This is a genomic window from Alteromonas sp. ABV4_515 (assembly GCF_056160345.1).
Window position 1 is genome coordinate 1 of record NZ_JBSWWZ010000009.1, and the last position, 115,343, is coordinate 115,343.

Consider the following 115,343-nt stretch of genomic DNA (forward strand, 5'->3'; position numbering starts at 1 on the left):
TGGCTTTCAGCCATTAATTGAGCAAGGCGTTTCGTTTCTTCGTCTACTCTGAATTGTATGCGGGTATCCATTTTCAACTCCGTCTAGGTGTACACACAAACGTTAGCACGGAATTTGAGTTTACGGCAACTAACAATTACATTAAGTCGCTCGCAGGCACGCTGGGACAGTAACACTGTGGTCTCTGTCGCTTCGCTCGGATTTTAGCCCACGTGTTACTGCCCCTTATGTGGGTGTTAAGTTTCTAGAGAAGTACGTGGGCAGGAAGGAGGTTTAATGAAAAAGATGTTTTTAGCTTCATCTTTCGTGGATGTGACCGATTTATTCGTGAAATTCACCGAGGAAAAATGTGCAGGCAAAACAGTTACATTTATACCTACCGCGAGCCTTGTCGAAGAAGTGAAATTTTATGTAGACGCTGGAAAAGAGGCCCTTGAAAAATGTGGGCTAATTGTTGATGAGCTTGAAATTTCAACGGCAACAAAAGAAAAAATAGAATGCACGATTCAAAAAAATGATTACATCTATATTACTGGCGGCAACACTTTCTTTTTACTTCAAGAGCTGAAAAGAACAAGTGCGGACAAATTAATATCAGAACACATAAATTCAGGAAAAATGTATATTGGAGAGTCTGCCGGCTCCATTGTGCTTTCATGCAATATTGAGTATGTAAAAGACATGGATGATTTCACTGCCGCGCCGAACATAGGTACGTTTTCATCATTAGGTATGATTGATATTTATCCGGTTCCTCATCATACAAACTTTCCATTCAAAGAGTCAGTAGAGAGCATCATTTCTAGTTATGAAGGGAAGATGGATCTTTGCCCAATTAGCAACACACAAGCAATTATCGTAAATGGGAATAAATTTGAGATCTGGGGCATCGAAACTTAACAAATTACTGCACCGGAAAAATAACTCGCTGGCGCTCGTCATTTTCCGGTGAGTAAGGCGTTTTCTGAGTGCCTAGCCGCGCAAGGTTGTTTCTTCTGGGGCTAATTCAGTGACAGGCGAGGGTGGTTGTGCAACCGACAAGTCAATGAAGGGTGTTTCCAAAATCGCAAAGCCAGCACCCAGGCATTTTGCGTTTCTCAGCATAGCCATGTTGTATCGGCACGAACATCAGCGCTCTTTTGGTATCAGGCTTTAGAAGCGTTGCACTGTTAGACAGCAGTTGAAGAAGTAACAGCCATCGGTTTTCAGGTGTATCAGCACCGCCTCCTCTCAGGCAACTTTTTCACATCTGGCTTTTCGTATCAGGTTGTTTTAAAGTCAGTTTATTGCTTCGAGTTATCAGCATTTTTATACCAGTGGTGGCAGCAAAGCTGCGAACGTTAGTCTCTGCGGTATCTAACAATCTGATGTAGTCGCTCGCAGGCTCGCTGGGACACAAACACGGCGGCTGTGTCACTTCGTTCCGATTATAGCCGCCGTATTTGTGCCCCTAAGCAGGGTGTTAGGCATTTGAGATTGAGCACAATGAGCTTTAAAACACTTAATTCCATCACATCAGTTATCGCTCTCATATTGTTTGCCAACTTTCTAGTCGCCCCTGACTTGTTATTTTACATTTTTGGCGTTGATGGATCCGGTAGTGCATATTTCATTGGGAAACGGCTATCTGTTTTGTTTCTCGGCATTTCCGTATTAACTTGGTTTAGTCGAAATGCCAAGTATTCTGAAGCGCGACAAGCAATATGCCTAAGTATATTTATATCCATGTTTGCAATGGCTTTCCTCGGCCTTTTCGAGTACTTTCGGGGCTTTGCAGGCATCGGAATACTAATTGCTGTACTTACAGAAATGTTGATTGGGTATCTGTACTTTAAAAAATGGAACAGTGGTAAAAATGCCTAACAAACTGCTGTAGTCGCTCGCAGGCTCGCTGGGACACAAAGACGAAGTCACCAATGCATTTGTGAAGTGCACGCCGGTTGAAGCCAATTCATCAATATTGGGGGTTTGGTGCGTAGGCTGAATGAAGCCCATTCCGTCATATCGAAGATCATCAACTAATACAAATACAATGTTTCCCTTCTGGCCATGCTCGCTTTCAGTTGCCGAGGCCTGGACAAAAAGAGTAAATACACTGCAAACCGTGATTAAAACCTTTAATGTGCGCTTCAATTTATGCTCTCCAAAAAAAGTGCGCTGCCCTAGCGACTCACACTATTGCGAAACTTCTCAGTCGTCTGATGGTTCAAGCGAGATGTAATGTGATCATGTCGAGGTGAAGTAGAATATGGAAAAGTAATGCGTGCCCCAATCAAGCGCTGAGCTACCTGCAGTGAATGTAACCTACGGCGTGTATTTCGTCGCTGGTCATGAAACAAATTACTTTTAACATTTCAGTAACCACCGATCCTAGAAAAAGCCGCGGTCAGTTAAAAATCGAAATTACAGATACTAAATATCTCCATACTCGATAGACGTTGTTGCCGTTATTTTTTTCGATGTTTACTCGGCTCAATAGAGGAACGAAGTCCACGGTTTTAGCTGCGTTTAGAGCTCAGGTGTTAAACGTTTTGCTATGTATCATAGTTTGCGATAGGTGGGTATCACGAAATCGGAGTGTTCAAACGTTTCTATTTGGTTAAATTCTTGTAAACCGTTGAGTAGCTAGATTCAAAGACCGCTTTGTGAAACTAGCTAGCACATGTCGCACTTTAATAACGCGGCACAAATAACACTCTCGAATGACTACTGAGAAGAGGGACACATGAAAAGCACATCAAAATTTAAACAGTCAGCGCTGGTAACCCTTATAGCAGCTGTTTTTGCTCAATCAGCCGTTGCGCAGAACGCTGAAACCGAAGCCAAAGACTCTGAAGGTTTTGAAGTTATTATGGTTAAAGCACAGCGTACTTCGCAAGATATTCAGAAAGTACCGGTAAGTGTACAAACATTATCTTCTGACGATTTACAAAAACAAAGCATCAATGAAATCACTCAACTTTCAACGCTGGCGCCTACATTACAACTAGGGCAAGACAACACCTTTGCCATTCGCGGTATTGGCACTCAAGTGTTTGCAGAAACCATTGACCCGAGTGTGGCGTTGGCAATTGACGGCGTAAGCTTAGGGCGAAATGCGCTTGCTGGCCAACCATTCAATGACATTGCCTCCGTCGAAGTACTTAACGGTCCTCAAGGCTTGTTATTTGGTAAAAACGCATCAGCAGGTTTGGTAAACATTACAACAAGAAGGCCTGAGTTTGATGAATTCTCAGGTAATGTCTCATTAGAATATAACTACAGAGATACCACGCCCACAGATGCCAAAGGGCACATTATCAGAGGGACGGTAAATGTTCCTGTTTCAGATAATTCAGCGCTTCGTGTAAATCTGCTCAAATCGTCTCAAGATCCACTTATCGAAAACGTGTTTCCTAATGACGATGTAAGAACAGACTTAGGTCAGGATAAATCGGGGATTAAAGTTAAGTACCTTTATGAAGATGGCCCCTTTTCTTTATACGCGATTGCCGATTACAACGAAAACGAAGGCACGGCTGAGCGCTACAGCCGAACCTATCGAACCGTAGATCCAAACAGTGAGTTATTGGACTTTTTTGAGCCAGACAATATTGTTCCAGGCCCTGAAAATATGACCAACAATTCAGATGGTGCAATGTTTAACGACGTAGAGACAGGTGGAGCACAAGTTGAGTTGGCGTATGAGTTTGATAGCGGTATAGAGCTCATTAATATTGCTGCGTGGCGTTACTTCGAAAGCGATACTAATTTGCACAATGACTTTGCATCTAGAAGAGACATTGTTGATAACCCAAATACCAACGACTACGAGCAATATTCAAACGAAGTGCGACTCGTATTCCCAAAAAATGACGATTATTCAGGGCAGGTCGGACTTTTCTACTTTAATTCTACCTCTGATATGACCAACAGCTTAGACGTTGAAGGCCCTCCTCCATTTGTTGCAGTTGAGTTCCCATTTTGCGTTGGCGCAGAGATTTCTGGACCGCCGCCAGAATGTGCGTATAGCAATGACGTTTTCTTAGGGAACGACAGCGATACTGAGCTAAAACAGGAAAGCTATGCTGTTTTTGGTCAGTTCGACTTTTACTTGACCGATAAATTAACGGCTGTCGCAGGTGCTCGCGTTACGCAAGACGACATTTCAACAGACGTTTTACAAATGCAGCGTAATTACTTTGTAGGGATAGGTGGCCCGCGTGGTCGATTCCAAGAATCAGTCGATAATACCAACGTCAGTTGGAAGCTGGGCGCTAACTATGAGTACACCAATAAGGTCATGCTGTACGCATCGATTGGGCAAGGCTATAAAGCACCTGGATTTAATACAGATAACCAAGGTAACCCTGATATTCCATTTGCAGTTGAAGATGAAATATCGACCACGTTCGAGGCCGGTGTAAAGAGCAGACTGCTAGATAACAAGGTTATCTTGAACGTGTCTGTGTTTAACACTGATTTTGATAACTACCAAGCGCAGTCGTTTAATCTAGACGCTCAAGCGTTCATTATTCAAAATGCGGCAAGCGTAACGTCCCGAGGTGCTGAGATTTCATTAAAGGCCATGGCAACTGAAAACCTCACGCTCCAATGGGACACGTCATTACTAGACGCAACGTTTGATAACTTTGAAGGTGCATCGTGTACGCCGGATTCTGAAGTTTGTGGTCCTGACGATGCGTTCTTTGATGCCTCGGGTTACACGCTTCCAATGGCACCTGATATTACTTCAACGCTGCAAGCAAACTATGAACAAGAGTTGACCGAAAACATGTACGGTTTTGTGAATGCAAACGTATACTATCGCTCGGAAACGTCTTATGGAATTGGTTCGCCTCAGAGAGAACTTGATGCAATAACAACCTTAAATTTGAGTGCCGGTATCTCTACCTACGATGGCTTAAACGTCTCTGTTTTCTGCAACAACTGTACTGATGAAAAGTATCCTGTTTCTATCGGTTTTGATGCAGGTGAAAACAATGAAGGGTTAGCCTCAACTGTACAGACATGGGGACTTAACTCAATGCGTACCATTGGTGTAAGAGTATCTCAAGATTTCTAATCAACTAAAGCGCTAGGCCTGCGCCTAGCGCACTTTTCACTCATTAAAGACCCAAAAAATTCGATATCCTGTAACTATCGTTTTTAACGATAGTTACATATCCAAATTATCAACTATTTCTCACTTTGTGATTCATTTAACATAATTTGTTAATTTTGTTTTAAAATTTTTCGACGATGTTGCGATTTACATGGCCTGGCAAACAGGGCAAAAGCGCGCATACTGCATGGAAAAAATTCATATGAAGTTTATAAAAAGATGCTCTGTTTTGATGGTTTTTCTTTCCGTACCCACTTTTTCTTCAGCTAATACGTCAGACGAGCTTAAACTTGGCCACGCGCCAGTTGAAGACATTGTTAGAGCAATGACACTAGATGAAAAAGTAATGCTTGTTCGAGGAACGGGTATGGCCATGGAAACAGGTGGCCCGCAAGTCGGTGTAACTAAAGATAAAGTGCCTGGGGCCGCAGGAACAACTTATGCGATAGAGCGACTAGGTATTCCTTCCATCGTTTTTGCTGACGGCCCTGCAGGTGTGCGTATTTCGCCCACTAGAGATGACCATGAAGCAACCTTTAACGCCACTGCTTTTCCTATCGCCACCTTAATCGGTTCAAGCTGGAACCTTTCTCTTGTTCAAAAATTTGGGCAAGCGGTAGGTAATGAGGCCAAAGCGTACGGCATTGATGTGATGCTAGCGCCTGCATTGAATATACATCGGCATGCAATGGGAGGGCGGAACTTTGAGTATTTTTCTGAAGATCCCGTTGTAAGTGGAATGATGTCTGCTGCGTATGTTCAAGGCCTGCAATACCAGGGGGTAGGTGCAACGCTAAAGCACTTTGTTGCTAACAACCACGAATGGAATCGTGATCAAATTGATGTAGAAGTAGATGAAAAAACGTTTAGGGAAATCTATTTAAAAGGGTTTGAAATTGCCATAAAAGAGAGCGCACCATGGGCGTTAATGTCTTCGTACAATAAAGTTAATGGCGAATATACATCCGAAAGCAGTGCTATTTTAACGGACACCCTTCGTCACCAGTGGGGGTTCGACGGCGTTGTGATGACGGATTGGTTTGGTGGCGATAATCCCGTAAAGCAAATGTCGGCGGGCAACGATTTACTGATGCCTGGTATGGATCATCAAAATGCTATCATCAAAGGTGCCGTTGAGAACGGTGCACTAGAAGAGTCTGTTTTAGATCGTAACGTTATCAATATTTTGAATCTAATTGTCAAAACCCACTCGTTTAAGAAAAGCACGGTCACCAACAAACCACCCCTTCAAGAACATGCCAAACTCGCTCGCGAAATCGCTACAGATGGGATGGTACTGCTTAAAAATGAACACCAGACACTACCTTTACAGGCTGGTGCTTCAGTTGCGTTGCTTGGTAATAGTTCGTATCAAACAGCGATTGGCGGCACTGGCAGTGGCGATGTTCACGAAGCTTACAGTATTTCAATAGCGCAAGGGCTTAAGAACGCAGGAATACGTTTGAGCGAGGAATTATCATTACGTTACGATAAACACATCGCAAGTGAAACTGCCAATTTGCCTGTATCCCACCACCCTTTAGCGGACATGATGCCAAGCCCTGCATTAGGTGAATTAGACATATCAACAACACTGGCTGAAGCGCTTGCACAAACCCACGATGTTGCCATCTTTACTTTAGGTCGCAATTCAGGAGAGTTCGTAGATAGAGAGCGTGAAGACTTTTATCTTACAGAACATGAACAGGCTCTTCTGACTGAGCTATCACGCGCTTTCTCGACCAAAAACAAACCTTTTATCGTTCTTTTAAATGTTGGCGGTGTAATCGAGACGCAGAGCTGGAAAGAAAAAGCTGACGCCATATTGCTTACTCATCTACCTGGACAAGAAGCGGGTAATGCAGTGGCTGATATACTTACTGGTGAAGTAAGCCCGTCAGGCAAGCTTGCATCAACATGGCCACTTAAGCTTGAAGATTATCCATCAGATAAAGGCTTTCCTGGTTTTATCACCGATAAAGAAGCAGAACCAAATGGCATAACCGGCTCTCAACCTTCTAAAGTTGTTTATCAAGAGGGGACACGAGTAGGCTACAGGTACTTTGATGCGGCGAACGAAGCGGTAGCTTTTCCTTTTGGCTTTGGCCTGTCATACGCTAACTTTAGCTATCAAAACGTGTCTTTAAGCAGTACGTCTTTTTCAGATGAGGTGAAAGTTAAGGTAACGGTTACTAATACCGGGGAGGTGCCAGCCAAAGACGTCGTTCAGCTTTATATTGGTGCACCACAAGGCCCACAATCCTTAATTAAAAAGCAGTTGAAGCATTTCGCTAAAACAACGCTGTTAGCGCCCAAGGCGTCAGAAGATGTAGTGTTTACCTTAACCGCAGAAGATCTCATGTCGTTCAATACAGAAAAAAACGCTTGGTACGCCGAGGCCGGGTTGTATGACGTGCATCTTGCTTCTTCATCTAAAAACATTTTTTCAACCCAGCCCCTTGAGTTGAAAAGCTCCATTTACCAGCCGCTTTAAAGGAGATTGCGATGTTAAGAAAAATTATAGCGATAGCATTATTAGCGGCGAATACGTCACAGGTAATGAGCGCTGAATTTGATGAGCAACGAGACAGCGAAAAGCCGAATATCGTTCTTGTTGTGGCAGAAGATTTAAGCGCGCGTATTGGTGCCTATGGTGACGACGTTGCGCGTACGCCAAACTTAGACAGCTTGGCTAACGAAGGCGTAATGTTCAACAATGTGTATACCATGGCTGGTGTTTGCGCACCATCTAGAGCGGGGCTTATCACTGGTGCTCCGCCACACAGAGTAGGTCTTCAGCATATGCGTACTGCAGACAGAGAGTATTTTGGTGTTCCGCCTGCACAGGTCAAAGCCTATCCTGAAATTCTTCGTAAAAATGGGTACTTTACTTACAACGATATCAAGACCGACTACCAATTTGCCAAAGGTGCCGTTGGCGTGGGGCCTTTTACTATTTGGAGTGCTAACGGAAATGTTCGCAACCCTGAAGACTCTCTAGTGCCTTCGGCATGGAGAACAAATGACCTGCAGGGTAAACCGTTTTTCCTAAACTTAAACCCTTTTATTACACACGAGTCAGCGCTGTTTATACCAGAAAATACGCCACCTCATTTAGAGCAAATGAACCAAATCAGTGAAGGGATCCGCGCAAACTACCAATTCAGTACACCCGACTTAGATAAAATTACGGTGCCTCCTTATTTAGTCGATACAAAAGAAACGCGGCAGGAAATCGCGAGGTTTTATGAGAATATCGAGGTGATGGACCAACAAGTTGGGGCTGTCATCGAGAATTTGAAGAAAGATAAACTGTGGGACAACACCATCTTTATTTTTACCACCGACCATGGTGATGCGTTCCCTCGCAGTAAGCGCGAAGGGTTAGTTTCAGGTATCAAAGTGCCAATGATTATGCACATTCCTGAAAAATATAAACCTGATTGGATGCCAGGAAGTGGTCAAACGATAGACAGGTTAGTGTCTTTTGAAGACATAGCGCCAACCCTGTTGGGTTTTGCAGGCATCGAAAGGTTACCCTATATGCAGGGGGTTGATTTGTCTGATGACGCACCGGTCAAACGGCACTATATTTTTGCTGATCGTGCCAGAATGGACGCTGTCGATCTTCGCTCTTACTACGTGTTAGACGAAAAATATCAGTACGTACGCAACTACGCTACCCAACCAAATGGCTCTGAAATTAAATTCAGAAACGTACTCTCATCAGTTAAAGCGTTGAACAATGCTAAAGCGAGCAACACGCTTACAGCTCAGCAGAAAAAATGGTTCGACAGCAAGGTGGCAGAGGAGCTTTATGACTTATCAAAAGATGCTGAGCAGCTTGTTAACTTAGCGAGCAATCCTGATTACGCGCATGTTCTGTCGCGTTTCAGAGAGCAATTGGATAACTGGCGTAATCTTGGTAGTGACTACAACTTAATTGAAGAGAACGTATTAATTCAAGATAGCGGAAATCGTCATGACGCGCAGCAAACAACCCTTCCTGCCGTTGCCGAGATTGATGAGATCACAGGTAAAGTTTTCATAGCCCCTAGAACAGAAGGTGCATCCATAGGCTATAGCTATGACAACAAAGTATGGCAAGTTTATGATAAAAGCTTTGTACCAGATAGTGCGCACAATAAGCTTTTCATCAAAGCGGTACGCTATGGCTGGGCAGAAAGTGAAGTTATCACATTAATGTACTAGCAACCACTAAGCTGGCTCTGCAAGGCAGCGCCAGCGCCTTCAAAGGGATCTCTCTTTAAAAAAATCTGCTACAGCCTTCTAGTCCAGCTGTAGCTATTTTTGTAGTCTTTCAATACCTAACTATTTGCGGCGTTAGCGTTTTTGGCCGCGCTACTAGCGCTTGTAAAAACAAAGCATGCGCAGCCGCTTGTTGCAAAATAGCCGATAATTAAGATTCTCAGCGAGCCCTCATGCACCTAGGGCCTACATTTTTCTAGGCTTGTATAGCTTATACGTATTGGAATTAAATAAGTCGATATGATTGATAGTGGCAAGAGAGTGCTCTTTTAATAAAGCCTCCACACGCGCACCTTGGCCTTTGATCATGGCATCTGCAATAGCATGATGCTGAGTATGAGCGTATTTGAGGCGATGAAACTCTCTGTTTAATTGGTTCGGGTCGTATGCAATGGCACTTACCGAGGCGAAAGGAAAATGTTCATTTAGCTGCAACGCACTTTTAATCGACGTGTTTCCGCTTGCGTTGATAATAATATCGTGAAACGTTTCGTTCATCTGTTGATATGCTTCTATGCCAGCCTCGTCAATGCTGCCATCAACAAATAGTGCATCTCCCTGTGCCAAGCACGTTTTTAGCTGTTCAATTGTGTGCTCGCTGCATCCTATCTCAACCGCTTGTCTGGCTGCTAGCCCTTCAAGTACACCGCGCACTTCTACCGAATTCGTAATTTCTGTGACGGTGACTTCTTTTACTCGATAGCCTCTAGCAGGAAGCTTTTCAAGAAGTCCTTCCTGCGCTAAAGAGCGCAGCGCAATACGAACCGGGGTTCTTGATACTCCTAAGGCTTCTGCAGCTTGCGTTTCTGCCAGACGCTTCCCAGCAGGGAATTCACCCATCAATATTTTCTCTCGAAGAATACTGACTACGGCTGGGTTCGTTTTTGTCTCGCTCATAATTCACTTACATACATCGAAATTGGATCCAATTTACCGTTTTTAATCAGTGCAACTCAAGCCCTGTTTCCTGCTAGTTGGCGATTATCAAGGGTGCTTAGGACCTTAAAGGACACGTTATTTAATTATTGGATCCAATTTACGTTTAAATAACTTGATTTTAACGTATTATGGCATATATTGGATCCAATTTTGGATGGGGACAACAATATGAAAGAAAAAATTTATCCGCTAAATACCTGGTATGTAGCGTGTTATTCACATGAAGTAAATTCTGACAAACCATTAGCACGTACAATTTGCGATGTGCCACTGGTTTTTTTCCGCGATAGCAATAAAACCGTTGCTGCGGTTGAAGATTTTTGTCCCCATCGCGGCGCACCTCTTTCGCTAGGCTATGTTGAAAATGGAAAGCTGGTGTGTGGCTATCATGGCCTCGTGATGGGGAGAGAAGGTAAAACCGACGCTATGCCCAAGCAGCGGGTAGACAAATTTCCATGCATCAAAGCGTTCAAAGTCGTCGAAAAGTACGGCTTTATCTGGCTGTGGCCGGGCGAACAAGACCTTGCAGATGAAAATGCGTTACCTAATCTATTTTGGGCTGATAGCCCTGATTGGGCTTATGGTGGTGGGCTGTATCACATTAATTGCGATTATCGGTTAATGGTAGATAACCTGATGGATCTCACCCACGAAACCTACGTGCACTCAACAAGTATCGGGCAATCAGAAATAGAAGAAGCACCAGTAAATACAAAAGTTGAGGGTGCACAGGTTGTGACCTCACGCTTTATGGAAAATATTGTAGCCCCTCCATTTTGGCAAGCGGCTTTGGAAGCCAATGATTTACCTAAAGAAGGAAGCGTAGACCGATGGCAAGTTTGTCGCTTCGACTTACCCAGCCACATTATGATTGAAGTGGGTGTGGCAGTGGCGGGAGAAGGCGGTATCAATGCAGCACCAGATAAAAGGGCTGGCAGTATCGTTGTCGACTTTATAACGCCAGAATCTGACCAATCCATACATTATTTTTGGGGAATGGCGCGAGATTTCAAAGTTGACGATACAACACTAACTGAGCAAATTAAGCAGCAGCAGGGAGCGGTATTTGCTGAAGATCAAGAAATCTTAGAAGAGCAACAGAAGAACTTAAACTTATATCCCGATAGGCAGCTTCTCATGCTGGATATCGATTCTGGCGGTGTTATGGCCAGAAGAATGATAACCCGCGCTATCAAAGCTGAAAGCCGTTAAGTTAAGGGAGATAAAGTTTATGCAAAACGTTAAGATAACACTTAAAGAAAAGCTTACCGATAACATTACAAGGCTTAAACTAAGTGCCGTTGATGGTACAAGTCTGGCGCCATGGGAACCCGGTGCACACATAGAACTGCATTTAGCTAATGGGTTACTCAGACAATACTCCTTGTGTGGCGCTTCTTACAATAGCGACTATGAAATTGCAATTCTGCGTGAAAGCAATAGCCGTGGCGGCTCATCGTTTATTCACGATGAGTTGGAAGCTGGTCATGAGCTACAAATTAGTGAACCCAAAAATCACTTCCCGTTTACCCTGCCCGCTAAGGATACTACAGTACTATTTCTTGCCGCAGGAATTGGCATAACCCCCATTTTGCCTATGGCAGATTTATGCGAGGAAAAAGGACTGCCCTTTGAATTTAGTGTGTGTGCAACTAATTCCTCTGCAATGCCCTACGGCGACAGAATAAGGCAGTTGCCAAATACGAAGTTCTACTTTTCTAACGATACTCAGTCGTCTCGACTTAGCGTAAAGGACTATTTGAAAAGTAAATCTACCCATATGCCTATTTATGTGTGCGGCCCTCAGCGATTTATTGATGATGTTATAGAAAGTGCACTTGCGCTTGGTTGGAATGACACGCTAATAAACCGAGAGTACTTTTCAATCGATAAAAGCAGTCTTGAAAGTGACGAAGATAAAGCTTTTGATGTAGAGATAAAAAGTACCGGTCAAATAATTCACGTTCCAGCAGATGAAACCATTCTTACCACATTAGAAGACAGCGGCATTTTTCTTCCTGTTGCGTGTGAAGAAGGGGTCTGCGGAACCTGCGTAACTAAAGTTCTGGAAGGTGACGTCGAGCATCGTGATGTGTTTTTAAACGAAGAAGAAAGAGCGGATGGCGCCTTGATGACACCGTGTTGTTCTCGAGCAAAAGGCACAAAGCTGGTTTTGGATCTTTAACTTTAACAGGTTTTAGTTTTTTATATTTAAAGCAAAAAAGCTAGCAGTAAACTGCTAGCTTTTATTTTATAAGCACTTTAAAAGTTTAGATAGGCTGTGCTAAAGCAATAATAGATTCGCGCATAATTTGTGTGTGCTCTTCTTTATCGCCACCTTCTATTTCTATATGACATAAGCGAGCAGAATTTTCGACAACCATTCTACAGCGCTCCCAGCGTCTTTCTAAGAACGAATTGAGTGCCTGTTCAACTGTAACATCCTTTGCTAACTCTTCAGCTAAAACGATGGCACTTTCAATGCCTATGCACGCCCCTGAAGCTAAATGCGGAGTGGTTGCGGCCACAGTATCTCCAATCAGCACCACTCTTTTTCTATGCCAGGGGGCAGGTACTAAAAGATTTCCCAGAGCTCGAAAATCGATAAGTGAATTTTCATTCAGCATATCTTTAAACTGATTAACCATGGGGGCAGGGAAGGTACCCATTAATTCTTTCAGTTTTTCAACGTAAGTGGCGGGGTCGTATTTAGGTCTTTCCTTTTTGTCTTCTGTCAAAAACAGGTACATTTCATCTTTAGACATAGGGTTAACACCAACTTTCAAGTGCGGACCTACCCATATCATCGTATTTTTTACTTCAGGAAGTTTTGGCAGCACAGCGCGCCACACACCTTGGCCGATATATTTTGGTGCTTCAACTTCAGGAAATACATCTTTACGTACTTGCGAGTGCACGCCGTCTGCACCGATAACTAGGTCGTAGGTTTTGGTCGTACCGTCGGTAAAACTGACTTCTACTCCCTCGTCGGTATTAACCATTTCTTTATAGGTACAGCCTAAGCGCACATTCGCACCAGACGCCAGGGTTTTTTCGGCAAGGATCTTTGCAAGGGTAGGTCGCATAATTGCGCCTGCGCCTGGTATACCGTCAGCGTTGGCAACAGAGGGCGTAGGAACATGCGCTAAATGCAAGCCGTGCGGCGCAAATAAATCTAATCCGTCGTGTGCATGGCCTTGCTCTAAAAACTCATCCAATATCCCAATCGTTTTGAATGCTCGTAAAGTTGCACCGCCAATGCTGATACCCGCGCCGTCTGTACGCCAGTTTTCATCTATCTCCACTAAGTCTGTTTCTATATTACGCTTTCTCAATTCGATAGCGGCGGTCATACCTGAAAAACCGCCCCCAATTATTAAAACATTGCTCACACTTGATTTCATAATTTAAAGGCCTTTATTGTTTTTTTTGAAATCCAAATTTGTTGGTTCGATTCAATTCGTATTGGTATTTTTTGAATTCGCTGATGTTTACAAGGTCCTTGAATACAAACACCCGTCGCTATGTCGAATAGCGCGCCATGTGCAGCACAAACAATATGCTCGCCTTTTACATCAGTGTACTCATGTCGCTTCCATGGAAGTGTAGTATTGTTGTAGTGAGGGCAAACATCTAAATAAGCGAAAAACTGGTTGTTTTTTCGAGTAACGAAGAACGTATCTTTACCATTTTCGCCTATCTTGAACCCTTTTGCCTTCCCCTCCGGGATCTCTTGGGTACTGCACACTAAGTGTTCGTCCATAACGGCAGTCTATTTAGCAGGCGGTCCACCTGAAGGTGCCCACTTCTCTCTATGTTCTAACAAAAAGATTTGAGAGTAGTCTGGCCCCATGTTCGCTGCGCGCTCCTGCCACGTGTCGTCATGCTGATCCATATCGGCATCAAATTCCATATTGCAACCAAACGGACTTTTGAAATACCAAAACCAATTCGACCCATAAATGTGGCGACCGGGCCCCCAAAAGCTCTGATAACCTTTGTTCACCATGTTCGTGCCCGCCCTGACAACATCTGTCGGGCCGCCAAGGTGGAACGTAAAGTGCTCAATACCCTTCATGTGAGGTGGGGTCTTTATAAAGAACAACGTGTGATGGTCCGTTGTACCTGCTGGGCGCATAAACGCCCCAACACCGTTAAACCTGTCAGTGGTTTTAAAGCCCAGGCGCTGCTCGTAAAACTGTTCCATAGCGGCTGAGTCAGGCACAAAATATACAACGTGAGATAATGAGTGGATCTTCGGTGGCGTTGATTCGTCTACTCCGTTCACATTCACGCCACGGTTAATATCGCCCGGCGCATTTATTTTTTCTGACTGTAAGTCTGTTGTGTTGCGAAGGGTAATTTGAAAACCTAATACAAAGCCTAAATCGTCGACAGCTTCAATACTTCCGTCAGAAAGTACTTTTACTTCTCTGTCTTTAGACAATTCAGCGTTAATGGCATCTAAACTCGCTTGATCCGGAACACCGTAAACCGTTTTTCTAATGCTAGCGCCGGTTTCTAACGGTGCAGGTAATGAGGGGTCGTCTTTCAACCAAATTTCTAGGCCGGTACCGTCTTGAGCAACAAAATTGTGCTCATCTACTTGTTTAAGCCCATAATCCAAAACGAATTGTGTTGTTGCGTTTGTGTCATCTACACCAAAGACTAGCTTGTCTAAGCCAATAATATTCATCGTTTTTTCCTTCTAGGCAGTACGCGCGTTAAAGGTTTCAGCAACCCAGTCCGCGATGTATTGACCCGCGTTAGCACTGTTATCGAAACTCGAGTGTTGAACACCACCTTCTCGCTCGGTAAAAATCTTAAGTTCTCGTTTCGGGCTGTTTACAAGCTGCTCATAGGTTCTTTCTGCCCATTTAAGAGGGATTTGTGAGTCCTTCGAACCATGGGTGACCAAAAATGGCACTTTGATCTTTTCAACTTGCCCGTCTAAGTGAACGTTCTCGGCGATTTCCATGAATTCTTCCATGGTTTCTGCACCCCATACCCATTTCACGTGCGCCCAGTAATGCGGCACTGGAAAATCACCTTCCTTTTCTAAGCGACGCTTCTGAACATCTCGCCAATCATGGTTTGCACCCCAGCAAACACCCAAGGCTAAACGTGGCTCGTTAGCGACGGCGCGAGGGCAGAAATAACCGCCAAGCGATACGCCTTCCATCCCAATGCGGCTGCTGTCTATCTCTTCGCGCTGCTCTAGCCAATCAACAGCTGGAGACGTCCAGTGCTCGCTGTCGTAACGGGCATTAAGGCCCTGTAGTCTTAACGCTTCACCTGTTCCAGGCTGATCTAAAATCAACGAAGAAACCCCACGCTTGGCAAGCCAACCCGGTAAGCCAACGCGATATTTCATTTCTTTGGTTGAGTCTAAGCCGTTAACCTGGATTAACACGGGGGCGGGGCCTTCTACATTTTCAGCTCTGACATACAGTGCTGATATGTGTTTGCCTTCATAAGGAATTTCCACACGCTCACAGTTTTCTTTGCCCAAGGTAATAGATTTTTGAAAAAGCTCGAGCTGATGCTTATACAACTCTAGGCGTCCTGGCGCTTTGTGGGCTTGTAGGCGTTCGCACGTAATTAAGTACGAGGAAGCACGGTTGTATTTTTCAGCCGCTGAAAACAATCGGCCTTGGCTTTCATCTTCTTCGGCAAGCTCGACGAGTTTATTTGCCATTTTTGCCCAGGTATCACGAAATGCCTGCACACCTTCTTTGTCGGGTTGTTTTGCCGCTTCTTTTAATGGCGCACACATTTCTTCAATTTCGCCAATACGTGCACCCATTTCTATGGCCAGGTCGACTGACAGGTTCCAAACATAGTTTGTCGGGAAATATTTAAACATTGTAGTTTCCTGATTTTTCTGCGGCGCAAATGCGCCAAGTTAGCTCTGATAATTTATTTTTTTATAAATGCAACTGCGCGAACAAAGCCTGCAGAGGCGTGTTTAATTTTGTAAGGAAAACAAGAGATCAAAAATCCAGTTGCGGGCAACGCTTCTAAGTTGCTCAATTTTTCCATTTGACCGTAACCAATATCCCGACCTGCTTTATGGCCTTCCCAAATTAAGGATGCATCGCCGGTCTCGGCAAAGCGTTCACGTGTGTATTTGAAGGGAGCGTCCCAACTCCAGGCGTCAGTGCCCACCACTTTTACGCCTCTTTCAAGCAAATACATTGTGGCTTCGCGGCCCATGCCGACCCCTGCGTCTAAGTAACCTGGTTCACCAAATATCTTGCCTGCACGGGTGTTAACCACAACAATGTCCAGCGGCTGTAAATCGTGATTAATGCGTTGCAGTTCTTTTTCAACATCGCTGGCCGTAATAACGTAACCGTCTTCAAAGTCGCGAAAATCTAATTTCACACCCGGTTGAAAACACCACTCTAGAGGCAATTCATCAATACCGAATGCCGGCTTACCGCCATCAGTAGTTGAGGCATAGTGCCAGGGTGCATCCATATGGGTGCCGCTATGGGTGGTTATTGCAAGTCTTTCTGCCGCCCATGATTCGTTGCCAGGTAACTGATCGAGGGTCAGCCCCGGAAACATTGACGCCATTTCGGGCCAGCCTTCCTGGTGGTCCATGTAATCGATTTTGGGCAATAAAGGCGGTGGGTCGGTGTGTGGGTTATTATCTAAGGTCACCGACAAGTCGATAATTTCGTACTCTCTTGGGTTAAACATTCGAAGTCTCCAACTCTACGTTTTGGATAATGTCGCCAAACAAGCTGAAGCCATTTTTATCTGGCGCTCGCATCGTTATTGTTTCGCCCACTTTTAAGAAAGGCGTCTTGGGCTCGCCAAATTGAACAAGCTCTTTCGCGCGGAGTTCTGAAAGGCAGGCTTGGCCTTTGTTAGGTGTGTTATCAGATACCGTGCCCGAACCAATGACTGAGCCAGGTGGAAGGCTTCGTGCTACAGTTATATGCGCAATCAGTTGGTCAAACCCAAAGAACATTTTTGCGCCATCAGGTGCACCAAACCACTCGTTGTTTCGATGGATTTCTAAAGGTGCACAGACTTTTGAATCTTGCCAATGCACACCAAGTTCATCTGGCGTAACGGCAATAGGTGCGAAGGCTGTGTCGCCTTTTGCTTGTAAAAAGCCAAATCCCGTTTTCATTTCGCGGGGGGCTAGGGCACGGAAACTGACGTCATTTAACATGACGACCAAGCGAATGCTCTGCTTGGCCTCTTCTTGTGAAGCGCCTATAGGAACATGGCCGGTTATGACGCCGAACTCACCTTCAAAATCGATACCGTGTTCTTCTTTTGCGGCAAAAAGCGGTTCGCGTGGCCCCCTAAACGAAATGCCAGAGCCTTGGTAAACCAAAGGGTATTTATCGGCGCCTTCAATAGGATCTAAGTTGAAGGCTCTTTGCATTAAGTGTCCGTGATTTAAGTAGCAAGAGCCGTCAAGCCAGCTCCAAGCACGGGGTAGGGGCGCTAAACATTGCTCGGGCTTAAAGTGAGACGCATTATTCGCGTTCCCATTATTAAGTAACTGATATCGCTTGTTAAGCTTGTCATAACACGCATCCCAATTATCCAGTGCAAACTGCATAGTAGGGGCAATATCACTAACCTCTGTACACAAACTATGGTCCTTAGCAACAAGTACTAGCTTGCCATCAGGCCCATTGCCTTTGAGTGACGCTAACTTCATTGAATAAAGTCTCTTCGTAATTAAAAGTTTTAATTATTGTTAACAGAAGATGTTAGTATTCAAAGTTACTAAGCAAAAATCGTTTGTGCCGATACGTGATATCTCAAAAACCGTTGGTACAAAATAGGTAGATAAGTTCTCGGGGTAGAAATGCGGTACGAAAAACTAGACTTAAACCTGCTGGTGGCGTTAGAAATTTTGCTAGAAGAAAAAAACATTACGAAAAGCGCTTATCGACTGCACCTTTCGCAGTCGGCAACAAGTGGTATTTTATCTCGTTTGAGGGACTATTTTGATGATGATTTGCTTGTACAAATGGGTAAGCAAATGCACATCACGCCACTTGCCGCTGAAATGCAGCAGCCAGTCAGCGAAGTGCTAAGCACTATTAGAAACCGCATTATAGATAAGAAAATAAACACACCAGAATTATCAAATCGCAATTTCAAAATTATTGCGTCAGACTATGTAATGCAGGTGGTGCTGGCTGATTTATTGGCCTACGTCACGAAAATAGCGCCGAACATAACATTTGAATTTATGTCTACTTTTGCTGGTGATTTAGACAACCTCGCAAAACAAGGCGCTGACCTTATTATTGCCCCTTCTGCTTTCATGCTCGATGGCTATTCATCCCAAGAAGTTTTAGATGATGAGTTCGTTTGTATAGCGGATGAAAACAACAGCAAGCTAAATGGCCAAATTACCCTAGAACAATTCTCAGACATTGGTCATGTAACCATTGGCTATGAAAAAGCGAGTCAATTGAGCATAGAGAAATGGATGGTAGACTCAGATGAAGTTAACCGCCGCGTAGAAGTCATCGTCAACGATTTCTCTAGTATGTTTTTTACAGTGATAAATACCGAAAGGGTGGCCCTAGCACCAAAGCGTCTTGCTGAAATTAACGCAAAACATCTCCCTATAAAGATTTATGATATTCCGTTTAAAACGCCACAGTTGAATGAGTCTATGATGTGGCACCCAAGTTTAAATAACGACCCACTACACAAGTGGCTGCGAGAACAAATTCTTAAACATAGGCCCTAAAAAGGTTATAAAAAAGGCCTCTACGGCCTAGTAGTGCTGTATTTGTACCAAAACCATGCGTTTACTCACCTTCGACAAAAATCTATGAAATGAACAAATATTGATGCGCTTTCGCCATTATAAAAGCAGGGCGCATTCATATAATAAAGGTACGTTTTAATTTGGAATACGTCTAATGACTTGGCAGAAAAAAGATTACTAGGACATCCCTGGTACCTATGTGTTCGATGGCAACCGCTCTCAATGCAATCAAATTAAGATGCAGTGCTCTGCCTCAAACTACACAGAGCAAACAATTAATGGAGAACTAAGGTGCTCATGCAGAGGCTAAGTTTCATCAGCACTGTAATCCTAATACGAGAATATAATAGAAAATTCAACCGGTCGTATACCTGATATGCAAACACAAAAGCCGCATATCTTCACTAGGATTTTAACCATTTATTCCAGGCCCTGAGCTGGGAACTTTACACAGGAAACTTTTGAATGCGCGAAAATAAATATTTTTGCCCAATATGTAAAACCCAATTTAGATTTCTATTCGCGTTATCCAAACTATGTCTGTTCACGATGTGTTGAAAAAGCAATAGACGCAAATGCTCGTCCTTTAAAATTTTATAATCAGGACATGTGTGGTGGCTTTGTTGCTGTTTACACCGACACCAATGAGCGGCGAAATTCAAACACTTGTTATATCAACGGGGTTGAATGTCACGCCAGTGAAGCCTTTACGGGCGGTATCGTGGTAGAAATAGTGACCGGTCGCAATGAAACGCGCGCTGAACTGGAACGGCCAGTACGCTGATATACAAAAGCTACTAATCGGATACTGCGATAATTTTTTATTCAAGATCCCGAAAGTCACTTTCTCTTTTTGATAACAGTGATTCAATGTGTCGTTGGTGTGCATCAGGTGCTTCATTAACAGAATCGATCACTTGATACTCCAAAATTTCATTATCTTTGTTCGAACGATTAGGTACAACAACATATAAGCCTTCATATTCAACATTTTCCCAGTCTAAATACGCGCCAAACTTCCGTTTTTTAATACTCTGTCGTTTGGCCTCAGCAAAACGCTTACGCAAATTCAGTGTTTCCATTAAAGAAAACTCGTTTATTCGAGCTACAATGAGCATTCTGCGCATATACGTGCTATAAGCTTGACTGCTTTTCTGCCACATCCTTCGTCTCCAAGTTAAAAATCATTGTTTAGACATCCAAAATCGATGTCTTGAAAAGGGCTATTAATACAATTAACCATAATTTAGTTATCAACGTAGAGCAAAATAGATTATTTCGTACACCACGATGTATAAAATTTCCCGTTCTCACATTGCTGTAATACTTTTACTTCAGTAAGATCTTATCAACGTCAAGAAAATACGAAGTGTTTCCAGCACTCGATGGAAAGAAATTAATTGGCCTAAAGTACATCATATTATGTTTATTTAAAGAAAAGGAGTTTCGATGACTGAAAAAGAGATAACCGACCTAGTGCGAAAGCACAGTGTCAAGCCATTATTTGGGGTAATTTTCACGCTATCAATTTTAATGTTTATCGTCGGTAAGGACACAGAAATTATAGCGATAAGTGTGGGTATCTTTGGTGCCAGTGTAGGGGCCTGTATGTATATCATCCGAAAAGTTCTGATTGATGTCTTTAAAAACAACGGAAGTTCATCGCCTATTTCTCCAAATTGAAGGGCGAGGTCAGGAAGGCTATGTGGGTGGTTGTCGCTGTTTGATAGGGATTGACAGTTAGGCTAAAGTACAGAGACCAAGTTCAAATGATTAGAACCAAGGATGTTTTATGGAAACAAGGAAATTTTCAGTTCTCACGCGAGGCGAGCGCGGCGTTATCGCAGGCGTGTGTTCAGGCCTCTCTGAATACTTCGGGTTTCGAAAGAACGGCCTTAGAATTTCGTTTGTTGTCTTTTCATTTTTCTTCGCTTTACCGGTAATGTTTTATCTCACGTTCTGGTTAATATTACCGAAATACCCAACTAGTCAGGCTATGGCCAGGCAATTACGAAGACAAGCGGGGCGTCTGAGTCTCGACAATTGATAAAGAGCGTGGTGAAGAAGAGCTATCGGCGCTTCACATCAAGGCCATGATCCCAAAACAAAGAACAGTGCTTTAAATGAAACTAGTTTTAATCGACTTTGATGGCACTATCACCACCAAAGAGGTTTATACAAAATTTGTTTTAACGGCTACACACCCAATACGATTAGTTTTGGCTGGGCTACTTATTTCACCTGCCATCGTTTTGTATAAATCAGGGTTGTTACCGGCCAATAAAATGCGTCCACTGGTAGCAAGGGCCGCGTTTTTTGGTGTGTCGGAAAAATCATTAACCGAAAAAGCAGAGCGTTTTGTGGAAGATTATGTGCCCACGGTGCTTCGAGCTGACATGCTTGATACTATTCGTGGGCATCAAGAAAATGGTGATCGTGTCGTTGTCGTTTCCGCATCGCTATCGCCGTACTTGAATATTTGGTGTAGTCAGATGGGCATAGAAGTCTTGTGCAGTGATTTGGTAGTACGACGAGGGCGCTTTACCGGAAGATATCGTTACGGTGATTGCAGCTTGTATAACAAAGTTGAAGCAGTGAAGCGTCTCATCAATCTTAATGATGTCTCACATATCACCGCTTACGGCGATACCCATGAGGATTTTGCGATGCTTGATATGGCAAACACCGGTGTGTATCGCGGAAAGGCCTATGTGAAAACTACCGTTGGATGAACAAGGTCTCAATATAGTCCAATGCATGATAGGAATTTGGTTCTAGTAGATTTCGACAAAACGATAATTAATCGAGACACCGGCGACGCGTATATTCGTTTTATGTTGAGGCGTAGCCTGCTGCGAATGATCTGTGTCGTGCTATTTTCACCGCTAATATTCCTATTCATCTCATTTATTAAAACGAAAAAGTCCGGCTTATCAATAGTGCTTTGGTTGCTAACCGCAGGAATGGGGCGGCGAAAGCAGGCTGATTTAAGACACCAATTTATTAGTGCGTATCTGGCCGAACCCAACACGCGTATATTTGATTCTGCGAAAAAAGCGTTAACCCATCACATAGAGAAGGGGGATGAGGTTGTTATTGTGAGTGGCGCTTCTGCTTGGATGGTTAAGAGAATTGTCGCAGCTTTACGCCTGCCGGTTTCACACTTTTTGTGTTCGCAAGAACGGACCTTTATGCGTGGTCGCATTAGTCAATTTCACTGTTACGGCGCGAATAAAGTGAGTTCAGTAGAAAGACACTTTAATCTACAAGGCTATTTTCAAGTTATCGGTTATTCAGACAGCGCTTCCGACATTCCTTTGTTAGCGCTGTGCAATAAGCGAATAGTGATAAACCCAACATCGAAGTGCCGTAAGCGTTTCGTAGCTGCATTTGGAAATCACATCGAGGTGGTGAGATGGAAATGATGCGGCTTCCAAAACGTACCGAATGCTTCATTTTAGCCGGAAGATTTTTTGATTTCATTGTGTGATTTTAGCACTTCGCTGCCGTCATCCTGTTCTATGAGATAAGCCGGGTCGTCGTCGCTCGCTTTGCGGGTAACTTTCGACCCCTGCAGTGTTTTTTCCACATCCTCATTATATTTTTTTCTAATCTTGCCTGACGCAGAACCATTACCCCATTCCCATTCAACTTCAGTGTTAATCGCAAAATTCTTCATTTAGTGATGTCCTTTAAAGTATTTGGGATTTAAACCAACAAGCCTGCAAGTAAGATCAATGAATTATTGTTAATCAAATGAAGGCTGATAATATCGAAATAGAAACGGAAACATCTCACTGATTTACGGCTAAGGAATGAAGGATGACACCAGAGCAAACAGGGTTAGCCTACGACCAGATCACCCACCTTTGGACGCGGGATGATTTTAATCGTAAAAACGGTGTAGCTCAGCATAGAAAAGCGATAGCGTTTGCCAAAAATAAACAGAATGCGCTGGATGTTGGCTGCGGTTGTACCGGGCGTTTTATTGATTTGCTGCTAGAAGATGGCTTCGCTGTGTCAGGGATAGATATCTCAGCGAAAATGATCGCACTTGCTCGCCTACGTCATCCGCACTTAGATTTTTATCACACCGATATTTTATCGTTCAGCTCGACTAACCGCTTCGATTTTATCTCTGCATGGGACAGTATTTGGCATGTGCCACTACGTGAACAGCGGACTGTGCTTGCAAAAATTGTTTCCCTTCTTAAACCAAGTGGCATATTCATATTTACTTTTGGTGGTACCGACGAAGAAGGCGAACATTGTAATAATGCAATGGGCCCACAGGTGTGCTACTCAACGTTAGGGACGAATGGCTTTATAGACTGCCTGATGGCATTAGGCTGCAAAATAAAGCACCTTGAATATGACCAACTGCCTGAATTACACACTTATCTCATTGTGGAGAAAATCTGAGAAGTAAATTGGTCAAATGGCCTGGTTTATTTTTAATCATTTCTATAGGATGACATGCGATGGAAACGCAGTGTTTGCCATTCGGGCTATCAGCACGGGATTTGCTTTAGAGGCGCGGTTCTCTCTCGCTTTGTCTTACTGGTTTTCTTCCATCCATTTCAACTTTACTTAACGTTTAGGCGCAATGCCTGTTATTCAATTTTTTAAAGGACATAAGAAATGGGTAAAACTCTGAAACTTGGCTTCGCTATGGGCGGCGGCGTTTCTCTAGGATCATTCTCTGGCGCAGCACTCACGGAGTCAATCAAACTCGCCTTGTTATACGGCACAGATAAAGACGGTAACCCCTACGAAAACGTCGTTGTAGATGTGTTTTCTGGTGCCAGTGCTGGTGCAATGAGTTTAGGGGTGATGTTACGGGCACTCGCGTTTCCAGCGAAAGACACTGCGGTGCGGCAAGCGGCCTGGAAGAAACTGGCAACCGATTATGAAATCGATACCGCGTCTTGGACAGATCAAAAGCGCAAAGAGCAACTCATCGATGCTGAACTTGCTCAGCAAAAAATGAATAAGATCTGGACTGAAGAAATAACCCTCCACAAACTGCTTGAGCCTGAGGAAGACGGATTCCCGCCATTAATTAAACAAGCCGGAATTTTAAATAAAGCGGCTGTGACGAATATTGCGAAAGAATATTTGTTTCCTGATGACGGTGATAGTTACAACGAACAAGACAAAGCAACGCATCCTGTTTTGGCAAACAGGGTGTTGTATAGCTGCAGTATTTCGAATCTGAATCCAATTATCGCCAATGTCGATGCGAAGTACCTCAAGGCAGTCAGCGATGATGAGCAGCCTGATTTAGCATCTGCCGACGCGCTAACGTCTAAATTTCACCAGGAACACCGAATCTTTGATATTAACTTTGGTTCGGTGTCTAACGATAAATTTTCAGACACGGATATTCACCCTAAGCGTTGGGTTCGCTTTCATTGGGGCGACAACATCGATAATGTCGCGTTTGATATTCGCGCAAGAAAGGACTGGCGACATATTGTCGCCACAGCCATTGCAAGTGGCGCATTTCCGGCAGCATTTGAACCGGTATCCCTTAGGCGTTGGCAGTGGGAATATCCCGCAGGCTTATGGATAGACCCATCTGTGAGTAGCTATGTTTACACTTATGTTGATGGCGGTACTTTTGCCAACTCTCCGGTAACCGAAGCCTTTAAGTTAGCGTCGCATATCGATTCTATTTCCCATTTAAACATCAAGGCGCCTTTTGAACGTCGCATCATCTTTGTCGACCCATTTGTTGGCGAAGAAGTATCTTATAACCTTCCTCATCTTAAATCTTTTCGTGATCAAAAGCCGCTGTCGTTGGTCAGTACCTTTGATGGCAACGATTTACTGTCACTTACTTCCTTGGATAAATTACTGCCAGCAGGAAAGAGTTTGCTTGGTGCAATTCATTCTCAAGCTTCTTCACAACAGCACCATCGTAACTTTCAAATTGCGAATAAGCTCAAAATGCGTAATGAACTTAGGGATATGTTAGCGAAAGGCGTCGTTGCTACCGAACAAGAGTTTTTGGATTTACGCGACAAACTGGGCGTACTGCTCAGCCAGTTTTCAAATAAAGCGCTTATTCCTACCTTGTCTGCAAGCGTGGCGAATGAAATTGAGCGGCTTGCACGTGAACCGGGTTCACTAGTAAGCGCACTAGAGGGAAACGGTAAGGAAATAGCAACATCAACGTGGGATGTCATTACCGGTAAAGGGTTAGAGCATGTTGCTATGCAAGCCATGTTGTTTAGTTATATCGACTTAATTGCTGATCTGGAAGCCAAGAGCCGAAACAGTCAGTTGATCTCAATTGCACCGTTGGATTTTGACGACAACAATGAGATCAATAAAATGATATTCCTTCCCGGCTCTCCGCTTGCGGGATTTGCGGGCTTTATGTCGGAACTGCCGAGTAAGTATGAAGTAAAAGTAGCTCGCTATTGCAGTTTTATCAAACTTCGAGAATCCCTTTTGCTCCCCAGAACACTGGCGCCGACGCGCGCCAATAAATATCCAGGAGAGTTTACTGATAAGGCCGCATTTAACGAAGAATACAAAGGAGGTTTGAAAAAACTCGCTTATCGAGTTGGAGAACTCGTCAGCACCTCAAATTTCATCAATCTGGGTTGGGCCAATGACGTCGTACTGACCTTCATCAAAAGTCGCATTGAAAAAGCCATAAACGAATTGAGTTACGTAAATAAGAAAACCGAATACGAGTTTCGCGTAAGGGTTGATAATAAGAAGTTTGAACTGGATGGCAAAGGCGTTGCCGATAATGATCGACACCCAGTGATGTTGTCTGAAGATGCAAAGGAACTCTATCTTATCTGCTTTGCCGAACGGGATTGGGCCATCGATGAGAGTGAAAGCGCTGCATTAAAATGGTCGGGCTACTACATTGAAGATGGGAAATTGGGTATCGATTTCGATTCCTGGGCATCTATTAATGATAATGACTTTGTTCAGATCCCTATGCCTAGCGACAAACAGCTCACGGATGCGGCAAAAATTGCAAATCCTATCTTCTATACGAAGGACGTGCTTAAAAAAGACAGCAAGCCGAGTACCAATGCGCTTAACGCGTTTTGGGAGCTTAGAAATGAAGTAACCCCGTACACGGATTTACTTTGAAAGTAAGTTTTTGTTCTGTAAAACTTGCAACAGTAAGGAGAGCGGCTTCATAGCCGCTCTATTAAAGAAACCACTTCCAGGCAATGAATATGGCTAGAAAGCCAAACAGATATGCCAAACCAATGTAGCTCAAGGTTGTGATGAAAGGCCCGGCTTTAACGCTGTCATGCAGTTCAGCTTTGCGCACCAGTTTGTGATTCAGCAAAGCAAACATGGGCGTGGTTATGAAGGCTAGCGTCATGGCAAATCCCAGCATGGCGAGCAGGGCAGCTTTGAAAAACAGCACAATGATAAAACTTAATACGGCAACAAGAGACAGCACCAGAACAACATTGCGTTCTGGCATTTCTTTTTTACCATTCAGTAGCAAAATAGCCTCGGTAACGGCGCGGGAGTAACCATCGTAAACGGTGAGTGCTGAACCGAAAATACATAAAAATGCCACCACGGCGATAAGCCAACGCGCCCATTCACCAATGGTACCCGCATACAAACCCACAAGCTGTTTGGAGAAACCGATACCGCCAGATGCGAGCGCTTCACCACTTCCATGCAGTACCAGAGCACCCAGGGCCAGGAAAACCAGTGCAAGGATCATGGTGGTGAAGTATCCAAGGTTAAAATCAAATAAGGCAGACTTCGCGGTAACGGCTTTTTCTTCACACTGCTTTTTAAGCCATAAAGAGGTAATACCGGATATCTCAATGGGGGCCGGCATCCAACCCATAGTAACCACTAAAAAGCCGATAGCGGCCATGGTCCAAGGGGAGGGCGACACGTAATCATCGGGTGCTACTGCGCCGTTTTGCCAAGCGATGAAAGTCGCTGAAATTGTGGCGATGACGAGGGTGATCATGATTGCCTTCGATATCTTCTCTAGTGCCGCAAAATGACCGCCAATGAGAATAACCAATATGGCGATAAGAATAACGGCGGCAAGCAGCGGAACACTGATATCCATTGGCATGAAATAGCCGAGAAGACTGGCTGAAAACATCAATAACGCCGCTGAATTCACGACAGCTGAAATGATGTTCAACAATAATGCCGAAAGCAGATAGCCTTTACCCAAGCGAAGATAGCCCGTTTGCAAGGTTTCACCAGCGCTGATGGTGTAACTCACCCCCGCACGGAAAAAAGGGTACTTAAGCAGGTTTACAATGAAAACCAGTAAAGCAAGTTGCCAGCCGTATATTGCGCCCGCTTGTGTTGAGGCAACAAGGTGGCTGCCGCCAATTGCGGCGGTGGCCATGAGAACGCCGGGGCCAAGAAGTTGAGTAAGGTTACGTAAGGTATTTAAAGAAAATGTGGAGTGTGCCAACTCTGTGTTCCTGCTACAGATCCGTAATTAAAAACGCGTTGGCACAGTTTACATGAACAGTTTAAAAATGCAGAGGTTAAACGTCGCTCAGGAGGTACGATGGAACTTGCCACGCACCCTGATGCAGTTTTCCATCCCAGGTTTGTAGTGTGATCCACACCTTATCACCGGGTTTGATAACTTCACTACTGAGTCCATGTACGTGTTGCCCGTGTTTCGTACCGTGAAGTACGCCAAGCTCATAAGACTGCGCCTCTTCAAAGGGCAGTGGCGACTCGCCAATGTTTAGAAAGGCCATACGAACGTCATCAACACTGCCTTGCTGAAACATAACCAGAAAGTCTTTTACGAATAAACCATCGTGCTGGTAGGGCATATTTTCATCATAAGGCATCGCAGTAAGCGAAAAATCACCGGCTTTAATTTCAGGTAGCACGGCGGGGAACTGCGGATTCAGCGCCTTGTAGATGAAATAAATAGGCAATGCCAGAATAAGCCCATTGATTAAATAACGAAATGAGGATTGCTTTTGTAAACGCGCCATTATGCCTCCTGAATGGGTGAGGTTGCGTTGCGTGTTTGGGACTTTTTAAGTTTATTCACGCGTAAGTACCACATGATAAAGCCGCTAAGCGACATACCGCTAAGCAATAAGCCAAACACAAACCAAATGATTTTCGTCCAAATGCCACCAATAGTGCCATAGTGCAGTGGATCGGCAATATGCAATATGGTTTGTGCGGCATTCATGGTTGCAGGAGAGATCGTCTGTGTAATTTCGCCGTTCCACGGATTAATCGCCAATTGGAAACTGGCTGCGTCGTAGAATGGGTTAGCGCCACCGCCATATACCTTAAAGGTGTCGCGGTTGTGTTCAGGTAACATCACATATCCTGGACGAAACCCTGGAAACGTTTGTTCAGCCTGTTCAAGCGCATTACTCAAGGTTACCGGCATCGCTGGTGAACGGTTTGCTTCAGGTGACAACATAGGTAATGACTGCTCTGAAAGGTTTTCGGGCCAGGGATCGATCTCTACATCGTTTTGCCATAGGACGGCTTGAATCAAATACCACAGCCCGGTGGCACTCATTATGAGAAGAAACCAAAGCGACCAGACACCAGCTAGCTTGTGCAAATCCGCCGTTAATGTGCGCGGGCCTTGATGACTCCTGAGTTTGGGATTGCGATAAGCCTGCCAGAACTTCTTGTACACCAACAGACCCGTAACGAGCGCACCGAGCATCACGATTGATAATGCGGAAACCAGGTAATAACCCACACTGTAGCTGCCATGCCAGGGAAAATATAACCAGCCGTGCAGTGTTCGCATAAAGTTGATAAACGTACTGCCGTCGTTAACTTCTTGAATTTGATGAAGGTAAGGATTCACATAAGCGACGGCATAGGGTTTGTCGTCTGCAGTGAACATCACCTCGTGCACCATGTAGTCTTCGCGAACGGCAACGCCGGTTATATCTGCAGAAGGATAGGTTTCATTTACCAGTGCAACGGAATCGGCAGCAGTCCATGCTGATGTGTTTTCAGGGTTTGTGGCACGTACATTGGCATTAGTCAGCCAAGCAAATTCGTGACTCAGCACGGCGACGGTGCCGGTAAGACACACAAAAAAGAATAAGATCCAGACTGGCAGAGAAAACCAGCCGTGAAGTTGGAAAAGGAAGCGATTAGACACCCGAGCCATGAAACCCCTTTATAGCTATTGTTATTAGGATAAAGGGGGATTCTAGTGAATATCGCCTCCAATGCAAATGATATTGATTCTTTTTTACTGGAGGCGACCTTTCCGAGCCATTCGGCGCCATGCAATAAGCGGAATAAGTAACAGAGTCATCATGCCAAAGCTACCACCACCACTGCTTCCACCATTCCCTCCCGAACTGCCACCGGAAGATTGTGCCGTTACACTCACCGATACCGTATCTGTTACGGTATTAGTACCATCAGATACGGTAACGCTATAAACAATGGTTGAACCCGCAGACGCGCTTGGCGCGGTTTCAGAATATACCGCACCATCTATACCGTTGATGGTGAAAGATAAGGCATCACCTTCAGGATCGGTCGCGGTTGCCCGAATAGTAATTGTTCCGCCGACAACAACCGAAGATGGCGATGTAATCGAGAGCGTAGGGGCCTGATTAGCCGCACCTTCAATTCGTACGCCAGTGTAAGGTGCAGTAATTTCACTTTGCGTACCTGGAATGTTTGTCACCAAGGATGTGGTATTAAACACCAGCGATGCCGGCGTAGCATTGTCTTCTACGCGTACGGTAAAATTGAGTGTGGAAGCCGCTTGCGTTTGCGCACCTAAAGATTCTGAATCAGGCTGCGTGACCTCCCAGATGATCTGATCGCCAGTGAGCATGCCACCGTCAGATATTGAACCTTCAATGAGTGTGACGGTGTCAGGTAGGGTAACTGCAACACGATAATCTCTGTCTTCACCTGTCGTATTGTTGGCAATATTGACGTTAATGGTTTGCTCGCTACCGAGGGCGACGATACCGTCGTCTGGTACTGAAAGATAAACATCATCCTCACCCCGGTTTATTTCTACATAGCTGACGCCAATGTTGTCGGGTTGCGACGCATCTGTACCCAATGCGAACGCGCCAAAATAGCGTTCACCTTCTTCGCTGTTTTCCAGTTCCCAGATGACACGAATATCAAAAGGCGTAAGAGCAGGATTACTTTGTGGCCCAGTTACGGAAAGGTTACCTTCATCATCTGCATCAACAAGTACATAATCGATCATTAAACTATCTGTCCCTGATGTTGCTGCATCCCAGCCTTGAATAACGATGAACCAGGTTCCCGCCTCGGGCCGCAGTACATCCACTACTTCGTCAGAGTTGGAGGACGTACTTTCTTCTCTAACTTCGTCTTCATCTGCGCGACCATTACCGTTTTCGTCGTAAGCGAGGTATAAATCAAGATCGTCAGAATTGGAATCATATATTTCAGCGTAGAGCCGAAGGGCATTTTCGCTAACTTCAACATCAATGGTTACTATTCCGTCGTCACCATCAAAAAGGTCTTCAGGTGTGGGATCCTGTGAAATGGTTAGTGCCTGTGTTGTTAACGGGGTAAGTCCGAAGGAAACATAGTTAAACGATTCGATTTCTGTGGCGGCAATATCGCTAATGATACGGCTGTCTGCATCCCGCTGTGCTTCTATATTGACGTATTGCGGAATCGAACCATTAGTAGCGTAAACCGCTACAGGAATGTGAAGGAGTGGTGAGTCAGCATTAGTCAATTGAACAGAGCCAAAAGCCCATTCGTTACTACGAACAGACAATGAATCAATAGTGAACGTCAGCGTTTGCGACTGCCCGGCATTCAACGAAAAACTAGATGGGGTAACCGAAATATCCAGTCCGCTGGTCATAGTTTCCGAGGCAACGCTCCAACTTCCACTGCGGGTGGCAGTAACGGTACGCGTCCAGCTACAACTGAGCAGGCAACTTTCATCGACGACTGCCGGAATATTAAGAGAACGAGGCTCCCCTCCGTTTCGAGGATTAGCAGCCTGATAATTTGCCCGAGTCTCATTCATGATAAGGCCTGTCTGGGTTGCTGCTTCGACCTGTAATCGGCCTGCACCCATCTCGAACCAATCAGCAATAGTTTGCTGATCATCCAATTGAATATCGGTTTTAGCCGTCATCATCATCGCAGAGCGGATATTGTCAGGTGTCCATGTTGGGTGATCTTGTTTGATAAGCAAAGCGGCACCAGCAACATGAGGGCTCGCCATGGATGTACCCGATGAATAAGCGTAATCAGCTGGCCCAGTCCCGGTTTCGTCATGACCATAGTGTTCATCTGCCCAGGCAGCGTAAATATCGACTCCCGGTGCAGCAATCATTGGCGTAAGTGTACTAATAGACGTATTTGGTCCACGGGATGAAAAGTTTGCCACATTGTCTGCACTTTGTTCATCGGTGATAACGTCTGCAGTTGAAGCTGTTATTGTTGCAGTATGATTGCTTCCTGAAGCAAGCCAGTTTTTCAGTCTGTCGCCATCATCAGCATCAATATGGATTCCCGGAACGACATAAGCGTCACTTGCTAAGAAGCTATCGCCGCCCTGGACATTTGCCAGCACGTATCCACCCGCACCGCCGTCGGCAACATTTCGGGCTTTTTGAATGCGGGCAATATCGCCCCGATCACAAACAACAATCTGACCACTAAACGTATTGGCAGGATATGGCTCCAGACATTGTCCTGGATCGCCATTAGGATCATTGGCATTGAAGTAATCACCAGCGTAAACAATAGAGGCAGTTATCGCGTCAGTATTACTAAAACCACTTATGGCAGCTAATGTTGAATTACCGCCAGAAAAACCACGGATCTGCTTTGGATAAGAGACGGTGATACCGTGTGTTGTTGCAGCAACGGCGGTTAACCAGGGCGCATGTTTGTCTGTGGTAGAACCTGAAGGGCCATCGTTACCGGCTGAATGCGCAAGAAATATTCCCGCTGAATGCGCATTAAGCCATGCGGCATTGACAGAGGAATCCCAGGGGAATTCACCGCCAGATATAGACATATTGATGGCGTCTACCTCACCGCTATCAATTATGTCTTCAAGTGCCTGTAGGATGATGGAATCAAGGCAACCTGTGTAGGTATCTTCTTCGTCACCGGGATAACAAACCTGGTAAGAAATAATATTTGCATGGGGCGCAACGCCTGATATCTCTTCAAAAATATAACCGGTTTCAACACCACTACTGGCGGTCACGTCGTAATCAGGAATGACTTCGCTTACATTATAAAGCACGTTACCTGCTGCTGTTGCCGCAACATGTGAACCGTGACCATTGTAATCTTCACCATTTCTAGGAGGAGGCGAGGGGAATACATCAGAATCATTGTAGGCACTTAGAATGCCCGAGTAACTGTACACGCCAATAAGTTTGTCATTACAGAGCGACGGATAAGCGCCTGCACAGTCGCCCAGGTAGTTTCCGTTTCCGAGTGGATTGGTATGATTGTATCCATCCCCTCCGACATCCGCAAAAGAGGGGTGGTCGGTGTTGATGCCGGTATCCAGTATCGCAACCACCATACCTTCCCCCATCACATCTAAGCCTGATGTTGTTTCAGTTCCATCCCATAGCGACGGTGCCCCAATAGTTTCAGCGCCAACATACGCATTTAATTTATGGATGGTATCTCTTCGAACTTTCTTTACGCCTTCGACATTTGCGAGTGATTCAGCCTGGCTTGCAGACATCTTGATAGCAAAGCCATTAAACGCTAATTGATACTGTGCTAACGGTGTCGGTAATGTGTCGTTCTCTTTAAGATAACTCAGCACGCGTTGCTGACGGTTTTGTAGGTATTGCCGATATTGCTTTACCGCAGTAGTTCGCGTATTCAATTTAGACTGCGAACCCTTCGTACTTGTTGAGCGAAAGCCTTCGATATTTCCGTTGTAAGTTACGACTGGCTCTTCGTTCAGTTCGACAATATAAACCGCCTCGCCCGATTTATGATTAGCTGCGACGGTTGTGGCTTTATTTTTATTCGTTGCTGTTTCAGCTGCAAATAATGGCGGTGTGGTAAGTAGACTAAAGCTCAGCGCACATGAAACCGCAATGGCGATTCTGTCATTCATATTATTCTCCTTTTCAGGCGCTACTGTCTGGCAGGTCAAGACTACCCGTTTATCCAAAGTTTATCCTAGTTCCTGAATTTTTCTGCAGTTTTACATGTTCAGGGGACTAGAAATCAATCTTAGAAATTATACGTCGTGATATATGAACGACTAATGAACAGTTTCAGATGCAAAAATGAAAGTGCGATGCATTAAATGTAATTAATAAATATTATTTATTTTAATGGATTGTTAATTCAATAGGATGAGAGTACTACTTATTGCCTATGGCCAAGGATGAAACTTCTTCCTAAGTGAATGGGCGGACTCGAATAAGCAAGGTCTTTCCGGTGAAACCACACTAGCATATTGAGTATCGATATTGCCATTGTGCATCACTCAATGAGGGCTTAGTTGTGCAGGACAGAAATCATCTCGCCAGCGTAAAAACCACCTATCAGGTAAAAATAATAGAAAATGGCCTGATAGACATTCCCATGCTGCAAATCTTGCAGCCAGATGGCAGCTTGCATGCGCAGGCTGACACACCAGATATAGCCAAAGAAACCGCAACCCGTATGCTGGATGTAATGCAATATATTCGCATATTGGACGAGCGCATGGTGGGTGCCCAGCGACAGGGCCGGATCAGCTTTTATCTGGCTTCAACCGGCGAAGAAGCCGCTGCAGTGGCCAGTGCCGCTGCGCTATCTGAAAACGACATGATCATGTCGCAGTATCGCGAGCAGGGGGCGTTAGCCTGGCGCGGTTACCGTACTGACCAATTTATGAATCAAATGTTCAGTAACGAAAAAGATCCCAATAAAGGTCGGCAAATGCCTATTCACTATGGTGACAAGGCGCTTAACTTTATGACGATTTCATCTCCATTAGGTACCCAAATTCCGCAGGCGTCGGGTTATGCCTATGGTCAGAAAATGGCGGGCAAAGAAGCCATTACCATTTGTTACTTTGGTGAAGGCGCTGCATCAGAAGGCGATTTTCATGCGGGTCTCAATATGGCGGCGGTACTACATTGCCCGGTAATATTCTTCTGCCGCAATAATGGCTACGCCATTTCAACCCCTGCAGAAGAACAGTTCGCCGGAGATGGTATTGCCTCTCGAGGTATTGGTTATGGCGTGAAAACCATACGTGTAGACGGCAATGATCCCTTGGCCATTTATGCTGCTACCCGACAGGCAAGAGAAATGGCGCTCAGTGATTCCTGCCCGGTGTTGATCGAGGCGATGACGTACCGTCTAGCAGCTCACTCTACGTCCGATGATCCCAGTGGTTATCGCTCTAAAAACGAAGAGAAAAAGTGGCGTCTTAAAGATCCGATTTTGCGCTTGAGCAAATGGCTGGAAAATAAGGGTTGGCTCGATACCGATGCTTTCGAAAAGAAAAAATCGGAAACCCGAGAGAAAGTGCTTGCGGCGCTTAAGGAAGCGGAAAAAGTGCCGGTTAATCCCATTGACGATTTGGTCACCGATGTTTTAGACCACGTTCCCTGGCATTTAAAAGATCAACTTCAATCGCTCAAACAACATATTGCCAAATATCCTGATAACTATCCTAAAACAGCAGGGAGAATAAAGTAATGGCGAAAATGAACCTGCTGCAGGCAATTAATAACGCCCTCATCACCATAATGACAGAAGACGAACGGGTGATGGTGTTTGGTGAAGATGTGGGCCATTTCGGTGGCGTTTTTCGAGCTACCAGCCATCTTCAGGAAAAATTTGGTAAGTGGCGCTGTTTTAATACACCGCTCACCGAACAGGGCATTATCGGATTCGCTAACGGACTCGCAGCTCAGGGCTCAGTGCCTGTGGCTGAAATCCAGTTTGGCGATTATATCTTTCCGGCCTTCGATCAAATCGTCAATGAAACCGCTAAATTTCGCTACCGTTCAGGGGGGCAGTTCAGTTGCGGTACATTAACAATAAGAACACCTTACGGTGGCGGCATTTCCGGCGGTCATTACCACAGCCAGTCGCCAGAAGCTTTTTTTGCACATTGCCCTGGCTTGCGAATTGTGGTGCCGCGTAACCCATATCAAGCGAAAGGCTTGTTGCTGGCATCAATACGAGACGACAACCCGGTCCTGTTTATGGAGCCTAAACGCCTCTATCGGGCGTCTGTGTGCGATGTACCTGAAGATGATTATGAATTACCACTCAGTAAAGCTGACATTGTGCAGGAAGGGAAAGATATCACGCTGGTGGGCTGGGGCGCACAAATCGAAATTCTCCAGAAGGCTGCAGAGAGAGCGCTGGAAGATGGCATTAATTGCGAAATTATTGATTTACGCAGCATTGCGCCATGGGATGCCGAGACAGTCGCAGGATCCGTAATGAAAACCGGACGATTATTGATTAACCACGAAGCGCCGTTAACCGGCGGGTTTGCCAGTGAAATTGCCGCCACCATTCAAGACAAGTGCTTTCTGTATTTGGAAGCGCCCGTTGCGCGGGTTTGCGGTCTTGATACGCCGTATCCACTTTCTCACGAGAAAGAATACATGCCGGATGAGCTAAAGACGTACGAATCCATTGTAAAAACCATGCATTATTAAGGGCAATCTGATGAATACTGAATTTATTTTGCCTGATATTGGCGAAGGGATCGTTGAATGTGAGCTGCTGGAATGGCTGGTGGCTGAAGGTGATGTGATTGAAGAAGACCAACCGGTTGCTGAAGTGATGACAGACAAAGCCACGGTACAAATTCCGGCCATGCATGCTGGTACCGTGCGTACACTTCACTATCAGCCTGGTGATATTGCGAAAGTACATGCTCCACTTTTTGCTATGACAGTAGCGCATAACGATGTTGCACACGACACTGCTTCACCAGATAACGTTTCCCACGACGTAAAGGCCCATGGTGATGCTGTGTCAGAAGATAAGCGAACTGATGCAGCTCAAACTGTAGAAAAGGCGAACACGTCAGATTCCACCTCTAATCAGGGAGAGGACTTTCTGCTTCCTGATATTGGTGAGGGTATTGTTGAGTGCGAAATTGTCACTTGGCAGGTGACTGAAGGCGATCAAGTTGCCGAAGATCAGGTCATCGTGGAAGTGATGACAGATAAAGCCGTGGTAGAAATTCCAGCCAAACATGCTGGCATAGTAAGCCGTCTTTATTACAAAGAGGGTGAAATTGCCAAAGTCCATGCCCCCTTATTTTCTCTACTCGCTGACAATGTTCATGCATCGGCGAGTTCTGATAAGCAACCGCAGGAGCTGCAATCGCCAGATCAGCCGTTGCAAGGTCAAGAATCGTGGGCGCCATCACAGGAGCATTTAATAAATCGAGCTGAAGCCGCCGACCCGAAAGTGTCATCGAGGGAAGGCCAATTCGAGCCACCTGTGGTCATACCGGGTAAAGTGCTTGCCAGTCCAGCCGTGCGTCGTGTTGCCCGTGAAAAGCAGATAGATTTAACAGCAGTCAAAGGAACGGGTAAAAAAGGCAGGGTTCTCAAGCAGGATGTAGTTGCGCTAAGCGGAGTGTCGTCATCCACATCATCATCAGTTTCGCAAAGCCATAAGTCTGGTCAATCGACTTCCCATGCCGTAACAGAACGTCAGACACCTGTGATAGGAAATACCCGCACAGAGAAAGTTCGCGGCGTGCAGGCGACGATGGCCAGGCAGATGCAGTTGTCTGTGCAAACCATTCCGCATTTTAGTGTGAGTGATGAGTTGCAAATGGACAACTTAATTGCGCTTCGTAATGAACTAAAGCCTGTTTTTGAAGAACAGGGGGTTAAGCTCAGTTTTATGCCGTTTTTTATTAAAGCCCTGTCATTGGCTTTAAATGAATTTCCTATCCTCAATAGTCAACTCAATAATGACGCTTCAGAATTGACGTATTTCGACGACCATAACATTGGTTTTGCGGTAGACAGTAAAATTGGTTTGTTGGTACCGAACATTAAGCGAGTGCAAGATTTATCGCTGTTCGATTTGGCTAAGCAAATGCAGCAACTTGTTGATCAGGCCAGAGAAGGAAAATTATCCGGTGAGTCATTGAAAGGCGGAACTATTTCAATTTCCAACATCGGTGTGTTGGGTGGCATTACGGCCACGCCGGTCATAAACAAGCCCGAAGCCGCGATTGTCGCATTGGGTAAAACCCAGAAGCTCCCTCGGTTTGACGAAAATGGAACTGTTACTGCCCAACATATCATGCAGGTAAATTGGTCTGGGGATCATCGCATTATTGATGGTGCTACCATGGTGCGTTTCAATAATTTTTGGTGCAGCTACCTGCAAGCGCCGTCGACAATGCTCATGCATTTGCGCTAACTAGAGGGAAAAGAGGAGCGATGGCTCCTCTTTCTGTGCTCGTTCAGGTTTCATGTTACAATGCGCATTCCTCTTCATTCGTAACGGATTGTTTGTGCTAAGTTATAAACATGCCTTTCATGCCGGTAATCACGCAGATGTGATTAAACACATGTGCTGGTTAGGTGTGATCAACTACCTCAAGAAAAAAGAAAAGCCTTTTACCTTATTCGACACCCATTCAGGTGCAGGCTGTTATCCACTAAATAGCGAACAAACCCAGAAAAATCGAGAATACGAAAGTGGTATCGATCCGCTGGCAAATGTTCAATCTAACGCTGAACTGCTGAAGATGTACCTGGATGCTATGGATTTTTATTGGCAGCAGCAGCAGTATCCCGGCTCTCCACTGATTGCCACGCGTGCATTACGTCCACAAGACAGTGCCCATTACATGGAACTGCATCCAAATGAAGCTGACATCTTAAATGACGTAATTCGTGGTGTCGGTATGGGCAACGCACACGTTCATCATCGTGACGGTTTGGAAGGGTTAATCGCAATGACGCCGCCTAACCCCAATCGTGGTGCTGTGCTTATCGACCCGCCTTATGAGCGGTTTGATGAATATCGCGAAGTTAAAGAGGCCGTCACAAAATTGTTCCGTCGCTGGCAAAACGCCCAATTGGTACTGTGGTATCCGTTATTGTCTGCGCGAGCAGATAAAAAATCCGGTGCCAGCGAAGTCATGATTGGGGCACTTGCCGGCATGTCAAAAACAGCGTTTAGCGCAGAATTACACATTGATAAAAAAGAAAATGACACCGGCATGTATGGTTCTGGTGTGTTGGTCATGAACCCGCCTTGGCAACTCGATGTTCAGCTTGACGCCGCATTGCAGGAAGTGTGTGGTCATCTTGGGCCTAACGCTATCAGCAAGATACGCTGGTTGAAACAAGAGAGAGACCAGTGACACAAGTCCGTGGTATCCGGCATTTTTATATTCCTGAAGATCAATCAGTCTATCTGTTGTCGCACAAAGATGCGGAAAAACTGAGAAACTGGGTTGAGCTTTGCACTCAGCAACTTCAGGCGCTGGGATACCGCGACATCGCATTGATTGGCAAAGGCGCCTTTGGTTTTGTGTTTGCCGGTGTGGCGCCTTCTGGCGAACATCTTGTGTTCAAATTCTCCCGTATTAATTTACCTGAACACGTTCAAGCCCGCTTAGAGGAAGAAGCCTTCATGCTTTCTAAGGTCGAACACGTTCGTGTGCCGGCACTGAAAGAATTCCAGCAAGTCGGCAAGCAGGCTATTTTGGTGATGGAACGGGCAAAGGGTTTGGATTTCGAACAAATCAGTTTGAAACAGGGCGCCTTATCTCCTCGCATCATTGTTCGTCTCGCTGTGCAGCTTGGAGAAATTTTGTTGTCTTTGCGTAGCCATCAAATGCGCAGTGAAATACGGCCCGTGGTTCATGGCGATATCAAACCTTCAAACCTAATGTGGGATGCCAGCAGTGAAACCGTCGGTTTGATTGACTGGGGATCATCGGTTTTTGCTCAGCTTGACGAGCATGGTCAACACGTTGGTAATAATGTGATGGATCTCATGTCCGGTGATATTCAGCAGACCAACTCCCGTCTTGGTGATGTATATTTTATCGGTAATGAACAGTTAAATGGTGCGTTGTCTTCCCCCCGTTTCGATGAACAAGGGTTGGCGAGCACACTCTATGCGCTGGCGTCCGGCCAGTCATGTCGCTTTGGTACCGCGGTGATCACTCCGCGCGCGCTTGGACTGCCTAAAATGCTCGCAAACATCTTAGAGTATATGCTCAGCGATGATCCGATAAAACAACGCCAGGGGGGCGACTACTTTTTTAATCATTTGCATGTGTTTAAAAGTATGGTGTTTTCCCAAGATAAGCCCGTTGCTCACAAAGCAATGATACCCACCTGGTGCACGCCGGTGAGTAAAGATATAGAAACCGTGGTGTACAGTTCGCGGAAATCATTTTTGCGCGAAGTGGCTGCTGTAACCGACAGCGATTTACGTTACATCAATGATGCGCAGTTCGATCGCTACTATAAAAATTATCTGCAGGGCATGGGTGAAACCGAAAAAGCGTTTATCGCAGCAGTGAGTCGCCTTGGTCGTTATCCGGTGGTCGGCGGAATGGCGATTCGGTGGATGCCTGACGGTATTTATGTAGATTCAAGTTTAAACCTCTATGACGAATCATTGAAAATAGCTTTTGAGCAATCGGTCAATAATGTTATTACCCTTGCCAGGGCCATCCATCGTAAAGGCATTTTCAAATGCTGTTTGTTTAATGCTAAAGATACACTGCACATTGAACGAGCAAGCGAAGACGAACCTTTTGTGCCTCATGCCAACTGCGTGATCCCGTTTGAATTGTCACGAATATCAGTGTTACAGGACAACAGTCGAACCCATTCTTATTTTGAAGATGGCGAGGACCCGGATGAACTGTTGCAACTGCCTGACAGTATCATGTCGGTATTGAAAGAACTAAACACGATTCATCACACGGGCTGTGTAATTTTCGAGGCGCTACCCACCCATCTTAAAATACACAGTTATTACACGTTGCTCGACCACGAACAGCAGCAACGTTTTACCTTATTACTGGGCAAACTGGTTGCTGCGGTTCCGGATATTACCGGCATCGGGCTTTCCGGCTTTATGAAATTACCGTATAAAGATACGCGCTATTTTGAGCATCGGGCCGAGTTACCCGAAAAATATTATCCCCGAAACCCCAAACAAGCGAACACGGAGACATCTGAAATCAATGGCTGATGTAAAACTTTCTTCACTGATGGAACTTGAAACTATCGAACAGGGCATTTACCGGGCACAGAGCTGGGATCTTGGCTTCCGGGCACTGTTTGGCGGCCAAGTTCTTGGACAGGCGTTGTCTGCGGCGTATAAAACGGTGGAAGAGGGCTTTGGTGCCCATTCATTTCATTCTTACTTTCTGTTACCGGGCGATGCAAAAAAACCGGTGATGTACGATGTTGAAATTGTGCGGAATGGTCGCAGTTTCTGTACTCGTCGGGTAAAAGCCATTCAGGAAGGCCGCAATATATTTTACATGACGGCATCGTTTCAATTACCGGAGGACGGTATGGAACATCAATTTGCTACGATGCCAGATGTGCCAGCACCAGAAGACATCACGCCGGATATCGCGTTTTACGAAGCCAATTTCGACAAGCTTGCCCGTCCTATGCAGGAAGCACTGAGCTATCACAAACCCATCGATATTCGTACTGTTGATGCGGTGAATTCATTTTCTGCTAAAAAGCGTGATCCCCAGCGATACATCTGGTTACGGGCGCAGGAGTCACTTGAACCAGGCGCGCAAATCAATCAGGCCATGCTGGCCTATGCATCCGACTACCATTTTCTGAGCACAGCGCTTCAACCTCACGGGGTGTCTATGGCCGACCGGGCTTTACGCATAGCCACCATCGATCACGCCATGTGGTTTCACAAGCCGGTAAACTTCAATGAGTGGTTGCTCTATGTGGCTGAAAGTCCGTTCAGTGGAAATTCGAGAGGCATCGTTAAAGGCCAGATTTTCAATCAGCAGGGTGAGCTTATTGCGTCGACCATGCAGGAAGGGCTGATGCGAAAAGTGGATAAATGAGCCGTATTCTATCTTCAAGACATTTCTTCAGCAGAATAAAAATGGCCCAGAACTGTCGTTCCGGGCCTAGGGGAATGGCTCATTGCTGAGCCGTGCGCTAACTTTTACAAGGGAGAAGTATTGTGAAGTTATTCACAACGGACTGTAACTATAGAACAAAACCGCTCACTTTATAAACAATTTTTTGAAAAAATTTAATCATACATTATCAGAGACTTATTTTGAGTTCCATCCCTGATTAAAAAACAACAGCTTATTTCTGGTCTGACTAGCCTGCGAGGTGTTCAAAATTTACCCACAGGATGGTCACATTTTATTCAGCATTAGAGTGCTAATACCTGGTGAATGATCTATCCGGCTTTCCATTCATATTATTTATACTCGTGATGAGCAATTGTTCCATTGGAATGATAATGCCACAATAGTTTTACAGATAAATTGCAGCGAGGCACGACAATGACTACTCCTACGACTTTTATTCCACCTGAGCGCACCTTAATGGGGCCGGGTCCTTCAGATGTTTCTCCCCGCGTACTGAATGCAATGTGCCGTTCTACACTGGGTCACCTCGATCCTTTATTCGTAGAGCTGATGGATGAAACCAAGGCCTTACTGCAATATGCATTTCGTACTGATAATGCGCTGACAATGCCTGTTTCTGCTCCGGGGTCGGCCGGTATGGAAGCCTGTTTTGTGAATCTTGTTGAGCCTGGCGATAAAGTCATTGTTTGTATCAACGGTGTATTTGGTAACCGCATGGTGGAAAATGTTATCCGCTGTGGTGGTGAAGCGATTAAAATTGAAGATGACTGGGGAAATCAGTCTGACTTAAACAAAGTGGAAGACGCCCTGAAAGCCCATCCTGATGCAAAAATTCTGGCCTTTGTGCATGCAGAAACGTCAACTGGCGTACGTAACGATGCGGAAACGCTCTGCCGGTTAGCGCAGCAATACGACTGCCTTACCATTGTTGATGCTGTGACATCATTGGGCGGTATCGATGTGAACGTAGACGGTTGGGGCATCGATGCCATTTATTCCGGTTCACAGAAGTGTTTAAGTTGCGTTCCAGGTTTGTCGCCAGTTTCGTTTAGCGATCGTGCGGTGTCTGTAATACAAAACCGTAAAACGCCCGTTCAGAGTTGGTTTCTTGATATGAACCTGATTGTAGGTTACTGGGGCCAGGGCGGAAAGCGTGCTTATCACCATACAGCGCCAGTAAATAGCATCTACGCGATGCATGAATCATTGGTGATGTTAAAAGAAGAAGGCTTAGAGAATGCCTGGGCTCGTCACCAGTCTGGTCATAAAAAGTTGGTCGCGGGTCTTGAGAAACTGGACCTTTCCATGGCGGTTGATGAAGCATACCGTTTACCGCAACTGAACTCCGTAGTTATTCCTGATGGTGTGGATGATGCTGAAGTGCGCAGCCGCCTGTTGAATGAATTTAATCTGGAGATCGGTGCGGGATTAGGTGCTCTGGCAGGTAAAGTCTGGCGAATTGGCCTTATGGGCTATGCGTGTAAAGACCGTAATATTGATCATTGTGTGGCGAGCCTGGATAAAGTGATCCGCTAAGTTCAATGACAAACTCTCTTGAAAAGCCGCATTAAGCGGCTTTTTTTATCCTTTCAATGCCAGAATCAACCAGCCAACAATTAACGCCACCGCAAAGCTCATTAATGTACCCAACATCATGTACTCCGTGAGTCGCATGTCTCGCTCGCGAGAGAGGTCGCCCACCCGGAAAACGGTTTTGGTGGCCACCAGAAAGCCTAAGCCTGTGAATTCATCTACCAGAATAAAAGAGAGTGCGAGCAAGCGTTCCACATAGCCTATCCAACGACCCGCATTACTCAGGCTTTTTTGTTCTGGTGTTTGCGCATTTTGTTGTTTTAGCTTTTCGGTGTGTGTCGCCAACAGCTGTCCAATAAGAATACTGGCGGGTTTGAAAATGACGATGTATCCAAGCACATATAACAGATTGTTTTTGGTGAGATAGGTGTCGGTTTGAGTGATGACATCCCAAACCGGCTTTTCTTCCAGCAGCAACGCAACTAAGACTATGACCGCGATGTGTGCCACTTGATCTATGACAAATGCGATGACACTGGTTCGGCCCGCTTTAGCCCAGTCGATCATAAAGTGCGTGGCGGTAATAAGTCCGGCTGTCATTAGCGCTTGATCAAGGGTGACATCAGCCAGCCACAGTGCCACTAAAGCGAGTATGGCATGAACACTGGCATGTAAATAGAGGGCAGGAGAGCGTACGCCTTTGTCGTTTCGGCTACTGATCCAGTTGTCTGGTTGCAGATAAAAGTCGCCGATAAAATGGGCAGCTATTAGTAGTAGAAACAGCGTCATTAAGCCTCATCCTTTTAGTGCATTAATGTAATCAATAAAGGGTGCCAGCAAGTCCCCACCGGCCGATTTTAGTCGCTCGCTGATATTCTGCCTTGAGGTATTGTTATTGTCAGCCAGAACTTGATGCGTTGGGAAGTTTTGTGACAAATATTGATACAGCAGATCCGCTTGTTTTTTACTGAGGCGGTTTAATACGTAGCTTAATTGACTACACATGATGTCCAGCGCGGTTTGTTGACCGTTTGTGCCTGATTGACCTGGCGCTAAAATAACCCTGAATTCTCCTCCTCGGGTGTTATCCAGGGTTCGGCCTGATAACACAAAGGCTTCGCCGTTAGAGGTCCCGGGACTTGATTCCGACAGCGTACCTTCACCATACGCTAGGGCCTGTGTGCAGTTTACTGCTACCTCGCTAATCTGGCTGTTCAGATAGAGCCTAATAGTAAATAATGCATGAATGGCGTGTTTCGGGTCGGGAAATACAACTTGAAAGCCATCACCTCGAAACAGTTCATAGGTACAACCTGTTTGCTTTTGAAGGTGATTTAGCACCGTGGTGAGCGCATTGATGGTTTGCGCATAATGTGTCGATGACAATCGGGTCGATTCGACTAAATCACCGGTCAGCACAGCAATCATTTCGCCTCCTGGGTAACAGCATCATGGCCATTGGTGGGTTTTATGCAAGGTTATAATCTTGCTTTATTAAATGCAAGTCTATAGCCTTGCTTTTATCAATGCAATACTCTGGGCTTGCAAATGCGGATTAGCGGTGAACGAAACCATTGTTATCATTTAATGATGTGAATACAAATTACCGTCGCCTGGTATCAAGGGCCGCTAAGAAGTTAAGGGCAAAAATAACCGCAAAAGTAGGCGAAATCAGCAGTACTGATCCGTTACACTGCCAGATAAAACCACTAAAACCAAAAATAAGGGATTATGCTTCATCGCATCTGGCTTTCATTTATCGTTCTGGCATTTATCGCCACTGTCTGGCAAGCCTTTTTCGGCCATGCACCGGGTGGGTTTCAGGATGTCATGCAGTCTATTACCAGTATGGCTCAGCTCAGTGTGGATATCGCCATTGGACTTATCGGCGTATTAGCGTTTTGGCTGGGGATATTTGAAGTGGCCGAGAAATCCGGCCTCATCAGTAAATTTTCTCGTGTTCTGGCTCCTTTCCTTTGCCGCATTATGCCTGATATTCCTCGCGATCATCCTGCGCTTGGAAGCATCACCATGAACATGTCTGCCAATGTACTCGGACTCGACAATGCAGCCACTCCTTTTGGCATAAAAGCCATGCAGGACATGCAATCATTAGCCACAGACAAAGAAACCCTAACAAACAGTCAGATCCTTTTCTTAGTTCTGAATACGTCATCAGTCACCTTGTTTCCCATCGCGGTATTTTTGTATCGGGCAGAGCAGGGCGCAGCGCAACCCACGGATGTGTTTATTCCCATTTTATTGGCAACCAGTGCGTCAACGTTAACCGGATTAATTGTCACGTGCCTGATTCAGCGGGTAAATTTATTTAATCGAGTCGTACTTTTTTATCTGGTAGGTCTGTTTGGCTTACTGGGTGCTGTTATCGTGTATTTTTCGCATTTAGCAGCCAGTGAACTGGCTTCCCAATCGGCCATTGTTGCTAACTTTCTACTGTTTTTATTCATCGTGGTTGTGCTTGTTACCGGATGGAGGCGCAATCTCAATACCTATGAATTGTTTATCGATGGTGCGAAAAAAGGCTTTAATGTGGCTATTTCTCTGATCCCGTTTCTATTAGCTATGCTCATTGCCATCGGCATGTTACGGGCCAGTGGCATTCTTGATATGGTCAGTACGGGTATTGCCTGGGCTGTGACTGCGGTAGGTGGCGACGCCCGCTTTGTAGATGCCTTGCCCACGGCCATCATGAAACCATTGAGTGGCAGCGGTGCTCGGGCGCTAATGATTGAAACCATGCAGCATCATGGCGCAGATTCATTTTCGGGTCGCCTCGCGTCAGTGCTGCAAGGTTCAACGGAAACCACGTTTTATGTTCTGGCGGTTTACTTAGGCGCTGTGGGCATAAAACACGCTCGCTATGCCGTTGCGTGCTGCTTAGCTGCGGATTTCGCCGGAATATTTGCTGCGATTGTCGTGAGTAACTGGTTTTTCGGTTAAGCCCGTGTTCAGTTTACCTAGTAATAATGAGGTCTTTTCTCAATAAAAGGTAATTCACTATGACCAAACACATTTCTGTGCTCAAACCTGTTTCTTTAGCACTTGCACTGTGTCTTTCTTCGGCCATTGCCCAGGCCCAGACGACTGAACCTGCCATTCAGGTAAACGGAACCGGAAGTTATGCCGTTGTGCCGGATGCCTATACCATTACTTTCGTGATGGAAGAAAAAGGTGAAACGGTATCCAAGCTGAACACCAAAATGCAGGATGACATGCAATCGGTACTTAAATTTCTGCTCAAAGAAGGCATAGAGGAGAAACATGTACAATCGATGCAAATCAGTCTGAATCCCTATTACGAGTCAACGTCACAAGGTCGTGAACAGCGAGGATTTGTCCTTAGCAGACAAATTCAGGTAACCGATACGGATATAAATCATTATGATCGTATCATTGACGGTGCTTTATCCCGCGGTATAGATCGTATACAAGGGTTTGAATTTATCGCCAGCCAGCAGGACAATGCCTATGAAAAGGCCTTGATAAATGCTGTTAAAGACGCAAAATTACGGGCTAGCCTGTTGGCCGACCAACTAGGCGTAAAAATTGGGAAGGTATTGTCGGTAACTGAAACCGGTAATAGCTATCCTATGCCGGTGATGAGAATGGAAATGTCAGCCAAAGCTGATTTCTCTTCGGCAATGCCAGGAGAACAAATGATCGAAGCCCGCGTTAACGTGAGCTTTGCGATTGATGAATAATTTTGAGGTAATTTTTGAAAAGTACGCTTTACGCTGAATTACTGGCCCAGGCTAAAGGCCTGATGGCCGGAGAAGCTGACCTGATTGCGAATATGGCCAATCTCAGTGCACTCATGTTTAATCGTTTGGAAAACGTGAACTGGGCTGGCTTTTATCTTTATAAAGAAGAACAATTGGTGCTTGGTCCGTTTCAGGGCCAACCGGCTTGTATTCGAATTCCCATGGGACGTGGTGTGTGCGGCACCGCCGCGGCTGAGCGAACCTCCCAACTGGTAAAAGATGTTCACGCTTTTGATGGTCACATTGCCTGTGACGCTGCCTCAAACTCTGAGATCGTGATTCCACTGGTGTTGAATAACGAACTGATTGGCGTTCTTGATATAGACAGCCCAATTTACAGCCGCTTTGACGAAGACGATAAACTCGGCCTAGAAGCCTTAGCTGCTGCATTAATGGACAGTCAGCAATGAAAGAATACGTAGACATTCATGTTGTGCTGGCAACGCCAGCCGACATGGAAGACAATTTCGATGAGCCGGAAGAGGCTGCTGAACGAATAAATTTTATTCTTCACTGCATTTACGACCGTGCTGACGAAGACGTTGATACCCAGTGGCTTGAGCGTTTATTGCACTACACTTGGGAAACATGGCATCAAACCGGCAATTTATTGGACATTGAGGACGATGAATTGCTTGATTGGGTTGACCACACGCTGGCAACTTGGGATGATGCTGACAATGAAGAAGATTATTAACCACACGTAAAGTATTGATGGAATCCACAGAGAAGTTTGCAAACAGTAAAGAAGTCATCGCCTTTCTGGCAGAAACCTTTCCAAACTGTTTTTCCACCGAGGGCGAAGCTCGACCTCTGAAAATTGGTATTTTTCAGGATTTGGCTGCACGCCTGGAAAACGAAGAACGCGTAAGCAAAACGCTATTGCGCTCAACGTTACGCCATTACACTAACAGCTGGCGCTATCTGCACAGCATCAAGGAAGGCGCATATCGTGTCGATCTTGATGGCAATCAGGACGCGCAGATTGAGCAGGAACACGCTGATCACGCCAAACAACAGTTGGATGAAAGCAAAGCGAAAGCGGCTGAAAAGCGCAAAGCAAAGCAAAAACCAGCCGGCGATAAGCGACCTCCCCAACGTCGTCCACGTAGCGAAAACGGCCAAAAGCCTCAGCCACGGGTGAACAAGGGAACTAAATCCAATTCTGAAAGACCAACTAGAACACCCCCTGCAAAATTAACAGATGCAGATTGCCAGCCAGGCACAGCGGTTACCGTAAAACTCGGTAAAGCACCAATGCCAGCAGTTATCACTGAAGTAGCCAAAGACGGTATTCACGTTCAACTCGATTCAGGCATGGTGGTGAAAGTTAACGCAGACGCGTTACGTTTGGCTAATACCAAGAGGTCGTAATATGAAAGAACTCCTTCGCATTTCCATTGCCAGTGCATTCCTCACCGTAGGAGTGGGAGCTGGAGCCACTACCACCACAGAACAGGCAGACGATACGCTGCCGGTACTGGAGCAGGAAACGCAACATAGCGTTGCTGCAAAACGGGTAGGGGCACTGTTCACACGGGCGCATTACAAGGAAATTGCGTTGGATGACGCCCTCTCTGAAAAAATCTACGATCGTTTCCTGCGCTCGCTCGACAGTAACAAACAAGTGTTATTGCAGTCTGATATTGATGATTTCGCAAAGTATCGTGATGCATTCGATGAAGCGCTGGCAAGAGGCAACTTGTCGGTTGCGTACAACATGTACAATGTGAGCGCCAAGCGTCGGGTAGAGCGATTCGAGTACGCGTTAAGCTTGCTTGACGAAGAGTTCGATTTTGAAAAAGAAGGCGATAAGTTTTATTACGATCGCGAGGAAGCCAGCTGGCCCGCAAACGAAGCTGAGCTTAACGAGTTATGGCGTCAGCGTGTTAAATACGATGCGCTGAACCTGATCATGGCTGATAAAACTTGGGAAGAAGCAAAAGACTTACTGACCAAGCGATATCAGCGGGCAATTAAGCGTTTACAGCAAGCAGAAAGTGAAGATGTGTTCCAAACCGTCATGAACTCTTTTGCTCGCAGCGTAGAAGCGCACACCAGTTACCTTTCACCTCGGAACGCCGATCGTTTCCAAATGGAAATGAACCTGTCTTTTGAAGGTATTGGTGCGGTACTCCAAAGTGAAGATGATTTCACGGTAATTAAAAGCATTGTACCGGGCGGCCCGGCTGACAAATCGAATGCACTTAAGCCAGAAGATAAGATCATCGGCGTAGCGCAAGACGATGAAGAATTCGTCGATGTTGTTGGCTGGCGCCTAGATGAAGTCGTTGACTTGATTAAGGGGCCAAAAGGCAGCACGGTACGTTTGCAGGTTCAAAAAGGGGCTTCTGACAGTAAATCTATGGCGGTGGTCAGCATGACGCGCGACAAGATTAAATTGGAAGACCGCGCTGCGAAAGGTGAAGTTTATGAGCCTGAAACCGGGCCATATGCGGGCGAGAAATTAGGGGTTATTACGATTCCCAGTTTCTACAACAACCTTAGCGTTGATGTGAAAAAAGAGCTGGATACGCTAAAAGCCCAGGACGTGAAAGGCATCATTGTCGATTTACGCGGCAACGGTGGTGGTTCACTTACCGAAGCAACCCTACTGACCGGTTTATTCATTGAAAAAGGTCCGGTGGTACAAATTCGCTACGGTGAAGGCAAGGTCAGTGTTAATCGCGATACTGACGGGCTGGTGACCTACGACGGGCCGCTGACAGTTCTGGTTGACCGTTACAGCGCATCTGCGTCGGAGATTTTCGCGGCAGCCATGCAAGATTACAGTCGTGCTTTAATTGTGGGTGAGCAGACCTTTGGTAAAGGTACGGTTCAGCAGCATCGTGGCTTAGGCCGGATTTACGACCTTTATGAAAATCCACTCGGCAGCGTTCAGTTCACCATTGCGAAATTCTACCGTATTGATGGCGGCAGTACGCAACATAAAGGCGTTGTACCAGACATTAAATACCCGTCACCTATCGATCCGGCTGACTGGGGAGAAAGTCAGGAAGAAAACGCGTTACCGTGGGACAGTATCGACCGTGCTAATTACACCACTTTTGGCGATAGCCAAAGTGCACTGGACGTATTGGCCGCCAAGCACAGCGCCCGGGTGATGAAAGATCCTGAGTTCATCTATCTTGCTGAAGATATTGATGAGTACAAGAAGAATAAAGACAAAGAATTTATCTCTCTTGTGAAGTCTGAGCGCGAAGCGAAAAAAGACGAAGCGCGCGAGCACGATTTGAAGCGTGCCAATGAGCGCTTAGCACGAATGGGCAAAGAGCCGGTGGAATCTTTGGACGACTTACCTGAAGATTTAGAAGAACTGGATCCGTTCCTCGATGAAGCAGCAAATATCACCTACGATATGCTGGATACCGGTAAGTACGCAATTCATCAACAAAAAACGCAATAATATCAAGACTACAGGGGCTGGTGCCAAGGCCAGCCCCTTTTTTGTGTCTATAAGAAAAATAAAACACTACAACAATAATAAAGGGAAACATCCATGGCAACGCGAGGTGAATTTTCATCACGGATAGGCTTCGTTCTGGCTGCAGCTGGCTCTGCGGTGGGACTGGGAAATATATGGGGCTTTCCTACACAAGTTGCGACCAACGGTGGCGCTGCATTTGTATTAGTGTACCTGTTACTGGCCTTCGTATTGGCTTATCCGGTACTCATGGCAGAGTTGATCATTGGTCGTTCTACCCGGGCCAATATGGTCGATGCGCTCACTAAAATATCCGGTAACGTCACAGGAACGCTAACTGGCTTATGGGGCTGTTTGACTGTTTCCGGCATTCTTGCTTTCTATGCCATTGTGGGCGGTTGGATGTTGTCATTTTTCTTAGATGGCATTGTTCGCGCACTTGGGCTAAACGACCTGTCACCGTGGATCACGGAATTCTCTACTTCCAGAAATATTCTATTTTGCCTCTGTTTCATGATTATGACGGCGGGCATCGTTTTGGGTGGTGTGAAGTCCGGGATTGAAAAATGGTCAGTGCGTTTAATGCCGTCACTGGTGGTTATCATTCTTGCGTTGATCGTTTATGTGAGTCTGCAACCCGGTGCAGGTGAAGGCTGGGCAGCGTACCTTTTGCCAGACTTTAGCCGCGTGACGGATCCTGACTTGCTCATAAGTGCCATGGGCCAAGCGTTCTTCTCCATGTCTTTAGGTGTCGGTACCATGCTGGTTTACGGCTCTTATGTGTCGAAGAAAGAAAACTTGCCTTCCATCGGTATGTGGGTTGCACTGGTAGATATCGGCGTGGCTATCATTGCCGGTATGCTGATCATTCCCGCCATGTACGTTGCATTAAATAACGGCGTAGAAATCTTTAATGCAGACGGCGCGCTTATTGACGGCGACCAACTTATTTTTACCGTTTTACCCGCATTATTTAACACCATCGGCACCGTAGGCATCTACGTATCCATCGCATTCTTTGCACTGATGGTGATTGCCTCGTTAACCTCTTCTATTTCTATGCTCGAAGTACCCGTTGCTTATCTGGTAGAAAATCATAAGAAAAAGCGCAGTACCGCGGTGTGGATCATGGCGGCGATTATTTTTGTTTCCAGTTGTACCATTATTCTCAATTTCGACGCTTTATTTGTATTGGTGATCACCGCCACCACTGAGTACAGCCAGCCGTTGCTTGGTTTGGTTCTGTGTATTTTTGCGGGTTGGGTATGGCGAAGAAATGCTATTCTCGAAGAGCTAAAAGACGGCTTTGCGGAAGCGGAACATAGTCTGTTCTGGAAAATCTGGCCCTGGTATGTGAAGTTCGTCTGTCCGGTGGTTATCTTCCTGATGTTTACTCGTTCGGTTCTGTAAGTTTCATAATAAGAGTCATAACTACAATGAAAAAGACAATAAAAGATCCTTCACTTCTCGACGCACTCATTCCTATTGTCGCGCTTGTTATCATGATGGGAAGCGCGGTTTATCTGTTTGCAGACAACTCGTCTTACGGTCCTAATCAGATTGCACTGTTATTAGGAACGGGACTCGCAGCCATCATCGGTATGAAAAATGGCCATAGCTGGAAAGAAATAGAAGCCGGCATCGTTAAAGGTATTTCGATGGCACTGGGCGCTTGTTTGATTCTTCTGGCGGTGGGCTCCCTCATTGGTACCTGGATGTTAGCTGGCACCGTACCTACGTTGATTTTCTACGGCCTTGAGCTGCTGAATCCTTCGTTTTTCTACGCCGCTACCTGTCTGATTTGTGCGGTTGTGGCTATGAGCATTGGTAGCTCCTGGACCACCGCAGCCACAGTGGGTGTAGCGCTCATGGGCGTGGCGACCGGTATGGATATGTCACCGGCGATTACGGCTGGCGCTGTGGTATCTGGTTCTTATTTTGGTGACAAAATTTCACCACTGTCTGAAACCACCAACCTGGCACCGGCCGTGGCAGGCACGGATTTGTTTGAGCATATCCGTTATATGCTTTGGACGACCATTCCTAGTTTCATCATTGCCCTTATTCTGTTCACGGTACTGGGATTTTCTGAAACGGACGCTGCGTCGTTAGCACGTATCGAGCAAATGCAAACGCTACTGGGTGAATCCTTTAATTTGGGTTGGTATATGCTAATCCCGTTGGTTGTTTTATTAACCCTCGCCGTACGTAAAATGCCCGCCTTTCCTGCGGTTTCGATTGGCGCTTTGTTGGGTGGGATTTGGGCAATTGTGTTTCAGGGCGATGTGGTGGCAGGTATGGCCGACAGTGCAGACTCAGAAGCCATCGGTACCTTGAAAGTGGTTTGGACGGCGTTGTTCGATGGCGTAAGTTTCTCCACCCCTGATGAAAACCTGAATGCGCTGCTTAGTCGCGGCGGTATGTCTTCAATGCTGAATACGATTTGGCTGATTATTTGTGCTATGTCCTTTGGTGCGGTACTGGAGCGAGTAGGGCTGCTAAAACGTGCGGTGAGCGCTATTCTTATTGGAGCAAAATCTGCTGGTGATATGATTAGCCGTACCATACTTACCTGTCTTGGCACTAACCTGGTCACTGCCGATCAGTATATGTCCATTGTTATGCCAGGCCGTATGTACAAACAGGAATTTGAAAAACGGGGATTAAACCAACTCAATCTTTCCCGCAGCCTGGAAGATGGCGGTACACTGACGTCGCCGCTCATTCCGTGGAACACCTGTGGTGCCTACATGCAAGGTGTCTTGATGGTGCACCCGTTTGAGTACATCTTTTACACGTTCTTCAACGTAATTAATCCTATCCTCGCAGTCATTTATGCGTATCTGGGCATTAAGATCCTTCGCCTGGAGCCTCCGTTCCCAAGCAGTGAAGACAAAGGGGAGCGCGCATAGTTTTTCTTTTATAAGGGGTTCTTATGAGCGTTAATGTTAAGCGTCGGCTGGATTACCAGCCGCCACTGTACACGATCACCAATGTGGTCATGCATGTACAACTTCATGCTACTGCAACACGTATCAAAACCGTGTCTACCGTCCAGCGTGTGGGTAACCATAATTCTCCGCTGTTTCTCGATGGTGAAAAAATGCAGTTGCTCAGCCTTGCGGTTAATGGCGAAGCCTACAACCTTTATTCTCACGTAGACGGTGGAATTTCACTTACCGAAGTGCCTGATACGTTCGAGCTCACCGTCGAAACTGAAATCGACCCGCAGAATAACAAGGCCCTTGAAGGCCTTTACCTGTCTAACGGTGTTTTTTGTACCCAGTGTGAAGCGGAAGGTTTCCGCCGCATTACTTATTTCCTCGACCGCCCTGATGTGTTGGCGAAGTATGAAGTTACCGTATCTGGCGACAAGAAAAAATATCCTACGTTGCTGGCAAACGGAAATCCTATCGCAAAAGGTGAACAGAGTGATGGAACGCACTGGGTAACCTGGCAGGACCCGCATCCTAAGCCTTGCTACTTGTTTGCTTTGGTTGCCGGTGATTTCGATTTACTTGAAGACAATTACATCACGACCAGTGGACGCGATGTTAAACTTGAATTGTATGTCGATAAAGGCAAACGTGATAAAGGAGTTTTCGCCTTAGAATCACTCAAGCGAGCGATGAAATGGGACGAAGATACCTTTGGCTTGGAATACGATCTCGACATTTATATGATTGTGGCCGTTGATTTCTTCAACATGGGGGCAATGGAAAATAAAGGTCTGAATGTCTTCAACAGTAAGTTTGTTCTGGCCGATCAAGACAGTGCTACCGATGAAGACTTCTTCAACGTGGAATCTGTCATTGCCCACGAATACTTCCACAACTGGACTGGCAACCGGGTAACTTGCCGCGACTGGTTCCAACTGAGCCTGAAAGAAGGTCTTACCGTGTTCCGTGATCAGCAGTTTAGCGCTGATATGACCTCGGCGTTAAGCAACCGTATTAAGCACGTGCGGGTGATGCGAGAGCATCAATTTGCGGAAGACGCCAGTGCCATGAGTCATCCGATCCGCCCTGATGAAGTTATCGAGATGAATAACTTTTATACGGTGACGGTTTACGACAAAGGCGCTGAAGTCATACGCATGTTCCACACCTTGCTAGGTGCTGATGGTTTCCGTAAAGGCATGGATGAGTACTTCCGTCGTCACGATGGCCAGGCAGTAACCTGTGATGATTTTGTCGCTGCAATGCAAACCGCCACTGAGCGAGATTTATCGCACTTTGCCAAATGGTACAGTCAATCGGGTACGCCTGTAGTTGGTGTTTCACGCATGTACGACAAACAAAAGCGTACGTTGCATATCTCGCTTTCTCAGCACACACCTGCCACTGCAAACCAACAAGAAAAAGAACCTTTATATATTCCTGTGGCTTTTGAGTGTATCGACGATATCGGCAAACATTATCCCGATGACGACGGCCTGATTAAAGACGGTTTAGTTATTCTCGATAAGCCTAGTGTTTCATTGATGTTTTCTGATGTGCCAGAGTCATGTCTACCGGTTGTGTTAGGGAATTTCTCTGCACCGGTCAAAGTGGATAATCCTCTTTCGGCCAAAGAACTGCTGCAAATATTCCGTTTCGCAGACGATCCTTTCAATCGTTGGGATGCAATGCAATCTCTGTATGATTGGTGTATCACACAAATTGAGCTCGATAAGCCGGTACCTGACTCTGTGTGGAAAGCACTCGCCGACGTGATTGCTGCAGAAAAAGACAATCATGAGCTTTTAGGCGAATGTTTATCGATCCCAAGTTTTGAAACCTTATGCCAAAATCGCGTTGGTGTGGATGTGGCTGCACTGGCTTCTGCCCGCCAATCATTCTGTGCGCAGTTTGCGTCAGAGCTGCATAGTGCATTGTTAACTGTATGGAACGGGTTTTCGTCGGTCAGTTATACGTATAAGCAAACAGACGTGAATGCGCGCCGATGTAAAAATGTGGTGTTAGGTCATCTTGCCCGCACCGCCGACGGTAAAGCGCTTATCGAAAAGCAATTTGCTGAAGCTGATAATATGACGGATTCGCTCGGTGCATTGCGTGCAGCCCAAAGCAGTAGTGCTGAAGTATTCAACAGCTTAATGACCGCCTTCGAACAGAAGTGGAAGCATGATCCGCTGGTGCTAGACAAATGGTTTGCACTGAATGCGACCACTGAGCGTGAAGATATTTTGGCTCACATCACCATGCTTAAATCCCATCCTCAGTTCACCATGGGAAATCCCAACCGGGTGAGGGCGCTCATAGGCAGTTTTGCTTTCTACAATCCGGTTGGCTTCCACCAGCCAGACGGGAGTGGTTACCAATACGTCACCGATTATTTGCTTGAATTGGATCAACACAATCCACAAGTGGCCGCACGCATCGTGACACCACTAACGCAATGGCAAAACTATGCGGAGAAGCATCAGCAAAAAATGAAAGCGCAGTTAACGCGCCTCGTTAATCATGAAGGGTTAAGCAAGGACGTGTTCGAAAAAGTGAGTAAAAGCCTGGCTTACGAGAAAAGTGAATAAACCTGACGCTTTTTATTTTTTTACCTTGTCACTATCTTACACAGACTGCCAGGCGCTTTATCAAAGCGCCGGCCAGTCTGCCATCCTGCTTTCTGAATCCGGCATTCGGGTTCAAGTTCCTGTTAGCCGCCTGCGTCCGTTTATCGACAGTCGTGGCCTGAAAGGGCGTTTTCGCCTGGTCGTGAGTGGCGATAATAAGATCAAAACATTCGAAAGATTACGATAATTTCAGCCAAAAACTGGCGATTCTTCTGATTCTGTTCAATAACTAGTTGAAAGAGAAAATTTTATTGCCAGTGTTAACTGGTACGATTAGTTCTTGCGAAACTGACAAAATGATGTAATCATTTTGTTAACTACCCAAGTTGGTCACACGTCTGCGCGTCGTTACCTGGTATCGTCAGCGCTGGATCAGGAGAATAAAAACTATGATAAACGGGCATAGCACATTTAAAAAGACACCAGTTGCCGCTGGTATCATTGCCTTACTTGCTACAGCCTCTCCGGCTACTGCCGCGAATTGGGAATTCGGAGATGCAACCATTACTCTGGATTCTACTTTCACCTTAGCGACAAGCATCCGTACTGAGGATCGTGATTATCGTCTTATTGGTAACAGCAACCACCCACAGTTCGATTGGACAGGGTATAATGCCGCGACCAACGTGATTTATCAGCCTGCAGATGTTTGGGCGCAAGCCAGTGGTGATTATTCCTCGAATAACGACCTCGGCGATTTGTCCTGGGACCCGGGTAAAGCTTTTTCAACACAGATTTCTGGTAACCATGATTTAGACATTAACATGGGCGACTGGGGTTTCTTTACACGCGCTTTCTGGTTCTATGATTTCGTTCAGAACGACAACGATAATGTCGCGGTAAATCCTATCACGGGGCAGAAGCCTGATCTCTGCGCGTCACCCGGTGCTGAAGAGTTGCTTTGTAATGATTTTCGTATCTTAAGTTCCTACTTTTACGGTGACTTCTGGATTGACGACAAGCCGTTTTCTATCCGTATTGGTGATCAAGTCGTGAGTTGGGGTGAAAGTACGTTTATCCAACACGGTATCAATACCACAAACCCAATCGATGTTAACCGTGCTCGTTCGCCGGGTGCTGAAATTAAGGAATTTTTTATTCCTGTTGGCATGGTGTACGCGTCTTTGGGTTTAACTGACGAAGTTAGTATTTCTGCATACTATCAGTATGAGTGGGAACGCAGCTGGTTGCCGGTTGCAGGCAGCTATTTTGCTACCAACGATTTTGCCAGTGAAGGCGGTCAGGCTAACAATATTCAGCTTGGTTTTACCGGTAACCCGGATATCGATCTGGACTTCCTGTTGACTTCGTTAAATGGTTTGGGTGACGCCCTACGTGCGGGTGCTGATGCAGGTACCATTGGTCAAGCGTATCTTGCTTATCCTACCAAAGTGGCAGTGCGCGGTTATTCTGATGACGCCCATGAAGATGCTGACGATCAAGGTCAGTACGGTGTTCGCCTGACCTGGTATTCTGAGGCATTGAATAATAGCGAACTTGGCTTCTACCACATTAATTATCATAGTCAGCGCCCACTGATTTCCGGTGTGACATCTGACTTTACCCAAGCCGGTATTGCCAGTGATTTAGCGCTAATCGCACAAAATCAAATTACCCGGGACAACATCACCGATTTAGAGGCGTTTACAGAAGCCCGTTTCTACTATCCTGAAGACATTAAACTGTACGGATTTAGCTTTAATACCAACATTGAAAGTTGGGCATTGGCCGGTGAAATTGCTTACCGTGTAGATGAGCCATTGCAAATCGACGATGTTGAACTGCTGTACATGGGTATGCCAGAACAGTTGGCCAACACGGGCTATCGTCCGGACCTGGCTGGTATTTCACAGCTAAACAATATTGATCGTGCGGTGGGACCTGGTGAAACCGCGCAAGGTTTTGTGTTCTCAGATACGGTACAAGCGCAGTTTACGTTAACCCAAGTATTCGGTCCTGCACTGGGCACAGACAATCTGATTTTCCTGGGTGAAGTGGGTTACGTGAGCGTATTGGACTTCCCCGATCCAAGTGTACTGCGTTTGAATGCGCCGGGAACGGGTAGAACACCGTCACTGGAGCCAACGGAAAGCGGTAACCCACGATTTGGTTTACACACCGGTTTGTCAAATGGGCCGGAAACAAACCCCTTTGCCACCGAAAATTCATGGGGTTATCGACTGTTGGCTGTCGCTGATTTTAATAACGTATTCTCAGGTGTGAATTTACGTACCCGAGCCACGTTCTCTCACGATGTAAGTGGTACCACACCGGACCCACTGTATGTCTTTTTGGAAGATTCAAAATCCGCCAGCCTGGCCTTTACGTTTAACTACTTAAATTCCTGGTCTGCGACGGCGTCTTACAGTGCCTTCTGGGGCGGTCTGGGAACAACTAACCAGTTAGCCGATCGCGATTTTGTGTCGTTCAATATCAAGTATTCGATCTAAGGAGTATCGCATGTTTAGAAAAGCAGGACTTATCGCTGCTGCAATGACCTTAGCCCTGTCATCGACCACCGCATTGGCTGCGGTGAGTCAACAGGAAGCTGACAAACTGGGTAATAGCCTCACGCCATTAGGTGGTGATGCGTCAGCGAATGGGGATGGTAGCATTCCGGCTTATACCGGCGGCATTACTAGTGCACCGGCGGGTTACTCTGTGGGTGATCACCATATCAATCCATTCCCGGAAGATAAGGTGTTGTTCGAAATTACTTCGTCTAACTATAAAGAATATGAAGAGTTTCTGGCGCCAGGACAAATTAAGCTGTTTGAAACTTACCCAGACACTTACCGCATGCCGGTATATCAGTCTCGTCGTTCGGCATCCAACCCACAGTTTGTTTATGATGCCACCAAGAAAAATGCGGTTAACGCCGCATTGATTGAATCGGGTAATGGTGTAACCGGCGCCGCAACCGGTATTCCTTTCCCAGTGCCACAAAATGGTCTTGAGGCTATCTGGAACCATATTCTGCGTTATCGTGGCCAGGCCGTGCAGCGTTTTGGTGGTCAGGCAGCGGTAACTTCATCTGGTGATTACAACCTTATTGGTTTCGATGAGAAACTGCTGATCCAGTATTCCGACGAAAACGCGAAGCCAGAAGAGCTGGAAAAAGACAACATCTTGTTCTTCTTCAAACAAAGTGTGACCGAGCCTGCACTGCTGTCTGGCAGTATTCTGCTAGTAAAAGAAACGGTGGATCAGGTTAAAGAACCGCGTAAAGCCTGGAAGTACAGCAGCGCCACCGGCCGCCTGAACGTTGTTCCGCAAATTGCGTACGACACCCCGGGAACTGAAGCGGATGGTCTGCGTACCACCGATGATTTTGATATGTTCAATGGTTCCCCAGATCGCTACACGTGGGAACTGAAGGGCAAAAAAGAAATGTACGTGGCGTACAATAATTACGATTTGCACAGTGATGAGGTGAAGTACGAAGACATCCTCAAGCCAAATCATATTAATCCGGATCTGACCCGTTGGGAAAAACACCGCGTTTGGGTGGTAGAAGCCAACTTGAAAGACGGTTTCCGCCATATCTATCAGAAGCGTACTTTCTACATCGATGAAGATAGCTGGCAAATCCAGGAAGCGGATATGTACGACAAGAACGGTGAGCTTTACCGTGTCGCATTTGCTTACGGCATCAATTACTATGATGTTCCAACCCAATGGTCGACACTGGATGTTTATCACGACTTAAACTCCAGACGTTACCTGGCTATCGGCCTAGATAACGAGACCAAAATGTATGATTTTACTATCCGTCCTCGTGAATCAGAATTCACCCCTAACGCGCTGAGACGGAGAGGCCGTTAATTTCATCCATGAAAAAACGGTTGGCAATGCCAACCGTTCTTTTTTCAACACTATGCGCTATTTAGGAAAATAATTTTTATGAAAAGCACGTTGATGGCAATCTTCGTATTATCTGCCGTGTTCAGTGCACAGGCCCAGGAAGCCTATCAGGCGCCACGGGTTACCGAGTCATTGCTTCTGGATATCGACCACACGGATTTTGTTGTTGCTGTGGGTGAACGCGGTCACATTCTTACTTCCTCCGACGGTGAAGTCTTCGAACAACAGGCCGTACCGACGACGACAACGCTCACTGCGGTCACGGTGATGGGCGATAAAGTCTGGGCAGCGGGTCATGATGCGACAATTCTGTATTCTGCCGATAAGGGTAAAACCTGGGTAGTGCAAATGGCAAAACCCGAGCTGGAAAAGCCCTTTTTCGATATCACTTTTTTCAATGAGCAACAGGGCATTGCCGTAGGTGCTTACGGGCTGTTTTTCCGCACTAACGACGGCGGCAGTACCTGGAAGCAAGAGCTTCACGCATCAATTTTAAGTGCAATGGATCAAGAGTACCTGGAAGAAGTAAAACAAGACTCGCCTGAATATTATGAAGAAGAGTTAAGTCTGATATTGCCGCACTTTAATAAATTACGCGTTATTAACGATAAACTGTACCTGGTTGGTGAAGCGGGTCTGGTGGCAACCAGCGACAACATGGGCGCATCATGGCAAAGACTGGAAATGGAGTACCAGGGCTCGTTTCAGGATGTCGCGCTTATCAACGATTCCACCATTATGTTAGCTGGCTTACGTGGGAATGTGTTCGTTCAACGTAACAACGAGGCATGGGAACAAGTGCCCACTTGCTTATCCGGCACATTAAATTCAATTTTGACCGACAACAGCAATGCCATCAAGTTGTATGGCAACAATGGCATGATGGTAACACTCGAAAAGCCTATCGATGCCGTGAGCTACGACCCTTGGGCCGCGCCTGGCCAATGTACGCCAGCAAAAGGTTTCACTGCCCAGCAAACCAAAGATAAAGCCAGTATTGTCAACGTAACGCGATTCAATGGCCATCTTATCGCCGTAACGGCAAATGGCATTCAGCAATTAGAAACGGAATAAAATAACAAATGGCTAGCTTTACCACGCTATTAGAACGATTAATTTTCGGTTACCGAAAAGTGGTGGTGGCGCTCTTCGCTCTTGTCACCCTTTACCTCGGTTTTCAGGCGTCGATGATGCACCTCGATGCCGGATTCGAAAAAAACGTGCCGCTAAATCACCCGTATATGAAAACCTACATGGATCACCGAGAAGATTTCGGTGGTGCTAACAGTGTGCTGGTTTCAGTTTGTGATGCGAACGGCAATATTTATAACCAGCAATTCATGGACACGCTCCAACAAGTTCATGATGCGCTGTTCTTTGTTAACGGTGTAGACCGTTCCTCAGTAACCAGCTTGTTTGCTGCCTCAACCCGATTTACTGAAATCGTTGAAGGTGGATTTTCTGGTGGTCCGGTGATTCCGGCAGATTTCGACTCTTCCCGACAGGCCGCACTCGATCAAGTCGCCGTTAACGTGGAAAAAGCACGTATTGTGGGCCGTCAGGTAGCCAACGATTACAGTTGTGCCATGGTTACAGCGCGCCTGCTGAATCTCGATCCCAAAACTGGCGAATCGCTGGATATGCTGCAAGTGGCATCCGATTTAGAATCAGATGTTCGCGGGAAGTTTGAAAATGATGCAGTGAGCGTACACATCATCGGTTTCTCCAAAATGATTGGTGATGTAGCCAATGGCGCGAAGGATGTTGTGTTGTTCTTTGCCATTGCACTGGCAATTACTGCCGTGATGGTGTTCTTCTTCTCCCGTAATATCATGATGACCATTCTGCCTTTGGTGTGTTCAGTGGTGGCGGTAGTCTGGCAGTTAGGTTTACTTACCGTGTTGGGCTTTGGCCTTGATCCCATGTCAATTCTTGTCCCTTTCCTGGTCTTCGCTATCGGTGTAAGCCATGGCGTGCAAATGATCAATGCGGTAGAGAAAAAAGTGGTTGCTGGCATGGGTGCGCAACATGCTGCAATGAGCGCGTTCAGAGCACTGTTAGTGCCTGGTGGTGTGGCTTTGCTGTCTGATACCGTAGGCTTTATGACACTGCTGGTGATTGATATTGGTATTATTCGTGAGCTGGCCATCACCGCGAGTTTGGGTGTGGCAGTCATTATTCTTACTAACCTTATCTTACTGCCAGTGCTTATGAGCTTTCTATCGCTTAACGACAACTACGTTAAGCAATTTAATAAGAAAGAACAGCGTAACTCAGCTTTCTGGAAAGCCATTGCGTCGTGTGCCAATAAGAAACCGGCCACCATCATTATGCTGGTAACTGTGGGGCTGTTCATTTTTGGTTGGTTCCAGTCACAGCAAATGAAAATAGGCGATCTGCACGCTGGGGCACCTTCGTTGCAAGAGAGTTCTCGTTACAATCAAGACACTTTCCTTATCACTGATAAGTATTCCCTCACCGTAGATTATCTGTCAGTGGTGGTGGAAACCTCACCCGAAGCCTGTACGTCTTACGGCGTAATGCGTGCCATGGACGATTTTCAGTGGAAGATGGCCAACGTAGAGGGCATTCAGTCCACCGTTTCTCTGGCATCAGTGGCGAAAAACGTGAATGCAGGCTTTAATGAAGGTAACGTTAAATGGCAGGTGCTACCCCGAAGTAACCAGATGTTGGCGCAAGACATTTCCATGGTGCCTACGTCATCGGGTTTACTTAACGGCGATTGTTCCGTGATGCCGATTATCCTGTTTATGGAAGATCATAAAGCAGAAACGATCTCTCGGGTGGTCACTGCCGTAAAGACGTTCCGAAAGGAATATGAAACCGACGACATGCAGTTCAAGTTAGCGTCGGGTCCGGTTGGCGTAATGGCGGCGACCAATGAAGCGGTGGAATCCGCCCAAGGGCCAATGATGCTATACGTTTTCGGCGCGGTGATCATTTTATGTCTGATCAGTTTCCGCTCGGTGCGAGCCACCTTATCAGTGGTATTGCCGTTATATGTGGTATCGGTTCTGGCCCAAGCACTGATGACGTATCTGCAGATAGGTCTTACCGTCTCAACCTTACCGGTAATTGCATTAGGCGTAGGGATTGGCGTGGACTACGGTATTTATATTCTTTCTACCATGAGTCATAAGCTCAAAGCGGGTGCCACTGTACAGCAAGCCTACCTCGATGCATTAAAAGAACGGGGTAGTGCGGTACTGTTTACGGGAATTACGCTTGCTGTTGGCGTGAGTACCTGGGTATTTTCATCGCTTAAATTCCAGATGGATATGGGTATTTTGCTGACGTTTATGTTCTTGGTGAACATGCTGGGTGCCATTATTGTGCTTCCAGCACTGTCCAGATTTCTCTGGTTGAGTAAAAATGACCCTGATGCATAAAACTTTTTTTGCATAGTTACTTACAAAAAAGGGCCTGATGGCCCTTTTTTTTATGCCTTTTCTGCATAGTTATCTATGCTGTTAATAAAGCGTTAAAACTTCCCTTTCAAAAGGACTGAAGATTAGCGAAAATAGGTAGGGATTCTGTGCACTTACGACTAATTAAGGTTTAACCATGACAGTCACCTCACAGCGGCAGTCGGTGCTGCTTGATAATGTTTTTTCACTTATCGATAAAAAGATTGATGCGCAACAAAAAGCGTTGGTAGAACAATTTGGCCAACATTTATTTAAAACGATTTCAAATGACGACCTGGAAGATCGAAACGACAGCGATCTCTACGGTGCGACGCTTAGTTTATGGCACGTATTTTCTTCTTTTGATTCTTCAGCTCCTTACATACGTGTTTTTAACCCGGAAATTGCCAAGCATGGCTGGCACTCCAGTCACACCATTGTAGAAATTATTGTTCGCGATATGCCGTTTCTGGTGGATTCGGTTCGCATGTGTCTTAATCGTCTTAACATCACCTCGCACTTAATGCTTCACAGCCCGGTTTGGTTGAAGCGCGACGATAAAAACCAGGTAGAGTCTTTCGTTGAACACGGCAGCAAAGACAAGCATGCCTTGAAACAAACGGTGTTGTTTATCGAAATCGACAGACAAACATCGAAGAAAGATATTGACCTGCTAACAAAAGAACTTCGTTCTGTTGTTGATGAGGTATCGCTTGCGGTAGAAGACTGGCAAGCCATGTCGACAAAGTTAGATACCGTCATTAAGACGGCTAGTAAACTCAACTGGCAGGTATCTGATGAACGCAAAAAGCAAGCAGTACAATTTCTCGAATGGTTAGCTGATCATAACTTTACCATGATGGGTTACCGGTATTACGATGCCAAAGCCATTGAAGGCGACTACCGTTGGATACCGGTCAATGACAGCAGCCTAGGCTTGATGAAAAAGTCAGTCAGTGACCGCGAACGACTCATTTCTAATTTGCCTCCTTCAGCCCGTGCCGAAGCCTTGAGTCAAAAACCGTTAATGCTAACCAAAACGAATTCCCGAGCCCGCGTACATCGCCCGGCTTACATGGATTATATTGGCGTTAAAGTATTCAACAAAGAGGGTGCCGTAGTGGGCGAGCATCGCTTCCTTGGTTTGTACAGCGCGTCTTTCTATAACTCCAGCGCCACTGAAATTCCAGTCTTGGCCAGTAAAATCAGTGAAATTTGCTCGTTGTCTGGTTATGAGCCTGGAACTCACGCTTACAAAGCGTTCGTGAATATCATTGAAACCTATCCCCGTGATGAGTTACTGCAAACCCCTGCAGATGAGATGGCGCAGATCATAATGGGCATCTTTCAAATGCAGGAACGGGGTATCACCCGCCTGTTTATGCGTAAAGACGTGTTCGGACGTTTCTTGTCGTGCATGGTTTATGTACCCAGAGAGCGCTACAACACGCAGCTCAGAAAAGATACGCAAGCCTTGCTTCAGCGTTCGTTTGGTACGGAAGAAGACGTGGAATTTACCACTTTCTTCTCAGAATCGGTTTATGCCAGAACGCACTATATCGCCCGGGTAAAAAACAACAATGTGGATTACGATGTGAAGGAAATTGAGCAGAACATCATCGAGCTGAGCAAAACCTGGAATGACCGCCTCGCATCAGCGATTAAAGCTGCCCACGGTGAAGCCTCGGGTAAGGCGTTAGAGCGTAAGTATACGAATGCGTTTTCCCGTAGCTATATGGAGCAAAACCTGCCCAGCGCCGCGCTCATTGATATTGAGAAACTTGAGTTGCTAAGCGACGACCATACGCTGGATATGTTGTTCTATCGTCCGCAGGAAGAAAATGTCAGCAGCGAAGTGGTGAAACTGAAACTGTTCCACCGCGCGGAACCTATTCACCTGTCTGATGTGCTACCCATGCTGGAAAACTTTGGCTTGCGCGTTATTGATGAGAGTCCATACAAGGTGCACTGTTCAGATACATCGCTGAACTGGGTGATGGATTTCACCATGCTGCATAAATCAGGTAGTCACCTGGATATGGAACAGGCACAAACACTGTTCCAGGATGCCTTTGCCAAAGTTTGGGCAAATACGCTGGAAGACGATGCTTTCAACCGCCTGATCCTGGGCGCAGGCATGACCGGACGAAAAGTGACTATTCTACGTGCTTACGCAAAATACATGCGTCAGACCGGCAGTTCTTTTAGCCGCGACTACATCGCCAATACGCTGTCTGCTTATCCTGATATCGCCAAGAAGTTAGTGGCTTTCTTTGATACGCGCTTCGACCCGTCGAAGAAACGTAATAAGAAGAAAGAAGACACCTTGCTTGATGACATCAAAAAACAACTGGATAACGTTAGCAACCTGGATGACGACCGTATAATTCGCCGCTATCTGGATATGATGCTGGCGACTTTGCGTACAAACTTCTACCAAGGCGATGCAGAAGGCAACGAGAAGCCTTATGTGTCATTCAAAATGAGCCCGGATATGATCCCGGAAATGCCATTGCCACTACCGAAGTTTGAAATTTTCGTATACAGCCCCCGGGTTGAAGGTGTGCATTTACGTGGCGGCAAGGTTGCACGTGGTGGTTTACGCTGGTCTGACCGACAAGAAGATTTCCGCACGGAAATTCTCGGTTTGGTTAAGGCGCAGCAGGTTAAGAACACTGTAATCGTGCCAGTTGGGGCTAAAGGCGGATTTGTTTGTAAACAATTGCCGACCACAGGCGGTCGTGCTGCATTCCAGGCCGAAGGTCAGGCGTGTTACCGCACCTTTATCCGCAGTTTGCTGGATATCACCGACAATATCGTTAATGGTGAAATCGTACCGCCGAAAGATGTGGTACGACTGGATGAAGACGATCCGTACCTGGTAGTGGCTGCCGACAAAGGCACCGCCACATTCTCAGATATTGCTAACGGCATTTCTGAAGAGTACAACTTCTGGTTAGGTGACGCCTTTGCGTCTGGTGGTAGTGTCGGATACGACCACAAGAAAATGGGAATTACTGCCCGTGGTGCGTGGGAATCGGTTAAGCGTCACTTCCGTGAAATTGGTATCGATTGTCAAACCACCGACTTTACCGCCGTGGGTATTGGTGACATGGCCGGTGACGTATTCGGTAACGGTATGTTGTTGTCGCGCCATACGCGTTTGATTGCAGCTTTCAACCACCTGCACATTTTCTTCGACCCCGACCCAGATGCAGAAAGTTCTTATAAAGAACGTCAGCGTTTGTTTGAAAACCCCAGTTTGAGTTGGGAAGACTATGACAGTGCATTGATTTCAAAAGGCGGTGGTATTTTCAGCCGTGCCAGTAAATCCATTAAACTGACTGCTGAAATGAAGAAGTGGCTGGGTACCCGCCAGGTGTCGATGACGCCTAACGAGTTGATTCACAATATTCTGAAGATGTCTGTGGATCTAATCTGGAACGGTGGTATTGGTACTTACATTAAGAGTAACAAAGAATCTCACGCCGAAGTGGGCGACCGCGCCAATGACGATTTGCGGGTAAACGGTAAAGACGTGAATGCGAAAATCGTAGGCGAAGGCGGTAACTTGGGTCTCACCCAATTAGGACGTGTTGAATATGCGGCCACTGGCGGTCGTGTGAACACCGACTTCATTGATAATGTGGGTGGTGTAGACTGTTCGGATAACGAAGTTAATATCAAGATCCTGCTTAACAGCCTGGTGAGTGCCGGTGATCTTACCGTTAAGCAACGTAACAAGTTGCTTTACGATATGACCGACGATGTGTCTCGCATCGTGCTTGAAGACTGTTACCGTCAAACCCAGTCTATTTCGATTACTGAACGGGCCGGGGTATCTCAGCTTAAAGAACAGTTGCGCTTTATTCATGGTCTTGAAAGAGAAGGGCGTTTGAATCGTGAACTGGAATTTATTCCTACGGATGACGAGATTTCCGATCGCGTTGCGAAAGATCGCGGCCTGACACGTCCTGAACTCAGCGTACTGATTGCCTACGGCAAAATGGTGCTTAAAGACGCGTTCAATATTCCCGCTATCACCGAAAATCCTTACCACGGAAAGCTGCTGGTTAATGCATTCCCTCCGGTGTTGCGTGACAAGTATCCGGAGCAAATGGAGCAGCATCCACTACGCGGTGAAATCATTGCCACCAAGCTGACTAATAATATCGTTAACGATATGGGTCTGAACTTCGTGTTCCGTATGCAGGAAGAGACGGGCGCAACCGTTGATGAAATTGCAGATGCTTATGCCGTAGTAAAAGGCATCTTCAACATCGACCCGCTGTGGCGCAAAATTGAAGCACTCGACAATGTAATTGATGCTGATTTACAGCTTAAGATTCTAGAGAGTGCCCGTCGAATTATGCGTAGAACAGCACGTTGGTATATTCGCCATGGCAATAAGTCACTGGGTATTCACTCGGCCATTGAGGCGTATCGCGCCACGTTCGACAATCTTGCTGCCAATATGCAAACGTATCTGGTACCAGAAGAATATGCCGCACTGAAGAAAGAAACGGCGAAACTGGTAGATAAAGGCGTGCCAGAAGACATTGCCACCCAGATCTCGAGCTTCTCGAATCTGTTCTCAAGTCTGGATTTAGCGCAAATTGATGATGTAGACAGCCATGATACCTCGGTAATTGCGAAGCTTTACTTCCAGTTAGGTTCGAAATTAGAGCTACACTGGTTCCTCGCGCAAATTACCAACCAGAATGTCAGCAACCATTGGCAGGCGTTGGCCCGGGCATCCTACCGGGAAGAGTTAGACTGGCAGCAGCGTTCAATTACACTGAACCTGCTTCAAACACGGCCTGACAGCCAGGATGCAGATGAAATTCTGCAAACCTGGATGGACAATAATCAGGCGCTGCTGAAGCGCTGGTATCATATGATGAGTGAGTTCAAAACCAGCTCCACACACGAATTTGCAAAATTTTCTGTGGCTTTACGTGAATTGATGCTTTTAAGCGCCAAGTCTAGCCATTAGAATACGCATATTCAAAAAAAGACGAAGCCCTGTTTTGACAGGGCTTTTTGTTAGAGAAAGACCATGCAATCCATCGCTCAAAAAATTTTACTGCAGTGTGAGCCCGAGAATAGCCACGATTTTGCCATTAAGTGGTTACACCGCACCCAGCACACACCGTTAAAGTGGCTTTACAGCAATGAAACCATTGCGAAACCGGTAAAAGTAGCCGGTATTAGCTTTCCAAATCCAGTTGGCCTGGCCGCTGGGCTGGATAAAAACGGAGAATGCATCGATGCATTCGGCAGTATGGGCTTTGGCTTTGTGGAAGTGGGTACGGTAACGCCAAGGCCACAACCGGGTAACCCGAAACCACGCATTTTCCGTTTGCCGGAAAAGCATGCCATCATCAATCGAATGGGCTTTAACAATCAGGGCGTCGATCACTTGGTTAGCCAGGTAAAAGCGTCAAAGTTCACCGGACCTATTGGCATTAATATCGGTAAGAACAAAGATACTGAAGAAGCGGACGCATTATCAGATTATCTAATTTGTCTGAATAAAGTCTATCCGTATGCCAGCTATATTACGGTGAACATTTCGTCACCAAATACGCCAGGGTTACGTAACCTCCAATATGGTGAAGCACTGGACAAATTACTTAATGGCCTGAAACTGGCGCAGGATAAGCTTTGTCAGTCGCACGGAAAATACGTACCGTTGTTTATTAAAATTGCACCAGATCTGGCTGACAACGAAATCGATAGCATCGCCCGTTCGCTGATCAACAGTAAAATGGACGGTGTCATTGCCACCAATACTACACTAAGCCGTAATGCGGTTCAGGGACTGAAACACGCAGATGAAGCCGGCGGTTTAAGTGGTGAAGTACTGACAGAGATGAGCCTGGGTGTGACCCGCAAGCTGTCTACGGCATTAGATCGCGCCATTCCGATTATTGGAGTTGGCGGTATTCATGATGCGCAAACAGCCAAAGACAGGTTGGCCGCGGGTGCGTCTCTAATCCAGATTTACTCGTCGTTTATCTACCAAGGCCCCAAACTGGTCAAAGACATTGTAAAGGCGCTGTAGTTAACCGCCTTTATCCGTTATTTTACTGCATCGCTGCGGCGGTGCAGCTTACATAGAAAATTATGAATCAAATACTTGTTACAACCAGTCGCGGACTGGACGAGCTGCTTAAATCTGAAATCGAATCCTTGTGCCCGGATGTTAGCTGCCGTCTGTCGCCGGGAACGGTAAGTTTCTCCGGTACCCTCGAACAGGCATATACGCTTTGTTTGTGGTCTCGTCTGGCCAACCGTGTGATATGGGTGTTAGCGGAAGGTCCATGTGACTCTGCTGACGAACTCTACGACACGGCATCGTCTGTTGATTGGCAGCAACACTTACGTCCAAGCGACACCTTAAGCGTACAGTTCAATGGTACCAATAGAGCGATCAAAAACTCGCAATTTGGTGCGGTTCGAATAAAAGACGCCATTGTCGATCAGTTTATGGAAGAGTTAGATCAACGTCCTTCTGTTGAGAAAAAACTGGCTGATTTTCCAATTTGGGCACGCTGTCACCGTGAGAAGGTTACCATTGGTCTGGATTTGTCTGGTAACAGTCTTCATCAGCGCGCGTATCGCAGTAAAACCGGTGAAGCACCGCTGAAAGAACATGTCGCCTGCGCCATGCTTATTCGTTCAGGTTGGACACAAGACACGACTAAACCCTTAAGTGATGTCTTTTGTGGCTCGGGTACCATTGCCATTGAAGCCGCTTACATTGCGCGTAATATTGCCCCCGGTATTAAACGTTCTTATTGGGGATTCAACCGTTGGTTGCAGCATAATCCATCCCTGTGGAACGACATCAATGACGAAGCATTGGCAAGCCAGAAAGCCTGCGATACGCCGATATACGCATCAGACATCGACAGTAAACTGGTGAATATCGCGCGTAAAAACGCTGATCAAGCCGGAGTATTCAACGATATCCGATTTGATGTGTGTGATGCATTAAAAGCGTCTCCACTGTCGAAAGAACCCGGTTACCTTATTTCCAACCCGCCTTATGGTGAGCGTTTAGGTGAACTGACTGATCTAATCCCCACCTTTGCAGAACTTGGCAAACAGCTGAAAAACGCTTGGGGTGAATGGCATGTATCCCTGCTAAGCAGCAATCGCGATTTGTTGCGCGTTCTCAAACTTCGCTCCGGTAAAGAATATGGCCTGAACAACGGCAAGCTAGAGTGTCGCTTCGTTAATTACCTGATGGATGAAGACAATTGCCGTCAATATGGTAGCGATGGCGACAATCACGAGTTTGCCAATCGCTTGAAGAAAAACCTGAAAAAGCTGAAGGGCTGGATCAAGCAGCAGGACACAAACTGCTATCGGATTTACGATGCCGACTTGCCAGATTACAACGTTGCTATAGACGTGTACGGTGAGTGGTTGGTGGTTCAGGAATATGCACCGCCTAAAACCGTATCAGAAGACAAAGCCCGTAAACGGTTACAGGAAGTGTTGCTGCATTTGCCTGCTGTTACCGGTGTGGATGCGAAGAAAATTGCACTTAAAGTACGTAGCCAACAAAAAGGCACTAAACAGTACGAGAAGATGGACCAAAAAGGCGAACGCTTAACCGTATATGAAAATGGTGCGCGCTTGCTGGTTAACCTCACAGACTATTTGGATACCGGTTTATTCCTTGATCACCGTGTCACCCGTCAAATGGTGGCGAAACAGGTAAAAAATAAAGATGTATTGAACCTGTTTTCTTACACTGGCAGCGTTTCGGTGCACGCGGCACTGGGTGGCGCGCGTTCAGTGACCACTGTTGATATGTCAAAAACCTATCTCGACTGGGCCAAAGACAACATGCACCTGAATAAAGTAAAAGGGGCGCAAGCCTTTATTCAGGCCGACTGTACCACTTGGCTTAAAACCCATCCGGGTAAGTATGATTTTATCTTTATTGATCCACCGTCGTTTTCGAATTCAAAACGCATGCAGGATACTTTTGATGTACAACGCGACCATGTCGCCTTGCTGAAAGATGCGTTCCGTTGCCTTAACGACGGTGGCGAGGTGATGTTTTCGAACAACCGCCGTGGCTTCAAGCTTGATTATGAAGCACTGGAAGAGGGCGGTTATAAAGACATTGAAGATATTTCTGCGAAGACAATTCCGGATGATTTCGCCCGCAACAGCAATATCCATAAATGCTGGGTGCTTAAAAAGTGAAATTAGCGTTTTACACCGGTCCACAGTGTCATTTGTGTGAACTGGCTGACGAGGTTCTGGCAAAGACATCACAGTCTCAGCAGCTCAACATCACCAAATATAATATCCGCGAAGATGCTAACCTGTATCATCTTTATGCCGTGCGTATTCCGGTAATTAAGCGCCTTGATACTGGCGCAGAACTCGGTTGGCCTTTTGACGTAGAACAGGCAGAAAATTTCTTATCATGAGTGTGATTCAGTTAAAAGATATTACCGTTATTTATGGTAATCCACCGTTACTCGACGGTGTAGATTTAGTGGTTCAACCCAGAGAGCGTGTGTGTTTAGTTGGTCGCAACGGCAGTGGTAAGTCCACGCTTATGAAAGTGATTGCCGGTGATATTATTGCAGACGATGGTCAGCGCATTATCGACAGCAAAACCGTGGTTGCCCGCCTTGAACAAGATCCTCCCCAAACCGTCGATATTTCGCTATTTGACTACGTGGCAGAAGGGCTTGCTGATGTGGGCGAGATCCTGAAACAGTATTTTCATCAGACACGAAAAGTGGCTGATGATCCGTCTGAAGCAAATCTGAATAAGCTCCAACATTTACAAGAAGCGTTGGAAACCCGCGACGCCTGGCAATTCGAACAACAGATTGAACAAACGCTGACTATGCTGAAGCTTGACCCCGACATGTCATTGTCGACATTGTCCGGTGGTTGGCGACGTAAAGCCGCGTTGGCAAGGGCCTTAGTAAGACAGCCCGATCTGCTTTTACTCGATGAGCCAACAAACCACTTGGATATCGAAATGATCCGCTGGCTGGAACAAAGCTTAAGTGCTTTTCAGGGCGCGATTGTTTTTATTAGTCACGACCGGGCGTTTATTCGCCAGATGGCCACACGGATTGTCGATCTTGATCGCGGCGCGCTGACAAGCTATCCGGGCAACTACGCCACTTACCTCGAAAAGAAGCAGCAGGATCTTGACGTTGAAGCCGCGCAAAATGCTGAATTCGACAAAAAACTTGCTCAGGAAGAAGTGTGGATACGCCAGGGCATTAAAGCCCGACGAACACGCAACGAAGGCAGGGTGCGAGCCCTTAAAAAATTGCGTGAAACCCGTAAAGCCCGGCGTGAAACCCAAGGTAATGCTGTGGTGGCACAGTCGACTGCCGCACGCTCAGGGAAGATGGTCTTTGAAGTGAACGACGCAAATTATGCGTACGGTGATAAATCCATAGTCAGCCGCCTGAACCTAAATGTGTTGCGCGGTGACAAACTGGCACTGATTGGTCCGAACGGTAGCGGTAAATCCACGCTTATAAAACTGCTGCTGGGCGAACTGACACCGAATACCGGTAATATTCGTCAAGGCATGAACTTAGAAGTGGCGTATTTCGATCAGCATCGTCAGGGGCTGGATTTAGAAAAATCGGTCATCGATGCGGTGGGCGATGGAAAGCGCGATTTGATGGTAAATGGCGCGCCTCGCCACGTTATTAGCTACCTTCAGGATTACTTGTTTACACCAGAACGGGTAAACGCACCGGTGAAGTCATTATCTGGTGGTGAGAAAAACCGCTTAATGCTGGCCAAACTCATGTTGAAGCCAAGTAACGTACTGGTACTCGACGAACCCACCAACGACTTGGATGTGGAAACCCTGGAAATGCTGGAAACCTTACTCAATGAGTACGAGGGAACTGTTTTACTGGTAAGCCACGACCGTGAGTTTGTTGATAATGTCGCCAATAGCTGCGTAGTGTTCGAAGGTAATGGCGCGCTCAAAGAATTTATCGGCGGCTTCAGTGATGTTGAAAGCTGGTATAAACAGCAACAAGTGGCACAGAGAAATGCTGAAGCAAGAGTAAAAGATGAAACTAAATCGGATCCGCAGAGTCCTAAGCCAAAGTCTTCTCCGCGTAAGACGAAAAAGTTATCATACAAAGATCAACGTGAGCTCGAATCGTTACCTGCAGAAATTGAATCGCTGGAAGAAGCGTTAGCCACATTGCAGGAAAAGGTGAATGATCCTGAGTTTTTTAAACAGCCTGCGGATGCAACAGCTGGTACACTTGCCACGTTATCAGAAACAGAAGAAACCCTGTCTCAGAAATATGCGCGCTGGGACGAATTGGAAAGCATGCTGGAAGACACTCAGCAGTAATTAGGATATTAGATGAAATTAACACAGCTTGCCGCCGCTATGGCGCTGACCACTGCGTCAGCAACTGCCCTGGCCGCTACCTATTCCGTTACGCCACTACCGGTTACTGATCGCAGTATTCACAACTTTGGACAGTCTATTGATGAATCAGGTCAGATGCTCACCATTACACAGAGCAGCCTGAATCTTTCTGTCGATGCAGATTTCCTTGAAGAGTCAGGCTTTATCGATACTTACGCTTCAAGTTTCGAAAATGAAGAAGATGTACGTCAGGGGGTATTTTCCACCGTTGACTATAACTACATTATTGCACAGCTGACTTCTCATTCCTCAACGGCCAGAAACTACTTCTTGTACCAGCACATTGGCACTTACTCCTCATACCTCTCTGATGGGGTTGATGTTGATTTGGTACCTGGCCTCGATGCGATATCGGAAGACACCAATGAGTACGAATTCGCGGTAAACACCTACGCTCGCGATAGCTTAAATGGCGACTTTGTTGTGGGTTCTACTGAAGGGCCGTACTACCGGTTAGACTACGAGAATGAAGATGGCGATACCACGATTCTTGTTCTAAACGATATCGAACAAACCGCATTTGTCCAGGTTAATGGCGAGACCAAACTGCTTCCTGCTGAAGATGATACCCTTGGCGGATTAAGCGAAGCTTTCGCGATTAACAATAGTTTACAAGTGGCAGGGAACAGTGCCGTTGATTATATCAGTGCCATTGATGACGCTGTTGAGAACTGCGAAGATCCTGAATTTCTGGGAGACATACCGGAAGCCTATTGTAAGCGCAATATCAGAGTAGATGCCTCTGGTGACAGCACAAGCTATGGTTTCAGATTACCCGATGTAGGTGATACGTCATTCCCTGGTACTTACGCGCGGGCGACAATTTGGCAACTTGATGCAAATGGAAATGTTATCTCTAGCGAAACCTTTCCACCTGTATTTGAGCCAGAAGCAGAAGATGAATCACCTTACTGGTCATTAGCAAACGATATCAATGATCAAGGTGTCGCCGTCGGAGCCTCTTCAATTGATGAGCGTCAAAATGTGCGTCGTCCAAGCTCAAGCAGCTACTATAACTACGAGTACACTAACGTGGCGGTGAGTTACGCCGATGGCGAAACCACTGAAATGTTACCTCGTGAAGATAATCTGCAATCTGAAGCGTTGTCTATCAACAATGAAAATTGGGTAACAGGCTACGTTCTTCGGGCACCGAATAGCACTGCGCGTAACAGAATATTCATCCATAATCTGGACAGCGGTGAAACGCTCTATCCGCAAGGCTTCTTTACCAACGCGGGCGCGGAGGGCAAAGCGATCAACAATAATAATATTGTTGTAGGTACTTCTGAATATGATTCTACTGTAGATACCAATCGTGAAACTCACGGCTTTATGTTCGACGTGGCATCTGGTGAGCTCACTGATTTAAATGATCTGTTGCCCTGTGATTCTGCCTACACCATCGTTGATGCAATTGATATCAACGACAGTAATGAAATCATCGCTAACGCGCGTTTCAGTACGGCAGAACGTTATGCAAATGGTGAAGAAGTCATCAATGACGAAGGTGAAACCGAGATGGTAGACGTCATTGTTGCAGTTAAACTTTCACCTCTTGGCAGTGAAGTTGACGACAGTTGCGATGCAGACGATGACGAGGAAGACACTGGCTATGAGCGTAAGGGCGCGTCAATTTCACCGTTGTGGATGTTGTTGACAGCCGGCTTATTGGCTTTCCGTCGTCGCAAAAATGGCTAAAAATTAGACTTTCGTATAATGCGGTTTTTATCGAATTAACAGTGTGATAGCGCAATAAATATACGAATTGGATTGTTTTAGCTTAAAACATAAATAGCAAAAACCGCACCCAGTTGCGGTTTTTTTGTACATAGAGAAACTCGTTTTAAAAAACGTCATAATTATGCAAAAAAAATGTAATGTTAAATTAGACAAAATTTCATTACCTTACTATTTGTCAAGCCTGAAATTGAAGAAAATAAGTTGAACCTAACTGCCGGGTGCACTATCACATATATGTGCGCAACAGAAATTGACGGCACCCGCAAAATACTATGTTAGGAGAGCCCGAACACCGGTTGCGACACAAGTTAATCACAAATAGAGGCTTATCAATGAAACGACAAAAAAGAGATAAATTGACGCGTGCACACGCAAAAGGGTATCAGGCTGGTATCAGCGGTCGTTCAAAAGAGAACTGTCCATTCCAGGCTTTCGACGCTCGTTCGCAGTGGCTCGGTGGCTGGAGGGAAGCTGTTGAAGACAGGCAACTAGGATTCAACGTACGTTAAACATCTCTTTCAATAAAGGTAAGCCCCGATTAACGGGGCTTTTTTTCGTCCGAATTTCGGCATTATAAGCACCAGGGTGCTATCAGGATAATCAGAACTTAGACGTATCCTGGAACAAGCCGACTTTCAAATCTTTGGCTGTGTAGATAACGCGACCATCTACTTCTACCTGACCGTCAGCCAGGCCCATAAACAGCTTACGCTTAACAACACGTTTCATGTTGATGCGATAGGTGACTTTCTTTGCGGTTGGCAGGATTTGCCCGGTAAACTTCACTTCGCCTACGCCAAGTGCACGACCTTTACCAGGACCACCGCTCCAACCAAGGAAGAAGCCAACCAGCTGCCACATGGCATCAAGACCAAGACAACCAGGCATTACCGGATCGCCAGGGAAGTGACAATCGAAGAACCAAAGATCTGGTGTGATATCCAGCTCAGCAATGATTTCACCTTTATCGTATTCACCGCCTTCTTCACTGATATGACTAATGCGATCCATCATTAGCATATTAGGTGCAGGTAACTGACTGTTACCTGGGCCGAACATTTCACCGCGGCTACAGGCCAGTAAATCTTCACGGTTAAAGCTATGTTGTTTGTCGGACATGATATCCCTTTGTTGTTAGATTTTCAGCGTGGTAATTTAGCGAACACTTGTACGCTAAACAACTCTGAACAGTCATTTATTGTGAAAAAATCCATGTTACACTGCCAAGGTAACCAGGAGATGACATCCGTATGACTGAAAAGAAAAAGGCTAACCCTACCGCCAATGCAGATAAACAGCGTCGCTTTCGTGAGCGACAGAAAGCGGCTGGGAAGAAAATGGTACGGGGTTATGTGAGTCCGGAAGCGATGCAATGTTATGATGAAATTCGTGACAAAACAGGCTGGAGCGACAGTGAAGTACTCTCTAACGCGTTACGCATAACCTATGCAGCGTATAAATGCGGACAAATTAGGCTACTTAATCAATGGCTTAAAGAGCAAGACCGCTAAGTCTTACTGTTTACTTGTTTCAGCCATTGGCGGCTAGGGCTTAGGCGAGTGGTATGCCGCTGAACAATCCGGGCCGCTTCTTTCACCACATCATCACGTTGACGATATCCCCACAAACGGTCTCTCACCTCACTGTGCACTGCACCAATATCAATAATCGGTAAGACATAATCCACGGCACAGTCAAAATTTAGCATCATGGCTTCAAGTGGCGGAATTTTATCTGGCTGATGGCAAAGAGGTGCTGGTAATCGGTCTAGTTCAGGCACCCACTTTTTTATAAATGCAGCATGAGGGTCGAGTTTGCTCGATTGACTTGATGGGTTATACAAGCGAACTGTGTGAATACCCGTGATACTGGCCTGCATTTGAATTTGTGGATAATGAATACCAGGTTCAAAATCAAGAAACTGGTTTGCCAGATATTCTGCTGCATGTAACCAATGCACATTTAAATGGTGCACCAAAAAACTGGTTACCATGGCGCGCATTCGAAAATTTAAAAATCCTGTTGCGTTAAGCGCTCGCATACAAGCATCAACCAACGGATATCCTGTGGTACCATTTTTCCAGCGTTCGAAACGACGCTGCGCTTCTGGGCCTTCGATGTAGGGAAAGCTGTCGTATGCGCGGTTTTGTGCGCGCCATTCCATTTGATGTTCGCTCTCGAACTTTTGGATGAAATGACATCGCCAATGTATGCGAGAAAGTAACGCATTTACGGCGGGTTGCCAGCGACCACTTTGCTGCGAGTGTTTGAGGTGCGACTGTTGGAAGCGGATATATTGATAAACTTGCTTAATTGACACATTTCCCCACGCCAAATAGGGGCTCAGGCGAGTGCAGGATTTCCGGGCTGCCAGGGGCTTTGAAATATCTTGATGATATGAAATACCACGGCCAGCAAAGAAATCTTTCATCACAAACCAGGCAAACCGTTCACCGCCTTGCTGCATCAGATTATCACTCGGATAAGACGGGATATTTTGCATCGCCCTTAAAGGCGACGCTTCAACGGAATACCAGTTCACTGTGCTCAGTGTAACGTCATCTGTGGGTTGTGACATCACTTGTTGCCAATAAGACTCCCAATGTTGTCTGTTGGTGAGTCCACGGGTTACTGCACCATAATTATGCTCTGTCCATTCGATGTTGTGTGCACGGAACCAGGTAGCCATTTCACGATCCCGTCGAAAGGTAACGTCGAGGCCCACTTCTTCATAGCTGAATACGCGACTGATATGACAATGCGCGTTTATGTACGAAAAAGCCTCACGCACTTCATAGCAGGTTGAAAGCACCGAAATCCCATCGGGTAACTGCCCGTTCATATCAGTAATGCTTTCAGCTAAAAAACGCCAATGTCGCTGACTCATGTGTGGGTCGGCCATTAACGAAGGCTCAAAGCAGAACAGTAGCACGACGGGCAGGCCGGTTTTACTAGCTTCTAGCAGGGGCTTGTGGTCGCGTAGACGTAAATCGCGCTTTAGCCAAACCACCGCGACTTGAGGCTTCATTTTCGCCATGTATTGATGAAGGTTCTTTCGGGATCATAGCGTTCAGTTTGCTTTTGCAAATCGAATTGGCGATGGCCTCTGGGATCGTGGCCTACGCCAGCAAGATATAACCAGTTGCCCCAGTTACTGCCAACATCGTAGTCTACCAGCATGTGTTCAAACCAAGCCGCGCCATACTGCCAATTTTGCCCGAGTTCGTGAACAAAGCAGCTTGCCACCAGCTGGCGACCGCGGTTCGACATAAAGCCAGTCGTTTTTAATTGCTTCATACAAGCATCTACGATGTCGTACCCAGTTTCTCCGTTTTGCCACAGCCGGATCTTCGCTTCATCATGGGAAAATGGCCTTACCTCACCGCGACAGCCTGCTTGGCTAAACCAATCTGCACCATGGCGTTGCTGTATCCAGAAGAAGAACTCTCGCCACAATAACTCAAAATAAACCCAATACGTCGAATCGTTCGCGCCATGCGCTGCTTCATATTGCTTTAATTGCTGATAAATCCATCGTGGAGATAACGAGCCACTTGCCAGCCAAGGAGAAAACCGGGTGCTGGCATTCGCATCGTCCAATGCGTTTCGGGTTTCTTTGTAATTTGACACATGGTGATCAGTAAAAAAGTAATCCTTCAGCCGCTGTTGACCCGCCTTTTCGCCACCGCGGAACAAGCCATGGTCAGATATTTGTGCTTTCAAATTCTCTTGTTCAGATTGCAAATGGATTGGCGGCGGTAGTGACGAAAGAGCAGTAAGAGGCGCTGCTGGCGTGGTGTGTTTCTCTATTTTTTTTCGAAACGCGGTAAATTGCCCTGGCATATCGATAACAGAAAAAGGCAACTGCGCGCGGTCAAACAGGCTAATGCCATCTCGTTGGATGAATTTCACTGCCGGAAAGGTACTTTCCAACCTTTGCCAGTCCTGTATTTCGTAAAAGCCGCCGTGAAAATGGCTGGCAACATGGGTTATGTCATCGTTTTGTATAAGCGAATTTAGTACCGATACCGGCGTTCCCGTTTTTATCACGAGATGTTGACCCAGTGTCGCTAAGTCATCGTTCAACTCGCTCAAACACGCTTCAATAAATTGTCGGCGGTGAGGGCCCATTCCCGTAACGCCATACTGATTTTGCCCGGTGCTACGTTCGTCAAAAACATACACCAATAAAAGCTCATCAACTAGCTTACTCATTTCCAACAGTGCTGGCATATCCGTCAGTCTTAAATCGTGTCTAAACCAGAACAAACCCCGGGTAATTACTTTCATTACAAAACCTTAATTTTCATCGCCAGTGAAACAGTTTGGATATAATTGCGTATCACTTACTTAGAATGCATAAATAAAAAGGACATCGATGTGACGGTACCTGTCAGTATCGTATGGTTCCGCCAGGACCTGCGCGTAAAAGATAATCCGGCGCTACATGCTGCCTGCGATCTTGGCAAGATCATTCCAATTTATATTCACGATACGTCGTTGCCGGAAAAAAGACTTCCCGGTAGTGTATCGAAATGGTGGCTTCATCAATCATTAAACTCCCTTAATGATCGCCTTAATGGGCATCTTCAGGTATTCGAAGGCGACCCGGAAAAATTACTGCCCGAGCTCATGGACACGTTCAACGTAGAGCATCTGTTTTGGAATCGGTGTTATGAGCCATGGCACGTTAAGCGAGACAAAACGCTAAAAGAATCGTTAAAAGACAACGACAAAATCGTGAAGAGTTTTAATGGTTCACTACTCTGGGAACCGTGGGACATCGAGAATAAGTCTGGTAGCCCCTATAAAGTATTTACCCCGTTTTATCGAAAAGGCTGCTTACAGGCCAGTTCTCCACGTTATCCGCAAGCAGCAGTGGCGAGAATTACCTATGCTGACGTGACAAACAAAGGCCTGAGTATTGATTCACTGGGACTAATGCCAGACATCAAGTGGTATGACGGAATTGCCGAAACATGGAAACCTGGAGAGGAGGGGGCGGCAGACAGATTGGCAGATTTTATTGATGAAGCGGCCAAATCATATAAAAAAGATCGGGATTTTCCTGCTATTCGTGGAACCTCTATGTTGTCTGCGCATTTGCATTTTGGTGAAATCTCTCCTAATCAAGTCTGGTATGCCATCCTTGATGCCTTCGGCAGCGCCGACGACAACAACATCGATACCTTCCTGAGCGAACTGGGCTGGCGTGAATTTGCACATAGCTTGATTTATCACTTTCCTACTTTCCCGGATAAAAACTTTAACGAGAAATTCGACCAATTTCCCTGGCGTTCCAGCAAAAAAGATCTCGAAGCCTGGCAAAAAGGAAAAACCGGCATTCCCATTGTCGATGCGGGCATGCGGGAGCTGTGGCATACAGGCTATATGCACAATCGGGTAAGAATGATTGTCGGTTCATTTTTAGTAAAGAACTTACTTATTGATTGGCGCGAGGGCGAGGCCTGGTTCTGGGACTGCCTGGCGGACGCTGACGGTGCCAATAATTCTGCTGGTTGGCAGTGGGTCGCGGGCTCCGGTGCCGACGCAGCGCCCTATTTTCGCGTGTTCAACCCCGTATTGCAGGGTGAGAAATTCGACAAACAAGGGGAATATGTGCGTACCTGGTGCCCGGAACTGAGTAAGCTTCCCAACAAACTTATTCATAAACCGTGGGAAGCAGACAGTGCCGAGTTAAAACAAGCCGGAATCGTGTTAGGCGACCAATACCCTGAACCGATTGTTGATTTAAAAACATCTCGCCAGCGCGCCCTCGATGCCTTCGCTGAAATAAAAGGGTAGTTATGACAGGTAAACTGCGATTAATTCTCGGCGACCAACTCACGGCCACGCTACCGGTACTTACTGAAGCAAATAAGAGTCAGGACATTGTGCTGATGGCGGAAGTTCGGGAAGAAGCGACCTATGTGAAGCATCATAAAAAGAAAATCATTTTGTTGTTTTCAGCCATGCGTCATTTCGCGAAGAGCCTTAAAGATGACGGTTTCAAGGTTATTTATCGGTGTTATGACGACAAAGAGAATCAGGGCAGTTTACTCGGTGAAGTGCAAGCCGCCGCAAAAGCACATAACTTGAGTGAGGTGGTGGTAACCGAACCCGGAGAATACCGGTTACTAAAAAGCATGGAACAGTGGGAGCATCAAATCGGTGTGCCCGTTACTGTGTTGCCAGATGGGCGGTTTTATGCCACTAAACAAGAATTTTCCGCTTGGGCAGATGGCCGAAAAACCTTGCGCATGGAGTTCTGGTACCGTGAAATGCGCAAAAAGCACGGTATTTTAATGGATAACGGGGCGCCCGCCGGTGGCGACTGGAATTATGACAGTAAAAATCGTGAGTCAATGCCCGCCAACGTGTCACCGCCAGAACCTTCCCGATACAAGCCCGATGCGGTAACAGCAGAAGTCATCGAGCTAGTAGAGCGCGAATTTTCGTCTCACTTCGGTGATAGCAACGGTTTTCACTATGCGGTAACCCGTGAAGAGGCGCTAGATGTGCTCAATACGTTCATTGAACAACGGCTCCCCGATTTTGGTCACTATCAAGATGCCATGCGACACAACGCCGTATGGCTATTTCATTCTCACCTTTCTTTCTACATTAACTGCGGATTATTGAGCCCGCAGGAAGTAGTACAGCAAGCTGAAGCCGCCTATCATGCGGGTGAGGCGCCACTTAATTCAGTGGAAGGCTTTATCAGGCAAATTATTGGCTGGCGGGAATTTGTTCGCGGTTTCTACTGGTACTATATGCCTGGGTTACAGTCTGATAATTACTTCAATGCCAAGCGTGACCTCCCATCGTTTTTTTGGGATGGGTATACCAACATGAACTGCCTACGACAGTGCATCACAGATACCAAAAAACACGCTTACGCCCATCATATTCAACGTTTGATGGTACTGGGTAATTTTTCATTGCTGTGTGAATTTGCGCCGGAGCAAGTTCAGGAATGGTATTTGTTGGTGTATGCAGATGCCTATGAATGGGTAGAGCTGCCCAATGTCGCCGGCATGATATTGTTTGCCGATGGGGGCAATCTTGCTAGCAAACCGTATGTGGCCAGTGGCAGCTATATTAATAAAATGTCTGACTATTGCAAAAATTGCGGATACAGCGTGAGCAAGAAAACCGGGGAGGGCGCATGCCCATTTAATTATCTATACTGGCGGTTCCTCGATGCTCACCAGGATAAACTTCGAAAAAACCCTCGTATGGGCTTGGTTTACAAAAGTTACGACAGAATGGCGACAGAAAAAATCGAAGCCATGAAGCACGACGCCAGTCGCTTCTTAACCAAGTTGTCTAAGAATGAAGAAGTCTGAACTTCCCGAGAAAACGTGCCCGGTATGCGAGCGCCCTTTTGTATGGCGAAAGAAGTGGGAGAAAAACTGGGAAAGCGTGAAATACTGCTCTAAACGCTGTGCGGGGCAGCGCAGCAAAATGGTTAGCACTGATTAAAGAAGAAATGCGGCATCTGCCGCATTTTTTGTTATTCGATATTAATTAAAACATCCAACCCGTTGGATCTGGGTGCGCTTGTTGGTTATCGAGGTATTTCATGCCCTTCACACAACGAACAATGAGCCACACCATCCAGAACAACAGCACCAGGTAACCGACTAAGATGATGGAAAGAATAGAGCCAATGAACATGTATAGGAAGCCAATCCAGAATGTTCTGATTTGGTACTGGTAGTGCGTTTTTAGCCATTCAGGCGCATCTGATTTATTTACGTATGCGATGATTACGCCGACGATGCCGGTGATACCCACTAAAATACCAGCCAAGTAAAGAATGTAGACAACTTTTGCCATGCTACCGTTGTCGCTAGACGTTGATGGCGTTACCGGAGTTTCGTTCATGTTTGTTTTATCCTTTTCACAAGTTTTGTTTTCCATTGTATTTCGCGACAACCTATCGGTTAATCTGCAAAACAATTTCAGATTTTGTAGAGTTATCAACGATAAATCAATAATAAATAGAAAAACGTGATAAAAAAGTTGTATACGCAATCAGTCTTGAATTACCGATTCGAATTCACAATTGAAACTTATTTATTTTTGTCATTTCTTTTGTGGTAGCGCGTGATGCAAAGTGGTACACAAAACATTCAATTAAGGATTGTGGAATAAAAATGAGCAAAAGCAAAACGGCTTGTTGTGCGTTATCACTGGCAATGTTGCTGCTACAAGGGTGTACGAAACCGACTCAAAGTAACAATGCGCAACGTATATTTAATGGTGAAGATCTCGACGGTTGGGTGGTAAAAATTCATCATCATGAGACAGGAGAAGATCCCCTTAACACGTTCCGTGTAGAAGACGGCATGATCTCAGTAGGCTATGAGAAGTACGATGCATTCAACGAACAATTTGCTCATCTTTTTTACGATAAGCCGTTAAAGAATTTCCGCCTTAGCTTTGATTATCGGTTCAAAGGTGAATTTCTAGATTCAGCCCCTTCTTATGCCTTTGCCAACAGCGGCGTGATGTTCTTAAGCCAACCGCCTAATACCATCAATAAAGAACAAAACTGGCCAATATCTATCGAATTTCAATTGCTGGCAGAAAAGAAGCCGGGCAAATCCAGACCAACCGGCAATATGTGTTCGCCAGGCACTGAGATCTATTATCAGGATTCACTTTATCCTGAACATTGCCTCAACTCTGCATCAAAAACCTACCCAAAAGATGTTTGGGTGAACGCTGAACTTGTTGTCAACAACGGCGAAGTCATTCAAAAAATTAATGGGGAAACTGTACTGGAATATCAGGTCGCTTTTGCTCAACCCGATGGCCTAGTAACTGGCGAATCTGCTGACATTTGGGAGCAAGTAAAAAGTTTACAGGAAGGCTATATTGCTTTTCAAAGTGAAGGGCAGCCGATTGATTTTAAAAATATCGTATTAGAGGAGCTGCAATAACTTTAAGCAATGTGTGCCAATAGTCGCTTCTATTTATTAACTGGACTAATTGATAAGCTTTCACCTATTAGATTGAATCAGAAATTCTGATAGGCTAAATGCCATTAAATATTTAGTGTTAATCAGTACTGACGGAAAAGTATATGCGTGAGAACTATAGCGACATATTGGCATTTATTGCGGTAGCCCGGGAGAAAAGTTTTACGCGTGCTGCAGCGAAATTGGGTGTATCCCAATCCGCACTGAGTCACAGTATGCGCGCGTTGGAATCTCGTTTGGGTATTCGTTTACTCACAAGAACAACACGTAATGTCTCTACTACCGAAGCCGGTGAGCGAATTTTGAATCGCATTGCCCCGCGATTTGAAGACATTGATACTGAACTTGAATGTTTATCTGAACTAAGAGACAAGCCCGCCGGTCTTGTGCGTATTAATTGCAGCGATCATGCAGCGAAAACCATCATATGGCCCAAACTCGCCCCCATGCTTGAAAAATTCCCTGATATTCGTCTGGAAGTCAGTATGGATAACGGTTTTACTAATATCGTGTCTGGCCGCTTTGATGCCGGAGTGAGGCTAGGGGAAGCGGTGGAAAAAGACATGATTGCGGTAAAAATTGGCCCTGAATGGCGAATGGCCGTTGTCGCAACCCCCGAATACCTCGACAAATTTGGTCGTCCTGAAACTCCAGAAGATTTGCTAAAGCATAAATGCATAGGCATGCGCATGATAAGCGCTGGCGGCGTTTACGAATGGGAACTCGATAACGGTGACAGAGAAATTACGGTTAAACCCCAGGGGCAGGTTATTTTCAATAACCCGTACTTGATTCATCAAGCTGCCCTGGATGGTTTTGGCCTCGCTTTCCTTCCTGAAGATATCTTTCTCGCCGACTTTGAAAGCGGCAAATTAGAGCAGGTATTGACGGATTGGTGCTTACCGTTTACTGGCTACCACCTGTACTACCCAAATCGCAATAATCATTCTCCCGCGTTCAGTACCGTGGTTGATGCGTTAAGGCATCGTGTCTAAACTCTGCTGAAGTTACGATGTGGTAATTTACGATGTTGTAATAGCAGTAATCCCACGGCAACCGATGCATTCATTATGATGTAGCACTCATAAACAATACCCATCTCTTGAATAAGCATTTTATGAGACTTTTTGCTTCGTGATGCGTGCTGCTACCTTCTTTAAAATTTTCACAATTGAAACCAAAGTACCAAAAATGGCGCATATATATTGGTATTGATTGACCTTGCACGAATATGAAAATAGCGTATTTGAAATGTTAACTGCGCGTTAACTCGGCAAATCTGCATTGCCTATTTCAATAACGCTCGCTCGTGGAAGGTTTACTATGAAATTGAAAAAATTAGCTTTTTCTATTGTGATTGCATTGCAATCGGGTATCTCGCTGGATGTCCTAGCGCAACAGGAAAATGATGAGTCAGATGATGTAGAAGTCATAGAAGTCCAAGGTTTTCGAGGCTCATTGAATAAATCACTGCTAACAAAAAGGGCGAACGTCAATTCAATGGAATCAATATCTGCCGAAGATATTGGGAAATTTCCCGACTTAAACCTAGCTGAATCCCTGCAACGGATATCAGGTGTTTCAATAAGTCGAGAAGGAGGTGAAGGGCGACGAATCACCCTTCGCGGTCTTGGCCCTGATTTTACTCGCGCGACCCTAAACGGCATGGAGATCCCGGCAGAAACCGATCAGCTCGATTCGTCAATTTCGGCGCTTAGTGGCGGCAGAGCATTTGATTTTAACGTATTTGCCTCAGAGTTGTTCAACCGGGTGGATGTGCAAAAGTCGCCTACAGCGTCGATGGAAGAAGGGGGAATAGCGGGCTCGGTTAACCTCTACACCGCCAAACCTTTCGATAATCCAGGCTTTCACTATGCGGGCTCTGCTCAAGCAAACTATAACGATGTTGCAGACAAGACAAATCCGCGCACGGCGGTCATGGTAAGCAATACGTTTGATGATGATAAATTCGGTGTGCTTTTTTCCGTTGCCTATTCGACACGCGATGTGAATCAACAGGGGTTTGGCACAGTAGGCTGGCAGACGCCAGTGAATAATAATATGACCTACGCCGACACTAGCGACCTGCAGATAAATGGCACGCCTGCCAGTTCATCCTGTTCGCTGGGCGATGATTCTGTCGATCCAGTAAACTGCCTTTATACACCACGGATACCGCGTCCTGATTATTTTGGCAACGGTCAGAAACGACTGGGAATAACGACAGCGTTTCAATATGCACCCACAGATGATGTGGTACTGACCTTCGATTACTTGCACTCACAGCTAGAAAACGAGCGTTCGTATTACCACATGTATGCCATGTTCAGAAACTACTTTAATCAAATTACCCCGACCGAAGTAACTATTGCACCCAATGGACAACAGATTATCGCGGGACAGTATGATGGTGTGACAAATCGTGTTGAAAGCCGTGAGACAACCAGTGATACCGCATTTAATCAGTATGTATTATCTGGTGAATTTGCATTAACCGACAGAGTGGTGGTTGATGCCATGGTCGGTTTTGCTGAGATAGACTTTTCCAGAGAAGAATTCAGACACATTATGGACAGTGTTGATCCGCATTCCTTTGCGTTTGATTTTTCCGGTAACCCTAACGCGGCAATGCTGGATTTTCAGTTCGATTACAACGACCCGTCGCTTTACAATCTGTCATCTTACGACTTGAAAGACCAGACTGATAAAGAAAACGTAACCAGTAAAATTGATGCCAGATATGTTGGTGACGATGTTGAGGTGAAAGCGGGCTTCGCGTTCAACAATCGGAAAGTCTCCCGAGCTTACTCAGGTTTACCTACGTTCTCTGTTGATTCAGCAGAAGGACTGACTCAAATGCTTCCCGTTGATAATTTTGGTGACGGTTTTGACGGCAATTTATTCCCGTTTGTAGTCGCTGATTTTGCTGCTGTAAAGAATGCGATAGGCCCACTAAACTGGGAATCGCAGAAGCAGAAAGACAGCGAAGTTGAAGAAGAAACCATGGCGGTCTATCTCGAGTTCAATACGGATTTTGATATCGCAGATATGATACTTAGAACGAATTTCGGCATGCGCTATGTGGACTCAACCGCCACTTCCACGGGTTACATTAGATTGGCAGACTCCATTGAAACAGTAGAGGCTGAACACAGTTATAAGAACTTCCTGCCGGCATTAAACTTGGCTCTTGAACCTACTGATGATCTGATAGTACGTCTGGGTTTAACACGCTCAATGACCCGGCCCAGCTTGAATACACTGAACCCTGGTAATCCTGCGTTTCGTTATATAGAAGGCTTTGTCACCGTTGGTAATCCTTATCTAGATCCTTATGTATCGAACAACGTGGACTTCGGCGCGGAATGGTATTTTGATGAAGAATCGTTACTGTCAGCAACTGTGTTTTATAAAGACATCGAAACCTATATTCGCAGCACTCAAGAAGACCGCATGGTTGACAGTATCTACTATACAGCCATCGAAAATGATCCCGTTTACGATCCTGCAATCACGGTAAATCCGTTTACGCAGCCATACACCCATTATTCCTATGATAACGGTGAGGGTACGTCGATAAACGGCCTGGAGCTAAGCTATCAGCAACCGTTCAGTTTTTTGCCTACACCGTTTAACGATCTTGGTATGGTTGCGAATTATACCCGAGTTAGCTCTGGTGAAATTGTTGGTGTTTCTGAAAACTCTTACAATCTCACCTTCTATTACGAAACGGAGAAATACGGGGCGAGGGTATCAGCCAATAGTCGTGACGATTACTTTATTGAAGTACCTGGGATCACAGGAAACAGAGAGAACGGCGTGACCGGTCCGACCAATATTGATTTTTCATCTTTCTATAACTGGTCTGAAAATCTGACGTTATCCTTTGAAGTGATCAATGTAACTGATGAGTACTCCCGCTTGTTCGTAACCGGAGATGGCTCTCTCGACATGGTGCGCGAATATAACAATACCGGACGACAGTTCTTCCTCGGTGTGCGTTATCACAACTAAATGTTGAGTTTATCGCCGGCCCTCTGTGCCGGCGTTTTTTCCGCTTTCAGTACTCTCTTTCCAGGACACATTATTATGCAGCTTCGCTGGGTTCTTTTACTCTTTTTAGTTTTCAGATGCGATATGGCACAAAGTGAAGATACCACTGATGCATTTGTGTTTGATGTTCAGTCTGACCACGGTGAAATACGGGTTCAAAGCGACAGTAAATTAATCAATTGGGCCGCCGGCGATGTTGCTGGCGACCTTTCCGTTCGTGTGGGCATTCCGTTTAGCGCGAGTACTGGAAGTGGGGAAGTACCAAGAAAAACAGCCATTACCATAATTGTTGACGTAGATAGTGCCAATACTCAGCTCAAACAGCGAAAGTCAGAATACGGTATCTGGGAATCTTTTGTAATCTACAAAGAGTTAGACGCTCTTCATATCACCGGTGCCGATGAACGAGGCGCGGTATACGGTTTGTTTACGCTCGCCGAAAAGCTAGGCATTTCACCCTGGCAGTGGTGGGCCGATGTGCCACTGACCAAAAGTGAGACCTCCCTGAAGATTGACGGTTTACCGCTCGTGGATGGGCCAGCGGTAAAGTACCGAGGCATTTTCATTAATGATGAAGACTGGGGGTTGTTACCTTGGGCTACCAAAACATTTGAACCGGAATATGGCAATATCGGCCAGGTTACCTATGAAAAAGTGTTTCAGCTGCTTCTGCGCTTAAAGGCGAACACGCTGTGGCCCGCGATGCATCCAGGAACCCGTGCTTTTTTCAAAGCGCCAGCGAATAAGGTGATGGCACAATTGTATCAAATCCACATAGGCAGTTCCCACGCCGAGCCCATGCTAAGAAATAATGTGGATGAGTGGGATCATGACAAAACTGGCGATTTTAATTACGTCACCAATTCAGATACGGTAGATAAATACTGGGCTGAGCGTATTCGGCAAGTCAGTGATATGCCCGAACTCTCTATGTTCACGCTGGGCATGCGGGGCGTTCACGATAGTGGGATGGAGGGCATAGAAAATGATGCTGATGCCAGAGCCATTCTGCAAACTATCATCGACAGGCAAAGAGGGATGTTGGCTTCGATATTTAACCAAGCCGCTGAATCGCTCACACAGGTATTCACGCCTTATAAAGAGGTTCTAAAGCTCTACGAGCTTGGCCTTCATGTGCCCGATGATGTAGCCATCGTATGGCCAGATGATAACTATGGTTATATTCGCAGGCGTAGTTCAACCGCTGAACAACAACGTTCAGGCGGAACAGGGGTTTATTATCATCTCAGCTATTGGGGGCGGCCACATGACTATTTATGGTTAAGTTCTACCCATCCCGCATTAATAAAATTTGAAATGCAGCGTGCTTATGAAAACGGTGCCAGCCAGCTGTGGGTAGCCAACGTTGGCGACATAAAGCCCATCGAGTACAACATGGAATGGTTTTTACATCTCGGGTGGGCTGGTCCTGAAGATGACTCGGCCGGTGTTGTTGATTTTCTTAGACATCAATTGGCCCGGGATTTCAGTCCAATAGTTGGGAGTAAATTGACCGACTTAATGCTAAATTACTATCACCTGGCATTTGTGAGACGTCCTGAATTTATGGGTTGGAGCCAGACAGAACCCACGACATCGACACGCCTGTCTTCCTGGTCAAATGAACGGATTGAAAAGCGTCTGGCTGACTATGCCGTACTGGAAAAACAGAGTGAAGACATCTCTCGCTTAATGCCTAGCTTGTACTCATCATCTTTCCTTGAACTCGTTGGTTATCCCGTAGCAGCATCAGCCGAAATGAACCGTAAATGGTTATTGCGACATTTAGCTTCAATCTCAGGGAATTTAAAAAAGAAGGGCTCATTGATAAAAGACGCTCAACACGCACATGACAATATTCAAAAGCTTACTGCTCAATACAACGCTGTAGAAGATAAAAAATGGGCGTTTATGATGAATGAAAAACCGCGAAATTTGCCTGTTTTTGAAAAACCCCAAATATTGAAAGTAGGGAATGCAGAACTTGATAAGAGGGTTCCACAGCGAAAAAACACAAGGATGATAAAACCGGCTCTGGTAAAAAGAATCGCGCCGGCGGGATTTAGTTGGGTTCAGTTAGAAGAGTTAGGCTACTCACGAAGTGCGCTGAGTATATTTCCTCTTACCATGCAAACATTCGACGCTGGGGAAGCAGAACTTACATATAACTTCGAGAATGAAAAGTCGGACAGCCTTTCCCTGTTCATTGCCACACTGCCTACTCATGCAAATAACTACGATCAAACACTTACTGTCAGCGTAGATGGGCAGCAACTTCAAATCGTTTCATTAAATACAATAGGTCGAAGTGAGGAGTGGAAGCAGGGTGTTTTAAATAATCGAGTGCAAAGTGAAATTAAACTACATCACCTAGCTGAAGGGTCACATAGTGTAACGATTGAAGTAAACCAGAACGGCATTGTCATTGATGATGTATGGCTAACTAATGCAACGAATTAGCAGGGTTTTGAGGTACCGGTTGCACAATAACGTGCGACCAGTACGTGTTAAAAAACCTCGTGAGACAGACGCTGAAGCTTAGCTATTTTATTACTTGGAAATCCGCGCCGTCCACCAAGTAAATGATGCTGCAACCAATAGAACCGTTGCACTGAAGATATAGGTTGTAACGTAACCCTCAAAATCATACAACACGCCACCTAGTGTAGAGCCAAGCCCAATGCAAAGCTGTACAACGGCTACCATCAAACCACCACCGGCTTCAGCATCGTCAGGGAAGTTATGTGGAATCCACGCCCACCAACCAACAGGTGCAGCTGTGGCAATAAAGCCCCACAGTCCAAGTAATACTATCACAATCCACATTGAATGACCGAACATGGTTAAACTAACCGCAATAGCCGCAAGCATAAGAGGAATAGAAATTAGGGTAGGGTAGAAGGCATGCTTTAACGGTAAATTAATTAACGACGTGCCGATAAAACCCGTCACACCTATTAACATAAGAATAAGGGAAAGTGTGCCTACATCTACCTGAGTAACATTTTCGAGAAACGGACGAATATAGGTATATAAACTAAACTGCCCAAGGAAGAATAAGCCCACAGCAAGCATGCCGATGACAACTAATTTTCTTCTTAACAGCGCGAATACGGCAAAAAGTCCCGCACTCCCGTGATCACTAGATGCTGGTGGCATAGAGGGCAAGCTTAGCCACTGCCATAAAAAGGTAATTACCGAAACCGGTATCAGGCTAAAGAATGCCCCACGCCAACCAATCAGCGCGCCCAGGTAGGCGCCTAGAGGCGCAGCAATAACGATGGCTAATGCGTTTCCACTATTAAAAATAGCCAATGCTTTCGAAACCTGATCTTCCGGTACCAGCCGCATGGCAATGGCAGCAGACATAGACCAGAAACCACCAACAACAATACCAATCATGGCGCGTCCAATCATGTAAACAATGTAGTTATTGGCGAGACCGACAACCGCACCAGACAGCCCCATGAGCACCGTTAGAAATAACAGCAACGTTTTACGGTTTACGTTAGACGCAACTGATGAAATAAACAGGCTTGTTACTACTGCGAACGCGCCGGAAATAGCAATACCTTGACCAGCCATGCCGTTAGTCACATTAAGTGCATCGGCGATAGGCGTAAGCAAACTCACGGGCATAAATTCAGAGGCAACGAGAGTAAAAACGCAAACGGTCATGGCAAAAACGCCACTCCAATAAGCTTGCGGCTCGTCATTAATGATAGTGTTTTGTTGAAATGTCATGAATGGATTTCTACAGCAATAGTTGGTAACAAACAGTGCGCTGAAAGTTCTGCACAGTAGCCTGAGATAAAATAAGGAAGGTGCTATATTCTTACACAGGGGTTTTTTTGAATTAACATGGAAAGCATAAATACACTTATGAATGGTGTTCATTGAAGAGCCTGGAAAAATAATAATCGATGTAGTGCAACAACGGGGCTATGGATAGGAATTCGCAAAGGATTGATACACAATGATATTTTAACGCATTATTTAACATAATATACATTATGCGTAATTAAGTAATGATGTATATTGGAAGTTGTAGTGCGTATTTCCACTTTCATTGAGATTTCACATCAGTTGATATCTACATCGCTGTGACTGTGAACCTGAGCTTTGTGCTCAGTGACCACATTCTTATCAAGCAACTTGGTCACGACATTATCAAATGACCGGAAGCTCTGACCCGGTAGTCTTTCCATACGCAGCGAGATTAACTGGTACTGCAATGATGTTGATGCCGTTATTGAGATAAACGTTATTTGCCTCGCTCCACAGCTCTCGACCGCTCGATACACTCACAACTTCAACCACACTTAATCCTGCCATTTCCTTTCAAGTTGAGCTTGGCCGTTAAAGCCAACTAGGAATTCTCAGCAACTAACCGTTTTCCAGTTACTCATCGATCAACAGCTTCATGTGCATTGGTTGCCGAAAATTGTCAAAACTGCATCGTGCGCTACGTGAAATCTGCTGTATCACACCTCGCAAAATAAATCAGATTTCACGTAGCGCACGGATAGATTTTCGGAATTCTGAGCTTAATTTGCCAAGCGTGTTCAGACAGACAATCCTGTTTTATCTCTTAACTAGAGTATCTATTTTTGAGTGTCAGATATGTAGATAACTCCAGGTAAACATTTCACCGGTTCGAAATGAAATAAGCGTATAAATGTTCAAAGTTAGGCTGATGAGACTTTCCGATGTAAATCCTGGCGTAAGACCTGGTATAAAATCTGGTGTTAAACCAGTTGTAATATAACGACGAGCACGCGGATGCATTCAGCAGAACACGGGCATTACATCAAGAGAATTCAGATACCTGCTGTGCCCAAACCATTCACAAAGCGAAAGACTCGAAATTACCATGCACTGTATATTTATACAGTTATTTACCAGTAAACATGATGTGCAACTTAGCGAGATATAAACCCAGATCCATCACGCATGATAATTCCAGTTATCATGCGTGATGTGAAAATAAGACCATATTAATCAATGACTTAAAAGACATTCCACAGAGCCATGAAAATTGCTAGTCACCACATTTCTATTTCATTTTTTTGTTCATAATCGTCAACTTTCATAATCTCTTCATTGTAGAAAGCTTTCACAATCAACCCTCAACACCATAGTGCTACGCCAGTACATCGAAATATCAAGCGACAAATGCTAGCGATAATGAAAACTATCCTGTCACTCTCAAAGAAAAAACGTAATTAACTTACTAATGACATCGATGACATAAATACATTATAGTGTTACCAAATTTACTTTTTGTTAACCATATTGGTTACAAATATCTTTGTTCGCGTTAAGGTAAATTTTATCGTCGCCCTGCTCTATCACGAGCTTTAAGGCCCCTTAACCGAATGTGGTCGCTGTAAGGAATAAAATGATAAACAAGAATATGCTTAATACCATTATCGCAGGCAGCCTGGCGTTAGGCACAATGGTGAGCACAAGCAGTGCATTAGCCGCAGAAGAATTAACCGATTGTTCATTACGTGATGTGCCTTTTTCAAGCTCAATGCCAGCTTATGATGTAGTGATGCGTCCGAAAGCCAGAGCCATCGTTGAGAAATACTATCCTGGTGTTTTAGAAAAAGTACCAGCATGGATTTTAAGTGAATCCATGCCCTCCTTCAGTACACTGATTACTCTTGATCAACTTCTTGCTCGCATGGAGATAAAAGATGACGCTAACGCGCAATCCATGCGTAAAGAGCTTGCAGCGCTGCCGGTTACCCCTGAAGACAAAATTTCCCGCTGCGCGCGGTTTGATGCAGAACCCGTAAACTTTGATTTGGGTGATGAGCCCGTTCAGGTTCTGATTTATCAGAAAATAAATGGTTACGACCACGGTGAATCTGTGACTGCTGCCACTGAAAACCTGACCAAACTTGCCACAGAAATGGGATATGGCGTGTCGGTTAGTGCTAAAGGAAGTGCATTTACGCCTGAAAACCTCGCTGAATTCGATGTGGTAATCTGGAACAATGTCAGTGGTGATACTCTCACCCTGTCGCAACGCCAAGCATTTGAAGACTACATGAATAATGGTGGTGGTTTCTTGGGTATTCATGCTTCAGCCGGTGATTCTGTCTATTTCTGGGATTGGTATCGTGATGTACTGATTGGTGCGCAGTTTATTGGCCATCCAGGCGATGACAACTGGTTCCAGGATGCCTATTTAGATGTTACTCATCATAACTCGGGCGTTGCTGAAGGCATTCCCGCTCGTTGGGAACTTAATGATGAGTGGTATTCATTCTCAGACAGCGTGTCGTCGAAAGGTTACGACATCGTTATGGCTATTGATGAAACGACTTATGAGCCAGGTAAAGAGTTGGAAATGGGTGAAGACCATCCACTTGTTTGGACACACTGCATCGGTGAAGGTCGTGCGATGTACAGTGCCATTGGGCACCGAAAAGAAGTGTACAACGCGGAATACAATATAAAATTGCTAAAAAATGGTATGAAATGGACTGCAGGCCAAGGAAACGACACCTGTAAAAACTAAGCCTACCAAAAGAGCTTAATCATGAAGCCCGGTCAGTCCGGGCTTTTTTTGCTCCCTGGTTAAACCGCATCCAACGCGACCGCAGTGCCATATTCTGTTTATGTGACCTATTAGCCATTCATCAATAACTGTATTTATATACATATTTATTCGTATGTGTATAATGCAATTAGACTCAACATGGTTACGCATAACCCTTCTCCACCATTTGAACGCACATACTTTTACATGAGCAATCAGAGGCTTAAATGAAACTCCCCGCAGCACAGCAACTACAGTTTACTGAGTGCTACCGCGATGCGGTAAATCAGTATTTCAATGATATTTTCTCTCGGCTTCCTAAAAATACGCAGCGGGCCTATATCAGTGATTTCAACGAGTTTGCTATCTTTTGCCAGCAAGCTGCGCTGCCCGGATTCAACTCTTCTTTCGAGAACAATGAGCAGTGTGTAAAGGAATATGTAGAAATGTTGTGTCAGTCACCACTGGCATATCGAACGATAAAACGCAGATTAAGTGCATTGAGTAAATTTCTGGGTATTGCAAAGTTACCGAACCCCATTGTGCAATCGGTGTATTTGAAAGACTTTATTCGCCTTGCTCTGGCCGAGAATGAAAAGTACCAGTTTAGTCAGCACCAAGCTGTGCCACTAACCGTGGATCTGTTGGAGCTTATCAACGAGCGCGTCATACCTGATTCTTTGTTAGAATTGCGCGATCTGGCGCTAATCAACCTCATGTTTGACGGGCTGTTACGGGCTGATGAAGTGATCAGGGTTTGTTGTGAGCATATTGATAGACGAAGTAATGCCCTACTCGTTCTCACCTCCAAAAGTGATCAGGCGGGTAAAGGGCAATATCGCTATGTATCGCCGAGTACGCTGGATATGCTTGATGAATATATGGCTGAAGCGAATTTTGATCCCACACATCAATGTGAGCGTGACAGCACAGATCCCAGGCGAATCAATAAAGGTATTGTATTCCGTCGCGTATCTAATAAGGGCCATGCACTGCTTCCCTATGATGAATCAGCCAGTCTGAAGCAATTATTGAAACTCGAATATTCAAGTATTTATCGGATCTGGAAACGCATTGCTAAACTGGCGGGTATAAAAGAGAATATAACACCACACAGTGGCCGAGTCGGCGCAGCAGTTTCGCTTGCCGAAGATGGCGCTACGCTACCAGAAATGCAACTCGCAGGCGGCTGGCGTTCGCCTGAGATGCCTGGACATTACGGCCAGCAGGCAGCGGTAAGAAAAGGTGGGATGGCTAAGCTTGCGAAAAGAAAGGGCCGTTCAGGCACTTAAGTGAATTTCGGCAACGTTCATCCATCCCTACAATCATTCAGGTTCGTTCTTTTATCAATATTTTTGAGGTGTTATGACAACACGTTTTCATTCTTACTCGGTTTCTGCAGGTCACGGTCTACCTCACGACCCGTTTAAAGCCATTATTGCCCCGCGTCCTATAGGCTGGATTGCCTCGCAAAGTAAACAAGGCACAACTAATCTGGCGCCATACAGTTTTTTCAATGCGTTTAGTAACACGCCGCCATTGATTGGATTTGCCAGTATTGGATTCAAAGACAGTGTAAGCAATATTCAAGAATCTGGAGAGTTTTGCTGGAGTCTCGCAACCTATGAACTTGCTTCTGCTATGAATAAAACCAGTGAATCGGTAGACAGCAATATTGATGAATTTGAATTGGCAGGCTTAAAAAAGCGCCAATCCGATATTATCGATGTGCCTCACGTTGAAGCCAGTCCAGCCTCGATGGAATGTAAATTAACGCAGCTTATTCCTTTAACCGATCTCGACGGGAAAGAAACCGACGCCTGGCTTGTTATTGGTCAAGTGGTTGCTGTACATATCAATGAAGCCTATCTCACCGAAACAGGTTTGTTCGACACGGTAAAGGCCGATTCAATAACCCGAGCCGGTGGCCCTGCTGATTATTTTCGCGTAATAGAAGCAGCAAAATTCCAGTTAAAGCGACCAGGATAATTTTTACTTGGGAGAATCGCGGATAACATTGACTCAGTTACCTGTAACTCGAATAATACGCGTCCCACCAGCAATGAGCTAAAAACATGAAAAAACACCTGATACCTGCTGTCACTTTGCTGCTTACTGCCTGCCAGCCAGAAAACAACATGGCAGGACTAGACCGTGTTTATGTGAAGCCGGTCACCACACAGTGCCTCACTGACGTGATCACCGCACAACCTTTTGTTACAGACTTCTCTACCGATAAAGATGTGTTTCATTTCACACTAGATGGGTATGAAACGCGTATGTTGAATAAAAAACTCGATGGTAAAATTTCAGGGTATGCAATGACCATCGATGGCATGCGCCGGGGTGACGATCCAAACGCGTTCTATAAGAAAGTTCGTGAAATGGAAACCACCATCTTTACCACCATTACTGAAACTTGCTACTAACCCTGAAAAACGTACTCCTCTCGGGTATTGCACTTGTATTCAACGCTTTATCCTGTAGGGTTAGGCGCTTTGTAGTGTAAAGGATGAATGAATGAAAACAGGTATTGTTCTTGGTGCTGGCGTTGTAATTGGCGTAAGCCTTGCCGGTATATCTATGACCAAAAGTGGTTACGAGGCGTTTATTAACGAGCAGTCACAGCGATTGCTGACCGACGTTGCGCCGGGCACAACGATTACGCGCACCATTTTAAATGATGGTTTTTTCACTGTTGAAGACGAGTTCGTCTTTGCATTCGACCCCACCGAAGCAGGGTTAAGCAGTGATGCGAGAATGCAATTGACGGTGCAAAACAGTTGCACAGTATTGCCATTTTATCTTTCTTGTAACGATACGTTTAGCTATAAGGCTTCCGCTGAGCTTGAAGCACTGAAACAACAATTCCTGGACTACAATTATGAAGCAGGCTGGAATACCAGCCCCTTAACCCAGAATATTACAGGTTGGCTTCAAGGTGAATCGTATACATCGAGCTCAGAAAGTGCCCTAACCTTAGGCAAGCTTAATCTTAAATTAGACACAGACTTTGCTTTCTCTGCAGTTGGCGTCGACTTTACGCTGGATTCAGCCAGCATGAATGCCGATAGCGCAAACCTGCGCTTATCTGATGTGGTGATGACGGCAGATCTTACCGACATTCAGCAAAACTCCTGGATTGGTACGAATACCCTCACCCTTGAGGGCTTCACTGCAAATTCCGGGGATGGTAGCGAAATATCGCTCGAGGATGTGTTGGTAAGCAGCGTCACCACTGAATATGAAGAAGATAAATACGACCTTAATTACATCGTGCGTGCGCAACGACTTTCAGTTAATCAACCGGGTTTAACGTCGCAAGCGGATGACATCAATTTTGACATTAGAATGTATGGCATTTCTGCCGAAGCGTTAGATTTAATACAAGAGTTTGAACAAGCGAATTTAACGGATGCCGTCATTCTGAAACAGCTTATCGAGCAGCTTGGAAAGAGCGAACCTGGCCTTACACTAAACACTTTATCGCTGACGCTAAACGAAGCGCCCATCAATGCGACTGGCGAATTAAGCTTTGATCCGTTTACGTTCCAGGATTACGAGAATATGGCTGTCGCGGGTAAAGCTCACGGCAAGGTGCATGCAATGTTCAGCGGCGAACTCGAAACTGCGGCGCCAGCACTATTACCGGTTCTCCAACAAAGTGTACAAACCGGTATACTAACCCAAGATGAAAACGGTGATTTTGTCACAGATATACTTCTTGAAGGTGGCGCAATTACTGTCAATGGCACTGTTATCGGCCAGTTTTAACACTTCATTTGGGAGATTGCTATCTATTAGCATCTCCCTCATTTCAATGAGTTAACCGCCCACCCCAGTTACGCATAACCCTGAAAACTCATTGTCAGCAAACCAATTCATCATTGTTGTCGTAAAGAATCTCATAAACAATGAGGAGCAAATTTATGAGTTCAACAATCGATGCTAAACATGCAAAACTGCTCGCGGAAGTTATCGATCAGTCTTCAAAATGGCAACTGCAGCCTGAGAAAAAAACACCTTTCAAATCTACCGATGAAGCATTTGCTTATATCGAAGCGCACAACGAACCGCTATATATTCTTGTTCCAGTGAATGACTCAGAAGAAGAAGTGATGGTTAAAGCGTCTACCGAAGGCGACGACGTTTTACTGCAAACGGTGTCGATGCAAAATATGCAAGAAGCAAAGGTGCACCATTCACATTTGAAACTGGTGGAAAGTACTGTTACAGAACTGGTTAATGCCCAGTTGTCTGATGGGAAAAAAGCAGCGTCTTTTTAAAAACCTTAAAAGCGTTTACTGGCAGTGTGGGTTTACACCTTCACTGCCAGCACATCAACCTGTACCCCATGTAAAACGGCATTGGCGGTAGAGCCTAACAATAAGCGCATACCACTGCGACCGTGGGTACCAATTACAATTAAATCGCTGCCCAGCTTTTTTGCCGCCTCGTGTATTTCATCGGCCGCCCCACCAACCACGACGTGGGTGTGCGATATAGGAATGTTATGACGATGCGCAATACCTTCAAGTTTGTCTTTTGCCTGCTGACATATCTCATCTGAGAAATCACTTTCAAGAAATAAACCGTAGGGCTCTATGCTTGTCTGCGGATACACCACATAGAGCAGATTTAATTTTACATTATTTCCCGCCAGCTGCATTGCCCGATGGACCACAGCTTCATAGTCAGAATAAATATCAATTGCGACAAGAATGGACTCATAAGCGGCCATGTCAAACTCCTACTTGGTTTTATATCACTATAGTTGAAAAGCGCACTTTCGTGTTGACGAGAATCAAGCTTAAACCGCTTTTGTGTCTTCTTCTATATTTGCAAGGTGACTCGTTGGCATAAAGCTGCGGGCACTGCCTTCTTTCACATGTAATTTAAACGCGTCAGCAATGTTGTCGGTAAGAAAGCTGCCACGCTTTACTAATGGAAAAATATCGTCGTAGCGTTTTACTTCAAGCTGACTGACCCGACGGAATATATGGGTACGATTTAATGATGATGGTGAACCGTGGCCTGTTGAAGACAAAATGTCCATGACGGCTTTAATGGTTTTTCGATGAAAACGGGCCACACGTTGGTATTTATCTTCAACAACTAGGCCTTTTGCCAAAGATGGATCTTGCGTGGCCACGCCGGTTGGGCAGCGATTGGTATGACACGACAACGACTGCACACATCCGAGCGCTAACATCATGCCCCTGGCACTATTACACAAGTCGGCGCCCAGGCTCAGATTTTTGACAATATCGAATGCGGTAATGACTTTTCCTGACGCAATCAGACGAATATCTTCACGTAAATCAAAACCGATAAGGCAATCTTCAATAAATGCCAACGCTTCACGCAGTGGAAAACCAATTGAATTTGCATATTCTAATGGCGCTGCACCTGTGCCCCCTTCTCCACCATCAACGGTAATGAAATCTGGCTTGATACCCGTTTTTATCATCGCTTTACAAATTGCCACAAATTCACTTTTACGACCTAACGACAGTTTGAAGCCGATAGGTTTACCGTTAGAGAGTTCACGCAGCTCACTGATATATTCCATCATTTCAATTGGCGTTGAAAACGCAGAATGACGAGGGGGGGAATCGACTTGTGTGCCAGGCTCTACGCCCCGCACTGCGGCAATTTCAGGGGTGTTTTTGTGAGCAGGGAGAATACCGCCATGCCCGGGTTTAGCGCCCTGACTGAGCTTTATTTCTATCATTTTCACATTTGGATGCGAGGCTTTTTCGGCAAATTTCTCGGCGTTGAATGTGCCGTCGCTGTTACGGCAACCAAAGTAGCCCGTTCCGATTTGCCACACAACGTCACCGCCATTGTTTAAATGATACGGTGTTAAACCGCCCTCGCCGGTGTTGTGGTAGAAGTCACCTTTGGCTGCCCCTTTGTTCAATGCTTCTACTGCATTGGCACTCAGGGCACCAAAGCTCATGGCAGAAATATTAAGTAGGCTGGCGCTATAGGGTTGCTTGCATTCCTTCGAGCCAATGACGACACGAGGATTACGGTTCATTTCCTTAATGCCCATTGCAGAAAGTGAATGACCAATCCACTCGTATCCATTTTCGTAGGTATCTAACTGCGTGCCATAAGGTGAACTGTCGATATCGTCTTTTGCCCGTTGATAGACGATAGAACGGTGCATTCGGCTAATGGGCCGACCATCGGTTTCTGATTCAAGTAAGTACTGTTGTAAGAACGGCCGCAAACCTTCGACAATCCAACGTCCTCGTCCTATAAATGGGTAATTAATAAGAATAGAGTGATGTGTCTGCTTGGCATCGTATAACCCGATCGCTAAACAAAGGCCGCTGACGGGCAGCAACCAGAGCATTTCGTGCCACACGAGCCCGATGAGCAAGTTAATGAAAACGATGATGACTAAGCCCGTTAAGATGGGTTTTTGCATGGAAAATACCAGTCCTTGTAGAAATGGGTAACACTATGTGTGCGACCATAACAAAGATCATCTTATTAGCGGAATTATTCTAACGATGATCCGGTCAGAATATGAGACGTTTAAAATTCATCACCTGAATTTGCTGTCCGGTAACGGTTGCAGCAGGGAATAATATGTCTCTACTCCTGCTTTTTCTTTTTGCATTGTTAATCATAACGGTGTGGCGCACTTACCCAGATATCGGTCGCGTGGTATTGTCTTTGCGCAAATTCTGGCTTTGCCGTCGACACGGTTTTACCAAACTGACCTATCATATCAATGGGGTCCCTTTGAGCTGTGAAGACAACTACAATCGTGAGAAACCTCTACTCATTCTGATCCACGGTATGAGTGCCGACAAATCAGTTTGGTATTCGCTGTTAAAATCGTTAAATAGCGATTTTCGTGTTGTGGTGCCCGATTTATTAGGGCACGGAGAATCGCGCTACTCGCCGAGCTTTCGCTATGACGTACAATCTCAGGCACAAATTATAAACGCGCTTATCTGGCAGATAGGAACAACGCGGGCTCATGTCATCGGAAGCAGCATGGGCGGACATATCGCAGCTTATCTCGCGAGTACCTATCCAGAAACGATTAAAAGCTGTACGTTAATTAATCCAGCCGGTTTGCCAGCGTCGAAACAGAGTGAATTTGAGCGCTTGCTTGCACGGGATATTAATCCTTTTCTAATTACAGGTTCACGTACGTACCGAAAACTGCTTAATCTGACCATGGCACGCCCACCGCTGATTCCCTTTATGGTAAAAGATGCTTTATGCCAGCAGCATATGGAGAAGAATGAACACTACCGACATATTTTCCATGATTATCTGCAAAGTGGTTGGCTGTCGATGGCGCAATTAGAAAGTATATGTTGCCCGACACTGGTAGTTTGGGGCGCAAAAGATACCGTGATTGATGTAACCGCACTCGACAACTGGCAGCGAAGCCTGAATACACTAAAGAGTAGCCAAATCTACCCCGAGCTCGGGCATCTGCCCATGGTTGAGTCGCCCAAACGCGTGTATTACAGCTTCATGCATTTTTATCAGCACCACTGTGTCAGCAAGCCAGTTGCCCAAGAAACGGTGGAAAATCGAAAAAATGCGGGTTAAATCAAAGGTTCAGCCGGTCTTTAATTTACAAACTGCGTTGTGTACCGCATGCTATTGGTAAGCTAAACGAAAACTTACACTACGCACTTTCATGGAATACACCTTTCTTCTTTTTGCATTCATTTGTGGTTTGTCAGTTAAAATGATTGGCATCCCTCCCCTTGTTGGCTATCTGATTGCTGGTTTTGTTTTGAATGCTTTTGGGCACCAAATGACCCCAGATCTTCAGCATATCGCCGATCTTGGCATCACTATCATGCTCTTTACCATTGGGTTAAAGCTCAACGTTCGCGATTTAAGTAAACGTGAAGTCTGGTTTGGCAGTATCGCCCATACCCTGATATGGGTTGGTGCGGTTTCTCTTGCACTCTATGTGATTGCGGCTGTAGCTGCTTTTATGTTCGGCGAGCTAAGCTTCCAAAGTGCCATGCTTATTGCCTTCGCTCTGAGTTTTAGCAGTACTGTGTGTGTAATCAAAGTGCTGGAAGAAAGTGGCGAAAGCAAAACCCGTCACGGCAAACTGGCCATTGGTATTCTGGTTATGCAAGATGTGTTTGCTGTCGTTTTTCTGGTAGCGGCCACCGGAAAACTCCCCTCTGTTTGGGCCCTTGGATTATTAGCCATATTCCCATTAATGCCGTTGATAAATCGTATTATCGATAAATCCGGGCACGGTGAATTGCTTCCATTAACTGGCTTTGTGCTGGCGCTGGGCGGTTATCAACTGTTTGATCTCGTCAACATCAAAGGTGACCTTGGTGCGTTGCTGGTGGGTATCATCTTAGCCAAACACCCTAAAGCCACTGAGTTATCTAAATCACTATTGGCGTTCAAAGATTTATTTCTCATCGGCTTTTTTTTATCCATTGGCCTTACCGCATTACCTGATATGAAAATGATGGTTGCCGCAGTGATCATCTGTCTCTTCCTGGCCATGAAAGCGGCGCTATTTTTCGGACTGTTCACCTGGCTTAAACTGCGCGCCCGAACCAGCTACCTTACGTCATTGGTGCTCGGTAACTACAGTGAGTTTGGATTAATTGTTGCGGCACTGGCAGTGAGCTTAGGCATGCTCAGTGAAGACTGGCTGGTGATTATTGCCCTTGCCGTGTCGGTGTCGTTTGTTGTTACCAGTATTCTTTACCGCAATAGCCACGGGCGATACCTGAAAATCAAAGACTTTATCCAACGATTTGAAAGTAACAATCGTCTTCGGGAAGATATTTATCCGGTGGTCACCAACGCTGAGTTTCTTGTTATTGGCATGGGCCGGGTGGGCATCGGCGCATTTAATTCTTTGCACAAATTGGCCGAAACCCGAGTCTGGGGGATGGACGCTGACAGGGTTAAAATTCAGCGCTTGCAACAGGATGGCCTCAATGTGATTTGCGGTGATGGTGAAGACGTTGATTTATGGGAAAACCTTGATATTCGCAGTGTAAAACTGGTTTTACTTGCCCTGCCCTCTATCGAAGATGCCATAAACATCACCCGTCAGTTAAGATTTTCAGGTTATCAGGGCAAGGTTGCAGCTATTGCCCGCTATGAAGATGAGGTGGATAAGCTGCTAGACAAAGGTGTGGATAAAGTCTTCAACTTCTTTACCGAAGCAGGGCTGGGTTTTGCCGAAGAATCATTGGCTTACGTAAAAGAAGAAAGCGTAATCGCTTAACTAATGCGAAATAAGGACGACATGGGAATCGTTATCATTAGCATCCGATTGATTTTTAAAGGTTTTTTTTGATTTCACGCAAAATTTGTCCTATAATGCAGGCAACTCAAATAAGGAATCGTTTTTATGAAAGGTGATAAAAAAGTCATCGCCAAACTCAACGAGGTGCTGACCAGCGAGCTCACCTCCATCAACCAATATTTTTTGCATGCACGCATGTATAAAAATTGGGGGTTCGGCGAACTTAATGAAAAGCTGTACAAGAAATCAATCAAAGACATGAAACAGGCAGATGCGATTATCGAGCGCGTACTGTTTCTTGAAGGGCTACCTAACCTACAAGCGCTAGGCAAGCTTTACATTGGAGAAGACACAGTAGAAATGTTGAAGTGCGATAGTCGCTTCCAGCTTGAGCAAATCCCGTTAATTAAAGATGCTATCCAGTTATGTGAAGAGAAGCAGGATTACGTAAGCCGTGATTTGCTTGAAGATATTCTTGAATACGAAGAAGAGCATCTCGACTGGATTGAAACGCAAGAATACCAAATTGACGCCATGGGTATCGAGACCTACCTGCTGAAACAAATTGAGGGAGACGAATAATGAAAGGTAACGCGAAAATTAATGACGCGCTCAATGAGCTGTTGTCTTACGAACTGGCGGCAATGGATCAGTACTTCATTCACTCTCAGATGTATCTGGACTGGGGCCTAAACAAGCTTTACGAACGCATCAACCATGAGTTTGATGACGAAAAAGGCCACGCAACTAAACTCATCGAACGTATGCTGTTCTTAGAAGGTACGCCAGACATGGTTACGCGCACCGGTTTCAAAGTGGGTCACGATGTGCCTTCTATGTTGGAAAGTGACCTTCGTGTTGAGTACGAAGTCGATGCAAAGCTAAAAGAAGTCATAGCCTTGTGTGAACAAGAGAGCGATTACGTTACCCGTGACATCTTGGTTGAACTACTGGACGATACAGAAGTTGACCACGCCCACTGGTTAGAGCAACAACTTGGCCTCATCAAGCGCTTAGGCCTTCAGCTTTATATGCATTCTCAAATGTAACCAGTTTACGAAGTTAATCCTTGCATTAAAAATGCCCTGCGATGTCAGGGCATTTTTGTTTCAAAAAACATCACATAGGGTGTCTCTTCATTTTCTACATGGATGAGCATCTTCCAGCGCATAGTCGGCTCTGAACAACTCCCCAGCATAAACCAACCTGACCAATCGCCATTGTCCTGTTGTTCGGCTAGCACGGGAATCTTACCCATATACATGTTTACCCCTTCAATCCAGATACTTTGCACTTGTTTTGAAAGTGGTAACGACAAGTTAACGGTTATCGATTCTTCGACAACCGGTGATTGAGCAAATTCCGCATCAATATTGTCGTTTTTCATTACGATACTGCAATGCAGATTGACAAACTCACACTGATTGCCTAAACCCTTTGATGGGGTTGGCGTTATGCGAAAGTACTGGGTGCAATAAACGAGAATGGCTATGGCTAATATCAGTGTGGGAACCAGAAGTTTCTTCGCTTTATTTGTTGTAATCATGTGAAAAAAACATCCTATTCTTTCGTGGTTCAATGATACTTTTGACGGAGATCAACCGCGACTAGTTTATGGTATCTTTTTGTTAATAAAAATCTTATTATCCGCCTACCAGCTGACCTGTACAAAAACACCACACTTAATAAAAGGTTCAGTGTTTAGCCTGCAACTTGCATTAAAGCCTAAAAGTGGCAGTTGGAAACCCATTTACCATTGAAGTGGAATATCAATCAAATGAGTGAAATAAGCCAAGCACAACCTGACTACAACTATAAAGTTGTCAGGCAATTTACCATCATGACTATTGTCTGGGGTATTATCGGCATGGGCCTGGGAGCTTTTATTGCAGCACAATTGTTTGCACCCGCCCTCAACTTCGATACACCCTGGTTAACCTTCTCGCGCTTAAGACCGTTACACACGAACGCGGTAATCTTCGCTTTCGGCGGATGTGCGCTGTTTGCTACCTCTTATTACATCGTGCAGCGAACGTCTCAAGTGCGTTTATTCAGCGACAAGCTCGCTGCCTTTACGTTCTGGGGATGGCAGGCGGTTATCGTTGCCGCTGTGGTTACTTTACCGTTCGGTATCACCGCCAGTAAAGAGTATGCTGAATTAGAGTGGCCAATTGATATTTTAATCACCTTGGTATGGCTCGCGTATATCATCAACTTTTTCGGTACCATCATTATTCGAAAAGTGTCCCACATATACGTAGCTAACTGGTTCCTTGGCGCATTCATGCTAACGGTTGCTGTTCTGCATATTGGTAACAGCATGGCGATTCCGGTGTCGTTCACTAAATCTTACTCACTGTATGCAGGTGCAGTGGATGCCATGATGCAATGGTGGTATGGCCACAACGCGGTTGGTTTTTTCCTGACTGCTGGTTTCTTAGGCATGATGTACTACTTCGTGCCAAAACAAGCAGGTCGCCCGGTTTATTCTTACCGACTTTCCATTATTCACTTTTGGGCACTCATTTCACTGTATATCTGGGCGGGTCCACACCACTTGCACTACACCGCGCTGCCAGATTGGACTCAGTCTTTGGGTATGGTGATGTCAGTGATCCTGTTTGTTCCCTCCTGGGGCGGCATGATCAACGGTATCATGACCCTATCTGGTGCATGGCATAAACTCCGCACTGATCCCGTTCTGCGTTTCCTCATTGTTTCACTGTCGTTCTACGGTATGTCTACCTTCGAAGGACCAATGATGGCAATCAAAACCGTAAACGCCCTGTCTCACTACACAGACTGGACCATTGGTCACGTACACTCCGGTGCTCTGGGCTGGGTTGCCATGGTATCGATTGGTTCTATTTACCACCTCATCCCAGTACTGTTTGGACAACGGGCCATGTACTCAACCAAGCTGGTTAACGTGCACTTCTGGTTAGCCACCATCGGCGTGGTGCTGTACATCGTCGCCATGTGGATGTCGGGTGTTCTGCAAGGTTTGATGTGGCGTGCAGTTAATGCTGACGGCACGCTAACCTACAGTTTTGTTGAGTCGCTTGAAGCATCCTATCCTTTCTATGTGGTTCGTTTCATCGGTGGTGTGTTCGTGGTAGCCGGTATGCTGGTGATGGCTTATAACACCTGGAAAACGGTACGTGCGCCGAAAGGCAGCATTGCACCTGAGCCAGCAGCGCAAGCAGCATAAGGAGACGTTGTTGTGAAAAATCCACATGAGTTAATTGAAAAGAACGTCGGCCTGTTAACCGTTCTAATTCTTATTGCAATCAGCTTCGGTGCCTTGGTGCAAATCATGCCGCTGATGTTTCAGCAGCAAGTGCTTGAGCCGGTAAAAGGCCTTAAGCCTTATACCGCACTTCAACTGGAAGGCCGTGATATTTACATTCGTGAAGGATGTGTAGGTTGTCACAGTCAGATGATTCGTCCGTTTCGGGCTGAAACTGAACGTTATGGCCATTACTCAGTAGCCGGTGAATCTGTTTGGGAGCATCCCTTCCTGTGGGGGTCTAAACGTACGGGGCCAGATCTGGCTCGCGTAGGCGGTCGATACAGTGATGAATGGCATCGCGTTCACCTGCTTAATCCTCGTAACGTGGTTCCTGAATCCAATATGCCGGGCTTCCCCTGGCTGGCGGAAAACACCCTGACGGGTGAAGACACTGCCAAGAAAATGGAAGTGTTCCGCGGATTCGGTGTGCCTTATACCGATGAAGATATTGCTGGTGCACAAGACGCAGTTAAGGGCAAAACAGAAATGCAGGCTCTTATTGCATACCTTCAATCCCTCGGCACATATCTGAATTGATTATGGATCAGGGAATTGCAGGCAGCATATTTACTGTCGTCGTGTTTGTATCCTTTGTTGGCGTAGTTTGGTGGGCATTTAACGGTCGAAATAAACAAAGATTCGACGAAGCCGCCAACCTACCGTTTGCTGACGAAGAAAAAGAAGAATCGCAAAAAAATAAGCAGGAGTCTTGAACTCATGACCACGTTTTGGACAATATGGATTTCAGTGATAACACTGGGTCTCATCATCGGATGCTTCTTCCTGTTGCGTTGGGCGCTGGCCAACAAAACAGGTGTGCCTGAAGGTGAGTCTATGGGCCACGCTTTCGATGGAATTGAAGAGATTAACAATCAACTCCCTCGCTGGTGGACCATCCTTTTTTACATCACAATCGTGTGGGGTTTTATTTATCTGGCGCTATACCCGGGCCTGGGTGCGTATCAGGGCCTCTTGGGCTGGAAAAGCTCCAACCAAGGTGTACTTTCTTTAGAAGAATCGGCGCAAGCGCGCGCAGATGCCAAAGAAGAAGGGTTGCTGGTTGAGTACGATCGTGAACTCGACAAAGCCGCTGACGTGTACGACCCAATTTTTGAAGAGTATGCCAAAGTACCGGTTGAAGAACTGGTCAACGATCCGGAAGCGGTGAAAATCGGTCAGCGTCTGTTTTTACAAAACTGTGCGCAGTGTCACGGCTCCGACGCCCGTGGTGCGAACGTTGGCTTCCCTAACCTCACCGATGACGACTGGTTATATGGTGGCAGTGGTGCGAAGATCAAAGAAACATTGATGCTTGGCCGTCGCCCTATCATGCCCGCCTGGATTGACGCCATGGGCGAACAAGGTATCAAGGAAACGGTTGCGTATGTGCTTAGTTTAAGTGGCCGTGAACAAGAACCTGAAATGACCGCTCTAATTGATGCAGGTAAGGCACGTTTCATGGTGTGTGCAGCTTGTCACGGTATGGACGGTAAAGGTAACCAAATGCTGGGTGCCCCGAACCTGACAGACAATGTCTGGTTGTACGGTTCCACTGAGCAATCTGTTACTGACACCCTGACTTATGGTCGTAACGGCGTGATGCCTTCATTCAAGAAAACCTTGGGTGACGATAAAATTCACGTTGTAGCAACCTATGTATACAGCCTGTCTCATTAAACGCTGACAGCACACTAAAAGCCCCGTGTTTGCGGGGCTTTTTTGTGGGAGAATGGGAATAATATTGATAGAAATCATAAAATAACCGTGGTTAATCCTTTAGTCTTGGCGCTCATTCCGGGCATTAATTGAATGTGAAGTGTTATGCAAACTCCCTGGTACAAACAGTTCTGGCCGTGGTTCCTTATCGCCGTGCCGGTTATCACCGTCATAATGAGTGGTTTTCTGATCCATTTTGCAACGTCTACACAAGATACGCTGGTCATCGATGATTACTACAAAGAAGGTAAAGCCATCAATGCAAGGCTCGATAAAGTCGAAGCAGCGCGCCGACTGAATTTCACCACCGATTTAATAGTAGAAAATAACCGGGTTTCAGTGAAATTTCATTCAGGTATACCGCAAGAAGGTACGGCGCTCAAAATTGCGTTTTATCACGTTACCCTGGCTGAACGGGATACCGAACTCCTCTTAACCCGGGATGCGTCGGGTGTTTATCGGGGAACCACTGAAGCCGTACTCGACGGAAAGTGGCGAATCAGCCTTACCCCAATCGATGAAGCCTGGAAGATTCAAAATACCGTTTTATTGCCACAATCTCAGAAGATCCCCTTTAATCCGTGAGTACTGAATCTTGCTATCATTGTGGGGAACCGAACGACCACCGTCAGCTTTTCTCCACAATTGTCCTTGGTGAGCCCAGACAATTTTGCTGTCCGGGTTGTTTAGCTGTCGCCGAAGCCATTGTTGATAACGGCCTGGAAGATTACTATCAATTTCGTACCGAGCCCGCCGCGAAAGGCACTACTTCACCTGAAAGTGCACTTGATAAATTAGTACTTTATGACGAACCGGCACTCCAGGAAGAATTTGTCTACGACGAAGGTAAGCACAAGCAAATAGAATTTACTCTCGAAGGAATTACCTGTGCAGCCTGCGGCTGGCTAATTGAAAAGCAGTTATCAAAGGTAAGCGGTATAAAACAAATCGCAGTTAATGTGGCGCAACGGCGGGCCGTCGTGACCTGGGAGCCCGATACACTATCGCTAAGCCAAATTATGGCATCGCTTCAGCGTATTGGTTACCCAGCATTACCTTTTCAGCCCGACCAACATGAAGCCACTTACAAAGCTGAAGATAAGCAATTCCTGAAAAAGCTGGGGTTAGCTGGCCTGATGACCATGCAAGTTATGATGCTTGCCGCCGCGCTGTATTTTGATCTTCTGGATGCGATGGATCCACAAACGGTGTCTTACTTTCACTGGATTGCGTTAGTGCTTACCACACCCGTCGTATTTTATTCAGGCAGTACGTTTTATCTGGGGGCACTGAAAGCGCTAGCGGCCCGCAGCGTGAATATGGATGTACCCGTCACCATTGCGGTGTTCGCTACGTATTTGTCTGGCACCTGGGCAACCATTTCCGGTGGCGGCGATGTATTTTTCGAAAGCATCTGCATGTTCATCTTTCTGCTTTTGCTCAGTCGGTTTCTCGAACACCGAAGCCGTCATCGAGCGGCGCAAATCTCTGCCAATATGCTGCAATACATACCGGTTACGGCGAATAAACTAAACGCCGACGGCACATTGGTGCAAAGCCTTGCCAAAGCGTTAAAAATTAACGATACCGTGGTGATAAAAGCCGGAGAGACGGTGCCTGTCGACGGCATCATTGTGGATGGCAGCAGCGAATTTGATGAATCTATGCTTACGGGTGAGTTCAACCCGAGCAGAAAAACCGTCGGCGACACGATTTTTGGTGGTACCAATAATCTCAATAACAGCGTAACAATACACGTTACGCAAACGCTCAAACATGCGCTGGTTAACCAAATTATCCGCCTGCAAAGTGTTGCTATGGCTTCAAAACCCAAGGTCGCGCAGTTAGCGGATAGATTTTCCAGCTTGTTTGTATCGTTGGTACTTTTCATTGCAGCGCTGACCTTCGCTTACTGGTACTGGCAAGACGATCCGCGTACATTTTGGATCACGATTTCCGTATTGGTTGCAACCTGCCCTTGCGCGCTTGGGTTAGCAACCCCCACTGCACTTACCTGCGCCATGGCGACGCTTAACAAGCAGGGAATATTACTAAAGCGAGCCGATGCCCTAGAGCAACTCGCCAGTATAACTACCGTTGTGATGGACAAAACCGGCACACTGACAGAGGGTCGTTTTGCCATCACCGAATGCTGGTTTGCTGATAAAGAACAACAAGACTTTATCATGCACGTGATGGCGTCGTTGGAATCCCGTTCAGAGCACCCTATCGCCGCCGCATTTAGCGCAGACGATCTTGCTCCGGTAACGAATGTGACGATAACGGCGGGTAAAGGAATCGAAGGCGATATACATGGCCAATGTTACAAAGCGGGCTCAGCACGTTTTACAGCCTGCGATAAGTTAGAAATTCCGATAATCGCTAATGTATACCTTGTGTCGAATGATAAATGCCTTGCCGCATTCAGAGTGACTGATCAAATAAAATCGGATGCTGAAGACGTACTAAGCGCGTTTTCGAACTACAAAAAAGTGTTGTTGAGCGGTGATATCCAGCAAAACGTAGACGACATTGCCGCGCAATTACACATTGATGAAGCCATAGGTGGAAACAGTCCAGAAGATAAACTCAATGTTGTACATGCGCGCCAGGCAGCTAATGAGCACATTTTGATGATGGGAGATGGAATCAATGATGCGCCAGTACTGGCTGCCGCGGATGTTTCGGTGGCGGTTGGCAATGCTACAGACATTGCCAGAAGCGCCGCTGATGTGATTTTCCTCAATGAGAAGCTTACGTTGATGCGTCATTTGTTGAGCATGGCGAGCCGGGTGAAACGTGTAATCCGCCAGAATATGGCGTGGGCCATTGGCTATAACCTGATTGTATTACCCTTTGCAGTCAGTGGCATTTTAACGCCCTGGATGGCCGTTATTGGCATGAGCCTCAGCAGCATTATTGTGGTGACTAATTCTACCAAACTGTTAAAGTAATTCTTATGAGTATAATTTATGTACTAATTCCGCTGGCCATTATCATTGTGGCTATTGCTATCGGGGTATTCTTTTGGGCTGTGAAATCTAATCAGTTCGAGGATCTCGATCGTCAGGGGTACAGCATACTCTTTGACGATGACCTGTCGCCCGAAGAGAAAAAACTCGCTGAAGAACGAAAGAAGCTGAATGAGTGAGTTTTCTTTTCTATCGGCCTTTTTGGTTGGTATTGCCGGTGGTGTCCATTGCATTGGCATGTGTGGTGGCGTTTCAATTGCGCTTTCTGGTGCAATTCCCAGAAATGCCAATGGCTTTCCTTATGCTCTGGCCTACAACTTTGGTCGCATTACCAGTTATATTCTGGCTGGTGCAATTACCGGGGCAGTTGCGCAAATCGCCAAAAAGTACCTGCCATTATCGGGGCCGATCCTCGCTATTCTAAGTGGAATCATGCTGTTATCTATGGCGTGTTATCTTGGCAACTGGTGGAGAGGCATTATTCATATTGAGAAGCTAGGCAGTCATTTATGGAAATCTATACAGCCAACCGCTAAACGTTTTTTACCTTTCAGGTCTCCTCTCTCCGCTATTCCTTATGGTATGATTTGGGGGTGGTTACCGTGTGGGCTGGTTTATTCCACTCTCACCTGGGCATTAGCGTCTGGTACAGCCTTTTCTGGCGCGGTGATCATGGCGGGGTTTGGATTAGGTACACTTCCCGCGTTACTTGCCACCTGGGCAGGAGCGAACTGGGTCCTTAAAGGATTCAGACAGCCGATGGTACGGCAACTAATCGCATTGAGTCTGCTGATATACGCGCTTTATATTTTATGGCGGGCAGTCAGTAGTTTTTAAAAGCAGTTACGTAAAAATGGTAAGTAAGCATGCAAAAGCGTTCGGATTTCTCTATCCACTGTCAAAACTGCAGTTTTAGTCACTTATGTCTTCCAGTTGCTTTAAACAAAACTGAAATTGAATCGCTGGACGATATCGTTGAACGAAAAAAGCCGCTTCATAAACATGACACCTTGGTTGAAGCGGGTGATAAATTCACGTCCTTGTACGCTGTACGTGCTGGCTCTTTCAAATCATTTGTGACCGACAGAGAAGGTGAAGAGCAAATTATTAGTTTCCACTTTCCGGGTGACATTATCGGTTTCGATGGATTACGCGACGATACGCATCAGAGTTATACCCAGGCGCTGGAAACGGCCATGGTTTGTGAACTTCCCTATGCCACGCTGGAAAAGATGTCAGAACAGTTTCCTAAGTTGCGAAACCAGGTCATGCGCTTTATGAGTGCTGAAATCAAGCAAGATCATCAAATGATGATGTTATTGAATAAACGCACCGCAGAAGAGCGATTGATTTACTTTATTGCTCACCTTTCTGGTCGTTTTGAAGAGCGCGGCTTTTCTCATCGCCAGTTTAATCTAAGTATGACTAGAAACGAAATTGGTAATTATCTTGGCCTGACGGTAGAAACCATCAGCCGCTTGCTAACCCGTTTCCAAAAAGAAGGGATCATAAAAGTCGACGGCAAGCTGATCACCATTTTGGATTTTGAGGGCATGGATAAACGGTTACACTCTATGGATATCCCCACTACCTGCGTTGACTGATATCCGAACAGTCTATTGATCTGAAACAACGTCTCTCCTGGGCGGTTTACTATACTAAAGATGTAAGCCGTATCGCAGTCCATAGACTAAGGAGGGACGTCATGATCACTTACAACCGCATTCTCGCCGTTGTCCAACCGGACAAATCCGAACAGCCCGCCCTTTCAAGAGCCATTGAAATCGCTAATAAAACCGGTGCTGAAGTCCATGCATTGCTGGTTGTTTATGACTTTTCTTACGACATGACCACCATGCTCACACGCGCTGAGCGAGAGGCAATGCGAAAAGCGGTAACCAATGATCGCAAGCAATGGGCTGAAAATACATTCAGTCACTATGACGGATGCCCAGTAAAAGTGTCTGTCGTCTGGAATGACAAAAGATACGAAGCCATTATTCGCTTTGCGGTAGAACAAAATGTTGATCTTGTAGTTAAGTCAACCCGGCAGCATCACGAACTCAGCACCGTCATTTTCACACCCACAGATTGGAACTTACTCCGTAAGTGCCCCACCCCAGTGTTGCTGGTAAAAGACCATGTGTGGCCAGAAAATGGCACTGTGGTTGCAGCAGTCAATGTAGGTACTGAAGATAAAGAACATGCCGAACTGAATAACAAGATTACGGTTGTCGCCACCGACTATGCCAACATGCTAAGTGGTCAGGTGCATTTGGCAAATGCTTACCCGTCTACACCGTTGAATATTGCCATTGAAATCCCGGATTTTAACGCCCAAACCTATCAAAACTCCGTAAGGGACCATCATCTGAAAGAGATGGAAGCCCACAGTGCAAAATACGGTATTGGTATTGCCAACTGTCACGTTATTGAAGGCCTGCCAGAAAAAGCGGTGTCACGCATTAGTGAACAGTTAAATGCTGAGTTGGTGGTTATTGGCACGGTTGGCCGCACCGGACTATCTGCTGCGTTCATTGGCAACACGGCTGAACACGTACTCGACAGCTTAAATTGTGATGTCCTCGCTATTAAACCCGACGGATTTGTCTCGCCTATCAGGTAAGGTATTCACGCTGCCGCACGACTCTCTATGGCGGCAGCGCCCTTCGTTTTGTATAATGCCACTTTTATTTTTCCCATCGTCAATTCTGAAGTGTCATGAATCAATTAACATCAGCCAAATCCGGTACATCGAGCCACAGCGCCGAAAGCAAACAGAAGTACAATTTCAATAAGTTGCAGAAGCGCTTGCGTCGTAACGTGGGTAAAGCCATTGATGACTTCAAGATGATTGAAGACGGAGATAAAGTCATGGTGTGTCTGTCAGGGGGTAAAGACAGCTACACCATGCTAGACATTCTCCTTTTCTTACGAAAAATTGCGCCGATCCACTTTGATATCGTGGCGGTGAATCTTGACCAAAAGCAACCCGGGTTTCCTGAGCACGTTTTACCGGAATACCTGGCATCACTGGGCATCGATTATAAAATCGTAGAAGAAGACACCTACTCCATTGTGAAAGATAAGATCCCTGAGGGTAAAACGACCTGTTCTCTGTGCTCGCGACTGCGCCGTGGCATACTCTATCGCACTGCCAAAGAATTAGGCGCAACCAAAATCGCATTGGGGCATCATCGTGACGACATGTTGGAAACTTTGTTTTTGAATATGTTCCATGGTGGAAAACTCAAAGCCATGCCACCGAAGCTTGTTAGCGATAATGGCGAACATATTGTTATCCGTCCTCTTGCCTATTGCAGTGAAAAAGACATTCAGAAATACTCAGACGCAGCATCATTCCCAATCATTCCCTGTAATCTCTGTGGTTCGCAAGAAAACCTACAAAGACAGAACATTAAAATGATGCTTCAAGACTGGAATAAACGTTTTCCTGGCAGAATTGAATCCATGTTCAGGGCGATTCAG

The 115,343-nt window shown here is 45.8% G+C and carries 96 protein-coding genes (1 of these 96 running past the window's edge); 71 read left to right on the top strand and 25 right to left on the bottom strand.

Features of this window, described 5'->3' with window-relative positions; translation table 11 throughout:
* Positions 1-276: 276 nt before the first annotated feature.
* Positions 277-900: a Type 1 glutamine amidotransferase-like domain-containing protein gene (locus ACXAGX_RS18530; protein ID WP_474840186.1), complete on the top strand. Its 624-nt coding sequence runs from the start codon at positions 277-279 to the stop codon at positions 898-900.
* 585 nt (positions 901-1,485) lie between these two features.
* Positions 1,486-1,863 carry a hypothetical protein gene (locus tag ACXAGX_RS18535; protein WP_474824806.1) on the top strand — a complete coding sequence of 126 codons (378 nt, stop codon included), beginning with the start codon at positions 1,486-1,488 and terminating at the stop codon, positions 1,861-1,863.
* Here the strand turns inward: ACXAGX_RS18535 and ACXAGX_RS18540 are convergent.
* Positions 1,789-2,133, bottom strand: a complete 345-nt coding sequence (locus ACXAGX_RS18540) for a sulfatase-like hydrolase/transferase (RefSeq protein WP_474824578.1) — start codon at positions 2,131-2,133, stop codon at positions 1,789-1,791. The genes ACXAGX_RS18535 and ACXAGX_RS18540 overlap by 75 nt on opposite strands.
* Before the next feature lie 592 nt (positions 2,134-2,725).
* Here ACXAGX_RS18540 and ACXAGX_RS18545 point away from each other — a divergent pair.
* From ACXAGX_RS18545 to ACXAGX_RS18555, 3 genes are all read left to right on the top strand, one after another.
* The gene (locus ACXAGX_RS18545; RefSeq protein WP_474840188.1) at positions 2,726-5,065 is read left to right on the top strand and encodes a TonB-dependent receptor; all 2,340 of its coding nucleotides are present in this window, start codon (positions 2,726-2,728) and stop codon (positions 5,063-5,065) included.
* A 226-nt stretch (positions 5,066-5,291) separates the two neighbouring features.
* A complete protein-coding gene (locus tag ACXAGX_RS18550; RefSeq protein WP_474824580.1) occupies positions 5,292-7,598 on the top strand; it encodes a beta-glucosidase in 2,307 nt (768 codons plus the stop codon).
* 11 nt (positions 7,599-7,609) lie between these two features.
* On the top strand, positions 7,610-9,316 hold the full coding sequence (locus ACXAGX_RS18555) for a sulfatase family protein (protein ID WP_474840190.1): 1,707 nt from the start codon (positions 7,610-7,612) through the stop codon (positions 9,314-9,316).
* Between the two features lie 243 nt (positions 9,317-9,559).
* Here the strand turns inward: ACXAGX_RS18555 and ACXAGX_RS18560 are convergent, their stop codons facing one another.
* On the bottom strand, positions 9,560-10,270 hold the full coding sequence (locus ACXAGX_RS18560) for a GntR family transcriptional regulator (RefSeq protein WP_474824582.1): 711 nt from the start codon (positions 10,268-10,270) through the stop codon (positions 9,560-9,562).
* 210 nt (positions 10,271-10,480) lie between these two features.
* Here ACXAGX_RS18560 and ACXAGX_RS18565 point away from each other — a divergent pair, with 210 nt between their 5' ends.
* Both ACXAGX_RS18565 and ACXAGX_RS18570 read left to right on the top strand, forming a co-directional pair.
* A complete protein-coding gene (locus ACXAGX_RS18565; protein WP_474840192.1) occupies positions 10,481-11,524 on the top strand; it encodes a Rieske 2Fe-2S domain-containing protein in 1,044 nt (347 codons plus the stop codon).
* 19 nt (positions 11,525-11,543) lie between these two features.
* Positions 11,544-12,497, top strand: a complete 954-nt coding sequence (locus ACXAGX_RS18570) for a PDR/VanB family oxidoreductase (RefSeq protein ID WP_474840194.1) — start codon at positions 11,544-11,546, stop codon at positions 12,495-12,497.
* A gap of 85 nt (positions 12,498-12,582) precedes the next feature.
* On the opposite strand, the gene ACXAGX_RS18575 is transcribed toward ACXAGX_RS18570, so the two are convergent.
* Genes ACXAGX_RS18575 through ACXAGX_RS18600 form a run of 6 tightly spaced genes read right to left on the bottom strand, consistent with a single transcriptional unit; the run spans position 12,583 to position 18,002 of the window.
* Positions 12,583-13,716, bottom strand: coding sequence for an FAD-dependent oxidoreductase (locus ACXAGX_RS18575; RefSeq protein WP_474840196.1), 1,134 nt, complete (start codon positions 13,714-13,716; stop codon positions 12,583-12,585).
* Positions 13,713-14,075 carry a Rieske (2Fe-2S) protein gene (locus ACXAGX_RS18580; RefSeq protein WP_474824586.1) on the bottom strand — a complete coding sequence of 121 codons (363 nt, stop codon included), beginning with the start codon at positions 14,073-14,075 and terminating at the stop codon, positions 13,713-13,715. The genes ACXAGX_RS18575 and ACXAGX_RS18580 overlap by 4 nt, the downstream gene beginning before the upstream one ends.
* A gap of 9 nt (positions 14,076-14,084) precedes the next feature.
* The gene (locus ACXAGX_RS18585; protein WP_474824587.1) at positions 14,085-15,008 is read right to left on the bottom strand and encodes a VOC family protein; all 924 of its coding nucleotides are present in this window, start codon (positions 15,006-15,008) and stop codon (positions 14,085-14,087) included.
* Between the two features lie 12 nt (positions 15,009-15,020).
* Positions 15,021-16,178, bottom strand: coding sequence for an alpha/beta hydrolase family protein (locus tag ACXAGX_RS18590; RefSeq protein WP_474824588.1), 1,158 nt, complete (start codon positions 16,176-16,178; stop codon positions 15,021-15,023).
* 53 nt (positions 16,179-16,231) lie between these two features.
* Complete coding sequence (locus ACXAGX_RS18595) at positions 16,232-17,020, bottom strand: cyclase family protein (protein ID WP_474803103.1); 789 nt, start codon at positions 17,018-17,020, stop codon at positions 16,232-16,234.
* Positions 17,013-18,002 carry a fumarylacetoacetate hydrolase family protein gene (locus ACXAGX_RS18600; protein WP_474840198.1) on the bottom strand — a complete coding sequence of 330 codons (990 nt, stop codon included), beginning with the start codon at positions 18,000-18,002 and terminating at the stop codon, positions 17,013-17,015. The genes ACXAGX_RS18595 and ACXAGX_RS18600 overlap by 8 nt, the downstream gene beginning before the upstream one ends.
* Positions 18,003-18,152: 150 nt before the next feature.
* Here ACXAGX_RS18600 and ACXAGX_RS18605 point away from each other — a divergent pair, with 150 nt between their 5' ends.
* On the top strand, positions 18,153-19,052 hold the full coding sequence (locus ACXAGX_RS18605) for a LysR family transcriptional regulator (protein WP_474824590.1): 900 nt from the start codon (positions 18,153-18,155) through the stop codon (positions 19,050-19,052).
* A gap of 842 nt (positions 19,053-19,894) precedes the next feature.
* On the opposite strand, the gene ACXAGX_RS18610 is transcribed toward ACXAGX_RS18605, so the two are convergent.
* Positions 19,895-20,236, bottom strand: coding sequence for a hypothetical protein (locus tag ACXAGX_RS18610; protein WP_474840200.1), 342 nt, complete (start codon positions 20,234-20,236; stop codon positions 19,895-19,897).
* A gap of 286 nt (positions 20,237-20,522) precedes the next feature.
* On the opposite strand from ACXAGX_RS18610, the gene ACXAGX_RS18615 reads away from it, so the two are divergent.
* The 4 genes from ACXAGX_RS18615 to ACXAGX_RS18630 all read left to right on the top strand — a co-directional run bounded on the left by ACXAGX_RS18615 (position 20,523) and on the right by ACXAGX_RS18630 (position 22,498).
* The gene (locus ACXAGX_RS18615) at positions 20,523-20,756 is read left to right on the top strand and encodes a hypothetical protein (RefSeq protein WP_474840202.1); all 234 of its coding nucleotides are present in this window, start codon (positions 20,523-20,525) and stop codon (positions 20,754-20,756) included.
* Positions 20,757-20,865: 109 nt separating this feature from the next.
* A complete protein-coding gene (locus tag ACXAGX_RS18620) occupies positions 20,866-21,120 on the top strand; it encodes a PspC domain-containing protein (protein ID WP_474840204.1) in 255 nt (84 codons plus the stop codon).
* Between the two features lie 76 nt (positions 21,121-21,196).
* Positions 21,197-21,805: an HAD-IB family phosphatase gene (locus tag ACXAGX_RS18625; RefSeq protein WP_474824597.1), complete on the top strand. Its 609-nt coding sequence runs from the start codon at positions 21,197-21,199 to the stop codon at positions 21,803-21,805.
* Between the two features lie 21 nt (positions 21,806-21,826).
* A complete protein-coding gene (locus ACXAGX_RS18630) occupies positions 21,827-22,498 on the top strand; it encodes an HAD family hydrolase (RefSeq protein ID WP_474840206.1) in 672 nt (223 codons plus the stop codon).
* Between the two features lie 32 nt (positions 22,499-22,530).
* On the opposite strand, the gene ACXAGX_RS18635 is transcribed toward ACXAGX_RS18630, so the two are convergent.
* Positions 22,531-22,752 (bottom strand): hypervirulence associated TUDOR domain-containing protein, encoded by a 222-nt coding sequence (locus ACXAGX_RS18635; RefSeq protein WP_474840208.1) that lies wholly within the window; start codon positions 22,750-22,752, stop codon positions 22,531-22,533.
* Positions 22,753-22,895: 143 nt separating this feature from the next.
* Between ACXAGX_RS18635 and ACXAGX_RS18640 the strand changes: the two genes are divergently transcribed.
* Together ACXAGX_RS18640 and ACXAGX_RS18645 are read left to right on the top strand one after the other, a co-directional pair.
* Positions 22,896-23,495, top strand: a complete 600-nt coding sequence (locus ACXAGX_RS18640; protein ID WP_474840210.1) for a class I SAM-dependent methyltransferase — start codon at positions 22,896-22,898, stop codon at positions 23,493-23,495.
* Between the two features lie 219 nt (positions 23,496-23,714).
* Complete coding sequence (locus ACXAGX_RS18645) at positions 23,715-26,195, top strand: patatin-like phospholipase family protein (protein ID WP_474840212.1); 2,481 nt, start codon at positions 23,715-23,717, stop codon at positions 26,193-26,195.
* A 61-nt stretch (positions 26,196-26,256) separates the two neighbouring features.
* On the opposite strand, the gene ACXAGX_RS18650 is transcribed toward ACXAGX_RS18645, so the two are convergent.
* From ACXAGX_RS18650 to ACXAGX_RS18665, 4 genes are all read right to left on the bottom strand, one after another.
* Positions 26,257-27,447, bottom strand: coding sequence for an NRAMP family divalent metal transporter (locus ACXAGX_RS18650; protein ID WP_474840327.1), 1,191 nt, complete (start codon positions 27,445-27,447; stop codon positions 26,257-26,259).
* Positions 27,448-27,592: 145 nt separating this feature from the next.
* Entirely contained in the window at positions 27,593-28,060 is a 468-nt protein-coding gene (locus ACXAGX_RS18655) for a hypothetical protein (RefSeq protein ID WP_474840214.1), read from the bottom strand.
* Positions 28,060-29,220 (bottom strand): PepSY-associated TM helix domain-containing protein, encoded by a 1,161-nt coding sequence (locus ACXAGX_RS18660; protein ID WP_474840216.1) that lies wholly within the window; start codon positions 29,218-29,220, stop codon positions 28,060-28,062. The genes ACXAGX_RS18655 and ACXAGX_RS18660 overlap by 1 nt, the downstream gene beginning before the upstream one ends.
* An 84-nt stretch (positions 29,221-29,304) precedes the next feature.
* A complete protein-coding gene (locus ACXAGX_RS18665) occupies positions 29,305-33,174 on the bottom strand; it encodes a S8 family serine peptidase (RefSeq protein WP_474840218.1) in 3,870 nt (1,289 codons plus the stop codon).
* A 395-nt stretch (positions 33,175-33,569) separates the two neighbouring features.
* Here ACXAGX_RS18665 and ACXAGX_RS18670 point away from each other — a divergent pair, with 395 nt between their 5' ends.
* From ACXAGX_RS18670 to ACXAGX_RS18700, 7 genes are all read left to right on the top strand, one after another.
* The gene (locus ACXAGX_RS18670; protein ID WP_474840220.1) at positions 33,570-34,757 is read left to right on the top strand and encodes a thiamine pyrophosphate-dependent dehydrogenase E1 component subunit alpha; all 1,188 of its coding nucleotides are present in this window, start codon (positions 33,570-33,572) and stop codon (positions 34,755-34,757) included.
* Positions 34,757-35,734, top strand: coding sequence for an alpha-ketoacid dehydrogenase subunit beta (locus tag ACXAGX_RS18675; RefSeq protein ID WP_474840222.1), 978 nt, complete (start codon positions 34,757-34,759; stop codon positions 35,732-35,734). The genes ACXAGX_RS18670 and ACXAGX_RS18675 overlap by 1 nt, the downstream gene beginning before the upstream one ends.
* Before the next feature lie 10 nt (positions 35,735-35,744).
* On the top strand, positions 35,745-37,469 hold the full coding sequence (locus ACXAGX_RS18680) for a dihydrolipoyllysine-residue acetyltransferase (protein WP_474840224.1): 1,725 nt from the start codon (positions 35,745-35,747) through the stop codon (positions 37,467-37,469).
* Between the two features lie 94 nt (positions 37,470-37,563).
* Complete coding sequence (locus ACXAGX_RS18685; protein WP_474840226.1) at positions 37,564-38,421, top strand: 23S rRNA (adenine(2030)-N(6))-methyltransferase RlmJ; 858 nt, start codon at positions 37,564-37,566, stop codon at positions 38,419-38,421.
* A complete protein-coding gene (locus ACXAGX_RS18690; protein ID WP_474840228.1) occupies positions 38,418-40,274 on the top strand; it encodes a serine/threonine protein kinase in 1,857 nt (618 codons plus the stop codon). The genes ACXAGX_RS18685 and ACXAGX_RS18690 overlap by 4 nt, the downstream gene beginning before the upstream one ends.
* The gene (locus tag ACXAGX_RS18695) at positions 40,267-41,127 is read left to right on the top strand and encodes an acyl-CoA thioesterase domain-containing protein (protein WP_474840229.1); all 861 of its coding nucleotides are present in this window, start codon (positions 40,267-40,269) and stop codon (positions 41,125-41,127) included. Before ACXAGX_RS18690 ends, ACXAGX_RS18695 begins: the two co-directional genes overlap by 8 nt.
* Before the next feature lie 456 nt (positions 41,128-41,583).
* Positions 41,584-42,705: a pyridoxal-phosphate-dependent aminotransferase family protein gene (locus tag ACXAGX_RS18700; protein ID WP_474840231.1), complete on the top strand. Its 1,122-nt coding sequence runs from the start codon at positions 41,584-41,586 to the stop codon at positions 42,703-42,705.
* 45 nt (positions 42,706-42,750) lie between these two features.
* On the opposite strand, the gene ACXAGX_RS18705 is transcribed toward ACXAGX_RS18700, so the two are convergent.
* Positions 42,751-43,491, bottom strand: coding sequence for a DUF3307 domain-containing protein (locus tag ACXAGX_RS18705; protein WP_474840233.1), 741 nt, complete (start codon positions 43,489-43,491; stop codon positions 42,751-42,753).
* A gap of 6 nt (positions 43,492-43,497) precedes the next feature.
* On the bottom strand, positions 43,498-44,130 hold the full coding sequence (locus ACXAGX_RS18710) for a hypothetical protein (protein WP_474840235.1): 633 nt from the start codon (positions 44,128-44,130) through the stop codon (positions 43,498-43,500).
* Positions 44,131-44,433: 303 nt separating this feature from the next.
* On the opposite strand from ACXAGX_RS18710, the gene ACXAGX_RS18715 reads away from it, so the two are divergent.
* The 21 genes from ACXAGX_RS18715 to rmf all read left to right on the top strand — a co-directional run bounded on the left by ACXAGX_RS18715 (position 44,434) and on the right by rmf (position 75,507).
* Positions 44,434-45,663, top strand: coding sequence for a nucleoside recognition domain-containing protein (locus tag ACXAGX_RS18715; RefSeq protein ID WP_474840236.1), 1,230 nt, complete (start codon positions 44,434-44,436; stop codon positions 45,661-45,663).
* Between the two features lie 59 nt (positions 45,664-45,722).
* Positions 45,723-46,424, top strand: a complete 702-nt coding sequence (locus tag ACXAGX_RS18720; protein WP_474824616.1) for an SIMPL domain-containing protein — start codon at positions 45,723-45,725, stop codon at positions 46,422-46,424.
* Positions 46,425-46,438: 14 nt separating this feature from the next.
* The gene (locus tag ACXAGX_RS18725) at positions 46,439-46,894 is read left to right on the top strand and encodes a GAF domain-containing protein (RefSeq protein WP_474824617.1); all 456 of its coding nucleotides are present in this window, start codon (positions 46,439-46,441) and stop codon (positions 46,892-46,894) included.
* Positions 46,891-47,181, top strand: a complete 291-nt coding sequence (locus tag ACXAGX_RS18730; protein WP_070124669.1) for a hypothetical protein — start codon at positions 46,891-46,893, stop codon at positions 47,179-47,181. Before ACXAGX_RS18725 ends, ACXAGX_RS18730 begins: the two co-directional genes overlap by 4 nt.
* 17 nt (positions 47,182-47,198) lie before the next feature.
* Positions 47,199-47,858 carry an RNA chaperone ProQ gene (gene proQ, locus ACXAGX_RS18735; protein WP_070124667.1) on the top strand — a complete coding sequence of 220 codons (660 nt, stop codon included), beginning with the start codon at positions 47,199-47,201 and terminating at the stop codon, positions 47,856-47,858.
* Position 47,859: 1 nt separating this feature from the next.
* Positions 47,860-49,911: a carboxy terminal-processing peptidase gene (gene prc / locus ACXAGX_RS18740; RefSeq protein WP_474840239.1), complete on the top strand. Its 2,052-nt coding sequence runs from the start codon at positions 47,860-47,862 to the stop codon at positions 49,909-49,911.
* 93 nt (positions 49,912-50,004) lie between these two features.
* Complete coding sequence (locus ACXAGX_RS18745) at positions 50,005-51,339, top strand: sodium-dependent transporter (RefSeq protein WP_474840241.1); 1,335 nt, start codon at positions 50,005-50,007, stop codon at positions 51,337-51,339.
* Positions 51,340-51,365: 26 nt separating this feature from the next.
* Complete coding sequence (gene nhaC / locus ACXAGX_RS18750) at positions 51,366-52,841, top strand: Na+/H+ antiporter NhaC (RefSeq protein WP_474840243.1); 1,476 nt, start codon at positions 51,366-51,368, stop codon at positions 52,839-52,841.
* A gap of 23 nt (positions 52,842-52,864) precedes the next feature.
* Positions 52,865-55,459: an aminopeptidase N gene (gene pepN / locus ACXAGX_RS18755; protein ID WP_474840245.1), complete on the top strand. Its 2,595-nt coding sequence runs from the start codon at positions 52,865-52,867 to the stop codon at positions 55,457-55,459.
* Complete coding sequence (locus ACXAGX_RS18760; protein WP_474840247.1) at positions 55,452-55,685, top strand: DUF2835 family protein; 234 nt, start codon at positions 55,452-55,454, stop codon at positions 55,683-55,685. The genes pepN and ACXAGX_RS18760 overlap by 8 nt, the downstream gene beginning before the upstream one ends.
* 202 nt (positions 55,686-55,887) lie before the next feature.
* On the top strand, positions 55,888-57,948 hold the full coding sequence (locus tag ACXAGX_RS18765) for a DUF1302 domain-containing protein (protein WP_474840249.1): 2,061 nt from the start codon (positions 55,888-55,890) through the stop codon (positions 57,946-57,948).
* A gap of 10 nt (positions 57,949-57,958) precedes the next feature.
* Positions 57,959-59,323 (top strand): DUF1329 domain-containing protein, encoded by a 1,365-nt coding sequence (locus ACXAGX_RS18770; protein WP_474840251.1) that lies wholly within the window; start codon positions 57,959-57,961, stop codon positions 59,321-59,323.
* A 78-nt stretch (positions 59,324-59,401) separates the two neighbouring features.
* Positions 59,402-60,436 (top strand): YCF48-related protein, encoded by a 1,035-nt coding sequence (locus ACXAGX_RS18775; protein ID WP_474840253.1) that lies wholly within the window; start codon positions 59,402-59,404, stop codon positions 60,434-60,436.
* 8 nt (positions 60,437-60,444) lie between these two features.
* Positions 60,445-62,772, top strand: coding sequence for an efflux RND transporter permease subunit (locus ACXAGX_RS18780; protein ID WP_474840255.1), 2,328 nt, complete (start codon positions 60,445-60,447; stop codon positions 62,770-62,772).
* A gap of 175 nt (positions 62,773-62,947) precedes the next feature.
* Positions 62,948-67,786 carry an NAD-glutamate dehydrogenase gene (locus tag ACXAGX_RS18785; RefSeq protein ID WP_474840257.1) on the top strand — a complete coding sequence of 1,613 codons (4,839 nt, stop codon included), beginning with the start codon at positions 62,948-62,950 and terminating at the stop codon, positions 67,784-67,786.
* 63 nt (positions 67,787-67,849) lie between these two features.
* Complete coding sequence (pyrD, locus tag ACXAGX_RS18790) at positions 67,850-68,857, top strand: quinone-dependent dihydroorotate dehydrogenase (protein ID WP_474840259.1); 1,008 nt, start codon at positions 67,850-67,852, stop codon at positions 68,855-68,857.
* Positions 68,858-68,919: 62 nt separating this feature from the next.
* Positions 68,920-71,019: a bifunctional 23S rRNA (guanine(2069)-N(7))-methyltransferase RlmK/23S rRNA (guanine(2445)-N(2))-methyltransferase RlmL gene (gene rlmKL, locus ACXAGX_RS18795; RefSeq protein ID WP_474840261.1), complete on the top strand. Its 2,100-nt coding sequence runs from the start codon at positions 68,920-68,922 to the stop codon at positions 71,017-71,019.
* On the top strand, positions 71,016-71,249 hold the full coding sequence (locus ACXAGX_RS18800; RefSeq protein ID WP_070124644.1) for a glutaredoxin family protein: 234 nt from the start codon (positions 71,016-71,018) through the stop codon (positions 71,247-71,249). The genes rlmKL and ACXAGX_RS18800 overlap by 4 nt, the downstream gene beginning before the upstream one ends.
* Positions 71,246-73,174, top strand: a complete 1,929-nt coding sequence (uup, locus tag ACXAGX_RS18805; protein WP_474840263.1) for an ATP-binding cassette ATPase Uup — start codon at positions 71,246-71,248, stop codon at positions 73,172-73,174. The genes ACXAGX_RS18800 and uup overlap by 4 nt, the downstream gene beginning before the upstream one ends.
* Positions 73,175-73,186: 12 nt before the next feature.
* Positions 73,187-74,956 carry a DUF3466 family protein gene (locus ACXAGX_RS18810; RefSeq protein WP_474840264.1) on the top strand — a complete coding sequence of 590 codons (1,770 nt, stop codon included), beginning with the start codon at positions 73,187-73,189 and terminating at the stop codon, positions 74,954-74,956.
* Positions 74,957-75,330: 374 nt separating this feature from the next.
* Positions 75,331-75,507, top strand: coding sequence for a ribosome modulation factor (rmf, locus tag ACXAGX_RS18815; protein WP_070124638.1), 177 nt, complete (start codon positions 75,331-75,333; stop codon positions 75,505-75,507).
* Between the two features lie 91 nt (positions 75,508-75,598).
* On the opposite strand, the gene fabA is transcribed toward rmf, so the two are convergent.
* Positions 75,599-76,117, bottom strand: coding sequence for a 3-hydroxyacyl-[acyl-carrier-protein] dehydratase FabA (fabA, locus tag ACXAGX_RS18820; RefSeq protein WP_070124636.1), 519 nt, complete (start codon positions 76,115-76,117; stop codon positions 75,599-75,601).
* Between the two features lie 131 nt (positions 76,118-76,248).
* Here fabA and ACXAGX_RS18825 point away from each other — a divergent pair, with 131 nt between their 5' ends.
* Positions 76,249-76,509 carry a hypothetical protein gene (locus ACXAGX_RS18825; protein WP_474840266.1) on the top strand — a complete coding sequence of 87 codons (261 nt, stop codon included), beginning with the start codon at positions 76,249-76,251 and terminating at the stop codon, positions 76,507-76,509.
* Here ACXAGX_RS18825 and ACXAGX_RS18830 read toward each other — a convergent pair.
* Positions 76,506-78,026, bottom strand: coding sequence for a cryptochrome/deoxyribodipyrimidine photo-lyase family protein (locus tag ACXAGX_RS18830; RefSeq protein ID WP_474840267.1), 1,521 nt, complete (start codon positions 78,024-78,026; stop codon positions 76,506-76,508). The two genes, ACXAGX_RS18825 and ACXAGX_RS18830, sit on opposite strands and share 4 nt — an antisense overlap.
* A complete protein-coding gene (locus ACXAGX_RS18835) occupies positions 78,023-79,288 on the bottom strand; it encodes a DASH family cryptochrome (protein ID WP_474840269.1) in 1,266 nt (421 codons plus the stop codon). Before ACXAGX_RS18835 ends, ACXAGX_RS18830 begins: the two co-directional genes overlap by 4 nt.
* Before the next feature lie 90 nt (positions 79,289-79,378).
* On the opposite strand from ACXAGX_RS18835, the gene ACXAGX_RS18840 reads away from it, so the two are divergent.
* From ACXAGX_RS18840 to ACXAGX_RS18850, 3 genes are read left to right on the top strand one after another with little or no spacing between them, the layout of a single operon-like run.
* Positions 79,379-80,803, top strand: a complete 1,425-nt coding sequence (locus ACXAGX_RS18840) for a cryptochrome/photolyase family protein (RefSeq protein ID WP_474840271.1) — start codon at positions 79,379-79,381, stop codon at positions 80,801-80,803.
* 2 nt (positions 80,804-80,805) lie between these two features.
* A complete protein-coding gene (locus tag ACXAGX_RS18845) occupies positions 80,806-82,347 on the top strand; it encodes a cryptochrome/photolyase family protein (protein WP_474840273.1) in 1,542 nt (513 codons plus the stop codon).
* Entirely contained in the window at positions 82,334-82,483 is a 150-nt protein-coding gene (locus tag ACXAGX_RS18850) for a DUF2256 domain-containing protein (RefSeq protein ID WP_474824638.1), read from the top strand. The genes ACXAGX_RS18845 and ACXAGX_RS18850 overlap by 14 nt, the downstream gene beginning before the upstream one ends.
* 45 nt (positions 82,484-82,528) lie before the next feature.
* Here ACXAGX_RS18850 and ACXAGX_RS18855 read toward each other — a convergent pair whose 3' ends face one another.
* The gene (locus ACXAGX_RS18855; protein ID WP_474824639.1) at positions 82,529-82,888 is read right to left on the bottom strand and encodes a DUF4870 family protein; all 360 of its coding nucleotides are present in this window, start codon (positions 82,886-82,888) and stop codon (positions 82,529-82,531) included.
* A 272-nt stretch (positions 82,889-83,160) separates the two neighbouring features.
* Between ACXAGX_RS18855 and ACXAGX_RS18860 the strand changes: the two genes are divergently transcribed.
* The 4 genes from ACXAGX_RS18860 to ACXAGX_RS18875 all read left to right on the top strand — a co-directional run bounded on the left by ACXAGX_RS18860 (position 83,161) and on the right by ACXAGX_RS18875 (position 90,501).
* Positions 83,161-83,949, top strand: a complete 789-nt coding sequence (locus ACXAGX_RS18860; protein ID WP_474840275.1) for a 3-keto-disaccharide hydrolase — start codon at positions 83,161-83,163, stop codon at positions 83,947-83,949.
* Positions 83,950-84,092: 143 nt separating this feature from the next.
* The gene (locus ACXAGX_RS18865; protein ID WP_474824641.1) at positions 84,093-84,983 is read left to right on the top strand and encodes a LysR family transcriptional regulator; all 891 of its coding nucleotides are present in this window, start codon (positions 84,093-84,095) and stop codon (positions 84,981-84,983) included.
* 328 nt (positions 84,984-85,311) lie between these two features.
* Positions 85,312-88,002, top strand: coding sequence for a TonB-dependent receptor (locus ACXAGX_RS18870; protein ID WP_474840277.1), 2,691 nt, complete (start codon positions 85,312-85,314; stop codon positions 88,000-88,002).
* A gap of 75 nt (positions 88,003-88,077) precedes the next feature.
* Positions 88,078-90,501 (top strand): glycosyl hydrolase 115 family protein, encoded by a 2,424-nt coding sequence (locus ACXAGX_RS18875; RefSeq protein WP_474840279.1) that lies wholly within the window; start codon positions 88,078-88,080, stop codon positions 90,499-90,501.
* Between the two features lie 90 nt (positions 90,502-90,591).
* Here the strand turns inward: ACXAGX_RS18875 and ACXAGX_RS18880 are convergent, their stop codons facing one another.
* Entirely contained in the window at positions 90,592-91,785 is a 1,194-nt protein-coding gene (locus ACXAGX_RS18880; RefSeq protein WP_474840281.1) for an MFS transporter, read from the bottom strand.
* Between the two features lie 426 nt (positions 91,786-92,211).
* The gene (locus ACXAGX_RS18885) at positions 92,212-92,376 is read right to left on the bottom strand and encodes a hypothetical protein (protein WP_474840283.1); all 165 of its coding nucleotides are present in this window, start codon (positions 92,374-92,376) and stop codon (positions 92,212-92,214) included.
* A gap of 1,066 nt (positions 92,377-93,442) precedes the next feature.
* Here ACXAGX_RS18885 and ACXAGX_RS18890 point away from each other — a divergent pair.
* The 6 genes from ACXAGX_RS18890 to ACXAGX_RS18915 all read left to right on the top strand — a co-directional run bounded on the left by ACXAGX_RS18890 (position 93,443) and on the right by ACXAGX_RS18915 (position 98,880).
* Positions 93,443-94,573: a ThuA domain-containing protein gene (locus ACXAGX_RS18890; RefSeq protein ID WP_474840285.1), complete on the top strand. Its 1,131-nt coding sequence runs from the start codon at positions 93,443-93,445 to the stop codon at positions 94,571-94,573.
* Positions 94,574-94,821: 248 nt separating this feature from the next.
* Positions 94,822-95,886 carry a tyrosine-type recombinase/integrase gene (locus tag ACXAGX_RS18895; RefSeq protein ID WP_474840287.1) on the top strand — a complete coding sequence of 355 codons (1,065 nt, stop codon included), beginning with the start codon at positions 94,822-94,824 and terminating at the stop codon, positions 95,884-95,886.
* Between the two features lie 73 nt (positions 95,887-95,959).
* Positions 95,960-96,583, top strand: coding sequence for a flavin reductase family protein (locus tag ACXAGX_RS18900; RefSeq protein WP_474840289.1), 624 nt, complete (start codon positions 95,960-95,962; stop codon positions 96,581-96,583).
* An 86-nt stretch (positions 96,584-96,669) separates the two neighbouring features.
* Positions 96,670-97,023 (top strand): hypothetical protein, encoded by a 354-nt coding sequence (locus tag ACXAGX_RS18905; RefSeq protein ID WP_474840291.1) that lies wholly within the window; start codon positions 96,670-96,672, stop codon positions 97,021-97,023.
* A gap of 91 nt (positions 97,024-97,114) precedes the next feature.
* Positions 97,115-98,368, top strand: coding sequence for a DUF945 family protein (locus ACXAGX_RS18910; RefSeq protein ID WP_474840292.1), 1,254 nt, complete (start codon positions 97,115-97,117; stop codon positions 98,366-98,368).
* Between the two features lie 155 nt (positions 98,369-98,523).
* Complete coding sequence (locus ACXAGX_RS18915; protein ID WP_474840294.1) at positions 98,524-98,880, top strand: hypothetical protein; 357 nt, start codon at positions 98,524-98,526, stop codon at positions 98,878-98,880.
* Positions 98,881-98,912: 32 nt separating this feature from the next.
* Here the strand turns inward: ACXAGX_RS18915 and ACXAGX_RS18920 are convergent, their stop codons facing one another.
* Positions 98,913-99,335, bottom strand: a complete 423-nt coding sequence (locus ACXAGX_RS18920; protein WP_070123725.1) for a universal stress protein — start codon at positions 99,333-99,335, stop codon at positions 98,913-98,915.
* A gap of 69 nt (positions 99,336-99,404) precedes the next feature.
* Positions 99,405-101,033 carry an FMN-binding glutamate synthase family protein gene (locus ACXAGX_RS18925; RefSeq protein WP_474824651.1) on the bottom strand — a complete coding sequence of 543 codons (1,629 nt, stop codon included), beginning with the start codon at positions 101,031-101,033 and terminating at the stop codon, positions 99,405-99,407.
* A gap of 164 nt (positions 101,034-101,197) precedes the next feature.
* On the opposite strand from ACXAGX_RS18925, the gene ACXAGX_RS18930 reads away from it, so the two are divergent.
* The 4 genes from ACXAGX_RS18930 (at position 101,198) to bfr (ACXAGX_RS18945) (ending at position 104,923) form a co-directional block, all read left to right on the top strand.
* On the top strand, positions 101,198-102,181 hold the full coding sequence (locus tag ACXAGX_RS18930; RefSeq protein WP_474840296.1) for an alpha/beta fold hydrolase: 984 nt from the start codon (positions 101,198-101,200) through the stop codon (positions 102,179-102,181).
* 91 nt (positions 102,182-102,272) lie between these two features.
* Positions 102,273-103,853 carry a cation:proton antiporter domain-containing protein gene (locus ACXAGX_RS18935; protein ID WP_474840298.1) on the top strand — a complete coding sequence of 527 codons (1,581 nt, stop codon included), beginning with the start codon at positions 102,273-102,275 and terminating at the stop codon, positions 103,851-103,853.
* 126 nt (positions 103,854-103,979) lie between these two features.
* Complete coding sequence (gene bfr, locus ACXAGX_RS18940) at positions 103,980-104,456, top strand: bacterioferritin (RefSeq protein ID WP_070123721.1); 477 nt, start codon at positions 103,980-103,982, stop codon at positions 104,454-104,456.
* Complete coding sequence (gene bfr / locus ACXAGX_RS18945) at positions 104,456-104,923, top strand: bacterioferritin (protein WP_474840300.1); 468 nt, start codon at positions 104,456-104,458, stop codon at positions 104,921-104,923. The genes bfr (ACXAGX_RS18940) and bfr (ACXAGX_RS18945) overlap by 1 nt, the downstream gene beginning before the upstream one ends.
* 44 nt (positions 104,924-104,967) lie before the next feature.
* On the opposite strand, the gene ACXAGX_RS18950 is transcribed toward bfr (ACXAGX_RS18945), so the two are convergent.
* Positions 104,968-105,420, bottom strand: coding sequence for a hypothetical protein (locus ACXAGX_RS18950; protein ID WP_474840302.1), 453 nt, complete (start codon positions 105,418-105,420; stop codon positions 104,968-104,970).
* A 231-nt stretch (positions 105,421-105,651) separates the two neighbouring features.
* Between ACXAGX_RS18950 and ccoN the strand changes: the two genes are divergently transcribed.
* The 11 genes from ccoN to ttcA form a co-directional block, all read left to right on the top strand.
* Positions 105,652-107,085, top strand: coding sequence for a cytochrome-c oxidase, cbb3-type subunit I (gene ccoN / locus ACXAGX_RS18955; RefSeq protein WP_070123718.1), 1,434 nt, complete (start codon positions 105,652-105,654; stop codon positions 107,083-107,085).
* A 12-nt stretch (positions 107,086-107,097) separates the two neighbouring features.
* Entirely contained in the window at positions 107,098-107,703 is a 606-nt protein-coding gene (ccoO, locus tag ACXAGX_RS18960) for a cytochrome-c oxidase, cbb3-type subunit II (protein WP_070123717.1), read from the top strand.
* Between the two features lie 2 nt (positions 107,704-107,705).
* Positions 107,706-107,879: a CcoQ/FixQ family Cbb3-type cytochrome c oxidase assembly chaperone gene (locus ACXAGX_RS18965; RefSeq protein ID WP_070123716.1), complete on the top strand. Its 174-nt coding sequence runs from the start codon at positions 107,706-107,708 to the stop codon at positions 107,877-107,879.
* A gap of 4 nt (positions 107,880-107,883) precedes the next feature.
* Positions 107,884-108,843, top strand: a complete 960-nt coding sequence (ccoP, locus tag ACXAGX_RS18970; protein ID WP_070123715.1) for a cytochrome-c oxidase, cbb3-type subunit III — start codon at positions 107,884-107,886, stop codon at positions 108,841-108,843.
* A 144-nt stretch (positions 108,844-108,987) separates the two neighbouring features.
* The gene (locus tag ACXAGX_RS18975; protein ID WP_474840304.1) at positions 108,988-109,467 is read left to right on the top strand and encodes a FixH family protein; all 480 of its coding nucleotides are present in this window, start codon (positions 108,988-108,990) and stop codon (positions 109,465-109,467) included.
* Positions 109,464-111,836, top strand: a complete 2,373-nt coding sequence (locus ACXAGX_RS18980; protein ID WP_474840306.1) for a heavy metal translocating P-type ATPase — start codon at positions 109,464-109,466, stop codon at positions 111,834-111,836. The genes ACXAGX_RS18975 and ACXAGX_RS18980 overlap by 4 nt, the downstream gene beginning before the upstream one ends.
* 5 nt (positions 111,837-111,841) lie before the next feature.
* The gene (ccoS, locus tag ACXAGX_RS18985) at positions 111,842-112,033 is read left to right on the top strand and encodes a cbb3-type cytochrome oxidase assembly protein CcoS (protein ID WP_070123712.1); all 192 of its coding nucleotides are present in this window, start codon (positions 111,842-111,844) and stop codon (positions 112,031-112,033) included.
* Positions 112,026-112,691 (top strand): sulfite exporter TauE/SafE family protein, encoded by a 666-nt coding sequence (locus ACXAGX_RS18990; protein ID WP_474840308.1) that lies wholly within the window; start codon positions 112,026-112,028, stop codon positions 112,689-112,691. The genes ccoS and ACXAGX_RS18990 overlap by 8 nt, the downstream gene beginning before the upstream one ends.
* A gap of 29 nt (positions 112,692-112,720) precedes the next feature.
* The gene (gene fnr, locus ACXAGX_RS18995; RefSeq protein ID WP_070123710.1) at positions 112,721-113,458 is read left to right on the top strand and encodes a fumarate/nitrate reduction transcriptional regulator Fnr; all 738 of its coding nucleotides are present in this window, start codon (positions 112,721-112,723) and stop codon (positions 113,456-113,458) included.
* A 101-nt stretch (positions 113,459-113,559) separates the two neighbouring features.
* Complete coding sequence (uspE, locus tag ACXAGX_RS19000; RefSeq protein ID WP_474840310.1) at positions 113,560-114,480, top strand: universal stress protein UspE; 921 nt, start codon at positions 113,560-113,562, stop codon at positions 114,478-114,480.
* Between the two features lie 95 nt (positions 114,481-114,575).
* Positions 114,576-115,343: the 5' portion of a tRNA 2-thiocytidine(32) synthetase TtcA gene (gene ttcA / locus ACXAGX_RS19005; RefSeq protein ID WP_474840312.1), read on the top strand. It continues 171 nt past the right edge of the window; 768 of the gene's 939 nt are visible here — the first part of the coding sequence; its start codon is at positions 114,576-114,578; its stop codon lies beyond the right edge, outside the window.

Excerpts from the sequence above, each read along its gene's own strand:
- ACXAGX_RS18530 (WP_474840186.1), top strand. The coding sequence starts at position 277 with ATGAAAAAGATGTTTTTAGCTTCATCTTTCGTGGATGTGACCGATTTA.
- ACXAGX_RS18570 (WP_474840194.1), top strand. The coding sequence starts at position 11,544 with ATGCAAAACGTTAAGATAACACTTAAAGAAAAGCTTACCGATAACATT.
- ACXAGX_RS18920 (WP_070123725.1), bottom strand. The coding sequence starts at position 99,335 with ATGGCCGCTTATGAGTCCATTCTTGTCGCAATTGATATTTATTCTGAC.
- ACXAGX_RS18715 (WP_474840236.1), top strand. The coding sequence starts at position 44,434 with ATGCTTCATCGCATCTGGCTTTCATTTATCGTTCTGGCATTTATCGCC.
- pyrD (WP_474840259.1), top strand. The coding sequence starts at position 67,850 with ATGCAATCCATCGCTCAAAAAATTTTACTGCAGTGTGAGCCCGAGAAT.
- ACXAGX_RS18565 (WP_474840192.1), top strand. The coding sequence starts at position 10,481 with ATGAAAGAAAAAATTTATCCGCTAAATACCTGGTATGTAGCGTGTTAT.
- ACXAGX_RS18830 (WP_474840267.1), bottom strand. The coding sequence starts at position 78,026 with ATGAAGCCTCAAGTCGCGGTGGTTTGGCTAAAGCGCGATTTACGTCTA.
- ACXAGX_RS18905 (WP_474840291.1), top strand. The coding sequence starts at position 96,670 with ATGAAAAAACACCTGATACCTGCTGTCACTTTGCTGCTTACTGCCTGC.
- ACXAGX_RS18810 (WP_474840264.1), top strand. The coding sequence starts at position 73,187 with ATGAAATTAACACAGCTTGCCGCCGCTATGGCGCTGACCACTGCGTCA.
- ACXAGX_RS18900 (WP_474840289.1), top strand. The coding sequence starts at position 95,960 with ATGACAACACGTTTTCATTCTTACTCGGTTTCTGCAGGTCACGGTCTA.
- ACXAGX_RS18695 (WP_474840229.1), top strand. The coding sequence starts at position 40,267 with ATGGCTGATGTAAAACTTTCTTCACTGATGGAACTTGAAACTATCGAA.
- pepN (WP_474840245.1), top strand. The coding sequence starts at position 52,865 with ATGAGCGTTAATGTTAAGCGTCGGCTGGATTACCAGCCGCCACTGTAC.
- ACXAGX_RS18850 (WP_474824638.1), top strand. The coding sequence starts at position 82,334 with ATGAAGAAGTCTGAACTTCCCGAGAAAACGTGCCCGGTATGCGAGCGC.
- ACXAGX_RS18825 (WP_474840266.1), top strand. The coding sequence starts at position 76,249 with ATGACTGAAAAGAAAAAGGCTAACCCTACCGCCAATGCAGATAAACAG.
- ACXAGX_RS18590 (WP_474824588.1), bottom strand. The coding sequence starts at position 16,178 with ATGTTTAAATATTTCCCGACAAACTATGTTTGGAACCTGTCAGTCGAC.
- ACXAGX_RS18835 (WP_474840269.1), bottom strand. The coding sequence starts at position 79,288 with ATGAAAGTAATTACCCGGGGTTTGTTCTGGTTTAGACACGATTTAAGA.
- uup (WP_474840263.1), top strand. The coding sequence starts at position 71,246 with ATGAGTGTGATTCAGTTAAAAGATATTACCGTTATTTATGGTAATCCA.
- bfr (WP_070123721.1), top strand. The coding sequence starts at position 103,980 with ATGAAAGGTGATAAAAAAGTCATCGCCAAACTCAACGAGGTGCTGACC.
- ACXAGX_RS18875 (WP_474840279.1), top strand. The coding sequence starts at position 88,078 with ATGCAGCTTCGCTGGGTTCTTTTACTCTTTTTAGTTTTCAGATGCGAT.
- ACXAGX_RS18675 (WP_474840222.1), top strand. The coding sequence starts at position 34,757 with ATGGCGAAAATGAACCTGCTGCAGGCAATTAATAACGCCCTCATCACC.
- proQ (WP_070124667.1), top strand. The coding sequence starts at position 47,199 with ATGGAATCCACAGAGAAGTTTGCAAACAGTAAAGAAGTCATCGCCTTT.
- ACXAGX_RS18655 (WP_474840214.1), bottom strand. The coding sequence starts at position 28,060 with ATGGCGCGTTTACAAAAGCAATCCTCATTTCGTTATTTAATCAATGGG.
- ACXAGX_RS18855 (WP_474824639.1), bottom strand. The coding sequence starts at position 82,888 with ATGAACGAAACTCCGGTAACGCCATCAACGTCTAGCGACAACGGTAGC.
- ACXAGX_RS18645 (WP_474840212.1), top strand. The coding sequence starts at position 23,715 with ATGGGTAAAACTCTGAAACTTGGCTTCGCTATGGGCGGCGGCGTTTCT.
- ACXAGX_RS18845 (WP_474840273.1), top strand. The coding sequence starts at position 80,806 with ATGACAGGTAAACTGCGATTAATTCTCGGCGACCAACTCACGGCCACG.
- ACXAGX_RS18550 (WP_474824580.1), top strand. The coding sequence starts at position 5,292 with ATGGAAAAAATTCATATGAAGTTTATAAAAAGATGCTCTGTTTTGATG.
- ACXAGX_RS18930 (WP_474840296.1), top strand. The coding sequence starts at position 101,198 with ATGTCTCTACTCCTGCTTTTTCTTTTTGCATTGTTAATCATAACGGTG.
- ACXAGX_RS18595 (WP_474803103.1), bottom strand. The coding sequence starts at position 17,020 with ATGTTTAACCCAAGAGAGTACGAAATTATCGACTTGTCGGTGACCTTA.
- ACXAGX_RS18780 (WP_474840255.1), top strand. The coding sequence starts at position 60,445 with ATGGCTAGCTTTACCACGCTATTAGAACGATTAATTTTCGGTTACCGA.
- ACXAGX_RS18705 (WP_474840233.1), bottom strand. The coding sequence starts at position 43,491 with ATGACGCTGTTTCTACTACTAATAGCTGCCCATTTTATCGGCGACTTT.
- ACXAGX_RS18560 (WP_474824582.1), bottom strand. The coding sequence starts at position 10,270 with ATGAGCGAGACAAAAACGAACCCAGCCGTAGTCAGTATTCTTCGAGAG.
- ACXAGX_RS18650 (WP_474840327.1), bottom strand. The coding sequence starts at position 27,447 with ATGGCCACCGCCGCAATTGGCGGCAGCCACCTTGTTGCCTCAACACAA.
- ACXAGX_RS18880 (WP_474840281.1), bottom strand. The coding sequence starts at position 91,785 with ATGACATTTCAACAAAACACTATCATTAATGACGAGCCGCAAGCTTAT.
- bfr (WP_474840300.1), top strand. The coding sequence starts at position 104,456 with ATGAAAGGTAACGCGAAAATTAATGACGCGCTCAATGAGCTGTTGTCT.
- uspE (WP_474840310.1), top strand. The coding sequence starts at position 113,560 with ATGATCACTTACAACCGCATTCTCGCCGTTGTCCAACCGGACAAATCC.
- ACXAGX_RS18895 (WP_474840287.1), top strand. The coding sequence starts at position 94,822 with ATGAAACTCCCCGCAGCACAGCAACTACAGTTTACTGAGTGCTACCGC.
- rlmKL (WP_474840261.1), top strand. The coding sequence starts at position 68,920 with ATGAATCAAATACTTGTTACAACCAGTCGCGGACTGGACGAGCTGCTT.
- ACXAGX_RS18935 (WP_474840298.1), top strand. The coding sequence starts at position 102,273 with ATGGAATACACCTTTCTTCTTTTTGCATTCATTTGTGGTTTGTCAGTT.
- ACXAGX_RS18620 (WP_474840204.1), top strand. The coding sequence starts at position 20,866 with ATGGAAACAAGGAAATTTTCAGTTCTCACGCGAGGCGAGCGCGGCGTT.
- ACXAGX_RS18605 (WP_474824590.1), top strand. The coding sequence starts at position 18,153 with ATGCGGTACGAAAAACTAGACTTAAACCTGCTGGTGGCGTTAGAAATT.
- ccoS (WP_070123712.1), top strand. The coding sequence starts at position 111,842 with ATGAGTATAATTTATGTACTAATTCCGCTGGCCATTATCATTGTGGCT.
- ACXAGX_RS18535 (WP_474824806.1), top strand. The coding sequence starts at position 1,486 with ATGAGCTTTAAAACACTTAATTCCATCACATCAGTTATCGCTCTCATA.
- ACXAGX_RS18915 (WP_474840294.1), top strand. The coding sequence starts at position 98,524 with ATGAGTTCAACAATCGATGCTAAACATGCAAAACTGCTCGCGGAAGTT.
- ACXAGX_RS18965 (WP_070123716.1), top strand. The coding sequence starts at position 107,706 with ATGGATCAGGGAATTGCAGGCAGCATATTTACTGTCGTCGTGTTTGTA.
- ACXAGX_RS18610 (WP_474840200.1), bottom strand. The coding sequence starts at position 20,236 with ATGTGGCAGAAAAGCAGTCAAGCTTATAGCACGTATATGCGCAGAATG.
- ACXAGX_RS18635 (WP_474840208.1), bottom strand. The coding sequence starts at position 22,752 with ATGAAGAATTTTGCGATTAACACTGAAGTTGAATGGGAATGGGGTAAT.
- ACXAGX_RS18745 (WP_474840241.1), top strand. The coding sequence starts at position 50,005 with ATGGCAACGCGAGGTGAATTTTCATCACGGATAGGCTTCGTTCTGGCT.
- ACXAGX_RS18770 (WP_474840251.1), top strand. The coding sequence starts at position 57,959 with ATGTTTAGAAAAGCAGGACTTATCGCTGCTGCAATGACCTTAGCCCTG.
- ACXAGX_RS18765 (WP_474840249.1), top strand. The coding sequence starts at position 55,888 with ATGATAAACGGGCATAGCACATTTAAAAAGACACCAGTTGCCGCTGGT.
- ACXAGX_RS18775 (WP_474840253.1), top strand. The coding sequence starts at position 59,402 with ATGAAAAGCACGTTGATGGCAATCTTCGTATTATCTGCCGTGTTCAGT.
- ACXAGX_RS18860 (WP_474840275.1), top strand. The coding sequence starts at position 83,161 with ATGAGCAAAAGCAAAACGGCTTGTTGTGCGTTATCACTGGCAATGTTG.
- ACXAGX_RS18865 (WP_474824641.1), top strand. The coding sequence starts at position 84,093 with ATGCGTGAGAACTATAGCGACATATTGGCATTTATTGCGGTAGCCCGG.
- ACXAGX_RS18545 (WP_474840188.1), top strand. The coding sequence starts at position 2,726 with ATGAAAAGCACATCAAAATTTAAACAGTCAGCGCTGGTAACCCTTATA.
- ACXAGX_RS18885 (WP_474840283.1), bottom strand. The coding sequence starts at position 92,376 with ATGGCAGGATTAAGTGTGGTTGAAGTTGTGAGTGTATCGAGCGGTCGA.
- nhaC (WP_474840243.1), top strand. The coding sequence starts at position 51,366 with ATGAAAAAGACAATAAAAGATCCTTCACTTCTCGACGCACTCATTCCT.
- ACXAGX_RS18785 (WP_474840257.1), top strand. The coding sequence starts at position 62,948 with ATGACAGTCACCTCACAGCGGCAGTCGGTGCTGCTTGATAATGTTTTT.
- ACXAGX_RS18990 (WP_474840308.1), top strand. The coding sequence starts at position 112,026 with ATGAGTGAGTTTTCTTTTCTATCGGCCTTTTTGGTTGGTATTGCCGGT.
- ACXAGX_RS18625 (WP_474824597.1), top strand. The coding sequence starts at position 21,197 with ATGAAACTAGTTTTAATCGACTTTGATGGCACTATCACCACCAAAGAG.
- ACXAGX_RS18580 (WP_474824586.1), bottom strand. The coding sequence starts at position 14,075 with ATGGACGAACACTTAGTGTGCAGTACCCAAGAGATCCCGGAGGGGAAG.
- ACXAGX_RS18710 (WP_474840235.1), bottom strand. The coding sequence starts at position 44,130 with ATGATTGCTGTGCTGACCGGTGATTTAGTCGAATCGACCCGATTGTCA.
- ACXAGX_RS18700 (WP_474840231.1), top strand. The coding sequence starts at position 41,584 with ATGACTACTCCTACGACTTTTATTCCACCTGAGCGCACCTTAATGGGG.
- ACXAGX_RS18680 (WP_474840224.1), top strand. The coding sequence starts at position 35,745 with ATGAATACTGAATTTATTTTGCCTGATATTGGCGAAGGGATCGTTGAA.
- ccoN (WP_070123718.1), top strand. The coding sequence starts at position 105,652 with ATGAGTGAAATAAGCCAAGCACAACCTGACTACAACTATAAAGTTGTC.
- ACXAGX_RS18600 (WP_474840198.1), bottom strand. The coding sequence starts at position 18,002 with ATGAAGTTAGCGTCACTCAAAGGCAATGGGCCTGATGGCAAGCTAGTA.
- ACXAGX_RS18925 (WP_474824651.1), bottom strand. The coding sequence starts at position 101,033 with ATGCAAAAACCCATCTTAACGGGCTTAGTCATCATCGTTTTCATTAAC.
- ACXAGX_RS18950 (WP_474840302.1), bottom strand. The coding sequence starts at position 105,420 with ATGATTACAACAAATAAAGCGAAGAAACTTCTGGTTCCCACACTGATA.
- ACXAGX_RS18640 (WP_474840210.1), top strand. The coding sequence starts at position 22,896 with ATGACACCAGAGCAAACAGGGTTAGCCTACGACCAGATCACCCACCTT.
- ACXAGX_RS18730 (WP_070124669.1), top strand. The coding sequence starts at position 46,891 with ATGAAAGAATACGTAGACATTCATGTTGTGCTGGCAACGCCAGCCGAC.
- fabA (WP_070124636.1), bottom strand. The coding sequence starts at position 76,117 with ATGTCCGACAAACAACATAGCTTTAACCGTGAAGATTTACTGGCCTGT.
- prc (WP_474840239.1), top strand. The coding sequence starts at position 47,860 with ATGAAAGAACTCCTTCGCATTTCCATTGCCAGTGCATTCCTCACCGTA.
- ACXAGX_RS18720 (WP_474824616.1), top strand. The coding sequence starts at position 45,723 with ATGACCAAACACATTTCTGTGCTCAAACCTGTTTCTTTAGCACTTGCA.
- ACXAGX_RS18660 (WP_474840216.1), bottom strand. The coding sequence starts at position 29,220 with ATGGCTCGGGTGTCTAATCGCTTCCTTTTCCAACTTCACGGCTGGTTT.
- rmf (WP_070124638.1), top strand. The coding sequence starts at position 75,331 with ATGAAACGACAAAAAAGAGATAAATTGACGCGTGCACACGCAAAAGGG.
- ACXAGX_RS18575 (WP_474840196.1), bottom strand. The coding sequence starts at position 13,716 with ATGAAATCAAGTGTGAGCAATGTTTTAATAATTGGGGGCGGTTTTTCA.
- fnr (WP_070123710.1), top strand. The coding sequence starts at position 112,721 with ATGCAAAAGCGTTCGGATTTCTCTATCCACTGTCAAAACTGCAGTTTT.
- ACXAGX_RS18630 (WP_474840206.1), top strand. The coding sequence starts at position 21,827 with ATGCATGATAGGAATTTGGTTCTAGTAGATTTCGACAAAACGATAATT.
- ACXAGX_RS18910 (WP_474840292.1), top strand. The coding sequence starts at position 97,115 with ATGAAAACAGGTATTGTTCTTGGTGCTGGCGTTGTAATTGGCGTAAGC.
- ACXAGX_RS18555 (WP_474840190.1), top strand. The coding sequence starts at position 7,610 with ATGTTAAGAAAAATTATAGCGATAGCATTATTAGCGGCGAATACGTCA.
- ccoP (WP_070123715.1), top strand. The coding sequence starts at position 107,884 with ATGACCACGTTTTGGACAATATGGATTTCAGTGATAACACTGGGTCTC.
- ACXAGX_RS18870 (WP_474840277.1), top strand. The coding sequence starts at position 85,312 with ATGAAATTGAAAAAATTAGCTTTTTCTATTGTGATTGCATTGCAATCG.
- ACXAGX_RS18585 (WP_474824587.1), bottom strand. The coding sequence starts at position 15,008 with ATGAATATTATTGGCTTAGACAAGCTAGTCTTTGGTGTAGATGACACA.
- ACXAGX_RS18665 (WP_474840218.1), bottom strand. The coding sequence starts at position 33,174 with ATGAATGACAGAATCGCCATTGCGGTTTCATGTGCGCTGAGCTTTAGT.
- ACXAGX_RS18890 (WP_474840285.1), top strand. The coding sequence starts at position 93,443 with ATGATAAACAAGAATATGCTTAATACCATTATCGCAGGCAGCCTGGCG.
- ACXAGX_RS18975 (WP_474840304.1), top strand. The coding sequence starts at position 108,988 with ATGCAAACTCCCTGGTACAAACAGTTCTGGCCGTGGTTCCTTATCGCC.
- ACXAGX_RS18615 (WP_474840202.1), top strand. The coding sequence starts at position 20,523 with ATGACTGAAAAAGAGATAACCGACCTAGTGCGAAAGCACAGTGTCAAG.